Here is a 115,343-nt window from a genome sequence, read left to right as displayed (position 1 = left end):
AAGCCAAATTACTTTTAGCAAGGGCTTGGCAATATCGAGGCGAAGGATATATTTCAACTGTATCAACAGAAAACTTAAAGCAATGGAATACATATCTAACTAAAGCTAATGATTATTTAAATCATAAAATACCAAGTTTATCTAATGTAGATCCTGAATGGCATGTAATTAACTTGGATGTAAAAAATTTCTTGAATAACTCTGAGCTAGAATATAAAAGAGCATTAGAGAATGCTACTAATCGTTTTCCTTATTATTATCCAATCTATTTTAATGCGGTAGTTTATCATTACTCTCCTAAATGGGGAGGAGACTATGAGCAAATAGAAAAATTTGCTCATTTTGCTGTATCAAAAACGAATGCCAAAGAAGGTACTGCAATCTATTCTAGAATATATTGGGTTGTTGCAGACAATATGGAAATAGATAACTTAAGAAAAGAATCATATATAGATTGGCAATATTTTCGTAAATCAGTAAGAGAAGTTTTAAAAAAATACCCAGATCAATGGAATTTTGCCAACTATATCTATATATCATGTCAAGTTAAAGATAAAAAATTTACATCTGAAATCTTCCAAGGAATATCATTTCATGATCTTAATAATTGGAAGAATGAGTATGCATATGAAAATTGCCTTGCTTTTGCAAAAGGTACAGAAGATGAGTTAATGAAAGAGCGAGAGCACAAGTATATGGAACAGTTGAAAAAGGATTATCCTGAATATTTCCAAGAGAATTAAGTTTTAAACAATTACGAAAAGATTACTTTAATTTTACGGTAGAAATATTTTCTTTAATTTACTCTATATAAATTGTAAAAAATTAGGCTTACTTATGTTTGTTGCATTATGTACACTCATTTTTATTCATTTTTGTGCGCTTATCACTCCAGGACCTGATTTTTTCTTAGTCTCTCAAACTGCTGTCAGCCGTTCTCGTAAGGATGCGGTATTGGTTGCATTTGGTATTTGCTTGGGGGCGATGGTCTGGTCACTTTTAGCATTGATGGGACTGAATATTATTTTTGAAAAGATGGCTTGGCTAAAACAAGGCCTTTTAGTCGCTGGTGGTTTATATTTATGTTGGTTGGGATACCAAATGCTTCGTTCAGCTTTTTCAAAAGGTGAGCAAAGCATCAAACAGATAGTATTACCACAGTCGCCTTATTTGTTTTTTATGAAAGGTTTATTGACTAACTTGTCTAATCCTAAAGCAGTGATTTATTTTGGTAGTGTATTTTCATTATTCTTAGCCAATCCTTTATTTGATCAGCATCACTCTTTGCTTTTTATTATTATTGCGATAGAGACCTTGCTATGGTTCTTAGTGGTAGCGTTTGTATTCTCATTACCTACATTTAGAACTGCATATCAAAATTTTGCAAAATGGATTGATGGTATTTCTGGTGGGATTTTTACCTTACTGGGCGTTTATTTGATTGGTAGTCGATAAAATAAAGAGATAAAAAAGCCTGCTGGAAGCAGGCTTTTTTATCTTAAGCAAATTTTGCTAAGACTTCTAAGAAACCATCTTTCTGACGTGGAAATTGAGCAATCACGTCATGAATACGCTGTCCTTCAGGATTAGTCGCATTTAAATCACGACCATCAGCTAAAAATTTGGTAATCAAGCGCTCATAGTCGAAAGGGCGCATATGTTTGAAAGCATGATAGAGTACATGGAAGTCAGCATTAACCTCTGCTGGTGGAAGTTGGTTGAGGTAGGCAAAAACACGCTCATCTGACCATTCTTCATTGAAAGTTGCTGGCTGTGATAATGCCATGACAATCTCCTCAGTCTTAAAATAATAAAGGCAAAATACAGGACTGAATAATTAACAAAGCATGGCTTTGTTCAGTCGCAATGTATTTTGCCTTTATTTGCGAAAAATCGCTAATGAAAAAACTTCTATCGATCTTCAGGTAAATTGATATTCATTTCTAACATTTCGATATTTGCTTCTGAACGAACTTGCATTTGAATGTGCTGTTCATCTACACCACGAACGTAACGACTGACCACTTGCATGATTTCTTTTTTCATTTGGTCAATTTTGTCTTGGCTTAAGCGACGACCTAAACCTTGTTCAGATGCAACAATAACTTTTAAGCGATCTTTGGCAGTTTGTGCACTTGATGGTTTTTCATCACTGCTAAAAAGTTTACTCCAGAATCCTGCCATAATTACGCTCCAAATAGTCTAGCTAACCAACCTTTTGGCTGTACTGCAATGTGTCGATAAGGACGATCTTCGCCAAGGAAACGAGCGACTAAATCATCGTAGGCTTGACCAGCTTTTGCTTCGTCATAAAGAATAACAGGCTTACCTTCGTTCGATGCTTGAAGTACGCTTGGACACTCAGGAATAACACCCAAAGTCGGAACACGTAAAATATCTTTTGAAATATCATCAATCGTTAACATTTCTTGTTTATCAGCACGTTCCGGATTGAAACGTGTAATACATAAATGTTTACGAATACGTCCTTCGTTATGTTCAACTTTTTTAGTTTTGCTATCAAGCATACCAATAATACGATCAGAGTCACGAACTGATGAAATTTCTGGGTTTGTCACAATGATTGCTTCATCAGCATGGTACATTGCTAAAATTGCACCACGTTCAATACCTGCTGGTGAGTCACAGATGATGTAATCAAACTCTTGAGATAGTTCATCAATGACACGTGCAACACCTTCATCACTCAAAGCGTCTTTATCACGTGTTTGAGATGCTGGAAGAATGTATAGGTTTTCGATTTCTTTATCACGAATCAGGGCTTGTTGTAAGCGAGCTTCATTATTGATGACATTGACAAAGTCATAAACGACACGGCGTTCACAGCCCATGATCAAATCAAGATTACGTAAACCTACATCGAAATCAATCACAACAGTTTTATGACCACGTAGGGCTAAACCTGTTGCAAAAGATGCGCTTGTTGTAGTTTTACCTACACCACCTTTGCCTGACGTTACGACAACAATTTTGGCCACCGAATCCACTCCTATTTATGGTCATACGGCCCTAAAAGGGCTTTTTGGGTGTTTAATAAGTTAAATTAAAACTGTAAGGCTTCAAATTCAAGCTCTTGCTTGTTATTTAAATAAATATGTACGGATTTTTTGATCAGATTTTTAGGAATATCATCTGCAACACAATATGTCCCTGCGATCGAGATTAACTCTGCTTCTAATGAATGACAAAAAATTCGAGCTGAAGTGTGTCCACCTGCACCTGCAATGACTCTACCACGAGCATTGCCATAAATGTGAATATTTCCAGACGCAATGACTTCAGAGCCACTATTCATACCCGCATTCAGGATAATATCACCTTGATCCTGTACCAAACATTGTCCAGTACGCAAAATCTCATCATGATACGAGGTGATATGCGTAGTCGGTGTTTGTTTTTGTGGTGTTTGTATTTCTGGAGTTTCAGTATTTTTTTCAGGTGCGTGAGCAACGACTTGCTCTTTTGATGCTTTGATACGCTGTAAAGGTTGATCAGCAGGCAGTACAGGAAATTGGATCGCCCGAGCTTCATCACCTAAAATTCCATCAATTACCGCCATTGGCTGTAAGCCAAGATCAATCAGCAATTGAATTAAGGCAATCAGTTCTTGTTCAACGGTACTGTCAATAATGACTAAGGTTCCAAGATAGGAACCTTCATTGAGGGTGCTTGTAAGTTGCTGGCGGATCGCATTATGGTCATTTGTGTCGAATGTTAATCGACTAAAATTCACCATTCTGCCCGTAATCCGTATATCAGCCATAATTTATCCTTAAGGGCTTTTTTAAGCACTCTATTGTGTTAAAGCATGTTGTAAATAAAAGCAAATGCTAGAACAAATTACAGGAATTCTCTAGCTAGATTGGTAAATTTTCTTGTAATCATTCTGCTTTTTTATCCAATTGATCATATTCACGTAAAGTTTGCTGCCATTGTTTGACTTTGACTTGTTTTCGTATGGCTGCAAGACTTTCAAATACTACTGATTCGACCAATTCTTCTAAGTATTTATTATCAATATTCAATTCACTGACTTTTTCTGCAATAAATAAATAATTCTCATTGGGTTGATTTACAGATCCATTGGTAAACGGCTCAATTAAACCTGCACTGATATTTTCACCCAAACGTTGCCCTATACTTTGAATTTGCTGTTCAATTCGCCCACCTACGATTGGGATTAGACGTAATAATTGAGTCAGCTCAGGCGTATCCTCAATTGCTTGATTAACAATAATACCTACTTTTTGCGTAATGATCGGTTGTTGTGCTTGTAGCGTTTTTGCTAAAGATTCTTGCAATAAAGAAGAAAGGGCGACAGTAAATAATTGACGATGATGATCCACTAAGTCATGAATAATATCTTTATGACTTGAACTGGTTTCTAGCTCCTGTCGGACGCCATCTATAACTGTAATCACAACACGATCTGATAATTCTTCCATAACGACACTGTAATAAAAAAGTGCCTTAATTCGAATATTATCTGGAACAACTTTATAACCTAATTCATGTAAACGATAGGCAATGATACCTGCGCGGAATAAACGTAGAAAACGTAAATGGGGAATAATCGCTAAGATTTCGTACCAATGAATAAATGGAAAAAACCACCAACGAGCATGGTGTTTATTCACAATCGCAATTGCCCATCGCACGGCAAGTTCAGTGATTAAGAAAATAATAAACCATGCTTCGGTAATAATCACCCAAGGGTGCAGATAGCTACGATAGAACTCAAGTACACTGGCTAAATGGATCGTATTAAAAAACCACGCTCCAATATTACTCATTAGAAAAAAGTTCATGCCTAAGCAGAACAAATTAAAAACTATAATAAAAACCATGAAAATGTCATAAACAAGAAACAGTTTGAAAAACTTACTGTTTGGATTTACAAGGCTATATTTAGAGTTCTGTTGTGAGTCCTGCTGAGTCATGTGGTCAGTCAATTCCTAATCAGACTATTGATAATATTTAGACTTCATCTGTGAAATCAGTTGGTCTTTCTCTGTCCAAATTTGGTCGACCCATTGCTGGAAGCGTTCGCGGTAGATTGGATCATCTTCATAATTTCCACCAAGTACCCAATTTGGAATTTCTATTTTACGCAAATCCACAGCAATACGTGAAACATCGCCTAGCCAGAAATCACCATAATCTGGTGCACCATCAGGATAGACAATTGTCATATCAACCAAAGCATCAATCTTATCGCCTAAGATGTTTAAAGCCAATGCCAAGCCACCTGCTTTTGGCTTAAGTAAGTTTTGATAGGGTGATTGCTGTTTTGCTTGTTTTTCGGCAGTAAAGCGAGTGCCTTCAAGATAATTGAGTAGTGTAAAAGGCTGACTTAAAAGTTGTTCGCAGGCCTTACGTGCTTCTAACATATCGCGATGTTTCAGTTCTGGGTTTTTAGCCACTTGTTCCTTTGAGTGACGTTTCATCATTGGGAAACCCAAAATCTTAAAGGCTTGCCCGACAAAAGGAATAAAGATGAGTTCCCACTTGGTGAAGAAGCGGGTGAGTGGCATACGTGTGAGACCAAAATATTGATTTACCGTGGTGTCAACCCAACTTTGATGATTACAAATCATCATATAACGACCTTGTAAATTCAGATCGAGCTTTTCATCAATACTGATTTCCCATTTAAGATTTGGTAAGACTTTTTCAATCAGTTGATTATTTACACCAATCCAACTATTCGCTAACTGAATATTGGTTTCATCTACCTTTTTTGATTTTTTAAATAATTTTGTAAAACCAAGAGCAAGGACAGGAGGACCATGTAAAAAAGTACTTCCTGTGATCACAGAACCAACAGTAAGTCCTTTACTTACCCTTTCTAATAACGATGCTTTTTTATTTGTGGTAGACATAAATCAAACCTTGAGTGCTAATTTTCGATAAAACGATCCTTTTAACTATAAACAACAGATATTTAAATACAACTGTATATTTTTAAATGTTCACAATTTTCATATATTCCAGTACTTATAGATACAAAATCTGAGAAATTAAAATTTTTATGCTAGAAACTTAGATGATTACTTAATTTTTAATAATGTGATGTGAGTCTCGTAAATGTGGTTTTATGCAAAATTATGAACAGTGAAGAGAATGTGAGTGCAAGATCAAGAAAAGTGCATCAAAATATTACAAAAATATAAATAAACTGTTTATTATTAACAAAATATCAATGGTCTGGCTTGATTTTCTCATTCATTATTTGTTCAGACAACAAAATACATAGACAGGAGCTACGCAATGCGTGCATTAGTAATTTCAACATTAGTAGGGGCTGGATTGGTACTTTCTGGTTGCCAAACAATGAGTGGCCAAGGTAACGATATTGGTGGTGTTTCATACGACAAATCTGCTCTAGGTGCTTTAATTGGTGCGGCAGCTGGTTACGGTGTTTCTAAAGGTATTAACAACGGTAGCAGCAGCCAAAACAACCGTGCAATTGCAATCGGTGCGATTCTTGGTGGTGCAAGTGGTTTATATCTCGATAACAAAGAGAAAAAGTTACGTGAGCAAATGGCAGGTACAGGTGTTGATGTAGGCCGTAATCCAGATGGTTCTGTTCAATTGATCATGCCAGGTAGCATTACATTTGATACCAATAAATCAAATATTAAACCTAACTTCTACGGCACTTTAAACAAAGTTGCACAAGTGTTGGCTGAAGATAACAAGAGTGCGATTCTTGTAACAGGTTATACAGATAATACGGGCAATGATTCAATCAATATTCCATTATCTCAAGCACGCGCTCAGTCAGTTAAAAATTATTTAGCTGGTCAAGGTGTTTCAGGTAGCCGTATTGATGCGCAAGGTTTAGGTTCTTCTAATCCAATCGCTTCAAATGCAACGGCTGCTGGTAAAGAACAAAACCGCCGTGTAGAAATTAGCATTTATGCAAAACAGTAATTATTACTGATTTAAAAAAAACCACCTTCGGGTGGTTTTTTTATTGTGTCGAACAGCTTGCGACAAGCTATGGTGTGTTATTTGTATAAGGCATCATAATTTATACATATCCCAAGATTTACTATTGGGATTCTAAAACAGAGATGTCTATAATCATGCTCGAAAACGTGAGAGGTATTACGAGATGTCATCTGCCAGTCAACTCAATGACAAGCAACTTGAAGCGATGAAATATGTTCAAGGGCCATTGTTGGTGCTCGCAGGTGCGGGTTCAGGTAAAACCTCAGTTATTACACGAAAAGTTGCTTTCTTAGTACAGCAATGTGGTATTCCAGCACATCGTATTACTGCCATGACCTTTACCAATAAAGCCGCACGTGAAATGAAGGAGCGTGTCGGTAAGTTATTGTCACGTGAAGAAGCAAAAGGACTCTCAGTTTCGACTTTCCATACCTTTGGCTTAAATTTATTGCGCTTAGAATTAAAAAACTTACCTCTTAAAGCCAATTTTTCGATTTTAGATGCAGACGACTGCAAACGAATTCTGATGGACTTAATGCAGCGCGATAATATGTCGGGTGCAGAGAGTAAAGAACTCATCGCTAAAGCGATGAAGAAAATTTCTGATTGGAAAAATGACTTAGTTTTACCAGAGCAAGCTCATTCAACATGTGAAACAGTTGACGATGTACAGTTAGCACATTTATATCAACTCTATGAACGTAATCTGCGCGCTTATAATGCCGTTGATTTTGATGATTTGATTGTGATGCCAACGCGTTTGCTGCAAGAGAATGCTGAAGTCAGAGACAAATGGCAAAATCGCGTTCGCTATTTACTGGTAGATGAATATCAAGATACCAATACTGCACAATATACACTTGTAAAACTTCTCGTTGGTGTGATGGGGCAATTCACCGCCGTAGGTGATGATGATCAATCTATTTATGCATGGCGTGGTGCAAAGCCTGAGAATATGGCCTTATTAAAAGAAGATTTTCATAATTTAAAAGTCATTAAACTTGAGCAAAATTACCGATCAACCAGTCGTATTCTAAAAGCGGCTAATGCCGTAATTGAAAACAATCCACATATTTTTGATAAAAAATTGTGGAGTGATAAAGGACATGGTGAAAATATCCGTGTGATCACATGTTTGAATGATGATGATGAAGCGGAACGTGTTGTTAAAGATCTCATCACGCATAAATTGATGAATGGTAAAAATTGGAAAGACTATGCCATTTTATATCGTGGTAATTTCCAAGCACGTGTATTAGAAACGCAGCTCCGTCAAATGCAAATCCCATATAAATTATCGGGTGGGCAATCGTTCTTTGCTCGTGCTGAGATTAAAGATGTGATGAGCTATTTACGCCTCATTATTAATCCTGAAGATGATAGTGCTTTCTTACGAATTATTAATACACCGAAGCGTGCAATTGGACCTGTCACTTTAGAGAAACTAGGACTATTTGCACAAGAAAATACCTTATCGTTATTAACAGCTTCTTCTGATCAACGATTGTCGATGGTATTGCCTAAGAAAGCTGCGACTCAATTACATGAGTTTGCTGACTTTATCGCAACATTTACTCGTGAATTGTTAGATGATGATGAGCCTGTACCTAAAGTTCGTCAAATGATTAACGAGGCAGGCTACATCGATTACGTGCGTGAGCAAGCAGCAACACCTGCTCAAGAAAAAACCAAAATCGATAATATTGAGAGCCTCTATACCAGTATCCAAAATCTGATTAATCGTACTGATGATGTTGATGAAAAGAATATTGAAAGTGTGATTCGTAAACTGGTATTGCTCGATATGTTAGAGCAGCAGCAAGAAGAAGAGGACACGGATAAAGTGAACTTATTGACGCTACATGCTGCAAAAGGATTGGAATTTCCTTATGTGTATATGATTGGCTTGGAAGAAGAGCTATTACCACATAAAAACTCGATTGCTTCAGAAACCATTGAAGAAGAACGCCGTTTAATGTACGTGGGTATTACCCGTGCTCGACAAGGGCTAACCTTGACACTTGCTGAGCAGCGTAAAAACGGTGGTCAAATGCGTCAAATGACACCAAGCCGTTTTTTAGACGAATTGCCACAAGATGATCTAGAGTGGCATGGTCGTAAAAAGAAACTCGCACCGAATGTTGATCCGAAAGAGCAAGCTCAGCAATATCTCGCGAATTTAAAAGCATTATTGAAACGTTAAGAAATAGTAAGTAGGAAGTTGTAATGAAAGTTCAAGTTAAAGTATTAGATGCTCGTTTAGGTCAAGAATGGGCATTACCTTCTTATGCCACAACGGGTTCAGCAGGCTTAGATTTACGTGCCTGTTTAGATACTGCAATTGATATTGCGGCTGGTGAAACGGTCTTAGTCAAAACAGGTCTAGCAATTTATATCGAAGATCCAAACTTTGCAGGTTTAATTTTACCGCGTTCAGGTCTTGGTCATAAACATGGTATTGTATTAGGAAACTTAGTCGGTTTGATTGATTCCGATTATCAAGGTGAATTAATGATCTCAGTTTGGAATCGTGGGCAAAGTACATTCCGATTAGAACCGGGTGAACGTTTGGCTCAATACGTTTTAGTTCCTGTGGTACAAGCTGAATTTGAACAAGTGCAAGAATTTGTTGCGACTGAACGTGGTGCAGGTGGTTTTGGACATACAGGTCAACACTAATACTGCTTTCATTATCAATTTAAATGCAATGCTTTGCTTAAAAGCATTGCATTTTTGATATTGATTGTTCTTTGGATTTGTATTAAAAAGCAGCTGACAAATTATTTTAATTTTTCTGAACAAGGGTTAACTAATTTCTTAATAGTTCTGTTTTTTTGAATCAGCTAATGATTATAAAAATAGGGGTTCACTGTGAATACAAAATATACATTTCCTCTGAATATTTTTCGTGCTTATGATATTCGCGGGAAATTAAATCATCTAACACCTCAGGTAATTCATTCAATTGGCTATGCTTTAGCACAACAATATAAAAATGCAGGACAATATCAAGTTGTTATTGGGTATGACGCACGTCTAACCAGTCCGACTTATGCCAATATTATTCAACAAATTTTTCAAACACAGGGTTTAACAGTCACCAACATTGGATGTTGCTCATCGCCCATGATGTACTATATTGCGCGTGATTTTGGTGGGAATGGAATTATGGTAACCGCAAGCCATAATCCTAAATCTGATAATGGGATTAAATGGATTTTACAAGGAGAACCACCTAGTCCTGAGATTATTCAACAGGTTGGTTTAGCAGCTCAATTTGCGTTAGAAAAAATTGAAAAAAATAGTGATCTACAAGAATTATCGCATCATATTATTCCTGAGTTTTGTTTAAAATATCAACAATCCTTATTGAGTGATATTCAGTTAAAACGCCCTTTAAAAGTTGCATTAGATGGTTTACATGGTGCCGCAGGTCGTTGTGCAAAACTCGTCTTAGAGAAGTTAGGATGCGAAGTTATTGCGATTCGATGTGAGGCAAATGGCACTTTCCCAGACCATGCACCTGATCCATCACATGCGGAACATTTAAAACAGTTGCAAGCGGCTATCCTTTTGGAAAAAGCAGATATTGGTATTGCCTTGGATGGTGATGGTGATCGAGTCGTTATTCTGGATGAGCTTGCACATATTATTAGTCCAGACCGCTTATTGTCTTTATTCGCACAAATTTGTTTAAAACAGCATCCTCAAAAAGAAATCGTATTTGATGTGAAATGTTCACAAATGGTGGCTGAGACGGTACAAAAGCTTCATGGCCAAGCCAAAATGATTCGTACAGGAAGTAGTTTCTTGCGTGCATATTTATCTCAATCAAAAGGCAATGCCGTATTTGGGGGAGAGTATGCGGGTCATTATGTCTTTAATGATGGTCGTGGTTTTGGTTATGACGATGGTCTATATGCGGCGCTAAGAGTCATGGAATACCTGACTCAATCAGACAAAGCAAACCTTTCTGCTTTATTAGCAATTTACCCTGAACGTTATTGTACTGAAGATACCTATATCAGTACCCATGATATAAACCCTAAACAAGTTTTAAATGATATTGAAATTCAAAGTCATCGTTTAGGTGCTCGTTTAAGTAAAATAGATGGTGTAAGACTTGATTTTGATGATGGTTTTGGCATTATTCGAGCATCTAATACGGGTGAGTATTTCACAGTTCGTTTTGATGCAGATAATCCAAGCCGATTAAGTGAAATCCGCCAAGAATTTGTTTCTATGATGCAAGAGCAATATCCGCAAATTGCACAAGAACTCGCACAAGCTTAATAAGGAGACACGCATGCCACATGAGCATATCGGCATTGATAAAGCAAAAATTTTGATTGAAGCTTTGCCGTATATTCAACGTTTTGCAGGTAAAACGTTGGTTGTAAAATATGGTGGCAATGCAATGACTGATCCAGAGCTTGAAAGCTCTTTTGCGCGTGATATTGTGTTATTAAAAACAGTGGGCTTAAATCCAATTGTTGTACATGGTGGTGGTCCGCAAGTTGACTCTTTATTAAAACGTTTAGGACAAGAGTCTGATCGTATTGATGGGATGCGCGTTACTGATCAAGCCACGATGGAAGTGGTAGAAATGGTGTTGGGTGGTAGTGTCAATAAATCGATTGTTAATCTGATTAACCAACATGGTGGTCGTGCAATTGGTTTAACAGGTAAAGATGGTAATTTACTTCGTGCCCGTAAACTGCTTATGGAAAAACAAGAAGCTGATGGTTCAATTTCTCAAATTGATTTGGGTATGGTCGGTGAGGTGACTGGTGTTAAAACCGATGTACTGGAAATGTTTACTCAAGGGGACTTTATTCCTGTGATCGCACCATTAGGTGTGGATGAAGAAGGGAATACTTATAATATCAATGCCGATCTCGTCGCTGGAAAGGTTGCAGAAGCATTAGGCGCTGAGAAATTGATTCTTTTGACTAATATCACAGGCGTATTAGACGAAAATAAAAACTTATTAACAGGATTGAGTACACAAGAAGTAGATCGTTTAATTGAAACAGGTGTGATCTATGGTGGCATGATTCCTAAAGTCGGTTGTGCATTAGACGCGGTCAAAGGTGGGGTCGTGAGTGCACATATTGTAGATGGTCGCGTACCTCATGCAACATTATTAGAGATCTTTACTGACCATGGGGTTGGAACTCTGATTACCAATCGTGCGAAGCACTAATGATTAAAAAGACCTCATTGAGGTCTTTTTTTTCGTCATAATCTGTTCATGTTATATTCATTTCAATGTCATTTAATCGATTTAAGGTAACTCTAGACATAAGGAGCTTTCATTATGCTAGAAAAATTAAATCATTATCGTCAGACATTAACTTCACCTTTACGCCAAAAACCATCACAAAATCAATTTCGTTTTGGGTGGGTGGACAACCTAAAAGAATTACAAGAAGTACAAAGATTTAGAGCAAATCAATTCTCTCATCAATTTGGTATCTCTTTTGAAGATGGCCTCGATCAAGATCTCTATGACTTTGGTTGCGAGCATGCTGTATTACGTGAGAAATGGACTGGTGAAATTGTTGCCTATACACGCCTTAAATTATTTCAGGGGAACGAGATTGGGCAAAGCTATAGCGCTAAAGAGTTTGATGTTGTACCTAACTTTTCGCATTTGCCAAGTATTCTAGAAATAGGTCGTACCTGCGTACATCCACAATTTCGCTCTGGAAAAGCTTTATCAATGCTCTGGTTAAATTTGGTGCCAAAGGTGTTGTGGTCAATGCGTGCTAAGTACCTTATGGGATGTGTCAGTATTCATCTTGAAGATAATTTAGCGCGTGCCTATTACACTCATCGTCATATTCAGCAATTGGGTGACCACCAAATTATTGATATTCGTTCAAAACGTGCATTCGAACCTGAGAGACCAGAATATAGCTTCCCACAAGATGAACGGATGCCAAAATTATTTGATACATATCTAGGTATGCAATCTAAGCTCTCTAAACAAGCATTTTATGATGAGGATTTCAAATGTTTAGATTATTTTGTTTTCTTAGAAATTAATAAGATCGCGACTTCTTTTGTCATGAATAAAATGGTGCAGCGATAGTTATATCATTGTTAGGCTAATACTGAGCACATATTGAGATTTACAAGATATCTAAACCTCATGCACAATAGGCTTAGATGTTAGACAGTTAGAAGATATGTGCCAGCTATTAGGAATGAATTGCGCGACACCAACAGATATTACTTTTTCCTTTCGTGGGTTTTCTCAACGAGCTGGGGTTACGTCTGATCATTGTGATGGCTTTGGTATCGCATTTTTTGAAGACAAAGCATGTCGGTTATTTGTTGATAATCAATCTGCAGTTGAATCACCAATTGCAGATTTAGTTCGTAATTATCCTATTAAATCTCGTAATGTGATTGCACATATCCGAAAAGCAACACAAGGCAAAATTACGCTAGAAAATTCACATCCATTTCTACGTGAGTTATGGGGGCGGCATTGGATTTTTGCGCATAACGGTGATCTACACGATTTTAATCCTCAGCTTAGTGGTCGTTTTGAACCTGTCGGTAATACAGACAGCGAACGTGCTTTTTGTTATTTATTAGATCAAATGGTTGAAGCATTTGGATATACAGAACCGTGTATAGAGAAAGTTTTTTCTCTGTTGGAACGAATTTCACCTGAAATTGCTGAGCATGGTACGTTTAATTTTTGCCTATCCAATGGGCAAGCATTATTTAGTTATGCGACAACTAAACTGCATTGGTTAGTAAGAGAATATCCATTTCAACCTGCGCATTTAATTGATTTAGACGTCAAAGTGGATTTTAGCGAGGTAACGACACCTGAAGATCGTGTTGCTGTTATCACGACGGAACCGCTCACACATAATGAATCATGGACTGCATATCAGCCAGGCGAAATGATTTTATTTCAGCACGGGAAACCAATTAAATACGCACTAACACGTGTTGAACGTTTAATTCGAGAAGCAGACAATCCGCTGTTAAAACGAATGACCAAAGCAGATCAATATTAATTAGGTATAATCAAAATTAATACATGATATATACCTTTTTTATAATATGAATCCCTTAACTTTTATATTTAAACTCCATTATGAATTTGGTTTCAAAATTGGTTAAAAAATACTTGAGTGTTTTGATTGGGTAAAATATTTAAATAAATATAAAACAATAGGTTAATTTATTTTATTGAAAATATTTAAAATCTGACAAAAATGCTGTGTTTTTATTTAATTACTTAGTCGATATTATGTCCTTATTCAATAAATCACATTGGTTTTAGGAATCGATATGGGCATGAAATGGTCTACCGAATATAATACAGGAATAGAGGTAATCGATGATCAACATCGACGTATTCTGGATTATATTAATGAAATCGCTGATTTAAAATATTCCCATGATCGTGTAAAAATGAAAAGTGTATTAGATAATATTATTGACTATACACAATCACATTTTACGTTTGAAGAAAGTTTACAAGAAGAAGCAAACTATAAGTATCGTGTACCTCACAAGCGTGTGCATGACTTATTTATCAAAAAAATAGAGGCTTATCGTGAGCGCTTTGAACTGGGTCATGAAATTGATAAAGAATTGCATGAAGCTCTCTCTAAATGGTTAATTAATCATATTCGCCATGATGATGCAGATTATGTTGGTGCAGTGAGAGAAAATATGATTGGAATTATTAAAGAAAATGAAAAGAAAAAAGGAAAGAATTGGTTCTCAAGATTCTTTGCTTAATGAAATAATAAAAATAATAAGACCTCTTATTATAAAAAATAATAAGGTGAGTATGAGTGAAAAATAAGAGGTCAACTTAATATAATAATAACTAGGCGCGGCAAGTCATCTTTATGGTGATTTGCCTTTTTCTTTCGATATCTTTTGTTTTGATTTTCAGACGTGACAAAGGCAAAATAGATTGAATATTTCATTGTAAGCTCCATAAAGAAGCACAATGAGTTCAAAGCTTTTTAAGGAATGCAGTATGCAGGACACAACTCTGTCACGCTGGCTTACACCAGTGATGGCGTTTTGCTTATCTTTTGTCATGATTAGCACATTAGCACCAACTGTGGGTATTCAAATTGATCGTCAATTTGATTTTTGGTTATTGTGGCTAGGAACCATGCTTTTATTAGCACTACCGATTGGTTTTCTTGAAATTGCCTTAGCGAAACGTTCACAGATGACCGCGTTACAAGCACTTTCTACTTTAACGCGTGATGCAGATGCTTCCCCGAAATGGCGTTTAGTAGGTTGGTTCGCTGTTGTTTTTGTTCCTTTCTTTGCAGGAAGTATGATAAATACCTCTGCTCACATTGTGACTGAGCAGCTTGGATTAAATCTTCCTGTTCAAATCCTTTTCGCTATTTTTGCCGTCATAGCGCTTGGTTTATCTTTTATACCGCGCCAATTTTTAATTGGACTTACAACAATTGGAGTCATTGCTGCTTTCATTGGTGCAAATGTGATGGGAACTCAGTTAACTACTTGGCACTGGACAGGTATTGAGTTTAAAGAGTGGGGCAATGCTACAGTGCTTGCTTTAGTCGCAAGTGGTCTAGGTCTAGGATTGTATTGGCAAAGTAGCTTAGCGACAGTGAAAAAACAACAAGCGGTCACAAGTTCAGTCTTTCCGATCTGGGTCGCGCAGCTTATTGCTGTCATTGCATTTGGTTTCTTCTCTACCCAAGCGCAACTTCCAGCATTAGCGTGGGTTTTTGCTGCGATAATGTCTGCTGCATTATTGATCCAATTTGCTAAAGAGCAGTTAGCACAACGCCAACTTGCAATCATTATTCAATGGGGCATTATTCTCGCGGCAATTGCAGTTTGGATTGTGCCACAAGTTGACCAAATTTTTAATACTCTCTTGATGATTTGGGGACTGGTGATTTGTTTGATTTATGCAGTTTTTGCAGGCTGGATTATGAAGATTAGCCATCTTCGTAAAGCAATGGGTTTTAGTAATGAATTATTTTATAACGTATGGCGTATTGCGGTACGTTTAGTTTTACCGCTTTCAATTTTGATTGCGATTGTCGCGGTTATTGGGCAAGTTTTATAATGGAACAGAAACAAGTTTGGGTTACATTTGCGACACCTGAACAGCAATTTATGATTGCCGTTCCATTCTATGAAGGAATGACTGCACAACAAGCGATTGATGCAAGTGATTTAGCAGAGCAGGTAAAACTTCCAGAGGTTTTAAATCTTGGTGTATTTGGTAGCAAGATTGAGGTAGATACTGTTTTGCAAGTGGGTGATCGAGTAGAGATTTATCGTCCATTAACGATTAATCCTAAAGATATTCGACGCAAGCGTGCCGCAAAGAACCCCGTTGGACGTTTTATTAAGGGTAATCGTTTTAGACCATCAAGTTCATAAATAAAACCCCTCACGAATGATTCGCTGAGGGGTTTCTTTTTTTTGGAAACTATTTATAGTGGTGGCGCAGTCAAAATTGCTTCTTTTGATGCTGGTAATCCAGGTTGTGATTCGGGAATCGTATCTAAACCTTCTAAACGTTCTACATTGCCATTCGCATCGAAATAAACTTTTAAGTGTTGACCACGCACTGCCGGTATTTTTGCTTTTTTAGCATAAGTACCTGGGGTGTAGTTGTAGATATAGTCCCAACGTAATGGATTTAATGGATCTGTAACAGTTGGACTACCTAGTAAGAAACGGACTTGCTGAAAGCTCATGCCGACTTGTACTTGTGATGCTTGTGCTTTAGTTAATGGTGTTCCCTGTGGAATATCGACTTTATAAACACCAAAGACTGAACAACCGCTAAGTACTGAAGTGACGAATAACGCCAGCATGATTTTTTGCATTTTGCTACACTATCCTGATAAATGATGATGCATTTGGTTCAAGGATAGATCATACTGCATCTAAACTCTATTGCCTATTCCAACTTAAGATTTGTTGAGAGACCTTTTTAAATGCCTATTTCCAATCAAGACTTACGCAAAGCTGGACTTAAAGTCACCCTTCCTCGTATTAAGATTTTGGAATTGTTAGAAAATTCAAAACAACATCATTTAAGTGCTGAAGATATTTATAAAACTTTGCTTGAACAAGGTGAAGATGTTGGTTTAGCAACTGTTTACCGAGTGTTAACACAATTTGAAGCGGCTGGCATTATCCAACGTCATCATTTTGAAAATAATCATTCAGTTTTTGAAATCATGCAAGAAGATCATCATGATCACCTTGTTTGCTTAAACTGCAACAAAGTTGTTGAATTTACGAATGATATTATTGAGAAAGAGCAACATGCTGTTGCAGATCAGCATAATTTTGCCTTAACTGGTCATTCATTAAACTTATACGGTTATTGTAGTGATTCTGAATGCCAAGATGCTTATCGTAAAAAATGAGTTTGGTTTAGTTAAAGCTTAGTACTTTACTAAAATTAAACAAATAAAAAAGGAAGGTCATAAAAAACCTTCCTTTTTTAATGGCTTAATTTGAATTATTGACCATCAAAGGTAATATTTCGGCTCGCACTCAATAACTGATCTGTACCTTCTTCTGAAAGTTTAATTGTGAGGCGTAAGTCATTTGGCGAGTCAGCATGCTTCAGTGCATCTTTATACGTAATTTCACCTGCTTTGTATAAATCAAATAATGCTTGGTCAAAAGTTTGCATACCCAACTCACGAGAACGCTTCATGAGATCTTTGATTTCATGTACTTCACCTTTGCGTATGTAGTCTGCTAAAAGTGGTGTATTAATCAGAATCTCAATTGCTGCGCGACGTGAATTACCATCTGGCGTTGGAATCAACTGTTGAGCAACCATCGCCTTGAGATTAAGTGATAAATCCATATGTAATTGAGGATGGCGATCTGCTTCAAAGAAGTGAATAATACGATCAAGTGCTTGGTTTGCATTGTTTGCGTGTAGTGTTGCGAGCACTAAGTGACCTGTTTCAGCAAAAGCAATTGCATAGTCCATGGTTTCTCGAGAACGAATCTCACCAATTAAGATCACATCAGGTGCTTGGCGAAGCGTATTTTTTAATGCGACTTCAAATGAATCTGTATCAATCCCGACTTCACGTTGAGTGACAATACAACCCGCATGTTGATGTACAAATTCAATTGGGTCTTCAATGGTAATAATATGACCCTTTGAATTTTGGTTACGGTAACCAATCATCGAAGCTAATGAGGTTGATTTACCTGTACCTGTTGCGCCTACAAAGATAATGATACCGCGTTTGGTCATGGCGAGTTCTTTTAGCACACTAGGGAGCTTGAGTTCATCCATGGTTGGAATAACAGTTTCAATACGACGTAAAACCATTCCAGGCATATCACGTTGTTGAAAGGCACTTACACGGAAACGAGCTGTTTTCTCACGATTGACGATCGCAAAATTACACTCTCTTGTTTCAGCGAATTCTTTACGCTGCTTATCTGACATAATTGAATGAAGTAACTGGCCAACGACTTCACCTGAGAGTTTAGACTTTGAAACAGGCACAATTTGACCGTTGATCTTCATTGACGGTTCAACATCTGCAGTGACAAATAAATCAGATGCACTTTGTTGAATCATTAAATTGAGTAAATCATTAAAGTCCATGATATTTCTCTAATCCGTTTATTATTATAGGAATGACTCAGGTTGTTTTGCTGCAGTACGGGCAACTTGAGGACTAATAACACCTTTTGAAACCAAGGTCTTAAGACTTTGGTCAAGTGTAGTCATACCATAGTTTGCACCCGTTTGGATGGCAGAATACATCTGAGCCACTTTATTTTCACGTACAAGGTTACGAATGGCTGGAATTCCAATCATGATTTCATGCGCTGCAACACGACCACCACCATTTTTCTTCAATAATGTTTGTGAAATAACGGCTTGTAGTGATTCAGAAAGCATGGCACGAACCATATCTTTTTCTTCGGCAGGGAATACGTCGATGACACGGTCAATGGTTTTAGCTGCAGAGGTGGTATGTAGGGTACCAAACACTAAGTGACCTGTTTCAGCCGCAGTTAACGCAAGTCGAATGGTTTCTAAATCACGCATCTCACCGACAAGAATAATGTCAGGGTCTTCACGAAGAGCAGAACGAAGTGCTTGGTTAAAGCCATGAGTATCACGATGCACTTCACGTTGGTTAATCAAACATTTTTTAGATTGGTGTACAAATTCAATAGGATCTTCAACTGTTAAAATATGGTCATAACGGTTTTCATTAATATAATCAATCATCGCAGCGAGCGTCGTTGATTTACCAGAACCCGTAGGTCCTGTAACCAAAACAATACCACGTGGATAATCACAAATTTCTTTAAAAATTGAACCTAAACCAAGGTCTTCCATGGTTAAAACTTTAGATGGAATGGTACGGAATACTGCGCCAGCGCCACGGTTTTGGTTGAATGCGTTCACACGAAAACGTGCAATATTAGGCACTTCAAATGAAAAGTCAGTTTCTAGATCTTCTTCATAATCACGACGTTGTTTATCATTCATGATGTCATACACTAAGCGGTGTACATCTTTATGTTCTAGTGCTGGTAAATTAATACGACGGACTTCACCATCTACACGAATCATTGGTGGCATACCTGATGAAAGATGTAAGTCTGAAGCACCGTTTTTAACTGCAAATGCTAGTAATTCTGTAATATCCATGATTTCCCCGAAACAATCAAAATGCCTCATTCTTTTATAGAATAATATACGGCTTTCACTCTGTGTTACCAACATATTATAGAATGTGAGAGAAAAAAAGATTTTGTAAGTGAGAACTGTGTCAATGAATAAATCTGAGCAATTCCGTCAATCTGTTTTAAATCAAATAGAGCAAGCCTGCCAGCTGGTGAAACGTGATCCTTCGACTGTGCAATTGTTGGCTGTTTCAAAGACTCATCCGAGCCAAACCTTACGAGAAATGTATACTGTTGGTCAGCGTTGTTTTGGTGAAAATTATTTGCAAGAAGCCTTAACTAAAATTGATGAATTACAAGATTTAGATATTGAATGGCATTTTATTGGTCATGTACAACGCAATAAAACCAAGCATTTAGCAGAAACATTTGATTGGGTACATGGTGTCGATCGTTTGATTATTGCAGAACGGTTATCCAATCAACGTTTGGAAAATCAAAAACCGTTAAATATATGTATTCAGGTAAATATTGATGGGCAAAATTCTAAAGATGGTTGCCAATCAAATGAGGTTTTAGAATTGGTTCATCAAATCAGTCAGCTTCCAAATATCCGTTTACGTGGATTGATGGTGATTCCGGCACCTGAAAATTATGCTGCGTTTATCGATGCCAAAGCCTTATTTGATGAAGTTAAGTCTCAGCATGCACAGCCGCAAGACTGGGATACATTAAGTATGGGCATGTCTGCCGATCTTGAAGCTGCGATTGCAGCAGGTTCAACTATGATCAGAGTAGGAACAGCATTGTTTGGTGCACGGGATTATTCAAATATTTCATAATGAGTTAATTACTTCTTTAGCTCAGAGAATAGAGAAGTAATTACAATTATATAAAATTTATACGGTGTTGAAAAAAATGGCTTAATTTAGAATAATTTGTTGATCACTTATATGATGCTCATATTAAGCGATTAAAAATTATTTGCTCATAATGATAAGAACTTAATTTAGGGTTAATTTAAATGAAAAAAATCTATTTCTTAATCTCATTTATTTTATGTTTATTTTTAGCTGCTTGCAGTAAAAAAGAAGATGTAGTTACAGAGCAGAATGCCCAAGTTACAGCAGATGAAAAACTAGGTACAAAATGGGGAGATGAAGTCACTTCACATGTGACTGAGGTGAATTTGGCGCGTTTATCTGAACAGCCGATTGCTGAATCAGAAATTCGTTATGCCAATAAACAATATCAAGGCAAAATGGTGAATAGTATTTCTTTAGCAGCTGGGAAAATTAGTTTTTCTGTTGTTAATGATAATAATCAAGAGCTCCCCTTATATAGAGATGGTCAAAATTATTATCTTTCAGGTAAAAATGGCCAGATCTATCAATTAAAATATGAAAATCATACCGACAACACTTATGAAGTGGTTGCAAGTGTAGATGGTATGGATGTACTAAATGGAAGTATTGCTTCACGCAATAATTCTGGTTATGTATTACATCCACATAGCACAGTTCAAATAGAAGGTTTTCGTAAGAGTGATTCTGCGGTTGCTTCTTTTACATTCAGTTCACCAGAAGATGCTTATGCTACAAATTCAGATCATGGTTCAATTCAGAATACAGGTATTATTGGAACAGCAATTTATCAACTTGAATCTCCTGATTCAAAAGATGAAATAAAAGATTCATCTAAATATGCACCGCCACCTAAAGCTTTTCCTGCGGACAAAGAATAATTTACTTTCAATAATGCCTTGTTTTTACAAGGCATTAATTTGTTGGTTGATTGGACGTTCAAAATCAAGAAATAGTGTGGTTTTGAATTTTTCACTGTCAATAAAATGAATCAAGTTTTCATTAATGTCTGGTAAGCGATATTTTAAAAAATAAATCAAAGAATCCACTTGGCGATAAATTGTAGGTGTAGCGGAAAAATTTGGAACTTCAAATGGGTTTTTAAGACAGAAATGATATTTTTTTTCAGTTTGGACATCAAAAAAGTCATAGGTTCTTAGATAAAAATCAGTTGTAAAATAAGTCCGGCTGATTTCATCTCCTTTATTTTTTTTATTCCAATAAAAATCTATCGTAGCTCGTATATATAAATGAATATTGAAATATCGTTTTAAGCGAGGCTGAAAATAAGAAAATTCAATCCGAAAACGCACAATCACAGGGATATGAGTACCTTGGTTTTGCTTGGAATATAGGGCAGCTTGATAAATTTGTTCTTTTAATATTTCTGGATGAAGAATCGTGAAAGGGTGATTTTTGCCAATTTGTTCAGTAAAAAAATTACTAGCTTCCTCATCACTCAGCTTAATTGCAGCCATAAAAATTCTCATATTGAATTAATGTTTTTGATAAAATAGTCAATATTATGAGAAACAACAATCTCTTTCTAAGTGAATACGACATTAGATGTCGTTTTTAAAATAATAATTAAAGTAATTCATTACTAATGCTATTGGTTAAGTTTATGAGGGGAAATAATAACTTTTAGCTGAATCGGTTAGTATATTTATGAATATGTGAAGTAAAACTAATTTTTGTTATTTGATTAGAAAAATTAGCCGAAATCTAAATCATGTTGCTCAATCACTTTTTGAATTGAAGAAAACCATTTACAACGAGATTTAGGCGATTCCTCAAGTAGTAACTCAATGGTTAGTTTTTTAAAATAAGTATGATCATCATTTGAATAAGTAGAATTATAAAAATTAGTGCATAAGACAGCATATTGTTTTTGTGTCTAAGCGATATAGACAAACTTATTCCACAAGTTGCTGATCAGAAATACGTTTGAATATTGATATAAGTTGAAAGAGGTCATTTTATTCCATTTTCGCTTTCCGTAAGCATGATTATATTTATCCGACCACCTCAATCCGACTCGAACCTGAGCCAATCGGCTGTACCTGAATTTGTACAGGAATCCGCTCATGCATTTCCTGAATATGCGAGATTAACACCACTTTACGACCTTGGCTTTGTAATTGATCCAGAGCATTCATTACCATATGTAAAGAAGAGGCATCCAGCGTCCCAAAGCCCTCATCAATAAACAGGGATTCGATTTTCATGGAACCAGAGGCCATATTGGCAATTGCCAAAGAAATTGCCAAGGCAGTGAGGAAGGACTCACCACCAGACAGAGAAGCCACTGAACGGGTTTCTCCATCCATATCATGGTCAATGATGGCTAGGCTGAGGGAGTTATCCAAACGTTTTAAGGTATAACGCTGTGACAACATGCTGAGTTGTTGGTTGGCATATTCAAGCAGAATATCCAGATTATATTGCTGGGCTAAATCACGGAAATCCTTACCTTTAGAATCGCCAATTAAACTGGAAATTTTATTCCAGCGATGTTCCTGCTGCTGAATCTGCTGAATTTGATCTGCAAATTGCTTTTGCTTGGCAAGGTTTTGTTGATGTAGTTCCAGTTTCAGTTTGAACTGATCACGTTGTTCGCCTTGCTGTTGTAGCTTCTCACGATTGAGGTGGATGTGCTCAAGCAACTGAGTGTATTCGATGGGTGGCTGTTGTTGCTGATGTATCTGTAATTGCTGTTGCAATGTTTTTAGGGCAGAGGCGGCTTCATTGAGCAAGCGTTCTGCATGTTGTAGCGATGTTCGAATGTGCTGTTCTTGTTCAGCTCGAATAGCAAGTAAATCAGCTAATTGATGTTCTGCAAATTCAGCATGCTGGTCTAACCATGCTCGAATTTCAGTCTTGGATTGGATGAGGGTAGATTGTTGTTGCTGCTGTTGGGCTTTGAGCTGTTCCAGTTCATTTTTCTGCTGTTCAAAACTTTGACGAGCCTGTTCAAAACCTTGCTTGATCTGCTGATATTGATTTTGGAGTTGCTGACGCTGTTGATCGTGTTGGTTTAACCATTCATTGGCTTTAAGTTCGGTTAAACCTGTCATTGCCACAATCAGTTGATGCGCTGAGTCTGTATTTTGTTTGCCTTTAATCTCGACATCTTTGAGTTGCAGGCTAAACTCCGTATGTTGAGTAATCAAGCTGGTTAAATTGGATTTTAATAGATTCAGTTGCTGTTCAAGCTGCTGCTGTTGTTTGCTGAGTGTTTCAGCTTGTTCAAGTTGTTGAGCGCGTTGCTGTAAACGTTGTGCTAACTGTTGGGTGTAGCTTAGCGTCTGCTGCTGCCATAAGCCTCGTTCATCGCTGCTCAGGCAATCTACAACATGTTGAATCTGTTGCTGTGACTGCTGTACGCTTTCGAGTTGATAACGGATATTTTGAATCGTTTGAGTCAGGTGATAGTGGTCTTTATTGGCCTGATGCAGTTGCTGTAATTCAATTTCAATCTGCTGTTTGAACTGGGTTGCCTCATTGATGTATTGCTGTTGAACTGTAGTGATTTCCGCATGCGACTGAGTTAAATCTAACTGGCTCTCGAACTGTGCTGCATGTTTGACTAATTCCTGATGTTGCAGCTTGAATTTGTCATCCGCTTGTTGCATGGCAGATTGCAATTGCGTCAGTTCGGTACGAATCTGGGTAAATTGCTGCTGTGTGTTTTGCCAAAGTTGAAAGCATTGTTGCTCTTGTTGAATCGCCTGTTGCTCTTGCTGTTGTTGTAGCTCATACAAGGCTTTGGAGAGCTGACTGGCATCATCACGATAGGGGTGTTCGGTGCTGCCACAGACCAGACAGGCTTCACCGTGTTTGAGTTCTGCACGCAGATGTTCAATATTTTCAGCATGTAATAAACGCTGTTGTTGCAACATTTGCTGCAATTTTTCCCGTTCAGTTTTGGCAGACTGGAATTCGCCTTGGCTAGTTTGCAGTTGTTGATCAAGCTGCTGATGTTGTTGCTGCGTGCTACTGAGCTTATGGCTTAGTTCATCATGTTCTTTTTTAAGTTCAAAATAATGCTGCAATTTTTGTTGAATAATATCCTGTTGATTTAGTCGAGCCTGTTGTTGCTCTCTGAGTTTTTGTTTCTGCTCAATTTGGTTTTCAATCTGTTGTGGTGTGCCAAATTTTTGAATGAGCTCATTCAATACGATCTGATCTTGTTCAAGCTTGGACTGAGCCTGTTGAATCGGACCTAAATTATGCTCGACTTTTTGATACTGCTGAATAAATTGCTTTAGTTGCTGCAGATGTGCATTCAAGCCTTTATCTAAAGCGGAGAATTGTGCGCTCTGTTGCAGCTGTTCAGAGCAGATTTGTTGTTGTATGGATAGACTGTGGCGACTTTGTTCAAACTGCTGCTGTTGCTCAAGTAATGGTTGTTGTTGCGCTTCGTTTTGGTTTAAGCGAACTTTGGTTTTTTTATATTCATCGGCAATGTATTCACGTTCCTGTACATATTTACGGACTTGGGTGAGTTCAGGTTGATGGTTTTGTTCAAAACTCTGAAATTGCTGTAAGGCCGTTTCAGCCTGTGTATAAGCTGTTTTTTCTTGCTCAAATTGGGTACTTACAGCGGTAAAGTGCTGCTGCTTGAGTTGAATCTGTGGTTCAAGCTGTTGCAGTGCTTTTTCCAGTTGTTGCTGTTGGAACACAATCGGACGAATGCCTGAAAAGGTTTCGAGTTGGCTTAGTCGATTGCGATCTGCGGCTAAAGCCTGATGTGCTTGAATTTGAATGTCATGCTGTTGCTGTTTTAGTGTGATTTCAGTTTTGAGTTTCTGTCGCTGTTCAAACCATTGTTGCTGTTGATTAAGCTGAACTTTGTCGGCTTCCAACTGTTGAACCTGTTGTTGTATCTGCTGAAATTGAGTCTGTAATTCGGCAACTTCTTCATCTGAACGAATTTCTATATGACCTAAAACATTTTCCAGTTGTTTGCGTTGGTTACTGATTTCACGGGTCTTTTCAAAAGCCAGTTGCCCAATTTTGGCAAAAATACTGGAGTTGGTCAGATATTCGAGTAATTCACCACGTTCATTATCGCGTGCCTTTAAAAATGCGGTCACTTCCGATTGTGCCAAGAGTACTGCACGAGTGAATTGCTCAAAACTCAGTTGAGTAATCTGTTGAATATGTGCTTCAACCGCTTTGGTTTTATCTGCAATTACCACGCCATCAGTCAGGCATTTGAGTGAACGTTGCACACTTTGTAGTTTGCCACTGGCATTTTCACGGGCACGTTTAATTTCCCAACGTGCGAGGTAATGCTTCTGATCTTGTGCCACAAAACACAGTTCGGCAAAACCATGTCCAGTGCCACGACGTAGAACCGTTAAAGGGGAGTTCGTGAGTAGTTCCGAACCATCGACATCTAATAGCTTGCCGTCACTTTCTTTGAGGCGTGGAATTTTATTAAATAATGCCAGACACATGGCATCTAAAATCGTGGATTTACCCGCGCCAGTTTTTCCGACAATGGCGATCAGTCCCGCACTGGCCAAAGGCTCAGTTTCAAAATCAATAAAATGCTCATCTGCCAGAGATGCCAAATTTTTCAGTCGAATTGATAAAATTTTCATGGCAGGTCCTTAAACAGTTTGATCATCTTCAAGTTGCTTTTGTGCTTCTGCGACCAAACTCATAAAGTCTTGAGTGGCTTCATCATCGGCGTGATAGCCCTTTTTCTCCCAAATTTGCTGAAATAGTTTTTCGGGTGTAGGTGGTTCCAAGCTAATGCTCTGCCTGCTCTCGGCATTACTTTCATTGGAGAGATATTGTCTGGAAATGCGAACCAGTCGATAACGATCTTTGGGCAAGGCATCTTCAAATTGTTGTCGTAGATTAGGCTGTGGTGGCGTCGTAGTATGATATTCGATATCAACATATTCACGATGCTCCAGATTTTCGATCGGTTCATTTGGCAGATTGCGAAGATGTTGCATGACTGCTGCCAGTTCATCTTTAATTTTATGCAGTTGAATACTTCGTGGTATCGCTAAAGCTTCAAAGCTAAATGAAGCTTCACTTTTTGTGGGGTCAATCCTGACCTCGACCACTTGATGTTTATAGTTGATTTCACTAAATGACAAAGGAATTGGTGAACCGCTATAACGAATATGTGGATGCTGTACTTTTTGTGGTTTATGTAAATGACCCAGCGCCACATAATCAATGCTGTCATCGAACAGCGCCGTAGATAGAGCTTCTTCATTGCCAATGATAATCGGCCGCTCTGAATCGGAAGTTTCTCCACCTTGCATATGCGCATGTGACATTAGAATTAAGGCCTGATCATCAGTTTTACGGCGTTTGGCTTCTTCAATTAATTGTTGGTGTAGATAAGCAATTGCATTTTGGCTGTTGGTGGTGTGTTCATTAAAACCTGTGATTTCAGCTGAACGTAGAAATGGCAGGGCAATACACCACGCCACTGTCTGTTTTTGCTCATCATAAATCGGCAAAATTAGACGGTCTAAATCGAGGCTTTTATCTTTATTCCAGCGAATTACACCGACCGTTTTGGCATTGTATTTTTCTAATAAAGGCTCAACCTGTTCAATCCGATAACCCGAGTCATGATTGCCAGCAATCATTAAGGTTTGCATCTGTGGAGCAACTTCATGGGCATCGGCAAGGAATTGATATAGTTGTTTTTGTGCCTGTGAGCTAGGGTTAATCACATCAAAAATATCGCCCGCAATCAATAAGGCATGCGGTTGTTTTACTTTGATTTGCTCAAGTAACCATGCCAGAAATTGTTCATGTTCGTAGTGGCGGGAATGATTATAAAAAAACTGCCCCAAATGCCAGTCAGACGTATGAAAAAAACGCACAGTCATAAATGAATCTAAACATAAAATAAACCAGAATAAGGTAGCACGTATTCAGCCAAAAAGTAGAGCCTTGTAGCGTTGAATAACATAGACAAGATATGTCTTGATCATTCGGAAATGATCAACTAGTTTGTTACCAACATTATTACTAAAAAACAGGAAATAAAAGAATGAGTTTAGGAAAAGTAAGCCGTGAAATCATGGATCATATTATGTTAATTGGTTTAGACCGAGTGGCAAAACGCAATGCTTTTGATAGTCATATGATTGAAGATTTATCTTTAGCTTTAACTGAATATGAAAATAATCCTAAACTACGTTGTGCTGTCATTTTTGCACATGGTGATCATTTCACTGCGGGATTAGATCTTGTTGAATTACAGCCCAAAATCCCTCAAGGGATTTTTAGTTTTGAAGAAGGACAAATTAATCCTTGGGGTGTTGGAGGGCGGCATAGAACTAAGCCTGTCGTTGTTGCGGTGCAAGGGATTTGTTACACCGCTGGGGTAGAGTTGATGTTGAATGCAGATGTTGTTGTCGCTAGCGAAGACACGATTTTTGGTCAGCTTGAAGTATTACGCGGAATAATGCCTTTTGGTGGAGCAACAGTGCGTTTTGTGCAGGCTGCAGGTTGGCAAAAAGCCATGCCTTATTTATTGACAGGAAAAACTTTTGATACCCAAAAAGCCAATGAGCTGAATTTGCTTTCTGAAATTGTTGCTAAGGGCAACCAACTTAATCGGGCTATCGAGATTGCCCAAGAAATTTGTATTGCTGCGCCACTTGCATTACAAGCATTGTTGGCTTCAGCAACTGATGCAGTCACTCAGGGAGAGGTTTTTGCATTTCAGAATATGGACAGTTACCTCAAGCCATTGTTTGCATCGCAAGATGCTCAGGAAGGCGTACGTGCGATGCTTGAGAGACGTCCACCACAGTTTAAAGGTGAGTAAGCTTTGGTTTGAGTTCATCTGAAGTTTATTTTGCTTATCGACGGAGTCATTTAGATTTTCCTTCTTTCAGGCTTATATTGTGATTGTATTCTTTTCAATGCATGAAATAAGTAGTGGTGTCTTTCTGGAGCGAGTCCAAGACCAAATGTGATAGGTTGATTTGCCTCAATGATAATTTGGGCTTGTTGTTTATTGGATGAGTTAGTTGAACGGTTTTCTCTAATTCGACTAACATCATTCCAATTAAAATATTTTGATTTTCCTATTCTGCCAATTCCCGTAAATACACGTCCGCCTTGTTGATTAATGGTGAGCTCAATTTTACCAAATAGCATCATCAGTGTAAGCGAACCAAAAATAATGGTTCCAATCAGAAATGGGATACCAAATAGACTTTGTAAGAGGCTAAATTGCTGTTTTGCGATTTGAGTTCCATAGATTCCACCTAGCGAACCACCAGACCAAATCAACATAAAAGGCACTAGAAAGAAAGCAATCGGGCTTCTCAGCGTTGCGCCTAGTTTAATTTCTTGCATATTATTTTTATACCAAGTACCGCTTGGGGGTTGATTGATATCAAACGCATATGATGGCGTATCAAAATTTTCAGAAACACGAAAAATATGATTGCAAACTTGGCATTTCCCCATATCCGTTTGGATATTGATATTTTCATTTACAACGTCAACCTGACAGTTTGGACATTTCATTTTTATAGTGCTTAACTTGCTTAATTTTATGAAATTTTAGTATAGCATTGTCATTTTGCATTCTCATCAATTTCACATATACCGAAGACATTATTATCTAAATCAAGAAAGTAACCTTGCCAACAACGGTTTGGGATAGCAAATTTTTCCATAGCGACTTTGCCTCCCAAACTTAAAATTTTACTAGCAGTTTCATCAAAGTTTTTAACTTCAATAGTACAAGTAAACGCATTTGTTCCGTATCCAGTCGGCGGTGTTGCAACAGGGCGTTGTAGTAAACCGCCGTGGATACCTTCTGTTTCGATACGATAGTATTCAATAGCTAAACCTTCTACTTTCTCAAAGTGCCAGCCGAATAAAGATTGGTAAAAATGGGCATCACGTTGCGGATTTGATGACTGAATTTCAAAATAAGTAATCGTATTCATCGCGGTATCCTTATCCTTTTTGTTTATAAATTATTCTAAATAGATCGAGCCGATGATTCATAAAGATTTATGTAAGCGAGCTGCTTTAGTTAAAAATTCTTTGATTAAATCAAGATCAACTACTTAATTTATATAAAAGTAGAATATTGCATGTGATCATGCACATTTAAAGTAGTCAGACCTTGAGCCAATAGCAAAATCGTATTTTGTATATGATCTCGGAATAACTTAAGCTTAAAAAAATGGTTCTATGATTTGAAGGAATTTACTCAAAAAATTATGTGCATTTTTAATTAAATTTTAGAAAATGTGGACTTGGTAATCTTTGACAGTTTCTTTATTTCAAGAAAGTGAATTCATGACGAAAAATTTTGCTTAGATGCGGTCAAACTAAAATGATAGGCAAATAAAAACCGACGATTCGAGTGATGATAAATCGTCGGTCAAAATCTTTTTCAACGGCTTTGGCTGCTAACAAAGCCATTGTTAAAGATGGAGAGTCATAATGAAAGGTCACCGAAAATATTGCGGATGCCGTGCAATGAACATTCGGTTGCTGCGACCTTGTACCCTATATAACGCTGCTTGGTGTGGATTGGTTGACATAAAAATGAAAAAAAAGTGAAAAAAATTTATAATTATTTTTGAAGTAGATTAGATTTGGTTTATTTACATGATTTCATTGCGTTTGTATTACCTTTGGTTTTTTATTGTGTGCTTGATTTCTAGCCTAATCGCTGGAGTCATCGCTGCAATTTTACCTAATAACATTGGAGGAGTGCTTACAGCCATTCCTTATTTAATTGCAATGATTTTTGTTTTATTCAAATTTCTAAAAAAACAACATCGCGCACCAACCCTCTCGGAAAAGAAACGATTAAGCCTTGGATTTAGCCTAATTTTTTGGGGTTACAATGCATGTGGCTTACTTTTAGGATTGTTTATTTTTGCACGTAAAGATCCAGAAATTTGGCAAAATTTTATTTTATATTTCAACCAACCCATGTTTTTAATTACTGTTGTTGCAATTTGGTTGATGATCGCAGCACCGTTATTTTTAATTACGTATTGGTTTTATGGCGCACAAGCACAAAGAATGGCAAATAAGATGTTTAACGGGTAATAAAGTTCACTTGTAATTCACCTGTATTCTGCTAAAACTTTTAATACGATTCATTTTTGATAGATCAGTCCATGAAAAAAATGACGGTATTGGTGACAGGTGCAAGTGGGTTTATTGGTTCTCATCTTTTACCTTTTCTATTGAAAAATAATTTTCAAGTGATTGCACTGACACGACAAAAAAATAAAGCTTCTTATGATTCATATTTAACATGGGTGAATGATTTAGATGAAATTAAAGTCATTGAAATTGATTATGTGATTAATCTGGCTGGTGAAAATATAGGTCAAAAACGTTGGACTGATCAAAGAAAGAAACAACTGATACAAAGCCGAGTGGCCATGACGGAGAAACTTTATCATTGGTTACAGCAAAAAAGCATCTTCCCCCAATGTATTATTTCTGGTTCGGCAATTGGTTATTACGGGATTGATCCTCAAGAAAAGTGGACGGCAATCTGTGATGAAAATACACCGCCACAAGCAATCTTTATGTCAGAGCTTTGTCAGGCTTGGGAACAAACAGCACTTAAATTTACTCAACAAAATACTAAAATTATTCGCTTAGGGGTGGTTTTTGGTGATGGCGGAATCTTGCCGCAAATGTTGTTACCGATTCGATTGAATATGATTGCTAAAATTGGGTCAGGCAAACAACCCGTTGTTTGGATTCATATTCAAGATGTTTTAAGAGCAATTATTTTTTTACTTCAATTACAGGCTGATCAAAAAGTTTACAATTTAGTAGCACCAGAGCAAGTGAATCAACAAGCTTTTGCTGATGTTGCTGCACGAGTTTTGAAACGTAAACCTTTTATTACAATGCCTAAATGCTTGTTTGAATTAGCATTAGACGAACAATCACAATTAATTTTAAATGGTCAATATGTAATGCCTCAGGCATTATTCACTCATGGTTTTAAATTTCAGTACTCCAATTTAGAGCAAGCCTTAACGGAAATTTTATTGGATCACTAAATTTTTTTTCTTCAAACGACTTGGTGAATAGGCACTTGGGTCAACAATAGGCACTTGTTTTAAAATGAGTTGACGTAACAATTGCGCTGAACCAGCACCCATACATAGACCATTACGGAAATGTCCAAAATTTGCCCATAAGTTGGCTATATCAGGCATTTCACCAATATAAGGAATTCCCTGAGGTGAACTAGGACGTAAACCTGCCCAACGGCTTACGATGGGGAATTGTTTTAATTCAGGGACTATATCTAAACATGCGCTTAAAATATCTTGCTGTGTTTGCTCATCTACAGCCGTACTAAAACCACAGTCAGCCATACTGGAACCACAGACAATATGACCATCTTGACGTGGAATGAGATACATCACACGGTTCATACACATGGTAGGCAACCAGTTCTCAGGTGTTTTGAACAGCAGCATTTGCCCCTGTATGGGATGCACAGGAATTTGTCGATGTATGTGTTCTTCCCAATATTGACTCCATGCACCCGAGGTCAGAACAACATGATCAGCATGAAAATTTTGACTATTTGAAGTTTGTATTCCATGTACCGTTTTATTTTTAACAATCAGTTGATCAATCGAGCAGTGCTCAAAAAAACGAACGAAAGGATGCTGTTTAAGATAGCTGATGAGAGATTGTAATAAACGAGGATTACGTACATTCGACAGTTGCGGAAAATGGATGGCTTGTTGAAATTTTTCTGAAATATGCGGATTAATTTGTTCAAGTTGTTTGCGATCTAACAAATCGCACTGTTGCATGGGTTCTTGAGATTGATTGGCATAATTCAGTCCTACATCAAAGTCTTCCTGATCGAAAATCAGCATGCCTGTATTGTGGATTTGAAAATCAATCCCCGTGATAGGCAGAAGTTTTTCATTCCACATTTGATACAGCGATTTACCGTATTGAGCAAGATGATTAACTTCTGGTGCATAACGCCACGGATACATCGGGGAAAGAATTCCGCCGCCTGCCCATGAGGCAGCCTGACCTGCTTGTTGTTGATCAAAAATATCAACAGAGCAACCTTGTTCAGCAAGTTCTAATGCTGACATCAAGCCGCTAATACCCGCACCAATAATGGCAATATGCATAAAAATTAAACCAATTTAAAAATTCACCTCTTTGATATTAAAGAGGTGACGAGTGTTTTAGCTCAGCAAGGAAGATTGCTATCTCATCTCTTTGAGTTTACGTGCAGCATCTTCGGCAAAATAGGTCCAAATACCATCTGCACCCGCACGACGACAGCACATCAATGACTCTAAAATCACGCTTTCAGATAACCAACCATTTTGAATCGCCGCTGCAAGCATGGCGTATTCACCGCTGACTTGGTAGACAAAAGTGGGTACACCAAAAGTATCTTTCACTTCACGAACGACATCCAGATAAGGCATACCCGGTTTTACAATCACCATATCTGCACCTTCCTGAATATCAAGTGCAATTTCATGCAATGCCTCGGCACGATTACCGACATCCATTTGATAATTATATTTATTTGCACCTTTTAAATTACTTGCTGAACCCACTGCATCACGGAAAGGACCATAGAAGCTTGAAGCATATTTTGCTGAATACGCCATGATATTGGTATAGATAAAACCATTTTGTTCAAGTGCGTGGCGAATCGCACCAATGCGTCCATCCATCATGTCACTTGGAGCAACAACATCAGCACCTGCTTGCGCATGGCTTAAGGCTTGTTTGACTAGGCATTCTACCGTTTCGTCATTTAAAACATAGCCAGTTTCATCAATAATACCGTCTTGACCATGAGTGGTATAAGGATCAAGTGCACCATCGGTAATCAATACCATTTCTGGTAATTCTTTTTTCAGTAAGCGGCAAGTGGCTTGAACCAAACCATCTTCATGCCATGCAGCTTCCGCCGTTAAACTTTTGTCTTCTTGTGGCGTTACTGGAAATAAAGCAAGCTTTGAAACACCGAGTTCGAGTAGAGTTTCTGCTTTTTTGAGTAATAAATCAGCAGATAGACGCTGCACATTTGGCATGCTTGGAATATCTTGAGTTTGTTGTTGTCCCGGTAATACAAATACTGGATAAATCAAATGATTAGCTGTGAGTTGTGTTTCACTGACCATGGCACGAAGTTGGTCATTTTTACGGATACGGCGCATGCGAGTCGCGGGAAAAGCGGGACGATTGAACGTATAAGTCATAACAATCTCGATGTTCAGTATTACACTATAGGAATAATTGAAATATTTAAGTCATGCTAGGGAGAGCTTAGCGGCTAAGTTCAATTAAATATCCTCGCTATTGTAGCCCCATAATTTTAGATTTGTACAAAATAATGGGATGTTTATCGTTCCTTTGGATTTAGACAGCGTATGAATGATGTAAAGAAAAACTGGACAGGCAATATTCAGTTAGGTGCTAAAGCCGATCATGACGTGGTATTAAAGCAGCTTTGTAAAGCATTTAATTCTTCACCATTTTTTAAGCATTGTGGCATGAGCATGCGCGTTGTTGATGATCAAATTGAAGGTTATATCGAGATGCAGCCTGAGTTGGTCGGTAATGTAGCCTTCCAAATTTTGCATGGTGGTGTTGCTGCGACATTGCTGGATAGTATTGGTGGCGTGGTTGCCATGGAACAACTTTATCGCCGTGCAACCCCTGAAGATTTACCCGACACGATTAAGAAAGTATCGCGTTTAGCAACTGTAGATATGCGTGTTGATTATCTTGCTCCGGGTCGTGGTCAGTTTTTTACTGCACGTGCGGAAACATTACGCTTAGGCCGCAAAGGCTGTACCATGCGTATGACCATGCTCAATGATGAAGCTAAGCCAATTGCAACTGCAATCGCTTCTTACGCCTTTTAAGTATAGTGTTCGATATGAAAGCGTCTTTTGACGCTTTTTTATTGTTTAAATGAAAGTGAAGTAAAAATAATTATCAAAATATAAGAATTGAACGCATCAGTTATTTTTTTTATTCTCGTCATATGATTTTTTATCGTTAAAATGCGATTTAAATTTTTGTTTGTATTTTGATCTTAGGTTTTAACAATTGGTTAAGTTAAAAAAACTAGACTGATCTGCTGATTAAACCAAAAGTTAAAAATCCCTTTAATTTTCAGGAATAACATATGACTGACGCCCAAGCTAATCAACAAGATATTGCTGCTGATACGGCATCAGATGATGCAATGAAAGCAAAACGTAAAAAGTTTTTAGGATTTTTCGCACTTATTCTTATCCTTGCAGCAATTTTGTATGCTATTTGGGCGTTGTTCTTTAATCATGCTGTCAGTACCGATAATGCTTATGTTGGTGCGGAAACGGCACAAATCACCTCAATGGTGAGTGGACAAGTCGCTGAAGTTTTGGTGAAAGATACTCAACAAGTTAAAAAGGGTGATGTTCTCGTTCGTGTAGATGAGCGTGATGCCAAAATCCAGTTGGCACAAGCACAAGCCGAATTGGCAAAAGCGCAACGTCAATACAAGCAAAGCCAAGCGAATAGTAGCTCATTGAATTCTCAAGTTGTGGTTCGCAATGATGAAATTAATAGTGCACAAGCACAAGTAAGTAAAGCGCAAGCAGATTTTGATAAAGCTAACTTAGAATTAAAGCGCCGTAATGAACTTGCTGCTTCAGGAGCGATTTCTAAAGAGGAATTGAGCAAAGCGCAAAGTGCAGTATCGACGGCACAAGCAAACTTAGATTTAGCTCAAGCGGGTTTAGCCCAAGCAACCTCAAGCCGTAAAGCCGCAGAAAGTACACTTGCTGCAAATGAAGCATTGATTCAAGGGGCAAATGAAGCATCAACACCTGATGTTTTGGTTGCAAAGGCCCATGTTGAGCAAGCAACGCTTGATTTAGAGCGTACCGTTATTCGTGCGCCTGTTGATGGTGTGGTGACACGCAAGAATATTCAAATTGGACAACGTGTTGCACCAGGTACTGTGATGATGTCAGTGGTGCCTGTATCTGCGCTGTATGTCGATGCAAACTATAAAGAAAGTCAGCTTGCTAAAGTGAAAGCAGGGCAGAAAGTAACGCTTCGTTCAGACCTCTATGGTGATGATGTGGTTTATCACGGGACGGTTCAGGGCTTCTCTGGTGGGACAGGTGCAGCATTTGCCTTGATTCCAGCACAGAATGCGACAGGAAACTGGATTAAAGTAGTACAGCGTTTACCTGTACGTATTACGCTTGATCCAAAAGAACTTGCAGAACATCCATTGCGTGTAGGGTTGTCGATGCAAGCGGACATTGATCTCGCATCGAAGTAATCAGCCATGAAAACGCAGAATCCTTTTGCAGAACTTAGCGGCGGGCGGTTACTGCTCGCCGCATTTGTCATTGCACTTTCCAACTTTATGGTGGTGCTCGATACCACTATTGCCAACGTTTCAGTCCCCCATATTACAGGGAACTTAGCTGTTTCTAGTTCACAAGGGACGTGGGTGATTACCTCTTATGCCGTTGCAGAAGCGATCTGTGTTCCACTCACAGGTTGGTTAGCTGGACGTTTTGGCACAGTTAGAGTTTTTGTCTTCGGGTTAATCGGCTTTACTATCTTTTCATTTTTATGCGGTTTAGCAACCTCATTAGAAATGTTGGTATTTTTCCGTATTGGTCAAGGACTTTGTGGTGGTCCACTCATGCCACTCAGTCAAACCTTGTTAATGCGAATTTTCCCACCAGAAAAACATGCACAGGCAATGGGACTTTGGGCGATGACAACCGTGATTGGACCGATCTTAGGACCAATTTTAGGCGGACTTATTAGTGATAATCTGTCATGGCATTGGATTTTCTTTATTAATATCCCTGTTGGAATTTTCTGTGTATTAGCATCCATCCGCTTGCTGTCTGTAGCAGAAACTAAAACTGAGAAATTACGAATTGATGCAGTTGGTTTAGGTTTGTTAGTCTTGTGGATTGGTGCTTTACAATTGATGCTAGACCTTGGGCATGAGCGAGATTGGTTTAACAGTACCAGTATTATTGTATTGGCATTAACGGCAGTTGTTGGTTTTATTGTTTTCATGATTTGGGAACTCACAGAAAAGCATCCTGTGGTTAACCTGTATGTGTTCAGACACCGTGGTTTTGCAGTTTCTGTGCTTGCACTCGCTTTTGGTTTTGGTTCGTTCTTTGGCAGTATTGTCCTTATTCCTCAATGGTTACAAATTAACTTGGGTTATACCGCCACGTGGGCAGGGTATCTGACTGCAACTATGGGTTTTGGTAGTTTGACGATGTCGCCAATTGTTGCCAAGTTATCAACCAAATATGACCCAAGAGCATTGGCTAGTTTTGGATTAGCATTGTTGGGTGTGGTTACGGTCATGCGAGCTTTTTGGGTTACAGATGCAGACTTTATGTCATTAGCATGGCCACAAATCTTGCAAGGTTTTGCTGTACCATTTTTCTTTATTCCGCTGTCGAATATTGCAATGGGCTCTGTTTTACCTCAAGAAATGGCTTCTGCCGCAGGTTTGATGAATTTTTTGAGAACAATGGCAGGGGCGATTGGTGCTTCAATTGCAGTGACAATTTGGGATGACCACACGAAGGTAGCTCGTAGTGAAATGGTGAATAATTTGCACCCACAAGAAGTTCAAAATACCTTGTTGCAAAATGGTTTTTCACCTGATGCAACACTCGCCACGATTGCAAATTTAGTCGATAAAGAAGCGATTACGATTTCAGCTAATCATGTGTTTATGTTATTGGCAATTGTATTTATTTTTGCGAGTGCATTAATTTGGATGAGTCCAAAACCTAAAGCAATTACGGGTGGACCCGCACCACATTAATTTTGATAGATAATTAAATTTTCTTTAAAAAACTCGGATTTATTCATCCGAGTTTTTTTATCTAAATCTGATATGAATGTTTATTTTGGCTTTGGTTTTTTACTATCTAGCTCATTGATATGTTCCCAAAGTTTTAGTTGTAGATTTTCCTCATATCTTGATATTTTTTGATTTAAATATTTCATTCTATATTTATGCTCATTTAAGCCTTTACCATGAAATGATCCAATTTCTTTCTGAGTTTTGGCTTGTAAGTACAATAGATTCAATTCTTTAAATACATTTTGAGTTACTAAATAATTATAACTTTGATGAATTGTTGATACTTGGTCAGAAAAGGTCATATTGGTGTTGTGTAATATTTGGGTTTTTCGTTTTTCATACCATGTTAGAAATTTAGCGTAATCTACCAATATCTGAAATGTATAGGCGCTAGGAAAATAGTGAATTGGATATGAATTGGAATGTTTACATTCTGCAAGTAAACGTAAAACATTATGTTGGGTATTTAATAGTTCGAGGGCTTGATTGTAGGTGATTTTGATTGGTTGCATTTGCTTAACTCCATAAGACAGTGCTTGATGGAGTAAGTATGTTTTTTTAAAGTAGGTTAGGAAAGGAAAAAAATATAATTAAAAAAAATGGAAAAAATTACAGATCAATATTTTCTAAGTTATATAAGCTGATAAGTCTACGTAACTCTTTAGAATGATTGGAAATCATTAATGGCGGTAAGAAATTTTCATTGAGATTCTTAAAAATGCTTTCTCCTTTTTCACCATTTGGAAATAAGATGATAGCCAAAACTGATTTTTTAATTTTATGCTTTTCGATAGCTTCCCAAAAACATAAATCTAAATATGCGAAAACTCTATATTCATTAATCTTATTTACTAAAGTATTTGGATCGGCATCTAATAGATCTTCATAATAAGAAATATTGTTATTTGATAATTGTATTCGTTTTTTATTCAACCATTGTTCAAATTGCCTGATCAAAAAAGTATTTGTGAAGTTTAAATTTACTTCAATAAGTGGGTTATCAACTAAATTATTATTTCGCATCTTTTTCACATTCATTGAAAAGAATGAACTTCTACAATCATCAACAATTTCAGAGGTTAGAGTATCTTTTTCATCATGAGAATATAGAAGCTCTTGTTCATTTTCATCATTTCTAGTATTACCAAAAGCAAGAATTTCTCTTTTGATAAAATTTCTATATGTCTTAGGTTGAGAAAAGTAGTTTCTAGCTAAGTCAATAGAAGATAATTCATTTATAGGTTTTGTAACTGTATGTTGAGTAAACCCATTCATGAATATTTCAAAGCACATATTTATAGGTTCAAAAAAAGAATTATTATTAAAATTTTCTTTTGATAAAGGATCAAGAGGATTTTTTTTAATACATTCAAACATAAACTTAATTATTTCTTCTCTTTGGTACTTATCGTTACCATCAAATTTACTGCTGCATAATTTTAGGTTTCCTTTTAATTCAAATATGAAATCATTACAGAAACAATCTTTTTTGCTAGCTACCTCAATTGTTAATTTATTTGTTATAAAACCATATAAAATTTTACGGTAGACCAGATTAGGTAGGATATCTTTCGCACCTAATTCATTTCCTATATATTGTTCTAAGGAAAACCAATTTGGTATTTCTGTTTTAAATTTAATATATCCCATTAAAGCCTTTCAAAATATATCTATAAATAGTTAAGTTAATTGGAAAGAGGGTTCTGCTTTCTGCCCTCTAGTTAGATTGAACAAAGCGCTTATAAATTATACTGAGTTATATACCAGAATATTAATTTTAAATATACGTCATCTTTTGTCGTAGTAACTAGTTAATACAATGAGCTATTCACAGAACTTAATTCAAATGAAGTAAATGCTTATTCGTTTGCAATAAAAAAGGCTTAAACCATTACAGTTCAAGCCTTTTTTATTTTGTATACCATCATGTAACAGCACACAAATTTAAGTATTTGGTGGAGATGGCGGGAGTTGAACCCGCGTCCGCCAGCACTACACTCGAGAATACTACATGCTTAGATATCGTCTATTGTTTTAACACCAAGCGACCCGACGAACAGGGTACAAGGCGCGATCCTCTAAGTTTGGTATAAAGCCCCGAGGCTTGACTTTATACGGACTTGTGTGCGTGCGCTTCGGTCGGGTTCACTGACCACAAGTATTCAGTGAAGCGGACAAGCTGCCCTTAGGCAGCTAGAGCGTAAGTTTCGTCGTTTGCGACTATTAAAATGCAAATTTTATTTACGAGAGAAAATGCGCTCTCGGCATGCATCTATGAGCTTCATCACCAGCGTCGAAGCCAATAACATCCCCATATATGAACGAGCATCATAGCATAAATATTGAAAATTTAAATCTAAATTTACAGGCTTTGAGGTTTGTGGTTAAAAACCAATCTAATTGAAATCATAAATTAATTGCATATCTTTAAAGAATTAGCTTTTTAACGTTTAGTTAAATTAGAACTTCAAAGAAGGAATATACATTTATATCCCTTCATTAAAACAACAGCATATGACTCGGAAAATTAGGTTAATGCCACCCACCACCTAAAGCACGGATGAGGTCTACACTGGTGATCATTCGATTACCATGAAGTTGTGTAGCCAAGCTCCTGCTGCAAGATACTCCGATCAGAATCAATCACATCCAGATAGCTGATACTGCCTTCACGATAACGCAAATGTGAAAGTTGATTGGCATGTCGGGATGAAGTAAGTGCTTGACCTTGTGCCTGTATTTGCTCATCCCAAATACGCTGATCAGACAGTTCATATACTGATTAAATCCTTATTTTACATTTCAAACCGTTTGGCGGTTTTGATTTGGGTGAGGGTGATACTGAAAGTCCTACTTTCGGCGGTTTTGGTTTAGGTGATGAACCTTAAAAGAATGTCTTTTCACTTTTAATGTTTTTTTTATGAAATAGAAGGCGATAAATATTTTTATCGCCTTTTTACATTTTCAATACTAGTTATATACAGCGCTACAAATTTAAAGAAATATGAATATGCGAACATATTCAAACTGGTTAGTTTTTAGGATTTTACGGTTCATAAAAATTATTTATCAGTTTTTAGCTGTTTATTTGATCGCACTTTTTGCCTGTATCACTTATGAGTTTTTAAAAATTAACTAATTGAAGATAGGTGGATTCAAGCGATGATACTGTTTTTAAGTGTTGAATTGCAGCATTTGCATTCATTGTTTGATTAATCAGTTGGAATCGTTTTGAAACTCTATTCTCAGTTACTTTAAGTAGAACGAAGTTTAAGTATTAATCGTAATAACTGGAGTTTTATGTTTTCACCCTATATCCATGCATTTGCATTGTTTTTTTCACTATTGAATCCGTTCCTGATGAGTGTCTACATGGTCGGGATGATTCGGAATACCGATGTAAAAGTATTTAATAAAGCATTGATTCAAGGCAGCTTAATTGCTTTTGCTGTTTTTGCATTATTTGCATGGGGGGGCGAGAATATTTTTAGTCGCTATCTAAATGTAAGATTTGAATCTTTCCAAATATTTGGTGGATTAATTTTTCTTGTAATTGGTTATCGTTATGTGTTTCAGGGTGCAGAAACAATCGGTGAAATGCGTGGTGCTCCTGAGCATTTGGCAGGTACGATTGCTATGCCTTTTATGATCGGACCGGGAACAATTAGTGCTGCGGTTGTCACAGGCGTGAGTGTTCCATTTGGAGGAGCAATTGCTGTGATTGCTCTTACATTGGCATTAACTTGCAGTATTCTTATCGCGATGAAATACGGACACGATCATTTACGCTACAAGCATGCGAAGTATATTGATCGTTACTTTGACATTATGGGGCGTTTATCTGCTTTACTGATAGGTACAATTGCTGTTGATATGATCGTTAATGGTGTGATAGGACTCATTCAATCTACAAATTTAAATTAAATTATCAGATATAAAATTTTGTATGATGAGTATTTATCTAGTTAATAACACATTGTTAATTTTAGATAAAATCTAATAAAAAGGGTCTATATGTAATCCTACTGAAATAATGTTTCGATCTATCATAAAAATAGTTGATGATGTTTTATACATTTATACGTATTTTTACGTTGAGGAATGAACGATAATACACATGTTGTATTCTCCTATGAGTTCTCCTATGTATCCATTAGATCAATTGAACCAAGCACCTGATGATCAGTCAGAGCTTACAATGTCAGTTTTAATGACACCTGATATGGCAAACTTTTCAGGTAATGTTCATGGTGGAGCAATTTTAAAACTGCTTGACCAAGTTGCTTATGCTTGTGCAAGCCGTTATTCAGGCAGTTATGTTGTGACATTGTCTGTTGATAAAGTTAATTTTAAAGAGCCAATTTACGTTGGTGAATTGGTCACATTTTTAGCGAGTGTTAATCATGTAGGACGTACTTCTATGGAAGTCGGCATTCGTGTAGAAGCACAAAATATTCAAAAGCGTACAATCAGACATACCAATACATGCTATTTCACCATGGTTGCTGTGGATGAGGAGCGTAAACCTAAAGTTGTTCCGACATTAAAATTAGATACAGATTGGAAGCGTTGTCGTTTCGAAGCTGCAGAACAGCGTAAAGACCTACGTCTACAAGAAGTACAGCAACCTTCTTGCAGTATTTTCAAGAAATCTAGCCAGTGTTGATTTATTCATCACATTCCTAGTGATCTAAAAAAAGATCGAACCGCAGCATGGTTCGATCTTTTTTTATTTGTAAAGATGAGTCAGATCATTACAAATGTTGTTCTAAAGGGTCTGGAGGAACCTGAAGATCAAATTATTTACTAGCCGTCGGAGCAGCTGTTGTTGCTGCATCACTTGCTGTGGTGTCTGTCGTAGCTGGATTTAGAGTTTCAGGTTGCTCCTGAGTTGATACCACGACTTTCTCTTCGGTGGTTTTGGTGCTATGTGATTTGTCATGAGCTGAAGCTGCAAATGTTGTTGCCGCTGTTAAAGCAAATGTTGTCGCAATTAAAGTCTTAATGAGTTTCATGTTTGGCATCCATATTTGAACTTAATTAAAAAATTACAGCTTCAATTCGAGATATGAGTGAGAACAAATCTTGAATTTCTGCATGAGGTTTATGCTAAGTGCCTAAGTTTTTTACAGCAATATTCTTAACAATCTTTTACGGTAAGCTTAACAATGGAGCATCATAAAACGCGGTTTTGTGATGCGCTTGTAAAGTTAAATGCCTGAACCTATCAATAAAATGTATATAAATATGTATTTTTGATTAAAAAATAATCTGCGATTTTACGTGTTTTAAACAAGAGCTTTCTTTTGCAAATAGTTTAATAATTGGATAAAACATTTATATCTTGGTTTTAAATAGTATTTTTAGATTAATTCTGTGATTTTATTCTCTTTATTTTTGTTTTAATTGAATTATTACATAAATTTCATTCTTTATTTTATTTCGCATATTTTTCTCTTTAGAATGAAATAAATTTTTAATGCGAGTAAATCGTGAAGTTTATTGCTCCCAAAATTGTTCCTACTCACATTATTTCTGGTTTTTTAGGTGCAGGTAAAACAACGCTATTACAGCATTTATTAACCCAAAAGCCTGAAAACGAAGTTTGGGCTGTTCTAATGAATGAGTTTGGGCAAATAGGTGTTGATCAACAACTGATTACCCAACAACAAGGATATGCTGTCAAAGAACTACTTGGTGGATGCTTGTGCTGTAGCAGTCAACTTCCTATGCAAATTGCACTGGCTCGCTTACTCAGTGAAAGTAAACCTGATCGTTTATTTATAGAACCGACGGGTTTAGGTCATCCTGCACAATTATTGGAACAATTGACCGAGCCACATTGGCAAAGTAGTTTAGCAATGCGTGCTTTGGTGATTGTCGTGGATGGGAGTCGTCTACATGATGAAGATTGGGTTAAACAGAATTTATATACCGATCAACTGAAATCTGCACAAATTGTAGTCCTCTCACATATTGATTGTATGACAATAGCAGATCATCAAGCCTATGCAGCTTTAAAACAAGAATATGACACTTATGTCCAGCATTGGATTGAAGTTGAGTGTGGCAAAATTGAATTGTCTCAGATTGATATTGTGCAACAACCTGTACAGCGTAAGATCCAACCTTTACTCAAGTTACAACAAACACAGGCTATTGAGCCTCCGTTAGAAATCAAACAACTTCCATATCATTATCTAGAAACAGCTCAAGGTTATACCGTTGCAGGTTGGAAATTGCCTAAACGCTGGCAATTTAAATTTTTTGAACTGTTAGATTTGTTGTGTACGCAACAAAATTGGGTCCGCATCAAAGGCATATTTAATACGGATCAAGGTTGGAAAAGTTTTAACTTCAATCCTCAACAATTTAACTATAAGTCTGCCGAAGAGAGTATTGATAATCGAATTGAAATTATTTGCCAATCCGAACAAGATTGGTTGGTGTTTGAAACACAATTATTAAATTGTCGTCTTGATCTAACTGATGCTCAAAATGATTAAAGCCGATATTTTCTGTAATAAAATAGAGTATGCTTAGCGCCAAATTTGAGTACACCGTATTTAAGAGTATTTTTTATGGCGCTAAAAGCAACAATATATAAGGCAGATCTGAATATTGCCAATATGGATCAGCATATCTATGCAGATTATCAGCTAACACTTGCCTTACATCCGTCAGAGACTATTGAACGTTTGATGGTTCGTATTCTTGCTTACGCCCGTTATGCCGATGAGCGATTAGAATTCACCAAAGATTTGTTTGAAACGGATGAGCCTGCGTTATGGCAAAAAGATTTAACAGGGCTTTTAGAAAATTGGATTGAAGTCGGTTGTCCATCTGAAGATAAAGTGAAAAAAGCCAGTGCTCGCTGTAAAAAAGTGGCTGTGATTACTTATGGCTCACAAGCTGCTGATTGGTGGCAAAAAAATACCAAAATTAAGACTTTGAGTAATGTGGAGGTCTGGCAATTAGCGCCTCAGACTACACAGGCACTTGAAGGCTTATGTGAACGCACGATGCAATTACAGCTTAATATTATGGATGGAGAGTGGACTTTGCTGAGCGATAAAGGTCAAGTCGATATTCAATGGTTACAATTGCAATAAATCAGGTTGGGAGTAAAAAATGAGCGCTGAATTACAAATTATTGATTTAAAAGTGGGTGAAGGTAAAGAAGCTGTTAAAGGTGCTTTAATCACAACACACTATACGGGATGGTTAGAAGATGGTACTCAGTTCGATTCTTCAATTGACCGCGGGAATTATTTTGAGACGGTGATCGGTACTGGACGAGTAATCAAAGGTTGGGATCAAGGCATCATGGGAATGCGCGTTGGTGGGAAGCGTAAATTAATCATACCTGCACATTTAGCTTATGGCGAACGCAAAATGGGAAAAATTATTCCAGCAAATTCAAATCTGATTTTTGAAATTGAATTATTTGATGTTAAAACTCGCAACGAGTGATTTAGTCTCAATGATGCAAAGTATGATGGCATTGATTTGATTGCTTAATTCATGCTTTGCAAAAAAAAGTACAAAAACAATACAAATCAAAAAAATGATTTAATTCTAATATATTGATTTTTAATATTTTTATTTTAATCTGCTTTTTGCAACAATCTGCTTAAAATTATTGATTCTATAGACGGTTCTGTATATCTTTTAAAGAAAGAGCAATGTATTCTGAATCAAAGTTTTTATAAAAAATGTGATGTTAATTTACCTTTTGGAAAAATTGCTTTTAATGTTGCCATCCATGATCAGCAGATTCATAAACATGGCGAGGTAAATTATAAAAAATCTATGCTTGTGTTAACGAGCACCAAAAATTTGAGTGAGTGAGGCAGCTATGAATGATTATTTGGATATTACCGCTTCTGAGCTATTAAAAGAATTACATAATTTTTTCTTGATTAATACTTATAATGGCGCTGAAAATGGTTTTTGGGTCAATGAAAAAGCATTGATTGATAAACATTATTGGATGGATGGAGAGAACAAGGTCGAGATTCTCCGAGAGCTGAGTCCTTCACATCAGCATTCACATCCTGACTATCAGATTACCTTATTATCTCCATTAGAAGGGAATGTCGTCTTGCTACAATATGATGGCGTGAATAAAAAGATTCAGACTTTCCGTCGTGGTGAATGGGTAAATCGCTTATATAAATATTTTTATCAAAAAGAACGTTATTATTTACAACAACTTTCTGAGCATCCAAATTTTCAGCTCATTCAATATTAAGCTTTTATATTTAGCTCATTAGGTTCTTAATACGTATCGTGTTAGGAACCTAATCACATATTGCTAAAATATTGATGTATATTGCGATAAAATTTATAAAATATTTTTTTAAGATTATTTTCAGTTTTTAAAATTATAAATACAATCCTTGCTCCCAGCTGACTCGCTAAAAATCTTATTTGACCACAAATTGTAAGATGATTCATGCATGATTCACGCTCAGCCATTTTCGAATATTGAGAAGATATCTCTATGACAACACGTTTAGTGTCTCCGACCTTAAAAACATTTTTAGGTCTAATGATTGGTTTAGTTGCGACTACAGCAACTTTTGCAGAAAATTCCAAAATTGATGCGACAACGTTAACCGTCATTGGTTATCATGAAATTACCGACCATAAAGATGCACTCATCCCCAGTTATGCAGTAACAGCACAACAATTCAGTGAGCACATCGATTGGTTACAAAATAATGGTTATCACTTTATCAATGTCGATCAACTGATTAAAGCACATCAGGGCAAATACACTTTACCAACTAAACCTGTGTTATTGACAGTAGATGATGGTTATCAGTCTTTTTATCAAAATGCTTATCCAATTGTACGTGCGAAAAAAATTCCAGTTGTATTAGCAGTTGTCGGTTCTTGGTTAGAGCCAAAAGCTAATCAGAAAGTAGACTTTGGTGGGGAAGAGATTACGCGCAATAAAATTTTGAGTTGGAATGAACTCAAAGAAATGCAAAATAGTGGCTTTGTTGAGATTGCAAGTCATAGCTACCATTTGCATCGAGGAGTAAACGCAAACCCTCAAGGTAATTCAGAACCAGCAGCAATTACTCGTATCTATGATTCAAATACGAAAACCTATGAAAGTGATGCAAATTATCAAGCACGTGTTTATCAAGATCTAAAGAAAAATAATGAATTACTACAGGCACACGGTTTACGTTCACCACGTGTCATGGTTTGGCCTTATGGTCGCTATAATATGCAATTAGTGCAAATTTCTAAACAATTGGGCATGCCGATTACCATTACTTTGGATGATGGCGCTGATCATGCCAAACAATCGATCCAAAATATGGGGCGTATTTTAATTCAAGGAAATATGTCAACCAATGCCTTGGCACAAGAAATTAAGAACCGCGAACTGAATTTAAACGATAATAATCGTCCACAAAAGATCATGCATGTGGATTTAGATTACATCTATGATCCAGACCCACAACAACAGGAACGCAATTTAGGTAATCTGTTAGATCGTATCAATGGGATGGGAGTAAAGACAGTTTACTTACAAGCATTCTCAGATCCTGATGCAAATGGTTCTGCTGATATGGTGTATTTCCCAAATCGTCATATTCCAATGCGTGCGGATTTATTTAACCGAGTAGCTTGGCAAATTCAAACACGTACGCCAGTACAGCGTTTGTATGCTTGGATGCCTTTACTTGCATGGGAGTTACCTAAATCAGATCCAGTGTCAAAGGATTTGGTTGTCACGCAACAAGCAAAAGCGGGCGAGCATTTGAATATGGGATATATCCGCTTAAGCCCATATTCCCCAAAAGCAAGACAAACCATTAAAGAGATTTACCAAGATCTTGCAAAATCAACGCCATTTGATGGTCTGTTATTTCATGATGATGTGACATTATCTGATTATGAAGATGCAAGCCCTCAAGCACTAGCAGCCTATGCGAAACAAGGTTTGCCAACGGATCTGGCTAAAATACGAAATAATGACGACAAGTTGCAGAAATGGACTGCTTATAAAACGCGTACCCTAGATGATTTTGCAATGGAGCTAGCAGGTGAGGTGCGTCAATATCAGCCTTATTTGATGACTGCACGTAATTTGTATGCGCAAGTTGCCCTTAACCCGTATGCCGAAAATTGGTATGCACAGTCTTTAGAAGAGTCATTAAGACGTTATGATTTCACTGCAATAATGGCAATGCCTTATATGGAGCAATCGGATAATCCCGAAAAATTTTATACGGATATTATGAATCGGGTGAAACAATATCCAAACGGGATTAAAAAGACAGTGATGGAGCTACAAGCGATTAACTGGCGTAATGATCAGAAGATTCCTTCTGAAGAAATGGCAGCAACAATTAAGTCGCTTTATCAACAAGGTGCGATGCACATTGCATATTATCCTGACGATCCGATTAAAGAACACCCAGATGTAGAAACTATGCGTAAGGCTTTTGCTTTAAAATCATCACAATTAGTACCATAACGGAGTAATGTGTCGATGAGTATAATTGCTTTATTATGGGCTTATGCCATTAAGTTTGTGTTTTACTATCCATTATTTATGTCTTATTTATGGATGGTAGGAGCAATTATTTTCTACTGGAAAGAGCGCCAAGATCCTCCATATCAGCAGCCAGAAAATTTGCCTGAATATCCTAAAGTTGCTGTACTCGTTCCTTGTTTTAACGAGGGTGATAATGCAGAAGAAACCATTAGTCATGCTTTGCAATTAGATTATCCAAACTTTGAAGTGATTGCGATTAATGATGGTAGTTCTGATAACACGGGCGAAGTGCTGGATCGTCTCGCGGCGCAGCATGAAAAATTACGTGTTGTGCATCTTGCTCAAAACCAAGGTAAAGCGATGGGACTGCAAGCGGGCAGTTTAATGACTGATGCTGAGTTCTTGATTGGTATTGATGGTGATGCGTTACTAGATCCTCATGCTGCTAAATGGATGATGCGTCATTTCCTAGAAGACTCAACAGTTGCAGCAGTCACGGGTAATCCACGTATTCGTACACGTTCAACTCTATTAGGACGTATTCAGGTTGGTGAGTTCTCTTCAATTGTTGGCATGATTAAACGCGCACAACGTACTTTTGGTCGTTTATTTACAGTATCAGGTGTAATTACTGCATTTCGTAAAAGTGCGGTACATCAAGTTGATTATTGGTCTCCAAATATGTTGACGGAAGATATTGATATCACTTGGAAATTACAACGCGCAGGTTGGGATGTTCGTTTTGAGCCAAATGCTTTGGTTTGGATTTTGATGCCTGAGACTTTCAATGGTTTGTGGAAACAACGTTTACGTTGGGCGATGGGTGGGGCACAAGTTCTGATAAAGAATATTGATGTGTTCTTTAAACCAAAACTTAATTTTCTCTGGCCATTAATGCTAGAGCTTTGCTTAACATTAGTATGGTCATATCTGATGCTGATTATGGCTGTCATGTGGTTGTTACATTTTGTATTTACAATCCCAGCCCTTGCTATCGTTAGTTCACCTTTTTTACCATATGGTAGTGGAATTTTATTAGGTGCGACCTGTTTAATTCAGTTTGCTTTAAGCAAATGGATGGATAGTCGTTATGAGCCAAGCCTAGGGAAAAATTATTATTGGATGATTTGGTACCCATTTGTGTTTTGGTTAATTACGATTACTGCTACAATCGTCGCCTTTCCAAAGGTACTGTTGCGTGGTGATGAAAAACGCGCCCGTTGGATTAGCCCAGATCGTGGAATTCGCTGAGTCGCAAGATTCATTTTGCTGAGACTAGAAATGAAAGCAAATAGTTTGATTATCGATGTACGTCGCCAACTCCCATGGCATAAGCGTTATTTTTCTACGACCACAACAGCAATGATGTGGGCGGGTTGGCTGCTATTATGGCGACCATTTATCTTAGTTTGGGTGTTGGTTGAACTACAAAAGACACATATTGCACAACGCTTAATGGCTGCATTCAGTCAGGGTCTTGAGCATGGCGTTACCGCCTTATTTATGTGTGCAATTGCATTATTACTATGGGGTCTCTTACCTTCAAAGAGAGTTCATGACAAGCATGCAATTGAAAAAGCATTACCTGATTATGCACGTTATTTTGAGTTGCCTGAACAAGAAATTCAAGCTGGTCGCCAACAAAAAGTAACCACGCTGCATCATGATGAAAATGGTAAGATTATTAGAGTTGAATAAAATTTATTCGATTGAGAAGTATAAATGCCTTAATTTTAATTAAGGCATTTTTTTATGCTTGTCTTAAAATTTAGACATAAAAAAACCAGCTTACGCTGGATTTTTATTTGCACCATATTTCATTAGTTGAAAAATGGTGCCCGAGGCCAGACTCGAACTGGCACGCTTTGTGGGCGGGGGATTTTAAATCCCCTGTGTCTACCGATTTCACCACTCGGGCATGTGCGCAATAATAGAGGAGACTTTAAAACTTGGCAAGAGTAAAAAGTATTAATTGCTTTCTTTTCAATCAATTCATGTGTTTGTCAGATAAAAATTAAGCATTGTCATATAATTTTCATGATTATTTCATCAAACTGAGATCAAACCTTCATTTATGCAACTTAGTTTTAATTATTTAAAGTAATAAAATTAAGGTAGCTATCCAAATGACAGCAAAAATTTCACGACGGGAACTCATTCAAAAAAGTTTATTCGGTTTTGGGGCATTGTCTTTATCTGTGGGATTTACAGGATGTAATGACAGTTCAGATCAAGAAACAGCGACATTACAAGTTAATTTTGAACATGGCGTTGCCAGCGGTGATCCACTACAGGATCGTGTGATTTTATGGACACGCTTAACACCAAGTGATAGCAGTGCACGGTTGCAAGTCACTTGGGAAATTGCGTTAGATCAGCAATTTAAGCAAATCATTAAAACCGATAAAGTCACTACTGCTGCTGCGCAAGACTTTACTGTAAAGGTAGATGCAATTGGATTAAAACCAAATCAAAGTTATTTTTATCGTTTTAGCTTTGGCGATAAGATTTCGCCTATTGGGCAAACCAAGACTTTGCCAACCAGTACATCTAAAGTCAGTTTTGCGGTGTGTTCATGTTCGAATTATCCAGCAGGATATTTCTATGTGTACCGTGAAATGGCTAAGCAAGATGTCGATGTAGTCATTCATTTGGGCGACTATATTTATGAATACGGTGCGGATGGTTATGCAGCGGAAGATGCAGCTAAATTGGGACGTACACTTGCTGCGGATAATGATAAAGAAATTATTAAGTTGGATGATTATCGCAAGCGTTATGCACTCTATCGTAAAGATAAGGATCTACAGTCCTTGCATCATCGTCATCCATTTATTGTTATTTGGGATGATCATGAATTAGCAAATGATGCATGGCGAGAAGGTGCTGAAAATCATACTGAAGAAACAGCAAATGCAAAGAATGAAGGTAAATTCTCTGAAAGAAAGTTAGCGGCATTGCAAGCTTATTTTGAATGGATGCCGATTCGTCCTGTGGACAACCAACATATTAAGATTTATCGACAGTTTAATTTTGGTGGTTTAGTTAATTTGATGATGTTGGACACTCGTATTATTGCGCGTGATGAACAGTTGGAATATGGGAAATTTATAAATCCAATGACAGGAAAATTAGACGCAGTTGCGTTTCAAGCCGCTCTGTTTAATTCTACTCGAACAATCATGGGGGAAACTCAGAGAGAATGGTTGTTAGGCAATAAAGAGAAAAATATTGTCGGTGTAATACAAAGCTCAAATGCAACTTGGGATGTTTTGGGGCAACAAATTCTCATGACTAAAATGTTTGTGCCAGCAGAGTTGTTACAGGCTTTAGCTGAAATTACAGCTGGTAATCCAAGTCTAGATACTTTAAATAAAATGAATGCCCAAATTACTGAATTAGTAAAATTGAAACTGCGTTTAATACAAGGTGATCCGACGTTAACAGCACAAGATAAAGCGCGTGTATTGACGGTTGCACCTTATAACTTAGATGCATGGGATGGTTATTTTGCTGAACGAGAGATTGTGTATGGAACTTTGGCACAATTAAAGAAAAAGGTGGTTGTTCTAGCAGGAGATACTCATAATGCATGGTCATCCAATTTATACAGTAAGGATGGGGTGTTTGTTGGTGTTGAATTGGCAACAAGTTCGGTTTCTTCACCTGGGTTGGAAAAATATCTAAATATTCCGCTAGACCAATTACAGCAGTTTGAGTTTGCATTCACAACGTTAATTGATGAGTTGAATTACTGCAATTTAAATCAAAGAGGATATTTAATTGTCCAATTTGATGAAACTCAAGTCCAATCACAGTGGATTTATGTAGATTCGATCAAAAAGCCTGAATATGTGATTGATAAATCACGAGGCTATCAATTGAGTTTGGATAACAATTTATTGCCAGTGAAAACAGGGCAGCAAGTGGCTTAAATTTTTAAAAGTTTTGGAAAGCCAAGTCTATGACCTTGGCTTTTTTATGCTTGTATTAAATTTTAGACATAAAAAAACCAGCTTACGCTGTATTTTTATTTGCACCATATTTCATTAGTTGAAAAATGGTGCCCGAGGCCAGACTCGAACTGGCACGCTTTGTGGGCGGGGGATTTTAAATCCCCTGTGTCTACCGATTTCACCACTCGGGCTTTACCAATGGAGGCGGAGGTCGGAATCGAACCGGCGTACACGGAGTTGCAGTCCGCTGCATGACCACTCTGCCACCCCGCCATCTCTTGGTGATGCACATATTAGCAACCTTTAGAAAAAAAACAATAGTGTTTATAGTGAATATGCGCATAAAAACAACATCTAAAAGAATATTGCTCAAATTATCATGTATTATTTGCATAATTGATTCATACCCACTTTGGAGATGCGCTGTGGCATTGGTTTTAGACGGTCGTGCATTAGCAAAACAAATCGAAGCTGATTTGTTGGTACGTGTAGAAGCTTTAAAAGCAAAAACGGGGCGTACCCCAATTTTGGCAACAATTTTAGTTGGTGATGATGGTGCATCAGCAACGTATGTGCGCATGAAAGGCAATGCATGTCGTCGTGTCGGTATGGATTCACTTAAAGTCGAACTTCCAAAAGAAACGACCACAGAACAATTATTGGCTGAGATTGAAAAATTAAATGCTAATCCAGATGTACACGGTATTTTGTTGCAGCATCCAGTGCCTGAACAAATTGATGAAAGAGCATGTTTTGATGCCATTTCATTAGCTAAAGATGTGGATGGTGTGACTTGCTTAGGTTTTGGTCGTATGGCAATGGGTGAAGCTGCTTATGGTTCTGCGACACCTGCGGGTATTATGACAATCTTGCAAGAAAACAAGATCGAGATCGCGGGTAAACATGCAGTTGTGGTCGGTCGCTCAGCGATTTTAGGCAAACCAATGGCAATGATGTTATTACAGGCGAATGCGACAGTGACCATTTGCCACTCACGTACTCAAAATTTAGCTGAATTGGTAAAACAAGCAGATATTATTGTAGGTGCGGTGGGTAAAGCTGAGTTGATTCAAAAAGACTGGATCAAGCAAGGTGCAGTTGTCGTAGATGCAGGTTTCCACCCGCGTGATGGCGGTGGTGTCGGTGATATTCAATTAGTTGGAATTGAAGAGATTGCTTCTGCTTATACACCAGTTCCAGGTGGTGTAGGGCCAATGACGATTACGACTTTGATTCGTCAAACTGTTGAAGCTGCTGAAAAAGCATTAGTTTAAAGATTAATAGCCCCTCGATAAGAGGGGTTTTTTAGAATTAAAGATATATGAGTTGTACATTTCAATTTGCGAAAGCACCTGAACATTTACTTCAAGCATTACATGAAGTCATCCCTAATACGGATCTACTAGCACAGCAGCTTCCTGAAACACCTATATCGTTATGGTTGATCCCACCAGTTTTTCCAACTGATCGTTTGGATGATGAGGTGATTCGTCGTATTTGGAATGAGACGCCGTATTGGATTTTCTGTTGGGCATCTGGTTTAGCGATGGCACAGTGGTTACTCGCTGAGCCACATCATGTTAAAGATAAAGTGGTCTTAGATTTTGGTGCAGGTTCGGGTGTAGTTGCAATTGCTGCAAAAATGGCAGGTGCGAAGCGTGTGATCTGTTGTGATATTGATCCAGTAAGTCTTGCGTCATGTCGTGAAAATGCTTTGTTGAATGATGTTGAACTTGAATATTTGGATGATTTATATAAATCCGAGCAAGTGGATGTATTGCTTGCTGCGGACGTGCTGTATGACCAATGCAATCGTTTCTTTTTGGATGAATTTCTTAAGTTCGCACCTGAAGTTTGGGTTGCCGATAGCCGAGTTAAAAACTTTAGTCACCCTCAATATATGAAAATTGATGAACGCAGTGCAACGACTTGGCCTGACTTGGATGAATCCAAAGAGTTTAGAAATGTGAGTTTTTACCGCACAAAATAAATAATGTTTAATCTAAAAATAATCAGTGTTGAGACTATCAAATCTCAACACTATTTCTTTCTTACTCATGTTAAAACATTCAGTTGAAATAGAAATAATCTTCAAAAGGAAAGAAAATGAATATTCAACAGGTTGATGATAATAAACATGGGATATTTAAGCTGTTCAATGGTGAAACAGTAGCTGCTGAAATGGCTTACACATGGGCTGGGGATACTATGTTAATTATTGATCACACTGATGTGAACGATCAATTTCGAGGGCAAGGATTAGGTCGAAAACTTTTAAATGAGTTAGTTACTTTCGCAAGAGGTCGCAACATTAAAGTCATTCCTTTATGCCCATTTGCAAAGTCGGTTTTCGATAAAGATCTATCGATTCATGATGTCTTGAAAATATAAAATATATAGGATGTATAAACCTAAATAAAAACTTATACATCCATGTTTATTATTTATTCAGAACAAGTATAGCGAATGACTTTAAGTGTGGTCGGACGTGCCTCAAGTGCTTGTCGTGTTGCATATCCTTCACTGTTATTGAAATCAGGTGAATTAGAAAGTCCAAAAGTTGCACGACTATTTCCAAGTTTTACGCCGTATTGTTCTTGTTGTGTAGGATTCATAATTTCATTAACACTGAGTATTGAAATTTTATAAGTTTTTCCTATGCCTAAAACTTGGTTGCATGCATGTTGTAATTTCTTTTGATCTAAATCTTGATTGGTACGTGCTGCAAGGGTGTAAGCAATCGTGGCTGAAGTTGTTGTTTTATTTTCTATTTGATAGCCCGTCACGCCGTTAAATTTGTGTGGTGTACTTTGACATGCAGTGATCACAAGTGCACTTGTAACGATAATGAATAAATTGGTTTTTTTCATATCTATGATCCTATTATTTCTATAATTAGTATGGCATAAAATAAGGTTGTTATTGTGAGTAATCTTTAAAATTGGCGCTATTCATCGTATTGAGGTTCAAAGTTAAAGAAAGAATTTTCGTTTTCGAACAATTTTGCATATAATCTGCCAAGTTTTTTTATTTAATACAGAAGTCGTTGCTTTATTGCAGTATTTTTGCCCGTTTTAACGGGCATTTAATTTATTGGTCTGTTATATAAGGCAAGTCTGGATAGGTGTGTCATGATCTCTACAGATAGTCAAAAAAAATATGTGGTTGCGTTTGACCAAGGTACAACGAGTTCACGTGCAATCGTGTTGGATCACGATGCAAATGTTATTAGTATTGCTCAGCGCGAGTTCACGCAAATCTACCCACAACCAGGTTGGGTTGAGCATGATCCTATGGAAATATGGGCAACTCAAAGTGCAGTTTGGGTTGAGGCGCTAGCACAAGCGGGTATTTCAAGTGACCAAATTGCTGGAATCGGGATTACTAACCAACGTGAAACCACGATCATTTGGGACAAGAAAACTGGTAAGCCGATTTATAATGCTATTGTTTGGCAAAGCCGTCAAAGTAATGAAATCTGTAATCAATTACATCAAGATGGTTGGGATGATTATGTTCGAAAAGTAACGGGCTTAGTCATTGATCCATATTTTTCAGCAACAAAAATAAAATGGATTTTGGATCGTGTTGAGGGCAGCCGTGAGCGTGCAGAGCGCGGTGAGCTTTTGTTTGGTACAGTTGATACGTGGTTGATTTGGAAATTAACCAATGGTCAAGTTCACGTGACAGATTATACCAATGCTTCACGTACTATGCTGTTTAATATAGAAACCTTAGAATGGGATGATAAGTTACTTCAAGCTTTAAACATTCCAAAAGTAATGTTACCAACTGTGCGTAGCTCATCTGAGGTTTATGGATACACACACACTATTAGTGGTCAAGAAGTTGGAATTCCAATCGCTGGTATTGCTGGTGATCAACAAGCGGCATTATTTGGGCAAATGTGTGTAGAGGTTGGACAGGCTAAAAATACCTACGGTACAGGTTGTTTCCTGCTGATGAATACAGGAAAGAGAATTGTTCAGTCTGAGCATGGTTTGTTGACTACGATTGCATGTGGTGCAAAAGGTGAAGTGAACTACGCATTGGAAGGTGCTGTGTTCAATGGTGGTTCATGTGTGCAATGGTTGCGCGACGAGCTTAAAGCAATCAATGATTCTTATGATTCAGAGTATTACGCAACCAAAGTAAAAGACAGTAATGGCGTGTATGTTGTTCCTGCCTTTACAGGTTTAGGTGCGCCATATTGGGATCCAACTGCTCGTGGTGCAATTCTTGGAATCACACGTGGCGTGAGTATTGAACATATTATTCGTGCGACCTTGGAGTCCATTGCTTATCAAACACGCGATGTATTAGATGCAATGCAACAAGATTCTGGCGAAAAGTTGCGGACACTGCGCGTAGATGGTGGTGTAACAGCGAATAACTTCTTGATGCAATTCCAAGCGGATATTCTTTCGACTTCAGTTGAACGTCCAGCAATGAAAGAAACCACGGGAATGGGAGCTGCCTTTTTGGCTGGTTTAGCTGTCGGTTTTTGGTCGGATTTAAATGAATTGAAGAGTAGAATGTCGATCGAACGAACCTTTACACCAGAGTGCAGTCAGGATCAAACTGAAAAACTGTACAAAGGTTGGCTAAAAGCTGTCGGACGTACTCGAGATTGGGCAGAAGATTAAGCTAAAATAGTCGGATATAATATGCCGTAAATAACACAGGATTGATGAGCATGAGCTTGATACTACGCCAACAGAAAACCCTCGAATTAGTACGAGAGCGTGGTTATATTAGTATTGAAGAACTTGCTCAACATTTCGATGTTACACCTCAAACGATTCGTCGTGATATTAATCAATTAGCGGATGAAGGGCTTTTGCGCCGTTATCATGGCGGCGCGGCGCATGATTCAAGTGTTGAAAATACAGAATATACAATGCGTGTTGGGCATATGCTTGAGCAAAAAAGAACAATTGCTGAAGCTGTTGCAGCTGCCGTTCCAGATCACGCTTCTTTATTTATTAATATTGGTACCACAACCGAAGCAATTGCTCATGCACTACTGAACCACACGGGCTTAAAAGTTATTACTAATAACCTGAATGTTGCAAAAATCCTGAGCACAAAAGAAGATTTTGAAATTTTGATTGCCAGTGGGCGTGTTCGTCCAGATGGTGGTGTCATTGGTCAAGCAACCGCTGATTTTTTCAAACAGTTTAAAGCAGATTATGCGCTTATAGGAATTAGTGGAATTGAAGAAGATGGCACATTGCTTGATTTTGACTTTCAGGAAGTGTGTGTCTCTCAAGAAATTCTTTCAAGTGCACGCCAAGTTTTTTTAGCTGCGGATAGCAGTAAATTTGGGCGTAATGCGATGATTCGACTAGGCTCACTTAAGCAAGTGGATTGCATTTTTACTGATCAACAGCCAAATGAGCAATTTATAAAAACCATCCGAGACTTAGATGTTGGTTTGATTGTTGCAAAATAAATCTTCATTTTCGAAAAATTGTTACGTTTCTTGAGTTAATCAATTTAACTCAAGATATATTCAATAAAAATTATATTTTTCTTATAAATAAATGCGATTACTGTGTTTCTGAACTTTTAGTCTCTCCACTGAATTTTACCATTTATCTAAAAATGTCGATAGATTGGCATTTTTTGATCTATTTTTCATTGTTTATTTTCGATTTATATGTTTAAATTTTCATTATCGAAAAATAATGAAAATTTGCGGTGATTTATGCAAACTTCTCCTCAGACAAATGAAAAAATCTATGACCTTGCGGTCATTGGTGGTGGTATCAATGGTGTTGGGATTGCGGCTGATGCTTCAGGACGTGGTTTGTCGGTATTCTTATGTGAAAAAGATGATTTAGCGAGTCATACTTCTTCTGCAAGCAGTAAGCTTATTCATGGTGGTTTACGTTATTTAGAACACAAAGAATTCCGTTTAGTGCGTGAAGCATTAGCTGAGCGTGAAGTGCTATTGGCTAAAGCTCCACATATTATTCGCCCAATGCGTTTTATTATGCCGCATCGCCCACATCTTCGCCCTGCATGGTTGATTCGCACGGGTTTGTTCTTCTATGACCATTTAGGTAAGCGTGAGAAATTATTGGGTTCAAATAATGTCTATTTTAAAGAAGATAGCCCTTTAAATTCTGCGATAACACGTGGTTTTGAATATTCTGATTGTGCTGTTGATGATGCTCGTTTGGTCGTACTCAATGCGATGCATGCCCGTGAAAAGGGTGCTGATATCGTAACTCGTACTCGTTGTTTGTCTGCACGAAGAGATGGGCAGTATTGGATTGTTGATTTAGAAAATGAACATGGTCAATTCCAAATTAAAGCAAAGGCATTGGTCAATGCTGCTGGACCTTGGGTCGCACAATTCATCAAACAAGATTTAGAGTTAAAATCACCTTACGGTATTCGCTTGATTCAAGGTAGTCATATCATTGTGCCGAAACTGTATGAAAGTGACAAAGCATTTATTATGCAAAATGATGACCGCCGTATTGTCTTCGCAATTCCGTATTTAGATCAATACACCATGATTGGAACTACAGATCGTGAATATCAAGGTGATCCTGCGCAAGTACAAATTACTCAAGCAGAAACAGATTATTTGCTTGAAGTGAGCAATGCACATTTCAAAAAACAGCTTACTCAAGTGGATGTTATTTGGACATTTGCTGGGGTACGTCCACTCTGTGATGATGAATCGGATAATCCCTCTGCAATTACGCGTGACTATACTTTAGCTTTATCTCAAGAGAACGATGAACAAGCACCATTGCTTTCAGTATTTGGTGGAAAGTTAACAACTTATCGAAAATTAGCTGAGTCGGCTATGCAGCAGTTAAAAGTATTCTTCCCTGAAATGAAGGGGAGTTGGACTGCAACAGAAGCTTTACCTGGTGGCGAAAATATGGATTCTGTTGAACAGTTGATGCGAGAAATTCGTGCACAAGTCACTGATGCATCAGAAGCTTTAGTTAAGCGTTGGGCATCAGCTTATGGTTCACGTATTTGGAATATCTTAGGTGAAGCAACTTCGGTTGAGCAGTTAGGTCAGCATTTTGGTCAAGGTTTGTATGCGAAAGAAGTGGATTATTTATGTACTGCTGAATGGGTAACCACCAGTCAGGACGTATTGTGGAGACGTTCTAAACTAGGACTTAGCTTCACGCAAAAAGAAACCGAAACTTTGGATGCTTATCTGATTGTAAAAACTCATAGCAACGAAGCGGCATAAAATCGTATAGTAGTATCCAAGTCCTGTCTTTAAAAAAGCCCTTTATCTAAATAACCTGAGTTCGACCAGCTCAGGTTATTTGGTAATGGAGGTGCTTTTGAGGCTGTGAAAGTTGTTATTTATTTGATCAACTGATCCATTCATAATGAATGGAATAGTCTTGTGAGACTTGGTAGATTTCACTTATAGGTGTATTGATATATAACACAAATTCTACTCGAGCCATTCATAATCCTTTTTAACGTCTAGTTAAGATGCTTTTAACTTATAAAAAATTTAAAAATTAACTATTTTCATTTCATACTATTCATCAGGCTTATTAACGATATTATTCATATTTGTATAAGCTTCTTCTGAAGATGTTGTTATCATTGAAATATCTATATAAATTCTAGAAATGTCTGTATCAAAAAACCACAACTCCCATTGATCCATTTCCGTATTGACATACCTATGTAAGAGTTTAATCATTTGAGTGAACTCTTTTTCTGTTAATCTCTTTTTATTTTCCATAAGAACCTAACTTTAACGTTAAGGGGTAGCACCCCCACAACAAACTACAACCTTAGATTGACCTAAGATCCATTCAAAAATAAACTAAAACCGCGTGGGGTGCTATCCCTCTTGAGCGTTGAGTTGAAAGTATTTTCAAAGCATATTTTTATTTAAGTATTATTTTTTGGTATTCGCGTTTTAATTTCTTTCTGACACCATTAGAAAATATTAGTGCTAAAGGGAACCCTAGAGCTCTTAGTGGATTCATAAAATGAGTCCAATATGGTTTTGCATACCAACTTTTCATCCTATTTTTTAAATAATCATTGTCATATTCCCAATCTGGCATTAAAAACCATAGCATACATGGGAATAAAAGAAATGATTCAAATGCAAACGAAGCACATACATCTTTAATAATTATTGAATTAACATCTTCCCATGTCTGATGATTCGCTATTATTTTTTCAGCATACTTAGCGAACTCTTGTTCTTCAAGTCCAATCTCTGTCCATGAATATGATATTACAATCCAAATATCGAAATTATTACTCATTATAATTGTGCCAATTTATTTCTAACTAATGCTTATAGGGTAATGCCCCACAGTAAAACAATATCTGAGATGTAGCCAAGAACCATAAAATGCTCTGTAAGTGGCTAGGGTATTAATCTACTTGAAGCACAAGTTGTATTTACGGATAGAGCCGAGACTTGGCCAGCATTGCATTTTTTGAAGCTAGCTCAAAGATAGCGTGACTACTTGGGATTTGAGCATAGACTTCTACAGCTTCCACGAATTTCTGAAGATCATACAACGCATTACCGAGATTAAAGAGTATGGCGGGCCTTTCCTTTTCAGGGCAGTAATCTAGTGCGTTGCGGAAGCTGGCTTCAGCCTTAAGATGTTTATGCATTTCCGAGTAACAGTTGCCAAGAGCCATTAGGGCTTGCCAGTCCTCTGTCCAGTGCTCAAGAGCAAGGTGAAAGCATTTACTGGCTTCATTAAATCGGCCAGCCTTGAAGAGCTTATCGCCCTCGTTGTAATACTGATGATTGATATCTTCAGTCTCCATAGCGAACCTAACTGCTCTTATGCGGTAGAAGTGACACATAAGATTCCAAATTCTGCTGCATAAGACACCTGATTGATTAAAATGGAATTAAAATAATTGATTTATTTGAACTTAAAACTATCAATAAATAATAAAAATAACAAGGATAATAAAATATCAGTTCATTAGCCTAAATTACTTGATTTAGTTAGGCAGCGTATCCGTTATAAGCATATTAGTTATTAAGGTTGGGTAGGTCTGTTATTTAAGATATCTCTAGTCATGATGAAAACAAAATCTTCGATTTTCGACGTGTCACCACTTTGATGGTTTGTGGTGTTTCTTTGGTTGGGGTAGAACTATTGCTTTCTCAACTACCTAAAAATGTGTTGTGCATCGTTACGGAATCCGCCAAATAAAAAGGCCGCCGAAGCGGCCTTTTCAAATCTCCCTTAATCCCTCTTTAATCAAGAGGGAAACTAGAGTGATTAAGCAGATTTAACAGCTGCTAATAATTCATTTTGACGATCTTTAAGTGCTTGCGGTAAGCGGTCACCAAGTTTAGTGAATAACTCAGTATGGCTTTCAAGCTCTTTGATCCATTGATCTTTATCTTGAGCTGTAACAGTATTGAATTGCTCTTTAGAGAAATCAATACCAGTCCAGTTCAACTGTTCGTAAGTTGGAACATAACCGATTGGAGTCTCAGTCGCTTCAGCACGACCTTCACAACGATCAATAATCCACTCAAGAACACGCATGTTTTGACCGAAACCAGGCCATACGAAATTGCCTTCAGCATCACGACGGAACCAGTTTACATTGAAGATTTTTGGTAATTTGTTACCGGCAGCTTCTGCTTTAGCGCCAACTTCTTGACCGAGTTGTAACCAGTGACCAAAGTAGTCAGCCATGTTATAACCAGCGAAAGGAAGCATTGCAAATGGATCACGGCGAACAATACCTTGTTGACCAACTGCAGCAGCTGTTGTTTCTGAACCCATTGTTGCAGCTTTATAAACGCCATCAACCCAGTCAAAAGCTTCAGATACTAAAGGTACTGTATCTGCACGACGACCACCGAAGATGAATGCAGAGATTGGTACACCTGCTGGATTTTCCCAGTCAGCATCGATAGAAGGGCATTGACCAGCTGAAACCGTAAAGCGAGCATTTGGATGAGCCGCTTTTTCACCTTCAACGTGAGGCTGACCTTTCCAGTTGGTTAAGTTTGCTGGAACTTCTTTAGAAAGACCTTCCCACCAAATTTCACCGTTATCTGTTACAGCAACGTTCGTATAAATAACATCTTTAGTTAACGTAGCCATACAGTTCGGGTTGGTTTTGGTATTTGTACCAGGTGCAACACCGAAGAAACCCGCTTCTGGATTGATTGCATATAAACGACCATCTTCACCTGGTTTGATCCAAGCAATATCGTCACCTACAGTTTCAATCTTCCAACCTTCATAACCTGCTGGTGGAATCAACATAGCAAAGTTTGTTTTACCACACGCAGAAGGGAATGCCGCAGCGATGTAGTGTTTCTCACCTTGTGGATTAGTTACGCCTAAAATAAGCATGTGCTCAGCTAACCAACCTTGCTCACGACCCATTGCAGAAGCAATACGTAAAGCTAGGCATTTTTTACCAAGTAAAGCATTACCACCATAACCAGAACCGTAAGACCAGATTTCACGAGTTTCTGGGTAATGAACAATGTATTTTTCATTGTTACATGGCCAAGCGACATCTTTTTGACCATCTTTCAATGGAGCAGCAACTGTATGAACACATGGGATAAACTCACCATCTGTACCTAATACGTCATAAACTGCTTTACCCATACGCGCCATTTTTGTCATGCTGACAGCAACGTAAGGTGAATCTGTTAATTCGATACCGATGTGTGCAATATGGCTTCCTAAAGGACCCATAGAGAAAGGAACTACGTACATGGTACGACCTTCCATTGCGCCATCAAATAAGCCGTTTAATTTCGCACGCATTTCAGCAGGCGCAACCCAGTTGTTTGTTGCACCAGCATCTTCTTGATTTTCAGAGCAGATATATGTGCGATCTTCAACACGAGCAACATCAGAAGGGTCAGAATTTGCAAGATAAGAACCAGGATGTTTTTCTTGGTTAAGTTGTTGCATGGTGCCGTTAGCGATCATCAAGTCGATCAGACGTTGATATTCTTCCGCGCTTCCGTCACACCATTCGATTTTTGCTGGTTTGGTTAATTTTGCAATTTCTTCCACCCATGCAATAAGCTTAGGGTGACGAACGAATTCTGGTGCGTTCACTTGGGTCATGGTGATGCCTTTTTAAAGTGTGTACGACGTACAATTCTATTCATTGGATGACAATGAAAATAGATGAAGTAAAAAAAGTGGCTGTATTAAAGCATAAAATCGTAAAAAAAATAAGACTACCGTGCTTGATAGAGTATTAATCTAAGAGTGTATATTTATGGGTAACATATTGTTTTTGCGTAAATTGAGTATTTTTTAGTCCTATATGTAATTTTTTTATGTGTATTATTTTTATTTTAAATTACTATTAAAAACAACTAGATAAGTTTGTTTATTTTTTTGAGAATTATTATTGATAAATTGAATAATGCTCATCCAAAATTTACATAAACAAACTTTTAATTGTTGATTTTATAAACAAAAATACTGGTGATTTATCTTTAAGGCTGTTAGGTATGACTCAGAATTTACGGCCCTTGTCCATAATTTACAATCAAAAGTCTGGCTTTCATGCAGCACAGCAAGAAGACCAGTATGAAGCTCTTATGGCTTTTTGGAGTCAAAAAGGATTTGAAATTCAGGTTTTTGAATTAAATCCGCACATTAATTTTGATGAAATGATGAATAATGTTTTATCTCGGCATCAACAAGAACATGCGCGTGGCGTAGTTGTTGCTGCAGGTGGTGATGGTACATTAAATGCTGTAGCAAAAAAGTTAATGCATACCAATATTCCAGTGGGAATAATGCCTTTAGGTACGTTTAATTATGTTGCACGTGCTTTAGATATTCCGATTGATGTGGCTCTAGCAGCAGAAGTAATCGCAGTGGGTCAACCACGCGAAGTTCATGTTGCAACAATTAATGATCAAATTTATTTGAACAATGCCAGTTTAGGTTTGTATCCTTTATTTATTAAGAAGCGTGAACTATATAACCAGTATTTAGGGCGCTTTCCTCTACATGCCTATACTTCGGCGTTAGATGTGTTATTGCGCGAACATAAATCATTAAAACTCGCACTCACTGTGGATGGGAAAAAATATCCTTTAGCTACTCCGTTAATATTCTTTGGTAATAATCAGTTGCAATTAGAGGATATGAAATTAAGAGTTGCTGAGTGTGCTGCAAAAGGCAAGTTAGCTGGAATTGTTGTTGCTAAAAGTGACCGAATCAGTTTATTAAAAATGTTATGGAAACTTGTTCAAGGGGAAATCGATCAAGCATCGGACGTCTATTCTTTTTGTGCCGAACAAATACAGGTTGACTGTAAAAAGGCCAAACTTACTGTCGCAGTCGATGGGGAATTAGTGGATATGCAACCACCTTTAACGTTCTCAGTAAAAAAATCAGCCTTGAAAGTGATGGTTCCAAATGTTGTTACACCTATCTGATCTACATTTTGGTACTGAGCGTGAAGAATGTATTCAAGCGATACAACTGTTTTGCCAACAAAAACGCCCAGAGGCAATTATAATCAGTGGTGATTTAACCCAGCGTGCACGTTTCAAGCAATTTTATGATTGCCGTCAGTTTTTAGATTCTTTACATATCCCATATCTTGTTGTCCCTGGTAATCATGATATTCCGCTTTATCATGTCTGGAATCGCTTCTTCTCTCCATTTGTACGTTACCAAGCATTTTTTGGCCGTTTAGAGTCCACTTTAGAAACGGAGCATTTTTATATTGTTGGTATGAATAGTATTCGTCGGAGATATCATACCCGAGGGCATATTTCCCTTGAGCAAATTCATGAAACGGACACCAAGCTAAAAAATGCACCCACAAATAAAATAAAATTGGTTACTTTCCATCAGCCTTTTTATACCTTCCCAAATGAACATGGAGATAGAGATTGTCCTGTTCTCGCTAAAATTGCATTAGAACGTTGGGGTGAGACAGGGTTGTTTGGTTTGTTACATGGACATCTACACAAAGTTGCTGTTCATGATTTAAATCAAATTTTTCAATTAGGATTTAACCATCCTATTTTAGATATTCATGCTGGAACAGCAACTTCAGATCGTTTGCGTTTTGGATTCTCAAATAGTTTTAACGTGATTTTAGATGACGGAACAATTGAACATTATTGGTTTGATGAAAAACAGAAAATCTTTCTTCGATCATGAAATGGTGCTTAATTCGGCAAGATCATGTGATTGTGTTTAAAAAAACATCTTTAAATAGATTTTTTTTTAATTTCCCCCTTGAAGCCATTTTTTTTAACCCCACAAAAGTGGCATATCAAAATTTTATATGTGTTGCCATGAACTGGCGACACACATTAATCAATAAGACTAAGTCTGATGGAGTTAACTATGAGCAACATTCGTCCATTACATGATCGTGTTGTGATTCGTCGCGTAGAAGAAGAAACTAAAACGGCTGGTGGTATTTTACTTCCGGGTTCTGCTGCTGAGAAACCTTCTCAAGGTGAAGTAATCGCAGTCGGTAATGGTCAGATTACTGACAATGGCGTTCGTGCTTTAGACGTTAAAGTTGGTGACAAAGTATTGTTCGGTACTTATGCAGGTACAACAGTAAAAGTAAGTGGTGAAGAACTCTTGATCATGAAAGAGTCGGACATCTTAGCTGTGCTTGAAGGCTAACTCGACACATAACTCAAATTTATTTTCAGATTCAGTATTTAAAAAGATTCGGAGTTTAACATGTCAGCTAAAGACGTAAAATTTGGTGATTCAGCTCGCTCAAAAATGATTGCAGGCGTTAACGTACTTGCAGATGCAGTAAAAGTAACTTTAGGTCCTAAAGGCCGTAACGTTGTGATCGACCGTTCTTTCGGTGCGCCACACATCACTAAAGATGGTGTAACAGTTGCGAAAGAAATTTCTTTAAAAGACAAGTTTGAAAACATGGGTGCTCAACTTGTTCGTGAAGTGTCTTCTAAAACAAATGACATCGCGGGTGACGGTACAACAACTGCAACTGTACTTGCTCAAGCCATCTTAAATGAAGGGATCAAATCTGTAACTGCAGGTATGAACCCAATGGATTTAAAACGCGGTATCGACATCGCAGTGAAAACTGTTGTTGAAAATATCCGTACCAATGCAAAACCTGCTGATGATTTCAAAGCAATTGAACAAGTAGGTTCAATCTCTGCGAACTCTGATACGACTGTTGGTAAACTTATCGCTCAAGCGATGGAAAAAGTAGGTAAAGAAGGTGTTATCACTGTAGAAGAAGGTTCTGGCTTCGAAGACGCATTAGACGTTGTAGAAGGTATGCAGTTCGACCGTGGTTATATCTCTCCATACTTCGCTAACAAGCAAGATACTTTAACTGCTGAACTTGAAAATCCGTTCATTCTTCTTGTTGATAAAAAAATCAGCAATATTCGTGAATTGATCACAGTATTAGAAGCTGTTGCTAAAACAGGTAAACCACTTCTTATCATCGCTGAAGATGTTGAAGGCGAAGCGCTTGCTACACTTGTTGTGAACAACATGCGCGGTATTATCAAAGTATGTGCGGTTAAAGCACCTGGTTTTGGTGACCGTCGTAAAGCAATGCTTCAAGACATTGCGATCTTGACTGGCGCGACTGTTATTTCTGAAGAAGTCGGCATGTCTTTAGAGCAAGCTTCTCTTCAAGATTTAGGTACTGCACACAAAATCACGGTATCTAAAGAAAACACTGTGATTGTTGATGGTGCGGGCAATGCTGCACAAATCGCTGAACGTGTTCAACAGATCCGTGCGCAAATCGAAGAATCTACTTCTGAATACGACAAAGAAAAACTTCAAGAACGCGTTGCTAAATTAGCTGGCGGTGTTGCAGTCATCAAAATTGGTGCAGCAACTGAAGTTGAAATGAAAGAGAAGAAAGATCGTGTTGACGATGCACTTCACGCAACTCGCGCAGCAGTTGAAGAAGGTGTTGTAGCAGGTGGTGGTGTTGCACTGGTACGTGCTGTAAACGTATTGGATGGCTTAAAAGGCGCGAACGAAGATCAAACTGCAGGTATCAACATTTTACGTCGTGCGATTGAAGCGCCACTTCGTCAAATCGTTTCGAATGCAGGTGATGAGCCATCAGTTGTAATCAATGCAGTTAAAGCGGGTGAAGGTAATTTCGGCTATAACGCTGCAACTGGTGAATATGGCGATATGTTGGAAATGGGTATTCTAGATCCTGCTAAAGTAACGCGTTCTGCACTTGAGCATGCAGCTTCTGTTGCTGGTTTAATGTTGACAACTGAATGCATGATTACTGATATTCCAGAAGATAAACCAGCTGGTCCAGATATGGGCGGTATGGGTGGTATGGGCGGAATGATGTAATTACATCTTCTTCCTAGATTAAAAAAATCCCTGCTAATGCAGGGATTTTTATTTCTTAATAATAAAATGACATTTTTTGACATACCTCATTTGGGGTATAGAAATTTTTACAAAAAAGTATAATAATCTACACATTATTTTATTTACGAGAAATTTTAACTATTTTGAAATAAAAGTAATACTTATACTTGTATTCAAGTGGAGGATGATGTTTTTATTAAATATAAATAGTGTAATTTGTAAATATACTTAAAAATTAAACTCTTAATAAGTAGAGTGGTAAAATTATTAAACGAGGAGGAGTATCTTGTTAAAAACTAAATTAAAAAATGAAAATATAGGTTACGCACTTTATCCAGTAAAAGAAGTGCAAAACCTTTATTCTTGTAAAATTAGATATGAATCTTTACTAAAAGAATTGGAGCAATTGCAAAAGGAAAATTGGCATTTAAAACAATTACTCTTAAGAACGAGTAAATAAATTTTTATTCGTTCTGTGATAAAAATTCATTTACGATTTCATAAATTATTTGTTTTTGCTTTGGACTTAATAATCCAATTTTTTTAGGTAGATCATCTAAGTAAAACTGAATTTTTTTATGGTCATTTTTTGTGCAGTTTTTTGAGGTAGGACTTACTTCTCCGAAACGTAACCATTGTGTGGAAATGTCTAGCCACGCAGCCAAAATTTGTAATTTATCTTGGTTAGGTATTGCCGTACCTGATAACCAGTTACTCGCAGTTTGCACACTAATAGAATGACCGTTATAGCGTATGTTGAACTCTCGAGCCAACCAAGTTGGGCTGTTAACAGGCCAGTTCTGCTCTAAAAGCTGTTGTTTCAGTCGTTGACTAAAAGCCTTTTTTTCGTTGATTTCCTGCATCTTAAGAGCGTTTCTCACCATAGTATATTGATAAATGATCATATCATTTTATGAATCAAATTTTGATTTATAAAATTAACCTAATGATAAATTTTATATGGATATTTTGTTCTAATCGTAATTTTTTATTACTTTGATTTAATTATTAGTAAAAAGTATGAAGAAAAATGAAATTTTAAATCAAATATTGATTGATAAAAATTTAAAGTGAAATTAGAATCCGAGACAAGGGGTGTTTAGAGTATGAGCAGTTACTTTTTCAGCAACATGAAAAGCTCTGTCTTTAGACCATTAACTTAAAAAGTTAAGCAGAATTAACACTAAAAGATTTCTTAGCCTAAACTCCAGATCAATGGTTAAGCATCTTTTAGTGTTATTACAAGTTTATACTTCAAAAATAGGATGTCTTTTAATGAAAAAATCTTTTCAACTTTCAGCGATCGCAATCGCAATAAGTTTAACAAGCGCTGTATATGCTGATACGAATATATCTGATATTGATAATGTGAATGTTATTGTTGATAACAATGATGGTAGCTTCGGTGCATTTAATGTGATTAAAGGCGTTACAAATCCTACCACTTTAATTACATCAGATGTAAATTCTTCAGGTGGAACAATTATTAATACAAATACTACAATTAATGGTAATTTAGCTGTTAATGGTGGTACATCAACAATTCTTACTGCTGCTCCTGTATCAACAGGTGCAGATTTAGTTATTCCTACAGTTAATCCTGCATTTTCGAATACGACACAACCATTTAGTCAAAATCGTGTAGATACACAAGATCAGACACGTTCTGTAGATGCGCAAGTTATTAATCAAAATAAATTCCAGTTGAATACTTCTGAACAAACTGGTCAACAATCATGGACGACATCGCAAACTGCATCTGCACAATACGATGCAAATGGTGTAATTATTCCAGGAAGTTTAACTGGTCCAATTTTAGGTGCTACAGTTGATAATGGTTTCGTTGCATCTTCAGTCAATAAAGTACAAGATTTAACTTTAGGGCGTAATAATACATCTGAAGACTATCGCTTAAGTATTACTAAAACTGATAACGGTGTTACAAACACAACTACAGTAAGTGCAGCAGGTGTATCAACTAATGGTATATTGAATGTAACTGGTGATACAACAGTAGCAAAATTAACTGCTGGTGATACAACAGTAGCGAAATTAACTGCTAGTGGTGATACAGATCTTCAAAAAACTACAGTAAATGGTTTACTTGATGCTAAAGCTGGTTTGAAGGTAACTGGTGATACAACAGTAGCGAAATTAACTGCTAGTGGTGATACAGATCTTCAAAAAACTACAGTAAATGGTTTACTTGATGCTAAAGCTGGTTTGAAGGTAACTGGTGATACAACAGTAGCGAAATTAACTGCTGGTGCATCAACACTTGATTCATTGATTGTAAATCAGAATGCTACAGTAACTGGCACATTAACTGCTGGTGCATCAACACTTGATTCATTGAATGTAACAAAAGCAGCAACTGTAAATGGTTTCTTTACTGTAAAGAACGATGCTGATGTAACTGGTAAGTTGACTGCTGGTAGTGTAAAAACTTCTTTAGTTGATTTAGGTACTACAAGTTCAATTGTAACAACAAACACAGCCCCAAGTGCTAATCGTTTAACTGCACGTTATGATGTGAATGGTACTACTATTTATGAAACTCAATCTAACGGGGTAAGTACTTATTATACTATCACAGCAGGTGTAGCTACTGAATATACGGATACTACAGTTATTGCCGCTTTGGGTAAAACTGTTGCACCAACTGCTGGTGGTACAACACAAACTCAATCAGTGTTAAATACAACAACTGCGACAGTTAAGGAAGTAACTGATAAAGCTGTAACATATGGTGAAATCAAAACTCAACAGGATGCTGTAACTGTTAATGGTACATTGAACAATGGTGAAGCTATTAATGTGAATGTAGGTACTGGTACACCAGTCGATATTAACAACCAATCAGTTAGCACAGGTATTGTTGATTCAACTGGTGGTGTAAATACTTACGGAACAGTTGCTAAATCTAAAGTGACGGCAGCTGATGGTACTGTAACTTCAGATAAAAATACGACTTTGACAGCTAATGGTATTGTAGTAAAAGATACAGTATCAGGTAAATCAACAACTGTTAATGCAAATGGTATTACAACTGACGAGATTATTGTTGATGGTACTAATGTTAAAACAACTTTAGATCAACATTCGTCTGACATTGCAAAGAACACGTCTGACATTGCAAAGAACACGTCTGACATTGCAAAGAACACGTCTGACATTGCAAAGAACACGTCTGACATTGCAAAGAACACATCTGACATTGCAAAGAACACATCTGACATTGCAAAGAACACATCTGATATTACAGCATTAGACACTCGTGTAACAAATGTTGCAGCAGCAGCAAATGCTTATACTGATGGTAAAGTTGAAGCGGAAAAAACTGCTCGTGAAGCAGCAGATACAGCAATTCGTACTGACTTTGCAGCAGCAGATGCAGCAACTTTAACATCAGCAAATGGTTACACTGATACTAAAGCAGCAGCAACTTTAACATCAGCAAATGGTTACACTGATACTAAAGCAGCAGCAACTTTAACATCAGCAAATGGTTATACTGATACTAAATCTGCGGCAACTTTAGCGTCTGCTAATGCTTACACTGATGGACGTGCTAACCAATTAAATACACGTATTGATGACGTACAACGTACTGCCTATCGTGGTATTGCAATTTCATTAGCTGCGCAACAAGCAGTACCGAGTATTCAACCTGGTCAAGTAGCTATATTTGGTGGTGTTGGTCATTATGAAGGTGAAACTGCTGGATCAGTTGGTGTAGTAACTGCGTTTACAGACCGTCTTTCAGCAAGTGGTGCTTTTGGTTTCGCTGGTGGAAATGAGTTCGGTGGTCGCGTAGGTGTTGCATATGTATTTGGTGGTAAATAGTATTTAAATATAAGATTTAGTTTAAGTAGGTCATACTTATTTTAATGACCTACTTAAAAATCTTCACCTCATAGGTTACTTTTTAGCATCAAGGTAACCTTTTTTTATTATTTAAAAAATTATTTTTTTTAGTTCTTATTAATAGTATTTAAAGTCTATTTTCTGAATTTAAAATTGATTTGAGTTAAAAATCTTAAGAATCGATTAATTAAATTTTTCTGAAATCATATATTTAAGCCTATCTTATAATATTGTTAATTAAAATTAATATTTATTTAAGTAAATTGAATTCTGAAAGAAAAGAATTAAGTGTTATTTATTAAAAATGAAAAATTCTTGCTATTAAATGTAATATTAAATTTTCTACTCATTTAATTTCTTCAAAATTTTAAACTAAAATGAGAGAATAAATCGACATACGATACATTCTCTCTGATCATGCTTATTTAAGTAAAATAATCATCCAAGTACAAAAGATAATCGCAAGAGAAACAAATTGCGCAGCACTACCCATGTCTTTGGCATTCTTAGACAATGGATTTCTTTCCAAAGATACACGATCCACAACAGCTTCAATGGCTGAGTTAAAAAGCTCGACAATAATCGCCAATAAACAGACAGCAACCATCAGGGCCTGTTCAACCACTGAGACATGTACGAAAAAGCTAATCGGGATCAAGATTACATTGAGCAACAGGATTTGTCGGAAGGCTGCTTCATGGTGAAAGGCAGCTTTAAAACCAGCAATGGAATAGCCTGTGGCATTTAAAATCCGCTTAATGCCACTTTTGCCTTTATAGGGAGAGTATTGCGTCATTAGGATGAAGGAATTGCAGAAAGCATTATTATAAGAGCAAAGATGTTGCAGTAAATTGGCAATATGTCGCATGTGTGTACGAATCAAGATGGTTTTCTGCCAGCTAATCTTCTCAGCGTTGCATTTATGAATTGTCAATTCGGATAAGGCTAAGGATAATAAGCACATACAAATCGATGGAAAGTATTGCATGAAAATTATCGCAGATGAAAATTTGGCATTTACCGATTATTTTTTTGCAGATTTTGCTGAAATACAGCATAAAGCAGGGCGCACCTTGACTCATAACGATGTTCAAGATGCCGATGCACTTTTAGTTCGCTCGGTGACTAAAGTGAATCATGCCTTAATTGATCAGACCAAGATTCAATTTGTGGGTAGTGCGACAATTGGTACAGATCATCTAGATATTCAAGCTCTGGAACAGCAGCATATTGCATGGAGTAATGCTGCGGGCTGCAATGCGCAAGCCGTTGCTGAATATGTGATTACTGCTTTATTGCATTTGAATATCGACTTATTAGAACAAGAGAAAGCTTTTACATTAGCAATTGTTGGCTTAGGCAATGTAGGGAGTCGACTCACAGTGATGGCTCAATTGTTGGGCTGGAATGTGATTGGCTATGACCCTTATGTGCAATTAAGTCATATTGAAAATGTTTCATTTCATGAGTTATTAAAACGGGCAGATGCGATTTCAATTCATGTCCCTTTAACCTTAGCTGGTGATTATCCAACACAACACTTGTTCAATGATGCTACTTTTGCTGCAATGAAAGCATCCGCAATTTTGATTAATAGTGCGCGTGGCCCAGTGATTCAACAATCTGCATTAATGGACGATATTAAAAAAAATAATCGTAAAGTTGTCTTGGATGTCTTTGAGTTTGAACCAGAGATTCCAGCGCAATTGCTGGATTTATTGGCTTTAGCAACCCCACATATTGCAGGGTATAGCCTTGAAGGCAAAGCGAGAGGAACGCAGATGATTTATGAGGCATTTTGCGATAAATTTTCTTATGAAGCCTTAAAGCGTTTTGAGAGTCAATTGCCTCAGGTAGAACAATATTTTGGGCAGCAGGATTTAAAAGCTGCGCTTAAGCAGCATCTGTCACAAATTTACGATATTGCTGAAGATGACAAACAATTAAGAGCTTGTGTTCAAAATGCTAAAGTTGAACAAAAAGCATTTGATTTACTTCGTAAAAACTATCCTTTACGCCGTGAATGGGCGGCACACGGTGGACCAAAAGCATGAGCCAAGATATGAAATCCTATCAACCGACTTGTTCTATTGAGGCATTAAAAGCACGTGCAGAGATGTATCAAAAGATTCGTCAGTTTTTTGTGGAGCGTAAGGTATTAGAGGTTGAAACGCCTGTTTTGTCTCAAGCAGCTGTAACCGATGTTCATTTGGCATCTGTACAAGTACAACGTCATATTCATGGCAAATTAAATACTCAATACTTACAGACTTCACCTGAATTTCCAATGAAACGTTTATTGGCCAGTGGTAGTGGAGCAATTTATCAAATCTGTAAAGTATTCCGTGATGATGAGCATGGGCGTAAGCATAATAGCGAATTTACCATGCTGGAATGGTATCGACCTGGTTTAGATCTAAAAGGTTTAATGCATGAAACAGCGGATTTACTAGAAGTGTGTTTGGCACATCGTTTGGGTGAAGTCCGTCCATATATTTTGAGTTATAAGCATGCTTTTCAAGATCGTTTAGATATTAATCCTTTACAAGCGACTTTAAAGCAACTTAAAGAAACTGCGAATCGTGTAGGACTCAATCTTGATTTAGGAAATGATCGCTTGGGTTATATGGATTTATTGTTTTCGCATTTCGTTGAACCAAGTTTAGGCTTTGATGCACCTGTATTTTTAACTGATTTTCCGCCTGAAATGGCATCGTTGGCTAAGGTAAAAACAGATGAGGATGGTGAATTAGTCGCAGCACGTTTCGAGGTATACATTGAGGGTTTAGAGCTTGCCAATGCCTATGATGAACTTTTAGATGCCAAAGTTTTAGCTGAACGTTTTGACGCCGATAATATCGAGCGTGCTCAACAAGGATTACCCGTCATTCCAACGGATCAACATTTGTTAGCAGCTTTACCACACATGCCAGAATGTTCAGGGATTGCACTCGGAATTGATCGTTTACTGATGGTTGCGATGAATAAGATGAAAATTGATCAAGTGATTACTTTCCCAGCTGAGATTGCTTAGAAACTTTGATCTTTACATGCTTATAAAAACTGCATCAATAATTGAATTAACTCACTTTGCCGATGCGTTTTGGTTTTCTTGAAAATCGCTTGTAGATGTTTTTTGACAGTATCAGCCTGAATATCTTGTGAGAGAGCAATTTCTTTAGTGGTTTTACCCTCAAGTAATTGCTCACATATTTTGTGTTCTACAGGTGTAAACATAAAAAGTTGAGTACATATTTCTCGTTGATATTTAGGTTTATGTTTTAAACCAGAAAATGTGGCGAGTAAAACTGGACGTAGACCAAAAATCTTGTGTGTTTTTTCTGGACTTAATAAATCCAGTGTTAAGAATAAATGATCATCAACTATCATAATTTTACAACGTTCAGCGTAGCTTAAGTCATGATGGCGCTTATGTTGGCGTTCTAGCTCAATCAGGTTTAACTCGAATTGTTGTTGGCTACTTTCATTGAATGCAAAACGACGTTGTTTGATTTGGATCAGTTTACTATTTTCCAATAGCTGTTTTGCTTCTGTATTCAACTCAAGAATATCTCCATTCAAATTAATAATCGCAATTGGCTGATTCATTTTTTGAATTAATTGTGACCCGAGTAAGGTCATTGTCGAGTATTCAAAATGATGTCGATATTGTTGAATTTTCTGCTTTAGTATCGGTAATAATTCATAAATCGGTTGTAATTCAGAACAACTCAAAGCACCTCGTTCAGGGCTAGTCAAAAATGAAAGCATGATACAAACTTTATGATCATAAAGAATTTGTATTGCTGAACAAAAACGTAAATTCAGAGGTTCTAATACTTGTTGATAGACTTGAGTTTGAATAATTTCATCTTCTGCGAAATGTTGAAAACAATGCATCCAACCTTGCATTGGAGCCAATAACATTTTGTTTAAGCGAGGATCATCATCTATATCTAAACGAATTTGTTTTAGTGCTGCTTGTTCAAGTTGATGTTCATCAAAATCAACGCCATGATGAACACTAAAAGATAGTGCTTGTACTTCAAGATCAACTGCGAGTAGTTGAGAGGCTTGAAGATTAAAATGTTGATTCAGTTGTTCTAATAAAATAATCCAATCATCAGCATGCTGCACCTTATTTAAGATTTCCATGACAGTGCTTTGTTGGCCTAGATCCATTCAAAAATCTCATTAAAATAAATAGAATACATTTCCATGTAGTTTATATGGGTTTTAATTAAATGAAATCAGTAACTGAAATATATTCCAGTTTTATCTATACAATTTGATGAGATGAATCGTTTGAAAGAAAAAATTGAATAAAATTTACGGTTTGATAAAAATGCCTAAGCCTTATTAAAGCCTAGGCGAGATTGAATTTAACAACGCCCTTTTTTAGCCTGTCCTGGAGGACAAAAATCACCATGACCATCATGGTGGTTGTCTGGATCAACAATCACGCTGCCATGGGGAGTATGCACTGCACAGGCAGATAAGCTAAATGTAATTAAAGTACTGAAGCAAAGCAGTATTATTTTCATCATTGCATCCTATTTTTATTGCTTTCTCATTTACTTTAAATTGGTCCAAACTTTTCGACTAGCGTAATGACGCATGTTTTTTAATAGAGATTTGTATCATTCGACTGTACGTAAAATAGTTCTAAATCCCACATGGGTTGCTGCCAAATCAAACTCTTGTGGATAACGACTACTGTTTCGATAACGGGCACAAAAGTTCGAGGCACATAAAAAAGAACCGCCTTTAAGTACATATTGCGTTGCGGTGCTATTTTTTTTGACGCAGTTCCGTATAATTGCCCATGTGCTGATCATGTGCGCCGTGATAAGCAGAAGAGGTCCATTCCCAGACATTGCCTATCATATCGAATAACTTAAAAGCATTAGAAGGATAACAGCCGACAGGCGCCACACTTTGAAAATGATCTTCAACCGTATTATTGAAAGGAAACTCACCTTGCCAATAATTCGCTTGAGGGTGTTGATGTGTATCTTGTGGTGCTTGGTGTAAAGGGGTGTCAGTTTTCGAACCTGCTTTGGCGGCATATTCCCATTCTTGCTCTGTAGGTAAATCCCGATCCAACCAAACGGCATAGTGCTCGGCATCATTTTTAGTGACATAGCGAACTGGCTCAGAGGCAAGAGGGGCTTGACCTGCTGTACCATTTGGCGTTTTCCAAGTGTAATCTGCTTTCAGTTGCCACCATTGTTTGGGGTTATTCACATCAGGCGAAAATACTGCCGCCTGCTTTTGTTTTTCAGCATCAGTGATATAGCCTGTCGCTTTGATGAAACTGGAAAACTGAGCCACTGTGACTTCGGTTTGATCGATCCAAAACCCTTTGACCTGACGTTGAGATTTTCCAAAATTCAGCTCATCAGGGTAGGCCAAATTTGATCCCAATTGAAATGAACCTTCAGGAATCCAGACCATTCCCGCAGTTTGACTCTTTTGCCATGCTTCAGGTAAACCTGAATAGTGTTGGCATTTCTGTAATGAACCCAGTTGAGCCTCGGTGCTGTTTTGTGCATGTGAGTGAGTGGTGGTAGGCTTAACTTTGCTACAGCTTGTCACAAGGGACAGGCTGCTGAGTGAAACTAAAAAGATAATCCACTTCATTTAAGGAAATATTCCTTAACACCATTTTGTTGGGTGTATTGGTTATAGACATTCACCAGTTCTTGTAACTTGGCTGGATTATCCTGAGCAAGGTTTTGCGTTTCACCTCGATCATTTTTCAAGTTGTATAGTTCCCAAGTTCCTGTGCCTAATTCAGAAGTGCCTTGTAATGCAATTTTCCAGTCCCCTTGACGGGCATATTTACTGCCATGTAATTCATCGGCAAAGCTAAAGTTGACTGGGCGAATGGCTTGAGCTTTATTTTCGAGTAGCGGTTTCCATGAGTAGCCACTTGGAGTATTGATTTGACGGCCTTTGTATTGACCTTGTGGGACGGCAATATTTGCGTAGTCGAGCACGGTTGGGAACACATCCAAGACTGAGGCAAAACCATGATGGTTTGCTTGTGCTTTGCTTTGGTAGGGTAGTTTCACGATTGCAGGTGCGGTAGTTGCACCTTCACCCGCAGTATCTTTCCATAGATGGAATGGTGCAGCGCTGACTTCCGCCCAGCGTGGTCCAACATAGTGATAAGAGCCTGATGTACCTACGTTATTCACACTGTTGTCAAAACCTGACTCAGCTCCATAATTGCCACGAATAAAACCTTCTGCGCCGTTATCGGAAACAAAGAAAATTAAAGTGTTGTCATATAGGTTATTACGTTTTAGATACTGAATCACTCGACCAATATTGGCATCTAAATTTTCAACCATACCTGCGTAGATTTCCATTCTGCGTGCTTCAAGCGCTTTTTGCTCGGTTGAAAGTTCATTCCATTTACCGTATTTCTGTGGTGCATTTTGTGTGGCAATTGGTTCAGCCGCAGTAAAATTCGCTGGAATTAAGCCAAGCTGCTTTTGACGGGCAATTCGCGCATCACGAATCACATCATAGCCAGCATCATAAACACCACGATAACGATCACGATATTCAGCAGGTGCTTGTAAAGGCCAATGTGGTGCGGTGTAAGCAGCATAGGCAAAGAACGGTTTACCTGAGTTTTTACCTGACTCGATATAACTGATCAACTTGTCTGTGAAGTAATTGGTAGAGAAGAAATCATCGGGTAAGGATGAAATCGGAACTTGCTTACCATCTTCGGTATAAGTGGCTTCACGCTTATAGGCACTCGGTGCTTGTTTAAAATGTAGGTCTAAGCCTTGCAATAATGTAAATGAGTGATCGAATCCTTTAGCATGTGCGTTGGTTGCATCGGTCAAGCCTAAGTGCCATTTACCACTGATATAGGTTCGGTAGCCATTGTCTTTCAATACTTCTGCAATCGAGAGTGAACGCTCATTCAAATAGCCCTCATAACCAGGTTGACCTTTTAGATGCTCAGGTGTGAGTTCAGCCATCGCACCAATTCCCGCTAGATGATGGTCAGTCCCCGAAATCAATTGTGAGCGTGTTGGTGAGCATGTCGGGGCAGTATGATAATCCGTTAAAATACGACCTGCTCGGGTCAGCTCATCAATATTTGGTGTATGAATTTCCCCACCAAAAGCGCCTAAGTCTGAATAGCCTAAGTCATCGGCCATGATGAATAAAATGTTGGGTTGCTTCTTGGTTTCAACCACAGTATTTGAATTATCAGAATCATTGCTGCACGCTGAAATTGAAAGACTAAATAATGCGATAGAAAGTGTGCTAAGAAGGCTATTACGAGACATTAGAATCGACTTAATTTTATAGAAGAATTATGGCGAGTTTAGAGCGATGATTTTTATGATAAAAATAATTAAAATTTGATTATTAATCTTAAAAAAAGAAAAGCCCCAAAAAAGGGGCATGCATAATAAAAATTAGAATGGTATTTGAGTAAGTTGATTTAAAAAGTGTGGCAGCACTTTAGGTTCTAATAAAATTGTCATGACAACACCATACGCTGCTCCCCATAAGTGAGCGCTATGGTTGATATTTGTGTTGCCTCTTTTGCCAGACCAAATACTATAAGCGACATATAAAATGGCAAAAATAATGGCTGGAACGGGAATAAAGAAAACGAAAATGAGCTTCCATGGTTGAAACAGAATATAAGCAAATAACACTGCAGAAACAGCACCAGACGCACCTAAACTTGCCCAGCGAATATCATGTCGATGTTTTAAATAGCTTGGTAAAATTGCTGCAATTAACCCACCTAAATAAAATAAGACAAAGCCTGTGTCATAAAAAAACTGACGATAAAAGCTTTCTATAATATTGCCGAAGAAGAACAGCGTGATCATGTTAAAGAGTAAGTGAGTACCATCAGCATGAACAAAACCATGTGTGATAAAGCGGTCATACTGTCCACGTTGCAGTGCAGGTGGCCAAAAAATTAAACGATTCATCACCGTTTGATTTGAGAAGGCTAACAAGGAAATTGCAACTGTAATGATGATCAGTGTCACAGTATGACTAAAGGGTAGATGTAACATAAATGTTTTAAAATTGATCAGTGTCTCAGCAATAATGCCATTAAAAACTTAATAAACAATGATCTTGCATAGAATTCCTACAAAAATGGTTGATTTTTTTTTATTACACTCCATCTTCGGTTAAGATAACGACATCAGCTTGAGGAATATTGTTATGTCGACTGAGAACACCAACACTGCCATTGCAGAAGAAATCCCAAACCTTTTGATTACTCCATCTGCGCAAGAGTATTTAAGTGATTTATTATCAAAGCAAAATACTCCAGGGATTGGCGTTCGTGTTTTTGTAGAGCATCCAGGTACACCGCGTGCAGAATGTTGTATGGCATATAGCGCACCTGATGAAGTAGTACCAACAGACTACAAACAGGAATATCCTGATTTTCCTGCTTATGTTGATGCACCATCCATTCCATATTTATTAGATGCTGTCATTGACTACAACAAAGACCGTTTTGGTGGTCAATTAACTTTTCGTGCCCCAAATTCGAAAGTGCCACGTGTTGGCCCAGATGCATCAATTGAAGAACGAATTACCTATATTTTACAATCTGAGATCAATCCAGGTTTAGAAGGTCATGGCGGTAATTGTAGTTTAGTTGAAGTGAAAGATGATCCTGAGCATGGTCTTACAGCGGTGTTAAAATTTGGTGGTGGTTGCCAAGGTTGCTCAGCAATTGATGTTACCCTTAAACAAGGTGTTGAAACGACTTTACAACAGCATGTCCCAGAATTAAAGCGTGTGGTTGACCAAACTGATCACTCTCAATCAGAAGGTGCGTACTTCAAGTAATAAAACTTGAAATTTATTGCATTATGAAAGCCCTGAATAGGGCTTTTTTTATTATTCATTTAATCAAATTTTATTTAATCATTATGTTCATGAATGTGCAAGCTGAATTAAATAATGAAAATATAAATAATAATTATTATCATTTATATTGAGTTTTATTGTTTCTTTGTTAGAATCTAGCCTAGTTTTTTAGCAAATCTTATGATTTATCTTAATTAGGTGGGAATATGTCTAATAAAATAGCACGCCATACATTACTCGCGACTTCAATTCTGAGTGGCATGATGACGTTTGCATATGCAGCAGAAACTACAGTTAATCAAAGTGGATTGGTTGAAAAATCAAATGAAAACGATGTTGTTAAACTGGAGACAATTGTTCTAACAGCAGAGGAACAAATTAAACAATCTCTCGGAGTTTCTAAGATCACTGCCGAAGATTTAGAAAAAATTCCAGTACGTAATGATATTTCTGAATACGTTCGTCGTATGCCAGGCGTTAACTTAACAGGGAATAGTGCAACAGGTCAGCGTGGAAATAATCGTCAAATTGATATTCGTGGTATGGGGCCTGAGAATACACTCATTTTGATTGATGGAAAGCCTGTATCCTCACGTAACTCTGTACGCTATGGTTGGAAAGGAGAGCGTGATACGCGGGGAGATTCAAATTGGGTGCCAGTAGAAGCAATCGAGTCTATTGAGGTTTTACGAGGTCCAGCAGCAGCTCGTTATGGTTCTGGAGCGGCAGGTGGTGTAGTCAATATTATTACTAAGAAAGTAACGAATGAGACACACGGTTCCATTGAGCTATATAGCAATCAACCTGAAGATTCCAAAGAAGGCGATTCTACTCGAGCAAGTTTCAATCTAAGTGGCCCAATCATTAAAGACATTTTATCTTATCGTTTATATGGTAATTACAATAAAACTGATGCAGATGCAGTAGATATTAATAAATCAATTGGCAGTCAGGCTGCTGGTCGAGAAGGGGTTAAAAATAAAGATATTGCTGGGCGCTTAGCTTGGCAAGCAACCGATGAACAAACAGTATTGCTTGATATTTCTTCTGGTCGCCAAGGCAATATTTATTCTGGAGACTCTCAATTAAATTCAAATGCAGAAACCGACCCAATTCTTTCTCAACTTATCGGGAAAGAAACCAATACCATGTATCGAGATAGCTTGGCGCTAACTCATGAAGGAGATTGGGATTGGGGTAAAAGCAAATTTGTTGCGCAGTACGATAAAACGCGTAATAAAAGACTTCCAGAGGGTTTAGCAGGGAGTGTTGAAGGAAAAATTAATAATTTAAATGATCGTGTTACATCTAAACTAGACACTTTAAGATTAAATGGCGAGCTAAATATTCCACTTGAGTATTATCTGCCACAAGCATTGACCTTGGGTGTCGAATGGGTGGAAGACAAATTCACTGATCAGACCTCAACAACACAAGGTAAGGATCAAAGTGGTGCTGGCTATGGCGATCAGCTTGCAAAAGGTGATCGTAGTAAAATGGAATCACGAATTGCATCGGCATATATTGAAGATAATTTCAAAGTTACAGATATGACCGATGTTGTGGTCGGTTTACGTTTTGATGATCACAGTAAATCAGGCTCAAACTGGAGCCCAAGTTTAAACATAACACAAAAACTAAATGATCATTTTACTTTGAAAGGGGGGATTGCCAAAGCCTATAAAGCCCCGAATATGTACCAAAACGCTGAAGGTTATTTATTAAGTACCAATGGTAATGGTTGTCCTGCAAATATTGCTTCGCGTTGTTTATTACAAGGTAATGGCGATTTAAAACCAGAAACTTCAATCAACAAAGAAATTGGAATTCAATTCCAAAAAGATGTAGTGAATGCTAGCTTAGCTTGGTTCCGAAATGATTATAAAAATAAGATTGTTGCTGGAACAGACATTGTTGGTACTGTGAATGGTTCAAGTACAAATGCAAATGGCGGCGTTACGCAAACGACTTGGAATATTCTTCGTTGGGATAATACACCAGAAGCATTGATTCAAGGATTTGAAGGGAGTTTAGGGCTAGATTATGGCAATATCCGCTGGACCAACAATTTCACTTATATGATGGACTCTAAGGATAAGAAAACAGGAAATCCTTTGTCACTTGTTCCAAACTATACGATTAACTCAATTTTCGATTATGACATCACGGATCAATTGGATGTGAATTTTGTTTACACTCAATATGGTCGTCAAAAATCACGTCAATTCGCAGAAAATAGGATTGAAGCAGGTGTGGGTTCAGGTGGTACAAGTAGTGCGATTAAGCCAAGTGATGTAAAAAGTTATAGCTTAGTCGGTTTAAATATGGGCTATAAATTTAACAGTCAATTCAGCACTCGTCTTGGCGTAAGTAATTTATTTGATAAACAAATTTTAAGAGATAGTAACTCAATCAGTCAAACATATAACGAACCGGGTCGGGCTTATTATGCAAGTTTAAAATATTCATTCTAAGCAAACGGCGATAAAACAAGGCACTTTAAGTGCCTTGTTTTTTTAGTATTTCATTGACTTGTTCTGAGTAATAAAATTTTTCTAGATGTACGCGTGCTCGTTGCCTTAAATATCCTGTTTGAATCACTTGCTGTAGCACGGGTAAGAGTAAATTACTCAATTCATTCTGAATTAAATCTTCATCAATATTTAGATCACGCAGTAACAAATCGAAAGTTCTCTCTTGGTTTCTTGCGTACCACGCATAGACCCCATCATGAACCTGCTGTTTTAAGTAAGGCGTTTGGCGAAGATGATCCCAAATTTCATGACCTAATCCCACGGTTTTAGGTAGGTCTTGGACTTCAAAGTAGTTTCGTAATACTGAAACTGGCATCAGTTTGATTTTATGCCAAAGATTTGCTTGGAAGTGATAGAGCTTGTCATCATTAAAATGTTGATTCAAAACTTTTTCACTCATTTGGCTAATTTTTAAAATATTCTTTTGCAGATAATGACCAATGGTTTCATTCAGGTTGGAATCCGTAACGGTTTCTAAAACGGATTTGCCCATTTTCATGAAATGTCCTACCCCAGGAACGCGTTTAGACATGACCGAATTATCTAAGTAATCTTGAATTGAGTGTTGTATAAGCTGCGTAATCAACGCTGAAAAGGCTGGATTATTCACGATAGTTTGAATTAAACGTTGCCGATGTCCAGCTTTTCCTGCGACGTATTGTGCAATTGAGTCGATGGTCAATACAGGAATAACCTCTTCAATTGTGGTGCTATCGTTCAGCGGATGAATCAATGCAAAACGTATATGCTCAGCAATTTGCTCAATTAGAAATGGACTGGCGGGCGTTGCTAGAATTTGCTTTTCGATCAGTTTAAAAATCTGTTCAAATGACCAAATATGTTGTAGCTGTTGCAACCGTAACCAATGATAGAATTGCTTAAACTCATATTGAATGGTTTCTGATTGTGAAAACTCTTGATCTAAAAAATCAAGTTGTGCATCAATTAGCTGTTCTATCATTGGATGTTTAGACATAAAACCTCAAATTCTTACTAAACTTATGGAGATGGTGCAGTTGCAGGCTTTTGTGTCTGGATTTTGCTCAAGAAAGGTAGATATTGTTGAACCACCAATTGATCTGCTTCCAAGATTGGCATATGTCCCACATTATCTAAAATCACAGGTGCTTGCGCATTTTTCAATAATGATTTTAACTCAGGTGCCACTTCGACATTAATAATTTTATCTTGCTTGCCCCATAAAATCAGGGTGGGTGCATCAATTGATTTTGCAAGCAGAGCAAAAGAATCAGGCGTAAACAGTTTATTGAGTGCGATCACTTGCTCCACCATTTTTTGAGTTTGCTCAACTTGACCAATCATCATTTTTTCCTGTGCTTGAGCAATTTCTTTTGGAATAAATGGCGGAGCATACATTGCTTGTTGCATCAAGAAATTAAAGTCGCCTTTTTTACTGACGATCATGTTTTTCACATGGTTCGGATCTTTTAGATAAGGCGTTGTTGCAGCTTTATAGACACCAGCAGCATCGACCAAGAATAGGCTTTTCGTTTCAAAAGGATATTGACCTGCATAGAGCATTGCAATTGATCCACCAAGTGAATGACCTGCAATATGTGCTGGACCTGTCAAATTTGCGGCTTCGATAAAACGACGTAATTTTTCAGTCACATTCGGAACTGAATAATCAAAGTCTTTAGGAACTTGCGTTTCGCCACTCGCTGGTAAGTCAGGAATAATAACATGGTAATTTGCGGTTAATGCATGTGCGACACGATTCCAGTTATCACGACTACCTGCTAAACCATGAATTAAAATAACAATAGGTTTTCCTGCTTGACCACCTTCACTATATGACCAGCTAATATCTCCTACTTTTAAAGTCTTGGTCTGTAAGCCAGCCCAAGTACGTTCTTGTTGTAATACATTTTGGAAACTCATTTCTATTTCAGCAGCTTGAGTAGAACTTACAGCAATTGTTGCTAAGCTCAATGATAGCAAAGTGGCAGTGATCGTTTTTCGGAATGGTGTTGAAAACAGTGTTTTGGTCATGATTGTTCTATCCTTGATTTATTTTTAAACCAATTGATTATTGTAGAAGTTTGGAGTGGAGTCATTTGCATAATCTACAGATGTATGGAAATTCTTGCCAATGAAATGATTAATTTTCCATTATTTTTCTTGATATCAGGACACTCAATTGTCTGAGAGTTTTTATTTTTGTCAGTGACAATCTAGCATCCCCACATTAAACTAGTTTTTCATGTCAATCATAGATGGATGTACGCATGCTCACCGCTCAAGAAGCCTTAGAACGTTTAAAATCTGGTAATGCTCGTTTTGTTAAAGGGGAAACGACCCAGCAAAAATTGCTCACTCACCAAGAGCGTGCTGAAATGGCAAGTGAACAAAATCCTTTTGCTATCGTCTTAGGATGTTCTGATTCTCGAGTGCCTGCGGAAATGGTATTTGATCAGGGGTTAGGTGACTTGTTTGTTATCCGAGTTGCTGGAAATATTGTTGCACCCTCTCAGGTTGGTAGCGTTGAATTTGCTGCTGAACGTTATGATTGTGCTGTAGTTGTTGTGTTAGGACATAGTCATTGCGGTGCGATTCAAGCAACGATTGATACACTCAAACATCCGGATCAAGCACCATCTTCAAACTTGATGTCAATCGTAAATCGTGTACGTCCATCTGTTGAAATCTTAATGCAAACTGAGTTAAAGGATGATTTGAAAAAATTGTCTGCACATGCGGTACGTTCAAATGTATTTGCTTCAGTGAATCAGCTACGTCATGGCTCAGCTGTATTAGAAGGTTTGATTGAAAAAGGCAAAATGATTGTTGTTGGTGCAGAATATTCGCTTGAGACAGGTGAAGTCATATTTTTTGATTTCTAATTAGAATCCATACATAAAAGGTGCCTATAGGGCACCTTTTATGTATGGATAAGCTAAATTTAATAGAATAGGTTGGGCTTTAGCATTTGGGTGAATTTGATCGTTTTGAATTAAATTTTTATGTCCAGCGACCCCTTCTAAAAAGAAAGGCAATAACTTGACCTTATATTGCTGGCTTACAACTTTATAATTTTTTTCAAAAGCGCTGCTATACGCTGTCCCATAATTGGGTGGTATTTTCATGCCGAATAGTAAAACAGAGGCTTGCTGTTTTTGGCTGAGTTGTACCAATTGTGCTAAATTTTTTTGAATCATTTGAGGGGGTTGACCTCGTAAGCCATCATTTCCACCTAACTCAATTACAACAATTTCAGGCTGATAAGTTTGTAATAATTTAGGCAATCTTGCCAAAGCACCACTTGTAGTTTCACCACTGACGCTTGCATTGACCACTTTATGCTGTTTCGGATACTGTTGGTCTAAACGTTGTTGTAATAGGTTTACCCAGCCTTGTTTGGCATCTATGCCATAACCTGCACTGAGACTGTCACCCAAAATTAAAATAGTCTTTGCTGATGCGAAAGTGGGTAATGAGCAAATCGTGATGATTCCAAATGTTTTGGATAGCGAAAATAAAACTTTAGATATTTGCATTGCACTTCAAATTTGTCCTAAAGGATACGTGACATCATGCCACAGCCGATTATTTCTGCCCAAAAAGTTACACAAAATATCCACACTAATCAGCAAACATTAACCATCTTAAAAAATATCGATTTAGATATTTATCAGGGGGAACAGATTGCGATTACAGGTCGTTCAGGTTCTGGAAAATCCACTCTATTGGGTATTCTAGCAACACTTGATCGACCAAGTATGGGTGAATTGTGGGTCTGTGGGCAAGCGGTGCATACTTTAACTGAAGAGCAGCGTGCTCAGGTTCGTTTAGAAAATATTGGTTTCGTGTTTCAATCTTTTCAGCTTTTACCACAGCTCAGTGCACTCGAAAATGTGATGTTACCCTTACGTCTTCAGCCTGATTTTAATTTTAGGCAAGCTGAAAATAAAGCATTGCAATGGCTAGAGCGTGTTGGATTAGTTCGCCAAGCACAGCAAACGCCTAAAGTTTTATCGGGTGGTGAGCAACAACGTGTTGCGATTGCACGAGCCTTAATTGCTGAGCCTAAGATTATTTTTGCAGATGAACCGACAGGTAATCTGGATGGGCAAACCGCAGCAGAAATTGAGCAACTATTATTTGATTTAAACAAAGAACTAGGGACAACTTTAATCCTTGTAACGCATGATCAAAATTTGGCAGCCTTGTGTCAACGACATGTCAAATTGCTTGACGGCCAAATCCAAGAAATTATAAAAGTGCAGGAGGGTGTATGAGTTCAGTTCTCAAACCACTACTTTTACAAAGCTTCCGCACAGGAGGGCTACATTTACTGATTATTGCCTTGTCTCTAGCCATAAGTGCCACCACCGCATTAAAATTTAGTAATACTCAAGTTCAAAATGCCGTTTCATTGCAAGCTGCTGAAATGCTGGGTGCAGATTTAGTTTTGTCTGATAATGACCCTATCCAATCAAAGTGGATACAAAAGGCTCAACAACTTCATCTAAAACAGGCACCTGTCACTTTGTTTGGATCAATGGCACATACCCAAGATCAATTTGTGATGGTCAATGTCAAAGCTGTCGATGAGCATTTTCCGCTGCGCGGTAAACTAGAGATCCAACCGAGAGCGAAATCTATTCAACAAGGTGAAGTTTGGTTAAGTCCAAGAGCAATTGATCTATTAAAAGTAAAAGTGGGGGATCAGGTTGCAATTGCTGATGGAAAATTTAAAGTAACAGGCATTATTGAGCATGATTCTAATCAGGAATTGGGCTTTTCAGGTTTTTCACCAACCGTGATTATTCATCAAGCAGATATTGCGAAAACGAATGCTATTCAGGTTGGGAGTCGTATTGATTATCGTCTGTTGATGGCGGGTGAGCCAAAACAAGTTGAAACATTTAAGACCGTCTTTAAACAAGAAACCAAGCATGAAACTGATCCTTATAATCAAAAAGCAGAGAATAGTGAACAAAGCACACTGAAACTACGTGATGCGAGTCAGTCCAATACCCGTTTGATGAAACCTATTGAAAATCTGGATACCTTTCTACAGCTTGCTAACCTCTTAACCATTCTACTGTGTGGGATTGCAATTGCTTTAACCAGTCAACGTTATGTGCAACAAAATCAGGATCATATTGCCTTGATGCGTTGTCTCGGTGCGAGTAAAAGACAGATATTAGTCGCTTATATGATATTGCTTGCACTCGTCAGTGCCTTATCAGTTTTGATTGGAAGTTTTATTGGAATCATTTTAGGCTATGGTTTGTTGCAGTTGATGCTGCAATTGATTCCACAATTGCAACTCAGTTTTGCGATTGCTGATTTGCTTATGGCATTACCCATTGCAATTTTTACCAGTGTTATGGTGTTAATTGGTTTCATTTTGCCAAGCATTTGGGAGTTATTGAATACGCCACCAATTCGTGTCATTCGTCAGCAAGAGCGTTCACGTAAGTCCTACTTTATGATGTTTAGTGTCGGTATTGCGAGTTTGGTCATGTTTAGTTTGGTGCTGAGTGATAATTTAAAATTAAGTTTATTGGTCTTATCTGCCATCTTAGTGCTTTGTTTGGCTCTGTTTATAGCGATTTGGTTTGTATTAAAAGCGATTAAACAGCTCAAGCATCCTTTATCTGCTTATGTTCGAATTCCACATCAGACAGCCTTGCAAATCACAGCACTTGCTTTAGGTCTCAGCTTAATAACAGTTCTAAGTGTTTTAAGAACGGATTTATTAGAGCGTTGGCAGCAGCAATTGCCTGAAGGTACACCGAATCAGTTTGTCTATGGTCTGCCGCCATTTGATATGCCACAGTTTAAACAGCAGCTTGAACAAAATAATTGGCAATCAACACCCCTATATCCCAATATTCGGGGTCGCTTAATTGCTAAAAATGGGCAGGCTTTCAGTGCTGAATTGATTCAACAGAATAATTCCTTGCGACGTGAGTTGAATTTGACACAAGCGGAACTTTATCCAAAAGATAATCTTATTACTCAAGGGAATCCAAAGTTCACCCAAGTTGGACAAGTGTCGGTAGAAGAAAAATTGGCTACTGAGTTAGGGATCAAAGTCGGGGATCAGCTGAGTTTTAGTTTGCCTGAAGGATCATTGGATGCCAAAGTCATTAACCTACGTTCAGTTGAGTGGGAGAGTTTTAGCCCTAATTTTTTCTTTATTTTTTCGCCCAAAACCATGGATGAAAATGCAGGAAGCTATTTAGGCAGTTTTTATGTCCCTACTGCGGATCAGCCGAAAATGGTACGCTTAATTGAACAATTTACCAATACCGTATTTATTGATGTGGGGCGTGTATTAGATGAAGTGAAACGCCTAATGAATACATTGGTTCAGGTGGTGACAGTACTGGCAATATTGGTTGGATTGTCTGGAGTTTTGGTTCTTATTGCTTGTCTAAATGTTTTAATGGATGAGCGCCGTAAAGAAGTGGCGTTATTACGATCTTTTGGTGTCGCAAAAAATAAATTAAAACAGATGCTCAGTTTAGAAATTGGTTTTATTGGTTTGATGGCAGGAATTTTAGCATGTCTTTTTGCTGAAGTGATTAGTGCGATTGCCAGTTACAAGATGCAAATGGCAATCCAATTTCATCTTGAAATTTGGTTAATTTTACCGCTCAGTATGATGTTGATATGTATGTTGATTGGTCGATACCGACTCAGTTATTTATGTGATATTCCACCGTTACAAAGTCTGAGAGAGATCAATCAATCTTAAAAGCTTAACTGGTTTTGGCGCAGGATTTCATTCCATAGGGAATTAAGTCCTGTACTTAACTCATTACAGTAAACATAAAATCCGAGCGTTAATAAACTAGCTAAAACCAGTGCAATGATTTGTAAGATAACTCGATTTTCAGTTTTATGACTGAAATACCAAGAACCTGCAAGTAAAGCACCCATGATCATTCCACCGATATGTGCTGCATTATTAATACCTGAAACAGTAAAACCAAAGGCAAGGTTGATGCCCATAATTAATAATAATGACTTTTTATCTAACCAAAAACGTTGTTGGGGTAAAGGTGGAAATAAAGAAACAGTTGTCAGCGCAGAACCTAAACCCATCACAGCACCAGATGCACCGGCACTGATATGTGGCAGTAATTTGGGATCGAAATGTTGTAATAATTCATAGCCGTCACGAATACTGAGATAACTGGAAAGAACGCTACCCATTAAACCCGCTAGAAAATACAGCGCAATATAATAACGACGACCAAAAAGTGGTTCAGCAACACTTCCAAAAATATACAATGCCCACATATTCAGCATTAAATGGATCAGACCGAAATGGAAAAACATACTGCTAAATAGACGTTCAGGCTGTCCGGAGAAGGTAAGTGGTGTAAAATCTGCTCCCCAAGTAATTGCATCCATAGGGGAAGGGTCGGTAATATTCACACCTGAAAGAATTTGCCAGCCAAATAAACCAACATTGATGGCAATTAATAATGCTGTAAACCACCATATCTGTATTTGCAACTTTTGAGTAATTTGTGGTGGAGTGGTTTCAGTCATATGTTTATGCAAGTTATTACGATATAAAAATAGCTTAGCATGAATTTTTGCCCAAGGAGTGATGCGCTTTAATGAAAGCCTTTTTAGCACGTGCAGTGATGTTGATTATCGGTATCATTCTTCTCATTCAGCTTTGGATTTTTAGTAGCTTGGTGTGGTGGAGAACGCAGCCCGTTGAAACAACGATGTTTATGCGTTGGGATTACCTGACTGACTTTAAGCCAATTCAACAAGACTGGCGTGATTATGATGATATTAGTGATAACTTTAAGCATGCAATTCTAGCTGCTGAAGATGCTAAATTTATTCATCATCATGGTTTCGATTGGGCTGGGATTCAATTTGCATTAGAGCGTAATAATGAAAAAGGGGAAGTCGTTGCAGGCGGTTCCACGATTTCTCAACAGCTAGCAAAAAACTTATTCCTTTATAATCAGCGTTCATTTATTCGTAAGGGGCAGGAAGCTGTTGCTACATGGATGATGGAACGTATGTGGTCAAAACGTCGAATTTTAGAGGTTTATATGAATTCGGTCGAGTTTGGTCAAAATATCTATGGTGTTGAAGCTGCTGCACAATTTTATTATGGTAAGAGCTCGAAAAGTTTAACGCGTGAGCAAGCTGCTTTTTTAGCTGCTTTACTACCAAATCCTAAGTATTATCAAGACCATCGCAATGATCATAAGTTACAGTTTCGTAAGCGTGTGATTTTAAGGTATATGAATAGTACACAAATTCCACAATAATTCAGATAAATTAAAAAAAGCTCAATATTTTTGGGCTTTTTTACCAAATTGACATAATTTTGCAGCATACTTAAACCGTGTTTTGATGAATGATAAAGCGACAAGGTTCAGTATGAATACTGCAGTGACGACAACAACGCCAACAGAATATACTTATAATGATCGATATATAAATCGTGAACTTTCTATTCTCGATTTTCATTTACGCGTACTTGAGCAAGCGGTTGATCCTCTCCATCCACTATTAGAAAGAATGAATTTCCTGCTTATTTTTTCAAGAAATTTAGATGAATTTTTTGAAATTCGTGTTGCAGGAATGATGGAGCAATTAACTTTAGGCAATGAAAGTCGTACACCAGATGGTTTGACCCCTAAGCAAGTGCTTGATCAAATTTCTAAAACAGCACATGCTGCGATTGAACGACAATATCGTATTTTAAATGAACAAATTTTACCAAAATTGCGTGAGGAAGATATTTGCTTCTTACGTCGTGGCGAATTGACCCCAGCACAATCGGCATGGATTAAAAAATACTTCCAAGAACAAGTTGCACCTGTTTTAACACCGATTAGTCTTGATCCAGCCCATCCATTTCCACGGTTAGTAAATAAAAGTTTAAACTTTATTGTAACGCTGGAAGGTAAAGATGCCTTTGGTCGTCAGATTGATCTTGCTGTAGTGCCCGCGCCTCGCTCTTTACCCCGTGTGGTTCGTTTACCCGATGAGCTTACGGATGGTAAAGAACATCATGTCATGTTGTCTGCGATTATCCATGAACATGTTTCAGACCTATTCCCTGGTATGACGGCAACAGGCTGTTATCAATTCCGTGTGACGCGTAATGCCGATTTAGCTTTAAATGAAGATGTTGAAGATTTAGCAAAAGCTTTAAAAGGTGAGTTGAGTTCACGTCGTTTTGGACGTGCCGTTCGTTTAGAAGTTACGCATAATTGTCCAAAGCATATTTATGAATATTTGTTGGATGAATTTGATTTAGAAGAAGAACAGCTTTATCGCGTAGATGGTCCTGTAAATTTGGCGCGATTACTTTCTAATTTTAAACGTCCACATTTACGCTATGACTCACATACACCAGTCCTTCCAAAAGTATTTAAGAAGACTGAAAGTATTTTTGCTGCGATGCAAAAGCAAGATATTTTATTGCATCATCCATTTGAATCATTTGCGCCTGTAATTCAATTATTGCGTGAAGCAGCACGTGATCCGCAAGTTTTGGCAATTAAACAAACACTTTATCGTAGTGGTGCAGACTCAGAAATTGTTCAAGTACTTGCCGAAGCGGCGCGCAATGGTAAAGAAGTCACTGCTGTGATTGAGTTACGTGCTCGTTTTGATGAAGAATCAAATATTGAAGTTGCAAATGTATTGCAAGAAGCTGGCGCTGTGGTTGTTTATGGGATCGTTGGTTATAAAACACATGCCAAAATGATTTTAGTCGTACGCCGTGAGAATAATAAATTAGTACGTTATGTACATTTGGGTACAGGGAACTACCATGCCACAAATGCACGTATTTACACCGATTATGGTCTAATGACTACAGATAAAGATTTATGTGAAGATGTGCATCGGATTTTCCAAGAGCTTACGGGCATGGGGAAAATGGCAAAACCGAAAAAGTTATTGCATGCACCATTTACATTACATGCTCAACTAATTAACTATATTGATGAAGAAATTGCGAATGCCAAAGAGGGTAAATCGGCGCAGATTATTGTAAAAGTGAATGCGTTAACAGAAGTACAACTCATCAATAAGTTATATGAAGCATCGCAAGCAGGCGTACAAATTGACTTAATTATTCGTTCAATTTGTTGCTTACGTCCGGGTCTCCCGAACTTGTCAGAGAATATTCGTGTTCGTTCAATTGTGGGAAGATTCTTGGAACATACACGAGTTTATTATTTTAGTAACAATGGTAATCCTCGTATTTATTGTTCAAGTGCAGATTGGATGGATCGTAATTTATTTAATCGTGTAGAAGCATGTTTCCCGATTGAAGATCCTGCATTGAAAAAGCGTATTTATCAATTAGGTTTAATGAATTATTTAAAAGACAATCAGCAAGCTTGGTTATTACAAGGTGATGGTGTCTGGGATCGCGCTAAACCAGCACAGGGTGAGGAACCGCACAACGCGCAACACACATTACTTGATGCGATTAAATAAATCTAAAAAACCGACCTTAAGGTCGGTTTTTTGTAAATATAGATTAGTTGGTTTTAATTTCTAAGACCAACTGATTGACTAAATCGGCAGCTTCAAACTCTCTAATTTGTGCCACATTGCTGCCTGCCCAAAATGCGCCATAACTAAAATCTTGGTGAGTATTTGCAATACCCATTAGTTGTTTAGCAAGATCATAAGTATAAGGATATGCTGGCGTTTGAGGTCGATTTGGTGAGTCAATCAGTGTGTGCCAAGTACCCACTAAACCACGGGCTGGACGACCTGATAAGCTTGAACTGATTTGTGTAATAGATTGACTGAATAAAGCTTTTCGATAGGCTGCATTCGCACTAGAACTTTTACATTGCACAAATGCTGTACCCAATTGAACAGCAGCAGCACCTAATTTCAACATCGATTTTGCTTGATCACCATTCATAATACCGCCAGCAGCTACGACAGGTAATTTACAATGTGTTGAGATGAGTTGTACGAGATCACTGGTTTTAATTGCTGCATCAAAAGTTTGATTGAAAATACCTCGATGTCCTCCAGCCTCAATTCCTTGAGCAATAATAATATCAATACCGGCTGCTTCAATTGCTTTGGCTTCAATGAGATTGGTTGCTGAAACCATGGTGATAATTCCAGCTTGCTTTAATGCCTGAATTTGATGAGGGTGAGGAATTCCAAAATGAAAACTCACAGCTTTGGGGCGAGTTTCAAGTACAACATTCAGGAAATCATCATTATCTAAAAAGCTTGGGTAAATACAATCCAATTCAGTCGGAGGTTCTGCTCCGAATTTTTCAAATTCAGGACGAATATAATTAATCCACTGTTGAGCAACTTCTGGATCGAGTTGTTCTGATTGATGGCAGAAAAAATTAACTTGAAAAGGGTGGTCAGTCAGTTCTTGAGTTTTAATAATTTGTTGTTTTGCTGCCTCTGCTGAATTTGCCCCAAGTCCCAAAGAACCTAAAGCCCCTTGATTAGAAACCTCAGCAGCAAGCTCTGGTGTTGATACACCAGCCATTGGAGAAAGAAAAATCGGATGCTTTATTTCTAATAATTCTAAAATTGACATGATTTATATACTCTTTAGCTTTTCCATCACCATAACGTAAAAACAAAAAGCCCTGCAAATAATAATCAGTATTTAATTATTGAATACTAATCTTGTTAAATACCGAGTCACACAGAAATTAAATGGCAGTTACATGGAATAATGAGCCGACCCAACTCGAAAATGCCATGGCTAAAATGCCCCATAAGGTAATACGTAGACTACCTTTTAGCATTGATGTTCGAGCAAAATAACTGGATAACGCTCCTAATAATGCTAGTGAGACGATACCTGTAATTAAAACTGAGCGAGCGACCCATGAACTTGGGCTGAGTAAAATGGCAAGCATAGGAAGTACAGCACCACATGAAAAGGAAGCAGCAGAAGAGAGTGCTGCTTGAATAGGATTTGCAGCAGTATTTTCATGTATGCCAATTTCATCACGGGCATGTGCCCCAAGTGCATCATGTTCGGTGAGTTGTGTGGCAACTTCATGTGCCAATTCAGGTTTTAGACCTCTCGAAATATAAATTTCAGTCAGTTCTTTCAATTCTGCATGCGGATTTTTTTCAAGTTCAGTTGCTTCAAATCTTAAGTCTGATTTTTCAATATCTTCTTGAGATTTTACCGAAATATATTCTCCAGCCGCCATCGAGGTTGCACCTGAGATCAGTCCAGCAATACAGGTGACCAAGAGTGTCTGCGAACTCGCACCACTGGCTGCCATCCCCATGATTAAACTTGTGACAGAAATAATGCCATCATTTGCACCAAGCACGGCAGCACGCAGCCATCCTGAGCGTTGTATGACATGAAGTTCTTGGTGGTGTGACAAAGACATAATGACTCTCTTTTTATATATGTAAACGTAATTATTGGGACAAATAGATGAATCATTATGAGCAGAATTTTATGACGATTCATCAACTTAACTTACTTATAAAGTAACTTATTTTAACGATAGCGTGATGATGATTTAGTTATGATATGTGAATAGTTTAACATTTATATATGTGTGAAATTGATTTTGTATCAGCCATCGAGTTGGTATTTTGAGTTGAGATCTATGATGAATAATTCGAAAAAAAAGCTACTGAGTCATACACTATTTATTTTAGGTTTTATATTGCCACTACAGCATGTAATCAGTGCTGAACCTGATTTTGTGAAAGAAGGTGATGCGGCGTATAAACCAGGGCATCCTATTTACGATCGTTGGGATAAATTTTATAAAATTGAACAGAGTCAGCCTGAAGAAGCGGAGAAAATTCTTTTAGAACTTACACAACTTACGCCACAAGATATTAAAGTTTGGAAGAGTCTAACGTATTTGCAAATCCGTTTGAAGAAGTCAAATGAGGCAATTCAAAGTGTTCGTAAAGCGGAATTACTTGATCCTCAAGATCAACAGCTAAAATTACAAGAAGCATATTTGCTCAATCAACAAAATAGAAATACTGAAGCATTGGTTATTTTTAAAAACTTGAGCACATCCTCTGACAGTGAAATTTCAAATAAAGCACAACAAGCTGTGCAGAATTTAAGTGGTTCAACAGTTAAGTCAACATTTAAAGATATTTATTTTGCGCCATCTTATGAGTCTCGCTATGACGACTTTATTTTCCCCTTGAAAATGCGATACGGTAAAAATTTAGAGGGTGGGCGAGCGCAGGTATATGGTTTTATAAATCTAAATCGTGATACTAAATCAAAAGGTGGTGTGCGCCCTGAAATTATCGATGAAAATGCGGTAACAGTGGGTGTTGGTGCAAATTATCAACCGTGGCAATCTATACCGATTCGCGCTTACCTTGAGGTCGGAGGTAGTTACGATTTGATTGATCGTAATCGCGACAAGTTTCGTGAAAGTGTGGTTGGTGGGGTGACAGGCTATCAAGAATGGTATGCCAATCCAACTATCGAACATCGTACAGTATGGAATGATTATTTTACTGATTTATATGGCAATGTCGCGAGTTACTCACGCGAAGATTATAACGTGATTGCGGATTTAAGATTACGATCTGGTTTTAACGTCTATCGTGGCGAAGCAGGGACAGTCCAAACATATGGCAAACTGCATACCTTAGCTGATTCTAAAGGCGAAAATTACAATAATTTATTTGAATATGGTGTGGGTGTGGCTTGGCAACCATTCAATTACGTCCCCGTAAAATTAAGAGTAGAACGTCTTTACGGTGATTATTTTAAGAGTGCTTTATCTGACGGGACTGAGAGTTATAACAACACACGTACAGAACTGGTATTTTATAAGGATTTCTAATAATGAAAAAATTAATATCGATTGTCTTTGGTACGCGACCTGAGTTGATTAAATTAGCACCTGTTATTTTATTGGCGCAACAAGATCCACGTTTTCAAGTTGAAGTTATCTTTACAGGGCAACACGATGAATTAGTTCGAGATGCCATTGATTTTTTTCAAATCAAAATAGATCAACGTTTGCAAATGATGAATGCTGGTCAAAGTTTGAATCAATTATTAATACAAGGTTTAAGCCAATTAGAACAAGTTTTTAATGATGGAAAGCAACGTGATGCTGTGATTATTCAAGGTGATACAACGACAGTATTGGCTGCTGGTTTGGTTGCATTTTCAATGAAAATTCTAGTTGCACATGTCGAAGCTGGTTTGCGGTCTTATGATTTAGACCACCCCTTTCCTGAAGAAGGTAATCGACAATTGGTGTCTAGAATTACTCGTTGGCATTTTGCACCCACTGAGCAATCGAAACAAAATCTACTTCTTGAAAATATTCCATCAAATGCAATAACGGTGACAGGAAATACGGTCGTTGATGCAGTTTATTTGGGTCGAGATTTAATTCATCAACAAGATCGAGAACACAATCATCTGCAACAACACGGTTTAAATTTTCCAATCAATGCTCGTGTGGTACTCATTACGGCACATCGACGAGAGAACTTTGGAGAAGGAATTCGCAATATTTGTCATGCGGTTGAGCAGTTAGTTCAAAAGCATTCAGATGTGCATTTTGTTTGGCCTGTTCACTTAAATCCTGCAGTGCGTGAGGTGGTCTATGCTCAGTTCGCAGAACACCCTCAAATACATCTAGTAAAACCTTTGGATTATCCTAGTCTTTTAGCCGTGATTGATCGTGCTGAGTTTATTTTGACAGATTCGGGAGGCATACAAGAGGAGAGTCCTTCATTTCATAAACCTGTCTTAATCTTACGTGACACGACCGAGCGTCCTGAAGTTGTAGACGTAGGTGCAGGAATTTTGGTGGGGACAAATCAACACAAAATTATGACTGAGGCTGAAAAATTACTGACTGATCCAAGCCACTATGCTTTTATGGCAAATGCTCCAAACCCATTCGGAGATGGTAAGGCTTCGCAACGGATTTTAGACAAAATTGCCGGAGCATAATTGATCGGTTTTAATCATCATTTAAATGAATTGTTTAAATTTTTGGAGAGGTTTTTAAAGGCGATCCATATTTGAACTGATACCATAAAGCCACAACATATACTGTGGCGCGGCTCATATAGTGTGGGCCGTCAAATATATAAACCTTTTGTCCTTCGTATGCTTTCAGTTGCTCGATTATTTCCCAAGGATAGGCAGATCGAAATTTGCCGTCTTTAACGGGCCTAAAAGCTTCTAACACAATAATCACATTTTCTTTGCCAAATTCTTTTTGTAATTCTTCTAAAGTCGCTCTTGCTTGTTTAGGCGAACGGGTGCCTACACCGACACCATCTTGAAAAAATACCCCTGTATGTTGCGGTAACCAACTTTTGAGCCATGCATCGAAGTGTTTTGGTTTTTGTTCAGCACTATAAATACTGACCCAGATCGGTTTAGGTAAAATACGAATTGCTTTAGCGAGATCATCGACACATAACCACGTTGGATCAGCCTCGATGGGGAGGTAATAGCCTTTTAATGGGACTGACTGAGTTTTCTCTATAATTTTTTTAGAATGCTGAGCGAGTGTCAGTACATTGGAGCGAGCAATTTTTTCATTATACTCGCCAGCTAGACCTAAAATAATATTTTTTGCCCAAGGTTCTTGATTCAATTGCTTGAGATTTATATTTTTTTCCCATTTCGGAAAACTGGTATCGTGATCAAACCAAGACTTGGATTCCACTACTGACCACTGAGGGACAAAGGTAGTAACACCCAACAAATCCCAGTTTCCTGTTGGTGCAGTGGTTGCTAAATCAGGCTGCCAAAACATTCCCTCAATTTGAGGTGCTAATTGCTCTGTTTTGAAGTGGTGCATGCAGCCACCTACTAACAATAATGTAGAGGTGGCTAAACCGAGGAGAATTGATGTTGATTTATTCAGCCTTTTCTTGATCATTCGGTCGTTTTCGCCAATACCACAGCAGGATCGCTAAAATCATGATAGCAGAGATCGTCACGATCAGGATAAAGAAAGAGGACTGTTGAACTAAAGGTGCTTTCTGATTACCTACAATAATCTTTTGCAAGGTAAAGATCTGCCCATTTTCAGCAATTAAAATCTTACTCGCGTTATTAGGAATACTGGTTTGGACTTTTTCCCAAAGTTTAGAGAAGTTTTGTGCTCCTTCAACAGAGTCTGTCACAATATCAAAGCGTTGGTCATGAAAACTTACTAAAAAACCACGTGCTGCCGCGGGTGCATAAATAATATCGGGATGCATCAAGACTTGCTGACGGTAGATATTCGGATTGACTTGGATATTGATCACTTCGGGTTTTGCTGTATCCACCTTTACAAGATTGAGCGGAACTGGGTCATTGGTCATCAACATTCGTTTGGCTGTTTGGCTCACAGCAATCGCCATTTCTAAACTACCTGAATTACTATCAATCGCAATCGTAGGATGTGTTGCAAAACTCATAGAAAGTGAAGCAACACCATTTTTGAGTTTGTGTGGGAGCTTAACAGTTGATTTTTTAGTATCAATCCATAACGAACCTTTCGCTGTTGGCAAACACTGTGAATTAACAATCACCGAGTTTTCTAATTTCATGTTAAAGGTCGTACTGTCTGAAATCGTTTTTGCAAAATAGTTAAATTGTCGATTTACAGGGTCAGAATCTAATTCTGCTGTTTTTAAACTGCCCGCCAGCCCGCCATCAATCCAAGTGGTCAGATTCGAACCTTCCAATAAACCACTTTGCACACGTAGGGCGATTTGACCTTGTAAAATGTCGGTGGGTTGCCAAACTGCTGGGAATGATAGAAATAAGTTTTTTTCAGCTTGGTTGAGTCTGAAATCACTAATGCCTAGATCAGCAAGCGTTTTAATGTCTTTCAACTGAGCCCATTTTGGGGCTGCAAGTTTATTCGGTAAAAATGTTGCTGAAGTATCCAGTTGTTGCAAATAGTCAGAATTTAATAATCCATTGATTGCTGATGCCAGTTTTTCAGGCTGATCATATTGAATGCGTAAAGTCGGAATCTCATTTTCGGCACTCATCTGTACCAGAGTCCCATTAGGCAAAGGAGTTGCTGATTTACTGATTTCAATAAAAAAGTTAGCGGCTTGATCAGTTGGTGCATTCTGTTCATACCATTGAATTGGTGTGACAGCGCTCCAAGCACTAATTAAGCGCCCTAACATTGATGCTTCACTCATATTTTTTTGATTAAATTTTAAAACACCTACAAATGGCGTAGGGCGAACAATTTGTGGGTTAAATAAGGCATCTGGTAAATCTTTTAATTTATAGATAGGTCTGTGTCTTAAATAATCAATCTGAGAGTGGCTAAAATAAGTGACTTGATCAACATCCTCACTACAGAACGTGGTTCGATCTGCCGCTGGAGACGTTGCTGGTGAATACTGTTGTATAATAAAGTCCAGTCGATGAAAACCACTTTGGCTGGCAGGAATATTAAAATCTAAAGTACCTGAACCATTGAGTGTGGTGTTATAGATAAGCTTATCGTCGTATTTAACTAATAGTGTGGTGAAATGTTCAGTTGAGTATTCGCTAGTAAAACGAATACTTTGCCATTCTGAGCCTTTGCCTACATAAAAGAAGTGAGGTTCGATGGTGTATTTATTTGATGTATTAATATTATCAAAAGTCCACGTATTCCATGTATCAGCCGAAGCAAACACAGGCAAAGAGAGAGTCATACTTACGAGTAGAACTTTTAACATGTGATGATCTAAGTGATTTTTTTTCATTTATTTTCTCTCTTTGCTACGTTCAGTCTTGTACCACTGTAAAGAGTTCCCTTGAATCTTATTTTTCAACATGTCATAAGCGGCTTTAAACACAATAAATAAAAAGATTTGAGAATAAGTTACGTAAGATAAAACTGAGAAGAAATATAGTTGGGGTTTAGCTCTTTCTAATGAGAGGGTAAACCACATTTGTGCGACATATAAACAGAAGGATAGACCCCAGAGTAGGGTAAATGGACCAGCTAGACTGATCCCTGCAATACCGAGTAAACCTAGGCTTAGGGTGATATGACTCCAAATTAGTGCGGGAACAAACAGCACATAACACATGATGTTATTAAAGATCTCGACACCAATTGGAAATGGCTTTCTTAATGCGATGGGTAAATATTTACTAGTGACATAGAAATTTCCCTGCGTCCAGCGAGAGCGCTGCTTGATAAAAACACTTAGCGATGGCGGATCTTGCTGCCAACCTACGGCATAAGGCACCCACTTAATCCGTTTCTGCCCTAAAAAAATCCTGAAACTCATTTCAGTGTCATCTACTAATGATTTCTCGTCAAAACCACCTAATGTTTCAAGTGCATCTCGCCAGATCACATAATTTGTACCCATGAGTGTAGAGAGTTCAAAGCGCTGCCAGCGACCACCTTGGAAAATCCATTGGAAAAAAATAAACTCAATTGCAATAAAACGCGTCAAGATACTGTCTCGCCAGTTGCGAGTTCTCACTTTACCGTTTACTGCGACTAATTTTTTATCCGCCAATAAAGTTTGGGCCAGTAGCCTTACACAGTCAGGTTCAGGTGTACTATCTGCATCATAGACAACGATCAGTTCGCCTTGAGCGTGTGGTAGACCATTATTTAAGGTTCGAGATTTACCTTTCCCCCCCATTCCTTTGGGAACATTGACGATCTTAATACATGGATAAATTGCTGCCATCCGTTCAGCAATTTCTAAGGTATTGTCTTTAGAACCATCATTAATTAATAACACTTCATAAGCATGGGCTGGGTAATCTTGTTGTGCAATCGCATGTAAAGTATCTTCGATTACAACACCTTCGTTGTAAGCAGGAATCAAGACACTCAAAAATGGCCAGTGTTCAGGAATGGGAAGGTTTTCTAATTCACGTGCGGCATTTTTTGAATATTTCCAAGCTTGAAAACTGAGCCACGCCCAAAAAGCTTGAGGAATCCAGATACCTAAAAAACCAAATAGGAAAAGCACATCAATTGCGGGCATTTATTCTTCTCCTACGGATAATGGAAATAATAAGAATGAGCAGTAATCCACATCCTAATAAAAGCGAAATCCACGAAATTGAACTGCCAAATGTACTTAACAGGCTTGGGTAGGGTGCTGAGAGAATATAGTCTAAGGGGATAATTACTGTGCTGATGGCCATCATGATATAACCAACAATACTCGTTTCAACGCCATCAGTAGTGCTTTGATAATTGATATGATTTAATTTCCAAGAAATACCAAGATGAGGGTATGCAACATTATTCAACGACATATCCACTGGAGGATTCACAATAATCTGATAGCCAGAATTCTGTGTGACATCTGTGGTTGCTTGATAAAAATATTGTTGGCGGTGTTGAATCATGCGTGCAGGAACATTTAATTCTTTAGAATCATCTGATTGAATGATGTAATTGCCTGCTGGCTGTGCAATTAAGTTTTCGTCCCATCCTGTTTCAACAATTGCTGCCAAAGGTCTCAAGCCAATTGCAGTTGAAAATGTAGCTTTTGCTGCAAAGTATTTTGAATACTTCATTTGATAGACAGCAATTGGAATCGCACCCTGACTGACTGCTTTTTTAATTTTATAATAATCAACAATGCTGAAATATTCATTTGGGAGAATAATCCCAGGCTTAATATCATGTTGAATTAGATTTTTGAAGCTAGCGGATTGTAATTGGTCTACCGTGAATATGGGCCACCAAGTTGAAGTCTGTGGAAATAATTGCGAGACTGATGATGCTGATTGAATCTGAGCTGATGTCTCATCAGCGCTACGTTCAATTTGACAATGATAATACTGTTGATAAAAGCTCTGAAGCGTTGCATCTGGAAAATGCGAAGCGCTCATCAGCATCCCACAAATATTTAAAATAACAGACATTAAACAATCTCCTTGTTGATAGGAGATAAATGTTCAATATGTTGTTCAATTTTCAGTTTTAAAACGCTGAGTTCTTGTAGTTGTTGAATAAAGAAAGGATAAAGCTGATTTTCATTTTTTTCAGGTTCGTGGATAACAATACTTTTAATTTCACTGAGTTCTTCATTAATAAAATGATAAATCACGCTGTCTCGTTCAGTGGATAAGATTTCCATGATCTTATTTTGTGTTTCTTTCCAGACATCTTCTCCTAACATTTCTCTGATTAGAATGGTGTTGGTAATTTGAGTTGTAAGTACTTTATAGTGGTCTTTTTGTGTGAGCTGTAAAAGTTTTCGAAGTTCCGCTTGAAAGTGAGCCAATGCGGTCAAAGGTAAAATATCATGTTGATAGTTACGGTCATAACTTTGGATTGCGCGATAACTTTTTAATGCATTTTGAATATTATGGCGCACCGCACTTAAAAATATCGGCGCCATTGGAATTACAAATAATAAAAGTAACTGTCTTTCGATATAAGTTTGATTGGCTAAATCAAGCGAAAAATAAACAGCCATACTCAGAAATGCAACTAAACCCATAAGTAAAGCTGCACCAATATTTAAAAATGCGCCTGCAACCAATAACAAAATTAAAAAAATCCAACTGCCTCTATAACTCGCAGGTAACCATTCATAAGCAACGATACCCATAAATATTTGAGCTGCGATAATCCATAAGATGAGTGCTGGTGCTGGATTCTTTTGCATAGCTATTTTATTTTAATGAATTCTTCTCTGATTAACTTAACACCATATTAATGTGGTTTTTGATTGTTTTATGTTATTGATTTGATGAAATGATTTTATAAACAGTAACATACAGTATGAATTGTTTATTTGTGCGATTAAAAAATGATTACTCAGCAAATTTATAGCCTTGGTTAAGGCTATAAATATGATTTGAAAGCTTCGATCGCGCGTGCTCTACTTATTTTAAGATCAACAATTGGTTTCGGATAATTGAGATTTTTTGATAAATCTTTTGCATAAGGTTCATGTATGATTTGCCCATCCAAATGCGCGAGTTCTGGCACCCATTTACGAATATAATCTCCATTGGAATCAAACTTTTGTGATTGGCTAATTGGATTAAATACTCGGAAATAAGGAGCAGCATCTGTGCCTGTGGATGCACACCATTGCCATCCACCATTATTTGCAGCTAAGTCACCATCGATTAAATGTTGCATAAACCATTGTTCGCCGATGCGCCAATCAATCAATAGATTTTTAGTTAAAAACATAGCGCAAATCATACGAACTCGATTATGCATCCAACCTGTTGCGAGTAGCTGACGCATACCTGCATCTACAATTGGAATACCTGTTTGCCCTTGTTGCCATTTTTCGAGATTAACCGAATCATCGCGCCAATTGATTTTTTGGGTTGCTGCTTTGAAAGGTAAATGTTTAGAGACTTGTGGAAAATCAAACAAAATATGTTGATAAAATTCACGCCATAACAATTCATCGAGCCACGTTTGTTGACCTTCAGATTGAATAACAAAATCACCGTGCTGTTGTCGAAACAACGCTTGGATACATTGGCGAATGGAGAGTATGCCAATATTTAAATAGGTAGAAAGCTGGCTTGTGCCTGATATTGAAGGCAGATCACGAGATACTTTGTAGTCCGTTAGATTCTGATCGATAAAATGGTCTAATAAATTATGAGCGTGTGACTCACCTACATTCCAAAGAATCGTAATTGGTGGTTTTATTTTCTCTGCACATTCGACTTGTAATTGATGAATGTCTGTTGGAGCTAAAGCAGATAAATCTAATTTAATCGGTTGTTGAATATTGGGCACTGGATAGCATTGAGGTAAAGTATGTTGTAAACGTTGGTAGCATGCTTTTTTAAATGCGCCAAAAACTTGGTAGGGCAGGTTCGATTGATTACGGATAGATGCAAAAGGAAACAGCGTTCGATCATGTAACAGTACGAGTTCTTTTTGATGCTGATTTAAAAGCTTTTGAACACTTGCATCACGTTGAAGTTCATTAATACCGACTTCAATATTGGCATAAATATTTTGAAAATTAATATGCTGTAATAAGCTAATAAAGAATTGGGGAATATTGTTCCATAAAGGAATGGTTTGAACGATTAATGGGATATTCAGACTATCCAGTTGTTTTTTTAGTTCTTGTAATTGACGCAGATAAAATTCAATTTTAATTGGCGCATCATCATGGCGTTGCCATTGTTCAGGCGATAATAGAACGATTGCGATACATGAGCCTGTTTGAGCCGCATGCCATAAAGCAGCATGATCATGGATTCTTAAATCTTGACGAAACCAAATCAATTGATAGACATGAGACATAAGCTAACAACCATTAAATTTATTAGAAAGAAAGTAAATATAATTATGATTTTATCTATGTCTATGTGAAGAAAAAGCAAAGCCGAAGCTTTGCTTTTTTATCTAATTCAAAAAATATGAATTAGTGGTGGTGACCACCTGCACCGTGAACATGACCGTGATCTAATTCTTCTTGACTAGCATCACGGATTTCTACGATTTCAACTTCGAAAGTTAAGTCTTGACCAGCAAGAGGGAAGTTTGCATCAACAATAACGTTCTCGCCTTCAACTGCTTTAACGGTTACGATTTGAACGCCATCATCAGTTTGAGCTTGGAATTGCATACCCGCTTGGATATTGTCTACACCTTGGAACATTTGAGCTGGAACTTCTTGTACGAGGTCTGGGTTATATTCGCCATAACCTTCAGCAGCTGGAACAGTTACAGTAAATTTTTCGCCTACTGTTTTACCAAGAAGTGCATTTTCTAAACCTGGAATGATGTTGCCCGCGCCGTGCAAATATGCAAGTGGTTCACCTTGAGATTGATCAAGTGTTTCACCCTCAGCGTTTGTTAAAGTGTAGTGGAATGAAACCACGTGGTTATTTGCAATAGCAGTCATGTTGTTTGATCCATTCAATCAATTTAGGTGTACATCATAAAGTGAAAAATAGATTTTGTTGACTATTTTCCACTTTTTGAAACTATTTCGTTATAAATGGGAGCGAAATAGAAAATTTCAACTCAATAAAGTTTAATTTTTGGACGTACACGACGTGTCAGAAAATCTTTCATGGTCAGCATTCCTGCTTGGGTATAACCATGAATATTGGCTTGATGTAATCGATACAAAGACACATACATTGTTTTGGCAATAAAACCTTGTACGCTTACATCACCGAGTAATTCTCCAACAGCCTGATTACGGCTTAATGAAACCAAAGAACCTTTATCACTGAAATTAAACATAGGTTGAGGTGAGCCAGATAAACGAGCGGCCATGGCATCTACCAAGAATGTCGCTTGTTGGCTTGCGACCTGTGCACGAGGTCCTAATGGAGGTTGACGTGCATCAAGCTGACAATTTGCACAATCCCCAAACGCAAATACATTTGGATCTGAATAAGTTTGTAATGTCGCATAGACCATTAAACGATTAATTTTATCGCGTTTAAAATCTGTAAATGACTCTAAAACTTTAGGTGCTTTGACACCTGCCGCCCATACAGTAATGTCCGAATGCAAAACATGACCGTTGCTAAAATAGACATTTGATTCATCGACTTTTTGCACTTTATGTTGCGTCAGAATGTCGATGCCCATTTTTTGTAATTGTTTCGCGCTATGTGCAGCTGTTTTTTCATTGAGCGCAGGCAAGATACGATCTGAGGCTTCGATCAAAGTAATTTTAACTTGCTTTGGATTAATTTTCTTTAACCCATAACGATAAAAATTTTTCGTGGTTTCAATCAGTTCAGCCGCTAATTCAACACCTGTCGCACCCGCACCCACGATACCAATATTCAAGGCACGTTCAGTTGCTTGGTTTTGCGCTTCAATATAAAGATGGAATAAGTCCTGTTGGAAAATATCGGCTTGTTTGCGACTATCTAAGAAATGACAATTTTCACGTACACCTTCAGTTCCGAAGTCATTTGAAACTGAACCAACAGCTAATATCAACGTATCGTAGCTGAGACTCTGAATAACAGGAGTATGTTCTTTAGAAAGTTGAGGAGGTGAAATCGTAATTTGTTTTTGATCTTTATTTACGTTAATTAAGGTTCCAAGGATGAACTCAAAATCATGTTTTTCTGCGTGAGCAAAATAATTGGTTTGTTCTTCGTGAGGATTTAGTGAGCCAGCGGCAATTTCGTGTAGGAGAGGCTTCCATATATGCGTGAGATTTTGGTCGATTAGGGTAATTTTGGCTTTCTTTTTTCTGCCAAAACGTTCACCTAATTGTGTTGCAAGCTCTAAACCACCTGCGCCACCACCCACAATCACGATATGATGTAAGGTTTTGCTCATGATTAACCTAATTATTTTTGTGAAAGGATGGTTGGATTATGCCATCCTTTTTTCAACATTGTATGGTTAATCTTGATAAAAATAGTAGGTTTTTTATCCTTGATTTAAAGGATAAAGTTTGGCAGCTTTGACATCATTTGTTGAAAAAAACGAGAATAAGTTTGCAAACCAAATCATAATTTTTTGAAAAATATTCGCTTCTTCAATTTCCACATTATTTTCAATTTGTAGGCTACGAATTAACTGATTATTTTGATAAACCGTCACTGTGGCCAAATTCATGACTTGCGTCAATGGCGCTGTTAAATGCTGTTCATTGAGTTTGATATTGACGTGTGTTTTTGTCGTTTCAAGTGGTTCAATGGTTTTGATTTGCTGGTTTGTATCAAGCAAATGTATACGCTGTGTGAGTAAATCAAAACTATTTAAATCAATTGGTGTCGCTTGATCGTATAAAGATGTTGTTACGATAGTGGGTTGTTGAGTTTCAACTTTGAAAATTTTTAAAGTTGATTTGATTACAGGAAGTTCAGCAATTAGCTTTTGCTTTGGAATCACTTCTTCATCGCGTGTGTATGTATAAGCTAAATTCATTAATTTATGCGCGACTTCAGCACGTTTTAGCGCACTTGGTGTTCCAAGTACCACTACAATCAAACGACGCTTATCAACATGTGGATTTAGAGTCGGGCGCTCAGCGGTTAAAGCCAAGTTGTAACCTGCCGCCTTGGTATAACCTGTTTTTAAACCATCTGCTGTTGGATCCATTTTTAATGCAAGATTCGTTGCACGGTGAAAGCGTTGGTTATAGCTAAAGCTTGGCATTTTTGAATAATGTAAATATTCAGGTGTCTCTTTTACGATAGCTTTTGCTAATAGACTTAAATCTGCTGAAGTTGAGTAATGATCTGTCATGGTGATACCAGCAGGATTACTAAAATGGGTATCTTTCATCCCTAAGGCTTGGGCTTCTTTATTCATTCGCGCAACGAATTGTGGAACACCACCTGAAATTTTTTCAGCAAGCGTAACTGCTGCATCATTGGCAGACATGACAATCAGTCCTGCTAAAAGTTGATCAACAGAAATTTGTTCACCAGCTTTTAAATACATTTGGGATTCATCCCACATGACCGTGCTCACCACAGGTGTTGCGGTTAATACCTCGTCCTTACGTAATTTACCTGCTTCGATTTCTTTCAAAGCAATATAAGCCACCATCATTTTGGTGAGCGATGCAGGCGAACGTTGAACATGACTATTATGTTCAGCAATGATTTGACCTGATTGAGCATCTACGATCGACCAAGCTTGCGCTTCAACCGTTTCAGGAGCGATATTGAGTAAATTAGCATGTACTAAATTGGCACATAACAGACTAAACAACGTAAAGAGCGAGAGGAGAAATTTCACGAGAACACCTAGTGCAGCCGATCCAATGGCATGGAAAGCGAAAAAAGCATGCTATGACTTTTTTGTTGTAGAATCCAGCAACTTTTGCCAACAATTAAGACATCTACGCATGACTTTGTAAAAAAATGCTAAGCTGTGTGAAACCGTTCCTATTTTTATGATCTAAAACTATGTTGCACTATCAAATTGAGTTTGACGATTATCGCCAACATCTTATTCATGTCACACTTCGTTTCCTTGCTAATCCGAACCAAGAACTCTGGTTACCGACATGGATTCCTGGCAGTTATTTGATTCGAGAGTTTTCAAAACATATTGAATCAGTAAAAGCATCTGATGAAGCAGGGCGGTTACTTAGTATTAAGAAAACGGAAAAGAACCGTTGGCGATTATTCAATACAGATCATGAATTGATTACGGTTGAATACGATGTGTATGCTTATGATTTATCGGTACGAGGTGCTTATGTTGATCAAACTCGCCTATATGTAAACCCTGCTTGTGTTTGTTTAGGTTTAATCGATCAAGAACAATCACCATGTGAAGTTGAAATTTTCTTACCGCATGAATTAAAACATTTTCAAATTGCAACAGGTTTAACTGCTAAGAGTTTGGTGAAAGGACGCTATACTTTAAAGGCAGATAACTACGATCAGTTGATTGATAGTCCATTTGAGTTGGCAGAGCAAAGCCGTTTTAGCTTCGAAGCAAATGGTATTCCGCATGAATTTGTGATTTCAGGTAAACACAATACAAATCTAGAGCGGTTACAAACTGATATTCAGCAAATCTGTCAGACTGAAATTAAGATGTTCGGTTCTGCACCGTTTCAAAACTATACCTTTATGACTATGGCAACGGGCAATAGTTATGGTGGTTTAGAGCATTGTAATAGCACCAGTTTGATCACACCACGTGATGATTTACCGAAAATAGATGAAGCTGAAGAACCGTCTAAAGATTATCAGCGTTTCTTAGGCTTATGTAGCCATGAATACTTTCATTCATGGTTAGTTAAATTTATCCGTCCTGAAAATTTTACGAATTATGATCTACACAAAGAAGGCTATACGAGCTTATTGTGGATTTTTGAAGGTTTTACTTCTTATTACGATGATTTAATTTTATTACGCAGCGGCGTTATTTCTCAAAAATCTTATCTAGATTTGCTTAAAGCACAGATTGAGCGTTATTTGCAAAATCCAGGGCGCTTTATTCAGTCTGTTTCAGAATCTAGTTTTGATGCATGGGTTAAATTCTATCGTCAGGATGAAAATTCAAATAATGCAGGAACCAGTTATTACAACAAAGGTAGCTTAGTTGCGCTTTGTTTAGACTTGGGCTTACGTTTACGTGGTTCAAACTTAGATGCCTTGATGCGCCGTTTGTATGAAAATACCCAAAATGGCATTCAGGTCAATGAACGCACGATTTTTGAATTGTGTAATGAATTGACAGGGGATAACTGGATTGAACAAATTAATCATTTGATCAATACCACTGATGAATTGCCATTGGATCAACTATTACCAGAGTTTGGTTTGAGCTATATCGTTAAAAATGACAAAGCATTACCTTTTGGCTTAAAAGTGGTAGATAAAGCTGACGGTGTCATCGTGCAAAATGTTCGCCGTGATAGTGCTGCTGCACAAGCTGGTTTGTCTGCTAACGATGTCATTATTGCGATTGATGATATCAAAGCATCAGAAAAGTTGTTGGCGAAGTATGCAAAACAAAAAGGCTCATTTATAGTTTATGCATTCCGTCGCGATGAGCTCCTACAGTTTGAACTTCATGCTGGAGAGAATCCTCTGAATTCGGTTGAGTTAAAAGTTGAGGATCAAACCAAATTAGAGGTTTGGTTGAAAGGTTGATGCAATTGATAGCGTTGTACGCACCGTTAGCATAAATCGTTGTATGAATGAGGGAACAGATTCAGTTTCCCTCATTTGTATATCAAAATTTTAATTAAGATTTTTTGAAAATGATTAGTTACCACGATAAGTTGAGTATCCATAAGAACTAATCAAAAGTGGAATATGATAATGTTCAAGATTGCCATCCACAGAGAAAATTACAGGAACTTCTGGGAAAAATGAGCTTTGCTTATTCTTTTGGAACCATTCACCTGTTTTAAAAGTAACTTTGTAAATACCTTTTTGAAGGGCAGCATCTTCAGGATATAACGCTGTGATCCGACCTTGTTGATTGGTTGTACTTTGATTAAGCTCTTTCCATTGGTTATTTTCTTGTTTTTCTAAAATAACTTTTACACCCGCTGAAGGAAGTCCATTTTCTAAGTTAAGCACATGCACACTTAAAGGGTTTTGTGCAAAGCTAAAAGATGAAGGAGAAATGGCTACGCAAGGAATCAAAACTTTTAACATCAGACCAATCCTAAAAAATAAAAAAATGATTTTAATCATTTGTTCAAAATATAGGTTTAAAAAGTGTAAATGAAACTTGAGTCGAATATTCGTACGGATTTAAACAATTTATTATGGTTAAGCATTTTATAAAATATTTGGCAGAAATGAATCGGCAAATAGAATTTTAAAAATGTAGGGTTTAACCGTACGGAAGTACTCAAGCATTGGTATTTCGTAGCGAAATGTCAATATCACGATATATTACATTGACTGAGAAGTAATCAACGCTGATACTCTCATGTTTTATTTAAGCTAACCGGTTCCTTGGTCACAAAGCGTAAGCTTTATACCATTATTTCGTAGCGAAATGTCAATATCACAAGATATTGCGTTGACTGAGATACGTTGAGGACTGATACTCTCAGACCTTAATCAAGCAAACCGGTTTTAATGGACTGGGCCAAAAGCTCGTTCATGAAAAACTCAACCAAACACAAGGGGCTATATATGGCTGGTGGAAAGTCAAAAATCATTTATACACTGACTGATGAGGCGCCATTGTTGGCGACCTATTCGCTACTGCCGATCATTGAGACCTTTACTAAGCCAGCTGGCATAGAAATTGTCAAGAGTGACATTTCTGTTGCAGCACGTGTGCTTGCGGAATTTTCGGAATACTTAAGCGATGAGCAGAAGGTAAGCAATAACCTTGCTGAGCTTGGTCGCCTTACTCAAGATCCAGATACAAATATCATTAAACTGCCAAATATCAGTGCTTCAGTTGCTCAATTAACAGCATGTATCAAAGAATTGCAGTCTAAAGGATATGCAATTCCTGATTATCCAGAAAATCCAACAACGGATGAAGAGAAAGAACTTAAGACACGTTACGGTAAATGTCTTGGTTCTGCTGTAAACCCTGTATTACGTGAAGGTAACTCAGATCGTCGTGCGCCTGCTGCTGTAAAAAATTATGCGAAAAAGCATCCTCATTCAATGAGTGAGTGGAAACAGTGGTCACAAACGCACGTTTCTCATATGGAAGAAGGTGACTTCTACCATGGCGAGAAATCAATGACACTTGATCGTGCACGTAATGTGAAGATGGAGTTAATCACGAAGGGCGGTGAGACAATCGTTCTCAAGCCTAAAGTTGCGCTTCAAGATGGCGAAGTGATTGACTCAATGTTCATGAGCAAAAAAGCATTGTGTGACTTCTATGAGAAGCAACTTGATGACTGCCGTGAAGCTGGTATTTTATTTTCATTACACGTAAAAGCGACCATGATGAAAGTTTCACACCCGATCGTTTTCGGTCACTGTGTGAAAATTTACTATAAGGATGCTTTTGAAAAACACGGTAAGTTATTTGATCAGTTAGGTATTAATGTCAATAATGGTATGGCTGGTCTTTATGAAAAGATCGCAACTTTACCAACTTCACTTCGTGAAGAAATTATTGAAGATTTACATGCTTGCCAAGAACATCGCCCAGCATTAGCTATGGTTGATTCAGCGAAAGGGATTGATAACTTCCATTCTCCAAACGACGTGATTGTAGATGCATCAATGCCTGCAATGATTCGTGGTGGCGGTAAAATGTGGGGTGCCGATGGTAAACCTTACGATTGTAAAGCAGTCATGCCTGAATCAACTTTCGCACGTATCTATCAAGAAATGATCAATTTCTGTAAGTGGAATGGTAATTTTGACCCACGTACGATGGGTACAGTACCGAACGTTGGTTTGATGGCGCAAAAAGCTGAAGAATACGGTTCACACGACAAAACTTTTGAAATTCCTGAAGCGGGTATTGCGAACATTACTGATTTAGACACTGGTGAAGTGTTGATGTCTCAGAATGTAGAAGAAGGCGATATCTGGCGTATGTGTCAGGTGAAAGATGCACCGATTCGTGACTGGGTGAAACTTGCGGTAAGTCGTGCTCGTAACTCTGGTATGCCTGCGATTTTCTGGCTTGACCCATATCGTCCACACGAAAATGAGTTGATCAAGAAAGTTGAAAAGTATCTAGAAGAACATGATACAGATGGTCTTGATATTCAAATCATGTCACAAGTGCGTGCAATGCGTTATACGCTTGAACGTGTAGCACGTGGTTTAGACACAATCTCTGTAACTGGTAACATCTTACGTGATTATTTAACTGACTTATTCCCGATCATGGAGCTGGGTACTTCAGCGAAAATGTTATCAATCGTTCCGTTAATGGCGGGCGGTGGTATGTATGAAACAGGTGCAGGTGGTTCAGCACCGAAGCATGTTCAGCAGTTAGTTGAAGAAAACCACTTACGTTGGGATTCGCTTGGTGAGTTCCTTGCGCTTGCAGTTTCTTTAGAAGAGCTTGGTCTTAAAGAAGATAATGCACGTGCGAAGTTACTTGCAGAAACTCTTGATCAAGCAACGGGTAAATTGCTAGATAATGATAAGTCCCCATCACGTCGTACTGGTGAGCTAGATAACCGTGGTAGCCACTTCTACTTAGCAATGTATTGGGCTGAAGCGCTTGCTGCTCAAAACGAAGATGCTGAATTGAAAGCGAAGTTTGCTCCTCTTGCAAAAGCCTTGGTTGAAAATGAACAAAAAATTCTTGCTGAATTAAGTGAAGTACAGGGTAAAGCAGCTGATATTGGTGGTTACTATGCTGTCGATCCAGTGAAAGTAAATGCAGTGATGCGCCCAAGTTCAACGCTTAATACTACGCTTGAAACTATTTAAGTTTTAATGCAGAACTAACAAACCTGTTGGTAATGTAAAGAGACCGATGCAAAAGCATCGGTTTTTTCTTAATATAGTGTTGATTTTTTGATAATTAAAATTTAAGTTAAAAGAAAATTACTAATTTTAGATTTAATGAATATGTTCAAATTAGATATAAAACAGTTAAATGCATTAGCTAAATTAGCAGATGAATTATTACTGGATGGGAACAGGAAAGAGGAATTAGTTGATTTACTAAAAGTACATATCGAAACAGATTTTATCTTTGATAATGATTTTAATAGAGGTTATTTTTATTATATATTAGCGAACTGTAGCTCTAGACTTTATAGCTATCAAACTGAAAATTGGTATTCTCAAAATCTAATAAATACGACTAATTTATATCATAAAGCTGTACATTTTTTGAGAAAGGATAATAAAAATGAAGGTTTACTTTCATTTGCTTTAACTAATCTTGGAAACTTTCTTTCATCACAGGGGAGAGCTTTTTGTGCCCAATATTATTGGGATTTAGCAATTGAAATTGACGAAAATCCAGTAGCTGTAATTTCTAAAGCTGCTGGTATTATTTTTAGAGCAGAAAACTTATATGATGAATATCATATTTATATTCATTACTTCTATGCTAATCAGATGATACTGAAAGCTTTCGAAAAAATCGAATATTTAGAAAATGAGCAGAGGATTTCACTTGAAAAAGGTGGGAAATTATATGTTTTTCATAAATGGTACTTAAAAAACTTTAAAGATCAAGATTTTGATTATTTAAAAGAGTATAAACAAAAAGTAAACAGTAAAACAGAATCACGTTATTATGCTTGGGTTGCTAGAAATAAAATTTTTATAAATGATATTAATGACTTATGTGTAGAGGAAATAGCTTTTCAAGATGTCTTAGGGCTTCCCTCTATGGTTCAAAAGATTAATGATACATTAAGTTTAAAAGAATCATTAGTCTTTCATTCAAGTTTTGATGAATTGCGTAATGAATATACATACGCACGATATTTAGTTTTTCAAGCATCAGAAATAAAAGAAGAGTCGAGTCATTTCTACAATAAAACTTATCCACGCACAGATGATACATTACATGCGATAGATAATTTAAAAACTTCACATATGAAGTCAGCTTTTAGAATTTTGTACTCACTTTTCGATAAAATTTCTTATTTTATTTCTAAATATATTGAGTTACCAATTAAAGATGAACGAATAAGTTTTCGAGGTATTTTTTTTGATAAGTCACAAAAAATTCATAAGAATTTAGAGTCTTCAAAAAATTTTTTCCTTCATGCGCTGTTTTATATTTTAAAAGAAGTAGAGCGTGATGTTGTACTAAATGAAATTTATTTAAATGTTGAAAAGCGTAGGTTAGCACTTATCAGAAACTACATGGAGCATAGATCTTTTAGAGTTGTGGATGATTTTGGATATAAGTTAAATAACGATTTTGATTTATATACTAAAACTCAATATAAAAAAATGCTAGAAAAGCGTGAGGATTTAGAAGGAAAAGGGTTACAACTTACAGATGAGTATAAACAACTAGTAGATGAAATTAATGAAAAAGAAAAAAGAGTAAATTATATTTTAGAAATGCCAATTTCAGAATTTGAGGAGTCCCTGATGGAACTAATAAGATTAATTAGAAATTCTTTGATGTACCTAAGTTTGGCAGTACATTATGAGGAGAGAGAAAAATCAATTGATAATGATCTTATTCTAAGTAGAGAAGTTCCAATAAAGTAAAAGCCCACAAAAAAGTGGGCTTAAAAATCAACTTTTAACGACCATTACGGCTACGCCCACGAGGTGCTTTAGTATTAGGACGAGTTGTACCATTGGTCTTACGACGTGGTTTCTCACTTTCATCCATTTGCCAAATACGCTTTGTACCTGACTTTTTCTTGTTCGGATCTTTTTTATCACCTTCTTTCTTTTTCTGGTGCATAGGTTTACCACCTGTACCGCCTGGTTTTTTCACATACGAGCGAGAGCGATAAG

General features: G+C 37.5%; 104 protein-coding genes, 3 tRNA genes, 1 other RNA gene and 3 pseudogenes (2 of these 111 running past the window's edge). 57 read left to right on the top strand and 54 right to left on the bottom strand.

The features are described from left to right. Together IEV17_RS04075 and rhtC are read left to right on the top strand one after the other, a co-directional pair. Nucleotides 1-743, top strand: partial view of a hypothetical protein gene (locus IEV17_RS04075; RefSeq protein WP_004663453.1) — the 3' portion only. Its footprint begins 469 nt before the window's first position; only the last 743 of its 1,212 coding nucleotides appear in the window; its start codon lies beyond the left edge, outside the window; its stop codon occupies nt 741-743. 94 nt (nt 744-837) lie between these two features. After that, a complete protein-coding gene (rhtC, locus tag IEV17_RS04070; RefSeq protein WP_004663452.1) occupies nt 838-1,455 on the top strand; it encodes a threonine export protein RhtC in 618 nt (205 codons plus the stop codon). Nucleotides 1,456-1,498: 43 nt separating this feature from the next. Here the strand turns inward: rhtC and IEV17_RS04065 are convergent, their stop codons facing one another. The 6 genes from IEV17_RS04065 to yihG all read right to left on the bottom strand — a co-directional run bounded on the left by IEV17_RS04065 (nt 1,499) and on the right by yihG (nt 5,903). After that, nucleotides 1,499-1,786, bottom strand: coding sequence for a PA4642 family protein (locus IEV17_RS04065; RefSeq protein ID WP_004663450.1), 288 nt, complete (start codon nt 1,784-1,786; stop codon nt 1,499-1,501). Between the two features lie 125 nt (nt 1,787-1,911). Beyond that, entirely contained in the window at nt 1,912-2,184 is a 273-nt protein-coding gene (gene minE / locus IEV17_RS04060) for a cell division topological specificity factor MinE (protein WP_004663449.1), read from the bottom strand. Nucleotides 2,185-2,186: 2 nt separating this feature from the next. Continuing rightward, nucleotides 2,187-2,999 (bottom strand): septum site-determining protein MinD, encoded by an 813-nt coding sequence (gene minD, locus IEV17_RS04055; RefSeq protein ID WP_004663447.1) that lies wholly within the window; start codon nt 2,997-2,999, stop codon nt 2,187-2,189. 65 nt (nt 3,000-3,064) lie between these two features. Continuing rightward, nucleotides 3,065-3,784: a septum site-determining protein MinC gene (minC, locus tag IEV17_RS04050; RefSeq protein ID WP_004663445.1), complete on the bottom strand. Its 720-nt coding sequence runs from the start codon at nt 3,782-3,784 to the stop codon at nt 3,065-3,067. Nucleotides 3,785-3,902: 118 nt separating this feature from the next. Further along, nucleotides 3,903-4,961, bottom strand: a complete 1,059-nt coding sequence (locus IEV17_RS04045; protein WP_004663443.1) for a hypothetical protein — start codon at nt 4,959-4,961, stop codon at nt 3,903-3,905. A gap of 24 nt (nt 4,962-4,985) precedes the next feature. Next, the gene (yihG, locus tag IEV17_RS04040; RefSeq protein ID WP_004663440.1) at nt 4,986-5,903 is read right to left on the bottom strand and encodes a 1-acylglycerol-3-phosphate O-acyltransferase, YihG family; all 918 of its coding nucleotides are present in this window, start codon (nt 5,901-5,903) and stop codon (nt 4,986-4,988) included. 388 nt (nt 5,904-6,291) lie between these two features. On the opposite strand from yihG, the gene IEV17_RS04035 reads away from it, so the two are divergent. The 10 genes from IEV17_RS04035 to IEV17_RS03990 all read left to right on the top strand — a co-directional run bounded on the left by IEV17_RS04035 (nt 6,292) and on the right by IEV17_RS03990 (nt 16,404). Continuing rightward, entirely contained in the window at nt 6,292-6,957 is a 666-nt protein-coding gene (locus IEV17_RS04035) for a YiaD family glycine zipper/OmpA-like lipoprotein (protein WP_004663439.1), read from the top strand. 184 nt (nt 6,958-7,141) lie between these two features. Continuing rightward, nucleotides 7,142-9,181, top strand: coding sequence for a DNA helicase Rep (gene rep / locus IEV17_RS04030; protein WP_004663438.1), 2,040 nt, complete (start codon nt 7,142-7,144; stop codon nt 9,179-9,181). A gap of 23 nt (nt 9,182-9,204) precedes the next feature. Then, a complete protein-coding gene (gene dut / locus IEV17_RS04025) occupies nt 9,205-9,657 on the top strand; it encodes a dUTP diphosphatase (RefSeq protein WP_004663437.1) in 453 nt (150 codons plus the stop codon). Between the two features lie 192 nt (nt 9,658-9,849). Next, complete coding sequence (locus IEV17_RS04020; protein ID WP_004663436.1) at nt 9,850-11,271, top strand: phosphomannomutase/phosphoglucomutase; 1,422 nt, start codon at nt 9,850-9,852, stop codon at nt 11,269-11,271. Between the two features lie 13 nt (nt 11,272-11,284). Further along, on the top strand, nt 11,285-12,184 hold the full coding sequence (gene argB / locus IEV17_RS04015) for an acetylglutamate kinase (RefSeq protein ID WP_004663435.1): 900 nt from the start codon (nt 11,285-11,287) through the stop codon (nt 12,182-12,184). Nucleotides 12,185-12,298: 114 nt separating this feature from the next. Continuing rightward, nucleotides 12,299-13,075: a GNAT family N-acetyltransferase gene (locus IEV17_RS04010; RefSeq protein WP_004663434.1), complete on the top strand. Its 777-nt coding sequence runs from the start codon at nt 12,299-12,301 to the stop codon at nt 13,073-13,075. A gap of 97 nt (nt 13,076-13,172) precedes the next feature. Continuing rightward, nucleotides 13,173-14,021 carry a class II glutamine amidotransferase gene (locus tag IEV17_RS04005; protein WP_004663433.1) on the top strand — a complete coding sequence of 283 codons (849 nt, stop codon included), beginning with the start codon at nt 13,173-13,175 and terminating at the stop codon, nt 14,019-14,021. 277 nt (nt 14,022-14,298) lie between these two features. Next, nucleotides 14,299-14,754 (top strand): bacteriohemerythrin, encoded by a 456-nt coding sequence (locus IEV17_RS04000; protein WP_004663432.1) that lies wholly within the window; start codon nt 14,299-14,301, stop codon nt 14,752-14,754. 247 nt (nt 14,755-15,001) lie between these two features. Beyond that, entirely contained in the window at nt 15,002-16,084 is a 1,083-nt protein-coding gene (locus IEV17_RS03995; RefSeq protein ID WP_004663431.1) for a hypothetical protein, read from the top strand. Further along, complete coding sequence (locus tag IEV17_RS03990; protein WP_004663430.1) at nt 16,084-16,404, top strand: RnfH family protein; 321 nt, start codon at nt 16,084-16,086, stop codon at nt 16,402-16,404. Before IEV17_RS03995 ends, IEV17_RS03990 begins: the two co-directional genes overlap by 1 nt. Before the next feature lie 53 nt (nt 16,405-16,457). Here IEV17_RS03990 and IEV17_RS03985 read toward each other — a convergent pair whose 3' ends face one another. Then, nucleotides 16,458-16,856, bottom strand: coding sequence for an outer membrane protein assembly factor BamE (locus IEV17_RS03985; protein ID WP_004663429.1), 399 nt, complete (start codon nt 16,854-16,856; stop codon nt 16,458-16,460). Between the two features lie 111 nt (nt 16,857-16,967). On the opposite strand from IEV17_RS03985, the gene fur reads away from it, so the two are divergent. Beyond that, the gene (gene fur, locus IEV17_RS03980) at nt 16,968-17,405 is read left to right on the top strand and encodes a ferric iron uptake transcriptional regulator (RefSeq protein WP_004663428.1); all 438 of its coding nucleotides are present in this window, start codon (nt 16,968-16,970) and stop codon (nt 17,403-17,405) included. 95 nt (nt 17,406-17,500) lie between these two features. On the opposite strand, the gene IEV17_RS03975 is transcribed toward fur, so the two are convergent. Beyond that, entirely contained in the window at nt 17,501-18,619 is a 1,119-nt protein-coding gene (locus IEV17_RS03975) for a PilT/PilU family type 4a pilus ATPase (protein WP_004663427.1), read from the bottom strand. A 24-nt stretch (nt 18,620-18,643) separates the two neighbouring features. Beyond that, nucleotides 18,644-19,681, bottom strand: coding sequence for a type IV pilus twitching motility protein PilT (locus tag IEV17_RS03970; protein WP_034601609.1), 1,038 nt, complete (start codon nt 19,679-19,681; stop codon nt 18,644-18,646). A 124-nt stretch (nt 19,682-19,805) separates the two neighbouring features. Here IEV17_RS03970 and IEV17_RS03965 point away from each other — a divergent pair, with 124 nt between their 5' ends. Together IEV17_RS03965 and IEV17_RS03960 are read left to right on the top strand one after the other, a co-directional pair. Further along, on the top strand, nt 19,806-20,498 hold the full coding sequence (locus tag IEV17_RS03965; RefSeq protein WP_004663425.1) for a YggS family pyridoxal phosphate-dependent enzyme: 693 nt from the start codon (nt 19,806-19,808) through the stop codon (nt 20,496-20,498). 182 nt (nt 20,499-20,680) lie between these two features. Beyond that, on the top strand, nt 20,681-21,400 hold the full coding sequence (locus IEV17_RS03960) for a hypothetical protein (protein ID WP_004663424.1): 720 nt from the start codon (nt 20,681-20,683) through the stop codon (nt 21,398-21,400). A gap of 24 nt (nt 21,401-21,424) precedes the next feature. Here the strand turns inward: IEV17_RS03960 and IEV17_RS03955 are convergent, their stop codons facing one another. The 4 genes and pseudogenes from IEV17_RS03955 to IEV17_RS03945 all read right to left on the bottom strand — a co-directional run bounded on the left by IEV17_RS03955 (nt 21,425) and on the right by IEV17_RS03945 (nt 27,391). After that, complete coding sequence (locus IEV17_RS03955; protein WP_004663423.1) at nt 21,425-21,997, bottom strand: hypothetical protein; 573 nt, start codon at nt 21,995-21,997, stop codon at nt 21,425-21,427. Nucleotides 21,998-22,233: 236 nt separating this feature from the next. Next, nucleotides 22,234-22,480, bottom strand: a pseudogene (locus IEV17_RS17125) (hypothetical protein). A 54-nt stretch (nt 22,481-22,534) separates the two neighbouring features. Beyond that, complete coding sequence (locus tag IEV17_RS03950) at nt 22,535-26,131, bottom strand: AAA family ATPase (protein ID WP_004663422.1); 3,597 nt, start codon at nt 26,129-26,131, stop codon at nt 22,535-22,537. A 9-nt stretch (nt 26,132-26,140) separates the two neighbouring features. After that, nucleotides 26,141-27,391, bottom strand: a complete 1,251-nt coding sequence (locus IEV17_RS03945) for an exonuclease SbcCD subunit D (RefSeq protein ID WP_004663420.1) — start codon at nt 27,389-27,391, stop codon at nt 26,141-26,143. 164 nt (nt 27,392-27,555) lie between these two features. Between IEV17_RS03945 and IEV17_RS03940 the strand changes: the two genes are divergently transcribed. Beyond that, nucleotides 27,556-28,338 carry a crotonase/enoyl-CoA hydratase family protein gene (locus tag IEV17_RS03940; RefSeq protein ID WP_004663418.1) on the top strand — a complete coding sequence of 261 codons (783 nt, stop codon included), beginning with the start codon at nt 27,556-27,558 and terminating at the stop codon, nt 28,336-28,338. A gap of 50 nt (nt 28,339-28,388) precedes the next feature. Here the strand turns inward: IEV17_RS03940 and IEV17_RS03935 are convergent, their stop codons facing one another. Together IEV17_RS03935 and IEV17_RS03930 are read right to left on the bottom strand one after the other, a co-directional pair. Continuing rightward, the gene (locus IEV17_RS03935; RefSeq protein ID WP_004663417.1) at nt 28,389-29,048 is read right to left on the bottom strand and encodes a hypothetical protein; all 660 of its coding nucleotides are present in this window, start codon (nt 29,046-29,048) and stop codon (nt 28,389-28,391) included. Between the two features lie 50 nt (nt 29,049-29,098). Next, the gene (locus IEV17_RS03930) at nt 29,099-29,476 is read right to left on the bottom strand and encodes a VOC family protein (RefSeq protein ID WP_004663416.1); all 378 of its coding nucleotides are present in this window, start codon (nt 29,474-29,476) and stop codon (nt 29,099-29,101) included. Nucleotides 29,477-30,149: 673 nt separating this feature from the next. Between IEV17_RS03930 and IEV17_RS03925 the strand changes: the two genes are divergently transcribed. Both IEV17_RS03925 and IEV17_RS03920 read left to right on the top strand, forming a co-directional pair. Beyond that, nucleotides 30,150-30,599, top strand: coding sequence for an ABZJ_00895 family protein (locus tag IEV17_RS03925; protein WP_004663415.1), 450 nt, complete (start codon nt 30,150-30,152; stop codon nt 30,597-30,599). Between the two features lie 71 nt (nt 30,600-30,670). After that, nucleotides 30,671-31,576: a TIGR01777 family oxidoreductase gene (locus tag IEV17_RS03920; RefSeq protein ID WP_004663413.1), complete on the top strand. Its 906-nt coding sequence runs from the start codon at nt 30,671-30,673 to the stop codon at nt 31,574-31,576. On the opposite strand, the gene thiO is transcribed toward IEV17_RS03920, so the two are convergent. Next, nucleotides 31,562-32,683 (bottom strand): glycine oxidase ThiO, encoded by a 1,122-nt coding sequence (thiO, locus tag IEV17_RS03915; RefSeq protein ID WP_004663412.1) that lies wholly within the window; start codon nt 32,681-32,683, stop codon nt 31,562-31,564. The two genes, IEV17_RS03920 and thiO, sit on opposite strands and share 15 nt — an antisense overlap. Nucleotides 32,684-32,761: 78 nt before the next feature. Further along, nucleotides 32,762-33,775: a porphobilinogen synthase gene (gene hemB / locus IEV17_RS03910; protein WP_004663410.1), complete on the bottom strand. Its 1,014-nt coding sequence runs from the start codon at nt 33,773-33,775 to the stop codon at nt 32,762-32,764. A gap of 171 nt (nt 33,776-33,946) precedes the next feature. Between hemB and IEV17_RS03905 the strand changes: the two genes are divergently transcribed. The 3 genes from IEV17_RS03905 (at nt 33,947) to IEV17_RS03895 (ending at nt 37,392) form a co-directional block, all read left to right on the top strand. Next, nucleotides 33,947-34,444: a thioesterase family protein gene (locus IEV17_RS03905; RefSeq protein WP_004663409.1), complete on the top strand. Its 498-nt coding sequence runs from the start codon at nt 33,947-33,949 to the stop codon at nt 34,442-34,444. 266 nt (nt 34,445-34,710) lie between these two features. Then, nucleotides 34,711-35,859 (top strand): HlyD family secretion protein, encoded by a 1,149-nt coding sequence (locus tag IEV17_RS03900; protein WP_004663407.1) that lies wholly within the window; start codon nt 34,711-34,713, stop codon nt 35,857-35,859. Between the two features lie 6 nt (nt 35,860-35,865). Continuing rightward, entirely contained in the window at nt 35,866-37,392 is a 1,527-nt protein-coding gene (locus IEV17_RS03895) for a DHA2 family efflux MFS transporter permease subunit (RefSeq protein ID WP_004663405.1), read from the top strand. Nucleotides 37,393-37,472: 80 nt separating this feature from the next. Here IEV17_RS03895 and IEV17_RS03890 read toward each other — a convergent pair whose 3' ends face one another. The 4 genes and pseudogenes from IEV17_RS03890 to IEV17_RS03875 all read right to left on the bottom strand — a co-directional run. After that, a complete protein-coding gene (locus IEV17_RS03890; protein ID WP_004663403.1) occupies nt 37,473-37,946 on the bottom strand; it encodes a hypothetical protein in 474 nt (157 codons plus the stop codon). Nucleotides 37,947-38,043: 97 nt separating this feature from the next. Beyond that, nucleotides 38,044-39,084, bottom strand: a complete 1,041-nt coding sequence (locus IEV17_RS03885; RefSeq protein ID WP_004663401.1) for a DUF6387 family protein — start codon at nt 39,082-39,084, stop codon at nt 38,044-38,046. A gap of 303 nt (nt 39,085-39,387) precedes the next feature. Beyond that, nucleotides 39,388-39,747: a transfer-messenger RNA gene (gene ssrA / locus IEV17_RS03880) on the bottom strand. Nucleotides 39,748-39,966: 219 nt separating this feature from the next. Next, a pseudogene (locus IEV17_RS03875) lies at nt 39,967-40,204 on the bottom strand (TolC family protein); the annotation flags it as partial. Between the two features lie 530 nt (nt 40,205-40,734). Here IEV17_RS03875 and IEV17_RS03870 point away from each other — a divergent pair. Together IEV17_RS03870 and IEV17_RS03865 are read left to right on the top strand one after the other, a co-directional pair. Continuing rightward, nucleotides 40,735-41,358, top strand: coding sequence for a MarC family protein (locus IEV17_RS03870; RefSeq protein WP_004663400.1), 624 nt, complete (start codon nt 40,735-40,737; stop codon nt 41,356-41,358). Nucleotides 41,359-41,578: 220 nt separating this feature from the next. Further along, complete coding sequence (locus IEV17_RS03865; protein WP_004663395.1) at nt 41,579-42,100, top strand: acyl-CoA thioesterase; 522 nt, start codon at nt 41,579-41,581, stop codon at nt 42,098-42,100. 133 nt (nt 42,101-42,233) lie between these two features. Here IEV17_RS03865 and IEV17_RS03860 read toward each other — a convergent pair whose 3' ends face one another. After that, nucleotides 42,234-42,449 (bottom strand): hypothetical protein, encoded by a 216-nt coding sequence (locus IEV17_RS03860; protein ID WP_004663393.1) that lies wholly within the window; start codon nt 42,447-42,449, stop codon nt 42,234-42,236. A 477-nt stretch (nt 42,450-42,926) separates the two neighbouring features. On the opposite strand from IEV17_RS03860, the gene IEV17_RS03855 reads away from it, so the two are divergent. The 7 genes from IEV17_RS03855 (at nt 42,927) to pgaD (ending at nt 49,657) form a co-directional block, all read left to right on the top strand. Continuing rightward, complete coding sequence (locus IEV17_RS03855) at nt 42,927-43,940, top strand: CobW family GTP-binding protein (RefSeq protein ID WP_004663392.1); 1,014 nt, start codon at nt 42,927-42,929, stop codon at nt 43,938-43,940. Nucleotides 43,941-44,015: 75 nt separating this feature from the next. Beyond that, nucleotides 44,016-44,546 (top strand): YaeQ family protein, encoded by a 531-nt coding sequence (locus tag IEV17_RS03850; RefSeq protein ID WP_004663390.1) that lies wholly within the window; start codon nt 44,016-44,018, stop codon nt 44,544-44,546. Between the two features lie 19 nt (nt 44,547-44,565). After that, entirely contained in the window at nt 44,566-44,907 is a 342-nt protein-coding gene (locus IEV17_RS03845) for an FKBP-type peptidyl-prolyl cis-trans isomerase (RefSeq protein WP_004663388.1), read from the top strand. Between the two features lie 385 nt (nt 44,908-45,292). Next, entirely contained in the window at nt 45,293-45,688 is a 396-nt protein-coding gene (locus IEV17_RS03840; protein ID WP_004663385.1) for a hypothetical protein, read from the top strand. 252 nt (nt 45,689-45,940) lie between these two features. Continuing rightward, nucleotides 45,941-47,938 (top strand): poly-beta-1,6-N-acetyl-D-glucosamine N-deacetylase PgaB, encoded by a 1,998-nt coding sequence (gene pgaB, locus IEV17_RS03835; RefSeq protein WP_004663383.1) that lies wholly within the window; start codon nt 45,941-45,943, stop codon nt 47,936-47,938. A 15-nt stretch (nt 47,939-47,953) separates the two neighbouring features. Next, nucleotides 47,954-49,210, top strand: a complete 1,257-nt coding sequence (pgaC, locus tag IEV17_RS03830; RefSeq protein ID WP_004663382.1) for a poly-beta-1,6-N-acetyl-D-glucosamine synthase — start codon at nt 47,954-47,956, stop codon at nt 49,208-49,210. Nucleotides 49,211-49,240: 30 nt separating this feature from the next. Beyond that, entirely contained in the window at nt 49,241-49,657 is a 417-nt protein-coding gene (gene pgaD / locus IEV17_RS03825; RefSeq protein WP_004663380.1) for a poly-beta-1,6-N-acetyl-D-glucosamine biosynthesis protein PgaD, read from the top strand. 134 nt (nt 49,658-49,791) lie between these two features. Here pgaD and IEV17_RS03820 read toward each other — a convergent pair. After that, nucleotides 49,792-49,877: transfer RNA gene (locus IEV17_RS03820), tRNA-Leu, on the bottom strand. A gap of 208 nt (nt 49,878-50,085) precedes the next feature. Between IEV17_RS03820 and IEV17_RS03815 the strand changes: the two genes are divergently transcribed. Further along, a complete protein-coding gene (locus IEV17_RS03815; protein WP_004663378.1) occupies nt 50,086-51,894 on the top strand; it encodes an alkaline phosphatase D family protein in 1,809 nt (602 codons plus the stop codon). A 126-nt stretch (nt 51,895-52,020) separates the two neighbouring features. Here the strand turns inward: IEV17_RS03815 and IEV17_RS03810 are convergent. Together IEV17_RS03810 and IEV17_RS03805 are read right to left on the bottom strand one after the other, a co-directional pair. Then, nucleotides 52,021-52,106, bottom strand: a tRNA-Leu gene (locus IEV17_RS03810). 8 nt (nt 52,107-52,114) lie between these two features. Further along, a tRNA-Cys gene (locus tag IEV17_RS03805) sits at nt 52,115-52,188 on the bottom strand. Between the two features lie 152 nt (nt 52,189-52,340). On the opposite strand from IEV17_RS03805, the gene folD reads away from it, so the two are divergent. The 3 genes from folD (at nt 52,341) to IEV17_RS03790 (ending at nt 54,306) form a co-directional block, all read left to right on the top strand. After that, complete coding sequence (gene folD / locus IEV17_RS03800) at nt 52,341-53,189, top strand: bifunctional methylenetetrahydrofolate dehydrogenase/methenyltetrahydrofolate cyclohydrolase FolD (RefSeq protein ID WP_004663376.1); 849 nt, start codon at nt 52,341-52,343, stop codon at nt 53,187-53,189. A 47-nt stretch (nt 53,190-53,236) separates the two neighbouring features. Next, nucleotides 53,237-53,905 (top strand): class I SAM-dependent methyltransferase, encoded by a 669-nt coding sequence (locus IEV17_RS03795; protein WP_004663375.1) that lies wholly within the window; start codon nt 53,237-53,239, stop codon nt 53,903-53,905. 116 nt (nt 53,906-54,021) lie between these two features. Next, nucleotides 54,022-54,306 (top strand): GNAT family N-acetyltransferase, encoded by a 285-nt coding sequence (locus tag IEV17_RS03790; RefSeq protein WP_004663373.1) that lies wholly within the window; start codon nt 54,022-54,024, stop codon nt 54,304-54,306. Nucleotides 54,307-54,359: 53 nt separating this feature from the next. Here the strand turns inward: IEV17_RS03790 and IEV17_RS03785 are convergent, their stop codons facing one another. Then, entirely contained in the window at nt 54,360-54,785 is a 426-nt protein-coding gene (locus IEV17_RS03785; RefSeq protein WP_004663371.1) for a hypothetical protein, read from the bottom strand. A gap of 261 nt (nt 54,786-55,046) precedes the next feature. Here IEV17_RS03785 and glpK point away from each other — a divergent pair, with 261 nt between their 5' ends. From glpK to glpD, 3 genes are all read left to right on the top strand, one after another. After that, nucleotides 55,047-56,561: a glycerol kinase GlpK gene (gene glpK, locus IEV17_RS03780; RefSeq protein WP_004663369.1), complete on the top strand. Its 1,515-nt coding sequence runs from the start codon at nt 55,047-55,049 to the stop codon at nt 56,559-56,561. A gap of 50 nt (nt 56,562-56,611) precedes the next feature. Continuing rightward, a complete protein-coding gene (locus IEV17_RS03775; RefSeq protein WP_004663367.1) occupies nt 56,612-57,370 on the top strand; it encodes a DeoR/GlpR family DNA-binding transcription regulator in 759 nt (252 codons plus the stop codon). A 255-nt stretch (nt 57,371-57,625) separates the two neighbouring features. Continuing rightward, nucleotides 57,626-59,146: a glycerol-3-phosphate dehydrogenase gene (gene glpD, locus IEV17_RS03770; protein WP_004663366.1), complete on the top strand. Its 1,521-nt coding sequence runs from the start codon at nt 57,626-57,628 to the stop codon at nt 59,144-59,146. 303 nt (nt 59,147-59,449) lie between these two features. Here glpD and IEV17_RS03765 read toward each other — a convergent pair whose 3' ends face one another. From IEV17_RS03765 to IEV17_RS03750, 4 genes are all read right to left on the bottom strand, one after another. Continuing rightward, complete coding sequence (locus IEV17_RS03765; RefSeq protein WP_004663363.1) at nt 59,450-59,659, bottom strand: hypothetical protein; 210 nt, start codon at nt 59,657-59,659, stop codon at nt 59,450-59,452. A 148-nt stretch (nt 59,660-59,807) separates the two neighbouring features. After that, nucleotides 59,808-60,197, bottom strand: coding sequence for a hypothetical protein (locus tag IEV17_RS03760; protein WP_004663361.1), 390 nt, complete (start codon nt 60,195-60,197; stop codon nt 59,808-59,810). A gap of 139 nt (nt 60,198-60,336) precedes the next feature. Next, nucleotides 60,337-60,717 (bottom strand): tetratricopeptide repeat protein, encoded by a 381-nt coding sequence (locus IEV17_RS03755; protein WP_046739784.1) that lies wholly within the window; start codon nt 60,715-60,717, stop codon nt 60,337-60,339. Nucleotides 60,718-61,184: 467 nt separating this feature from the next. Beyond that, a complete protein-coding gene (locus IEV17_RS03750; RefSeq protein WP_004663356.1) occupies nt 61,185-63,014 on the bottom strand; it encodes a phosphoenolpyruvate carboxykinase (GTP) in 1,830 nt (609 codons plus the stop codon). A gap of 395 nt (nt 63,015-63,409) precedes the next feature. On the opposite strand from IEV17_RS03750, the gene IEV17_RS03745 reads away from it, so the two are divergent. From IEV17_RS03745 to IEV17_RS03725, 5 genes are all read left to right on the top strand, one after another. Beyond that, nucleotides 63,410-64,348, top strand: coding sequence for a diacylglycerol/lipid kinase family protein (locus tag IEV17_RS03745; protein WP_004663354.1), 939 nt, complete (start codon nt 63,410-63,412; stop codon nt 64,346-64,348). Next, nucleotides 64,329-65,084 carry a metallophosphoesterase family protein gene (locus tag IEV17_RS03740; RefSeq protein ID WP_004663353.1) on the top strand — a complete coding sequence of 252 codons (756 nt, stop codon included), beginning with the start codon at nt 64,329-64,331 and terminating at the stop codon, nt 65,082-65,084. The genes IEV17_RS03745 and IEV17_RS03740 overlap by 20 nt, the downstream gene beginning before the upstream one ends. Nucleotides 65,085-65,273: 189 nt before the next feature. Beyond that, nucleotides 65,274-65,564, top strand: a complete 291-nt coding sequence (locus IEV17_RS03735; protein ID WP_004652030.1) for a co-chaperone GroES — start codon at nt 65,274-65,276, stop codon at nt 65,562-65,564. Between the two features lie 60 nt (nt 65,565-65,624). Next, nucleotides 65,625-67,259: a chaperonin GroEL gene (groL, locus tag IEV17_RS03730; RefSeq protein ID WP_004663351.1), complete on the top strand. Its 1,635-nt coding sequence runs from the start codon at nt 65,625-65,627 to the stop codon at nt 67,257-67,259. Nucleotides 67,260-67,566: 307 nt separating this feature from the next. Continuing rightward, the gene (locus tag IEV17_RS03725; protein WP_155757122.1) at nt 67,567-67,740 is read left to right on the top strand and encodes a hypothetical protein; all 174 of its coding nucleotides are present in this window, start codon (nt 67,567-67,569) and stop codon (nt 67,738-67,740) included. Nucleotides 67,741-67,744: 4 nt separating this feature from the next. Here IEV17_RS03725 and IEV17_RS03720 read toward each other — a convergent pair whose 3' ends face one another. Further along, entirely contained in the window at nt 67,745-68,143 is a 399-nt protein-coding gene (locus IEV17_RS03720; RefSeq protein WP_034601833.1) for a transcriptional regulator, read from the bottom strand. Nucleotides 68,144-68,555: 412 nt separating this feature from the next. Here IEV17_RS03720 and IEV17_RS17120 point away from each other — a divergent pair, with 412 nt between their 5' ends. After that, nucleotides 68,556-71,126 carry a YadA family autotransporter adhesin gene (locus tag IEV17_RS17120; protein ID WP_227554451.1) on the top strand — a complete coding sequence of 857 codons (2,571 nt, stop codon included), beginning with the start codon at nt 68,556-68,558 and terminating at the stop codon, nt 71,124-71,126. A 442-nt stretch (nt 71,127-71,568) separates the two neighbouring features. Here IEV17_RS17120 and IEV17_RS03710 read toward each other — a convergent pair whose 3' ends face one another. Next, entirely contained in the window at nt 71,569-71,943 is a 375-nt protein-coding gene (locus IEV17_RS03710; RefSeq protein WP_004663341.1) for a diacylglycerol kinase, read from the bottom strand. A 190-nt stretch (nt 71,944-72,133) separates the two neighbouring features. Between IEV17_RS03710 and IEV17_RS03705 the strand changes: the two genes are divergently transcribed. Together IEV17_RS03705 and epmA are read left to right on the top strand one after the other, a co-directional pair. Next, nucleotides 72,134-73,201: a 4-phosphoerythronate dehydrogenase gene (locus tag IEV17_RS03705; protein ID WP_004663340.1), complete on the top strand. Its 1,068-nt coding sequence runs from the start codon at nt 72,134-72,136 to the stop codon at nt 73,199-73,201. Next, nucleotides 73,198-74,181 (top strand): EF-P lysine aminoacylase EpmA, encoded by a 984-nt coding sequence (gene epmA / locus IEV17_RS03700; RefSeq protein WP_004663333.1) that lies wholly within the window; start codon nt 73,198-73,200, stop codon nt 74,179-74,181. Before IEV17_RS03705 ends, epmA begins: the two co-directional genes overlap by 4 nt. A 20-nt stretch (nt 74,182-74,201) precedes the next feature. On the opposite strand, the gene IEV17_RS03695 is transcribed toward epmA, so the two are convergent. From IEV17_RS03695 to IEV17_RS03675, 5 genes and pseudogenes are all read right to left on the bottom strand, one after another. Then, nucleotides 74,202-75,329 (bottom strand): helix-turn-helix transcriptional regulator, encoded by a 1,128-nt coding sequence (locus tag IEV17_RS03695; protein ID WP_004663332.1) that lies wholly within the window; start codon nt 75,327-75,329, stop codon nt 74,202-74,204. Between the two features lie 200 nt (nt 75,330-75,529). Then, the gene (locus IEV17_RS03690; RefSeq protein ID WP_004663331.1) at nt 75,530-75,691 is read right to left on the bottom strand and encodes a hypothetical protein; all 162 of its coding nucleotides are present in this window, start codon (nt 75,689-75,691) and stop codon (nt 75,530-75,532) included. 96 nt (nt 75,692-75,787) lie between these two features. Next, nucleotides 75,788-76,790 (bottom strand): annotated as a pseudogene (locus IEV17_RS03685) (SUMF1/EgtB/PvdO family nonheme iron enzyme). After that, complete coding sequence (locus IEV17_RS03680; protein WP_004663328.1) at nt 76,787-78,466, bottom strand: arylsulfatase; 1,680 nt, start codon at nt 78,464-78,466, stop codon at nt 76,787-76,789. The pseudogene IEV17_RS03685 and the gene IEV17_RS03680 overlap by 4 nt, the downstream one beginning before the upstream one ends. 132 nt (nt 78,467-78,598) lie before the next feature. Next, nucleotides 78,599-79,216, bottom strand: a complete 618-nt coding sequence (locus IEV17_RS03675) for a rhomboid family intramembrane serine protease (protein ID WP_004663327.1) — start codon at nt 79,214-79,216, stop codon at nt 78,599-78,601. 154 nt (nt 79,217-79,370) lie between these two features. On the opposite strand from IEV17_RS03675, the gene nfuA reads away from it, so the two are divergent. Together nfuA and IEV17_RS03665 are read left to right on the top strand one after the other, a co-directional pair. Beyond that, complete coding sequence (gene nfuA, locus IEV17_RS03670) at nt 79,371-80,009, top strand: Fe-S biogenesis protein NfuA (protein ID WP_004663326.1); 639 nt, start codon at nt 79,371-79,373, stop codon at nt 80,007-80,009. A gap of 227 nt (nt 80,010-80,236) precedes the next feature. Then, nucleotides 80,237-82,504: a TonB-dependent siderophore receptor gene (locus IEV17_RS03665; RefSeq protein WP_004663325.1), complete on the top strand. Its 2,268-nt coding sequence runs from the start codon at nt 80,237-80,239 to the stop codon at nt 82,502-82,504. A 25-nt stretch (nt 82,505-82,529) separates the two neighbouring features. Here the strand turns inward: IEV17_RS03665 and IEV17_RS03660 are convergent, their stop codons facing one another. Further along, nucleotides 82,530-83,540, bottom strand: coding sequence for a hypothetical protein (locus IEV17_RS03660; RefSeq protein ID WP_004663324.1), 1,011 nt, complete (start codon nt 83,538-83,540; stop codon nt 82,530-82,532). 23 nt (nt 83,541-83,563) lie between these two features. Continuing rightward, nucleotides 83,564-84,577, bottom strand: coding sequence for an alpha/beta fold hydrolase (locus tag IEV17_RS03655; RefSeq protein WP_004663323.1), 1,014 nt, complete (start codon nt 84,575-84,577; stop codon nt 83,564-83,566). A 236-nt stretch (nt 84,578-84,813) separates the two neighbouring features. Here IEV17_RS03655 and IEV17_RS03650 point away from each other — a divergent pair, with 236 nt between their 5' ends. After that, on the top strand, nt 84,814-85,428 hold the full coding sequence (locus tag IEV17_RS03650) for a carbonic anhydrase (protein ID WP_004663322.1): 615 nt from the start codon (nt 84,814-84,816) through the stop codon (nt 85,426-85,428). 24 nt (nt 85,429-85,452) lie between these two features. On the opposite strand, the gene IEV17_RS03645 is transcribed toward IEV17_RS03650, so the two are convergent. Further along, nucleotides 85,453-86,082 (bottom strand): arylesterase, encoded by a 630-nt coding sequence (locus IEV17_RS03645; RefSeq protein WP_004663321.1) that lies wholly within the window; start codon nt 86,080-86,082, stop codon nt 85,453-85,455. A gap of 36 nt (nt 86,083-86,118) precedes the next feature. Between IEV17_RS03645 and IEV17_RS03640 the strand changes: the two genes are divergently transcribed. Beyond that, the gene (locus IEV17_RS03640; RefSeq protein ID WP_004663320.1) at nt 86,119-86,823 is read left to right on the top strand and encodes an ABC transporter ATP-binding protein; all 705 of its coding nucleotides are present in this window, start codon (nt 86,119-86,121) and stop codon (nt 86,821-86,823) included. Continuing rightward, nucleotides 86,820-89,297, top strand: a complete 2,478-nt coding sequence (locus tag IEV17_RS03635) for an ABC transporter permease (RefSeq protein WP_004663319.1) — start codon at nt 86,820-86,822, stop codon at nt 89,295-89,297. The genes IEV17_RS03640 and IEV17_RS03635 overlap by 4 nt, the downstream gene beginning before the upstream one ends. Here the strand turns inward: IEV17_RS03635 and IEV17_RS03630 are convergent. After that, on the bottom strand, nt 89,294-90,100 hold the full coding sequence (locus IEV17_RS03630) for a rhomboid family intramembrane serine protease (protein ID WP_004663317.1): 807 nt from the start codon (nt 90,098-90,100) through the stop codon (nt 89,294-89,296). The two genes, IEV17_RS03635 and IEV17_RS03630, sit on opposite strands and share 4 nt — an antisense overlap. Before the next feature lie 71 nt (nt 90,101-90,171). Here IEV17_RS03630 and mtgA point away from each other — a divergent pair, with 71 nt between their 5' ends. Together mtgA and ppk1 are read left to right on the top strand one after the other, a co-directional pair. Then, nucleotides 90,172-90,846 (top strand): monofunctional biosynthetic peptidoglycan transglycosylase, encoded by a 675-nt coding sequence (gene mtgA, locus IEV17_RS03625; protein WP_004663315.1) that lies wholly within the window; start codon nt 90,172-90,174, stop codon nt 90,844-90,846. Nucleotides 90,847-90,958: 112 nt separating this feature from the next. Beyond that, nucleotides 90,959-93,037: a polyphosphate kinase 1 gene (gene ppk1, locus IEV17_RS03620; RefSeq protein WP_004663314.1), complete on the top strand. Its 2,079-nt coding sequence runs from the start codon at nt 90,959-90,961 to the stop codon at nt 93,035-93,037. A 43-nt stretch (nt 93,038-93,080) separates the two neighbouring features. Here ppk1 and IEV17_RS03615 read toward each other — a convergent pair whose 3' ends face one another. Then, nucleotides 93,081-94,124, bottom strand: a complete 1,044-nt coding sequence (locus IEV17_RS03615) for an NAD(P)H-dependent flavin oxidoreductase (RefSeq protein WP_004663312.1) — start codon at nt 94,122-94,124, stop codon at nt 93,081-93,083. 118 nt (nt 94,125-94,242) lie between these two features. Further along, complete coding sequence (locus IEV17_RS03610; protein ID WP_004663310.1) at nt 94,243-94,944, bottom strand: VIT1/CCC1 transporter family protein; 702 nt, start codon at nt 94,942-94,944, stop codon at nt 94,243-94,245. Nucleotides 94,945-95,172: 228 nt separating this feature from the next. On the opposite strand from IEV17_RS03610, the gene IEV17_RS03605 reads away from it, so the two are divergent. Continuing rightward, nucleotides 95,173-96,387: a tetratricopeptide repeat protein gene (locus tag IEV17_RS03605; RefSeq protein WP_034601831.1), complete on the top strand. Its 1,215-nt coding sequence runs from the start codon at nt 95,173-95,175 to the stop codon at nt 96,385-96,387. Nucleotides 96,388-96,389: 2 nt separating this feature from the next. After that, nucleotides 96,390-97,517, top strand: coding sequence for a non-hydrolyzing UDP-N-acetylglucosamine 2-epimerase (gene wecB / locus IEV17_RS03600; RefSeq protein ID WP_004663306.1), 1,128 nt, complete (start codon nt 96,390-96,392; stop codon nt 97,515-97,517). Between the two features lie 34 nt (nt 97,518-97,551). Here the strand turns inward: wecB and IEV17_RS03595 are convergent, their stop codons facing one another. From IEV17_RS03595 to IEV17_RS03555, 9 genes are all read right to left on the bottom strand, one after another. Next, nucleotides 97,552-98,460 (bottom strand): alpha-amylase family protein, encoded by a 909-nt coding sequence (locus IEV17_RS03595; protein WP_034601592.1) that lies wholly within the window; start codon nt 98,458-98,460, stop codon nt 97,552-97,554. After that, nucleotides 98,438-100,285 carry a hypothetical protein gene (locus IEV17_RS03590; RefSeq protein ID WP_004663302.1) on the bottom strand — a complete coding sequence of 616 codons (1,848 nt, stop codon included), beginning with the start codon at nt 100,283-100,285 and terminating at the stop codon, nt 98,438-98,440. The genes IEV17_RS03595 and IEV17_RS03590 overlap by 23 nt, the downstream gene beginning before the upstream one ends. Continuing rightward, nucleotides 100,286-101,536 (bottom strand): glycosyltransferase family 2 protein, encoded by a 1,251-nt coding sequence (locus IEV17_RS03585; protein ID WP_004663300.1) that lies wholly within the window; start codon nt 101,534-101,536, stop codon nt 100,286-100,288. It lies immediately after the preceding gene. Next, nucleotides 101,523-102,428 carry a hypothetical protein gene (locus IEV17_RS03580; RefSeq protein ID WP_004663299.1) on the bottom strand — a complete coding sequence of 302 codons (906 nt, stop codon included), beginning with the start codon at nt 102,426-102,428 and terminating at the stop codon, nt 101,523-101,525. The genes IEV17_RS03585 and IEV17_RS03580 overlap by 14 nt, the downstream gene beginning before the upstream one ends. Next, on the bottom strand, nt 102,428-103,177 hold the full coding sequence (locus tag IEV17_RS03575; protein ID WP_004663298.1) for a hypothetical protein: 750 nt from the start codon (nt 103,175-103,177) through the stop codon (nt 102,428-102,430). Before IEV17_RS03575 ends, IEV17_RS03580 begins: the two co-directional genes overlap by 1 nt. Nucleotides 103,178-103,356: 179 nt before the next feature. Further along, nucleotides 103,357-104,799: a cryptochrome/photolyase family protein gene (locus tag IEV17_RS03570; protein WP_004663297.1), complete on the bottom strand. Its 1,443-nt coding sequence runs from the start codon at nt 104,797-104,799 to the stop codon at nt 103,357-103,359. Between the two features lie 121 nt (nt 104,800-104,920). Beyond that, nucleotides 104,921-105,403 (bottom strand): FKBP-type peptidyl-prolyl cis-trans isomerase, encoded by a 483-nt coding sequence (locus tag IEV17_RS03565; protein ID WP_004663295.1) that lies wholly within the window; start codon nt 105,401-105,403, stop codon nt 104,921-104,923. Between the two features lie 122 nt (nt 105,404-105,525). Further along, on the bottom strand, nt 105,526-106,812 hold the full coding sequence (locus IEV17_RS03560; protein ID WP_004663294.1) for an NAD(P)/FAD-dependent oxidoreductase: 1,287 nt from the start codon (nt 106,810-106,812) through the stop codon (nt 105,526-105,528). Between the two features lie 93 nt (nt 106,813-106,905). Then, nucleotides 106,906-108,225 carry a D-alanyl-D-alanine carboxypeptidase PBP6B gene (locus tag IEV17_RS03555; protein WP_004663293.1) on the bottom strand — a complete coding sequence of 440 codons (1,320 nt, stop codon included), beginning with the start codon at nt 108,223-108,225 and terminating at the stop codon, nt 106,906-106,908. Between the two features lie 170 nt (nt 108,226-108,395). Here IEV17_RS03555 and IEV17_RS03550 point away from each other — a divergent pair, with 170 nt between their 5' ends. Next, on the top strand, nt 108,396-110,099 hold the full coding sequence (locus tag IEV17_RS03550) for a M61 family metallopeptidase (RefSeq protein WP_004663291.1): 1,704 nt from the start codon (nt 108,396-108,398) through the stop codon (nt 110,097-110,099). A gap of 114 nt (nt 110,100-110,213) precedes the next feature. Here IEV17_RS03550 and uraH read toward each other — a convergent pair whose 3' ends face one another. Further along, on the bottom strand, nt 110,214-110,612 hold the full coding sequence (gene uraH, locus IEV17_RS03545; RefSeq protein WP_004663290.1) for a hydroxyisourate hydrolase: 399 nt from the start codon (nt 110,610-110,612) through the stop codon (nt 110,214-110,216). A 489-nt stretch (nt 110,613-111,101) separates the two neighbouring features. On the opposite strand from uraH, the gene IEV17_RS03540 reads away from it, so the two are divergent. Both IEV17_RS03540 and IEV17_RS03535 read left to right on the top strand, forming a co-directional pair. Then, entirely contained in the window at nt 111,102-113,333 is a 2,232-nt protein-coding gene (locus IEV17_RS03540; RefSeq protein ID WP_004663288.1) for an NADP-dependent isocitrate dehydrogenase, read from the top strand. A gap of 141 nt (nt 113,334-113,474) precedes the next feature. Then, the gene (locus IEV17_RS03535) at nt 113,475-115,088 is read left to right on the top strand and encodes an LA2681 family HEPN domain-containing protein (RefSeq protein WP_155757121.1); all 1,614 of its coding nucleotides are present in this window, start codon (nt 113,475-113,477) and stop codon (nt 115,086-115,088) included. A 34-nt stretch (nt 115,089-115,122) separates the two neighbouring features. Here the strand turns inward: IEV17_RS03535 and IEV17_RS03530 are convergent, their stop codons facing one another. Then, nucleotides 115,123-115,343, bottom strand: the 3' portion of a protein-coding gene (locus tag IEV17_RS03530) for a pseudouridine synthase (protein ID WP_004663285.1). It continues 583 nt past the right edge of the window; 221 of the gene's 804 nt are visible here — the last part of the coding sequence; the start codon falls outside the window, past its right edge; it ends in the stop codon at nt 115,123-115,125.

The sequence above is a fragment of the Acinetobacter modestus genome (genome assembly GCF_014636095.1).
In the GTDB taxonomy this organism is placed as follows: Bacteria; Pseudomonadota; Gammaproteobacteria; order Pseudomonadales; family Moraxellaceae; genus Acinetobacter; species Acinetobacter modestus.
This window is presented reverse-complemented; position numbering and strand designations above follow the sequence as displayed.

Excerpts from the sequence above, each read along its gene's own strand:
- IEV17_RS03590 (WP_004663302.1), bottom strand. The coding sequence starts at position 100,285 with ATGAAAAAAAATCACTTAGATCATCACATGTTAAAAGTTCTACTCGTA.
- IEV17_RS03765 (WP_004663363.1), bottom strand. The coding sequence starts at position 59,659 with ATGGAAAATAAAAAGAGATTAACAGAAAAAGAGTTCACTCAAATGATT.
- IEV17_RS03655 (WP_004663323.1), bottom strand. The coding sequence starts at position 84,577 with ATGACCAAAACACTGTTTTCAACACCATTCCGAAAAACGATCACTGCC.
- IEV17_RS03840 (WP_004663385.1), top strand. The coding sequence starts at position 45,293 with ATGAATGATTATTTGGATATTACCGCTTCTGAGCTATTAAAAGAATTA.
- IEV17_RS03865 (WP_004663395.1), top strand. The coding sequence starts at position 41,579 with ATGTATCCATTAGATCAATTGAACCAAGCACCTGATGATCAGTCAGAG.
- IEV17_RS03615 (WP_004663312.1), bottom strand. The coding sequence starts at position 94,124 with ATGTCAATTTTAGAATTATTAGAAATAAAGCATCCGATTTTTCTTTCT.
- IEV17_RS03995 (WP_004663431.1), top strand. The coding sequence starts at position 15,002 with ATGCAGGACACAACTCTGTCACGCTGGCTTACACCAGTGATGGCGTTT.
- IEV17_RS03535 (WP_155757121.1), top strand. The coding sequence starts at position 113,475 with ATGTTCAAATTAGATATAAAACAGTTAAATGCATTAGCTAAATTAGCA.
- IEV17_RS03975 (WP_004663427.1), bottom strand. The coding sequence starts at position 18,619 with ATGGACTTTAATGATTTACTCAATTTAATGATTCAACAAAGTGCATCT.
- IEV17_RS03895 (WP_004663405.1), top strand. The coding sequence starts at position 35,866 with ATGAAAACGCAGAATCCTTTTGCAGAACTTAGCGGCGGGCGGTTACTG.
- IEV17_RS04005 (WP_004663433.1), top strand. The coding sequence starts at position 13,173 with ATGTGCCAGCTATTAGGAATGAATTGCGCGACACCAACAGATATTACT.
- IEV17_RS03965 (WP_004663425.1), top strand. The coding sequence starts at position 19,806 with ATGAATAAATCTGAGCAATTCCGTCAATCTGTTTTAAATCAAATAGAG.
- hemB (WP_004663410.1), bottom strand. The coding sequence starts at position 33,775 with ATGACTTATACGTTCAATCGTCCCGCTTTTCCCGCGACTCGCATGCGC.
- IEV17_RS03905 (WP_004663409.1), top strand. The coding sequence starts at position 33,947 with ATGAATGATGTAAAGAAAAACTGGACAGGCAATATTCAGTTAGGTGCT.
- argB (WP_004663435.1), top strand. The coding sequence starts at position 11,285 with ATGCCACATGAGCATATCGGCATTGATAAAGCAAAAATTTTGATTGAA.
- fur (WP_004663428.1), top strand. The coding sequence starts at position 16,968 with ATGCCTATTTCCAATCAAGACTTACGCAAAGCTGGACTTAAAGTCACC.
- IEV17_RS03940 (WP_004663418.1), top strand. The coding sequence starts at position 27,556 with ATGAGTTTAGGAAAAGTAAGCCGTGAAATCATGGATCATATTATGTTA.
- glpK (WP_004663369.1), top strand. The coding sequence starts at position 55,047 with ATGATCTCTACAGATAGTCAAAAAAAATATGTGGTTGCGTTTGACCAA.
- minE (WP_004663449.1), bottom strand. The coding sequence starts at position 2,184 with ATGGCAGGATTCTGGAGTAAACTTTTTAGCAGTGATGAAAAACCATCA.
- IEV17_RS03645 (WP_004663321.1), bottom strand. The coding sequence starts at position 86,082 with ATGCAAATATCTAAAGTTTTATTTTCGCTATCCAAAACATTTGGAATC.
- ppk1 (WP_004663314.1), top strand. The coding sequence starts at position 90,959 with ATGAATACTGCAGTGACGACAACAACGCCAACAGAATATACTTATAAT.
- minC (WP_004663445.1), bottom strand. The coding sequence starts at position 3,784 with ATGGCTGATATACGGATTACGGGCAGAATGGTGAATTTTAGTCGATTA.
- IEV17_RS03585 (WP_004663300.1), bottom strand. The coding sequence starts at position 101,536 with ATGCCCGCAATTGATGTGCTTTTCCTATTTGGTTTTTTAGGTATCTGG.
- IEV17_RS03970 (WP_034601609.1), bottom strand. The coding sequence starts at position 19,681 with ATGGATATTACAGAATTACTAGCATTTGCAGTTAAAAACGGTGCTTCA.
- rhtC (WP_004663452.1), top strand. The coding sequence starts at position 838 with ATGTTTGTTGCATTATGTACACTCATTTTTATTCATTTTTGTGCGCTT.
- IEV17_RS03955 (WP_004663423.1), bottom strand. The coding sequence starts at position 21,997 with ATGGCTGCAATTAAGCTGAGTGATGAGGAAGCTAGTAATTTTTTTACT.
- IEV17_RS03665 (WP_004663325.1), top strand. The coding sequence starts at position 80,237 with ATGTCTAATAAAATAGCACGCCATACATTACTCGCGACTTCAATTCTG.
- IEV17_RS03610 (WP_004663310.1), bottom strand. The coding sequence starts at position 94,944 with ATGTCTTTGTCACACCACCAAGAACTTCATGTCATACAACGCTCAGGA.
- IEV17_RS04045 (WP_004663443.1), bottom strand. The coding sequence starts at position 4,961 with ATGACTCAGCAGGACTCACAACAGAACTCTAAATATAGCCTTGTAAAT.
- IEV17_RS03550 (WP_004663291.1), top strand. The coding sequence starts at position 108,396 with ATGTTGCACTATCAAATTGAGTTTGACGATTATCGCCAACATCTTATT.
- IEV17_RS03680 (WP_004663328.1), bottom strand. The coding sequence starts at position 78,466 with ATGTCTCGTAATAGCCTTCTTAGCACACTTTCTATCGCATTATTTAGT.
- epmA (WP_004663333.1), top strand. The coding sequence starts at position 73,198 with ATGAGCCAAGATATGAAATCCTATCAACCGACTTGTTCTATTGAGGCA.
- IEV17_RS03795 (WP_004663375.1), top strand. The coding sequence starts at position 53,237 with ATGAGTTGTACATTTCAATTTGCGAAAGCACCTGAACATTTACTTCAA.
- IEV17_RS03540 (WP_004663288.1), top strand. The coding sequence starts at position 111,102 with ATGGCTGGTGGAAAGTCAAAAATCATTTATACACTGACTGATGAGGCG.
- IEV17_RS04010 (WP_004663434.1), top strand. The coding sequence starts at position 12,299 with ATGCTAGAAAAATTAAATCATTATCGTCAGACATTAACTTCACCTTTA.
- IEV17_RS03920 (WP_004663413.1), top strand. The coding sequence starts at position 30,671 with ATGAAAAAAATGACGGTATTGGTGACAGGTGCAAGTGGGTTTATTGGT.
- IEV17_RS03580 (WP_004663299.1), bottom strand. The coding sequence starts at position 102,428 with ATGTCTGTTATTTTAAATATTTGTGGGATGCTGATGAGCGCTTCGCAT.
- IEV17_RS03785 (WP_004663371.1), bottom strand. The coding sequence starts at position 54,785 with ATGAAAAAAACCAATTTATTCATTATCGTTACAAGTGCACTTGTGATC.
- IEV17_RS03710 (WP_004663341.1), bottom strand. The coding sequence starts at position 71,943 with ATGACGCAATACTCTCCCTATAAAGGCAAAAGTGGCATTAAGCGGATT.
- IEV17_RS03900 (WP_004663407.1), top strand. The coding sequence starts at position 34,711 with ATGACTGACGCCCAAGCTAATCAACAAGATATTGCTGCTGATACGGCA.
- yihG (WP_004663440.1), bottom strand. The coding sequence starts at position 5,903 with ATGTCTACCACAAATAAAAAAGCATCGTTATTAGAAAGGGTAAGTAAA.
- IEV17_RS03660 (WP_004663324.1), bottom strand. The coding sequence starts at position 83,540 with ATGTCTAAACATCCAATGATAGAACAGCTAATTGATGCACAACTTGAT.
- rep (WP_004663438.1), top strand. The coding sequence starts at position 7,142 with ATGTCATCTGCCAGTCAACTCAATGACAAGCAACTTGAAGCGATGAAA.
- IEV17_RS03640 (WP_004663320.1), top strand. The coding sequence starts at position 86,119 with ATGCCACAGCCGATTATTTCTGCCCAAAAAGTTACACAAAATATCCAC.
- IEV17_RS03845 (WP_004663388.1), top strand. The coding sequence starts at position 44,566 with ATGAGCGCTGAATTACAAATTATTGATTTAAAAGTGGGTGAAGGTAAA.
- thiO (WP_004663412.1), bottom strand. The coding sequence starts at position 32,683 with ATGCATATTGCCATTATTGGTGCGGGTATTAGCGGCTTGATGTCAGCA.
- IEV17_RS03595 (WP_034601592.1), bottom strand. The coding sequence starts at position 98,460 with ATGATCAAGAAAAGGCTGAATAAATCAACATCAATTCTCCTCGGTTTA.
- IEV17_RS03930 (WP_004663416.1), bottom strand. The coding sequence starts at position 29,476 with ATGAATACGATTACTTATTTTGAAATTCAGTCATCAAATCCGCAACGT.
- IEV17_RS03635 (WP_004663319.1), top strand. The coding sequence starts at position 86,820 with ATGAGTTCAGTTCTCAAACCACTACTTTTACAAAGCTTCCGCACAGGA.
- IEV17_RS03790 (WP_004663373.1), top strand. The coding sequence starts at position 54,022 with ATGAATATTCAACAGGTTGATGATAATAAACATGGGATATTTAAGCTG.
- IEV17_RS03960 (WP_004663424.1), top strand. The coding sequence starts at position 20,681 with ATGAAAAAAATCTATTTCTTAATCTCATTTATTTTATGTTTATTTTTA.
- IEV17_RS03890 (WP_004663403.1), bottom strand. The coding sequence starts at position 37,946 with ATGCAACCAATCAAAATCACCTACAATCAAGCCCTCGAACTATTAAAT.
- IEV17_RS03695 (WP_004663332.1), bottom strand. The coding sequence starts at position 75,329 with ATGGATCTAGGCCAACAAAGCACTGTCATGGAAATCTTAAATAAGGTG.
- IEV17_RS03775 (WP_004663367.1), top strand. The coding sequence starts at position 56,612 with ATGAGCTTGATACTACGCCAACAGAAAACCCTCGAATTAGTACGAGAG.
- IEV17_RS03815 (WP_004663378.1), top strand. The coding sequence starts at position 50,086 with ATGACAGCAAAAATTTCACGACGGGAACTCATTCAAAAAAGTTTATTC.
- dut (WP_004663437.1), top strand. The coding sequence starts at position 9,205 with ATGAAAGTTCAAGTTAAAGTATTAGATGCTCGTTTAGGTCAAGAATGG.
- IEV17_RS03690 (WP_004663331.1), bottom strand. The coding sequence starts at position 75,691 with ATGAAAATAATACTGCTTTGCTTCAGTACTTTAATTACATTTAGCTTA.
- IEV17_RS03950 (WP_004663422.1), bottom strand. The coding sequence starts at position 26,131 with ATGAAAATTTTATCAATTCGACTGAAAAATTTGGCATCTCTGGCAGAT.
- IEV17_RS03630 (WP_004663317.1), bottom strand. The coding sequence starts at position 90,100 with ATGACTGAAACCACTCCACCACAAATTACTCAAAAGTTGCAAATACAG.
- IEV17_RS03870 (WP_004663400.1), top strand. The coding sequence starts at position 40,735 with ATGTTTTCACCCTATATCCATGCATTTGCATTGTTTTTTTCACTATTG.
- IEV17_RS04000 (WP_004663432.1), top strand. The coding sequence starts at position 14,299 with ATGGGCATGAAATGGTCTACCGAATATAATACAGGAATAGAGGTAATC.
- IEV17_RS03985 (WP_004663429.1), bottom strand. The coding sequence starts at position 16,856 with ATGCAAAAAATCATGCTGGCGTTATTCGTCACTTCAGTACTTAGCGGT.
- groL (WP_004663351.1), top strand. The coding sequence starts at position 65,625 with ATGTCAGCTAAAGACGTAAAATTTGGTGATTCAGCTCGCTCAAAAATG.
- IEV17_RS03945 (WP_004663420.1), bottom strand. The coding sequence starts at position 27,391 with ATGACTGTGCGTTTTTTTCATACGTCTGACTGGCATTTGGGGCAGTTT.
- IEV17_RS03760 (WP_004663361.1), bottom strand. The coding sequence starts at position 60,197 with ATGAGTAATAATTTCGATATTTGGATTGTAATATCATATTCATGGACA.
- IEV17_RS03860 (WP_004663393.1), bottom strand. The coding sequence starts at position 42,449 with ATGAAACTCATTAAGACTTTAATTGCGACAACATTTGCTTTAACAGCG.
- pgaB (WP_004663383.1), top strand. The coding sequence starts at position 45,941 with ATGACAACACGTTTAGTGTCTCCGACCTTAAAAACATTTTTAGGTCTA.
- wecB (WP_004663306.1), top strand. The coding sequence starts at position 96,390 with ATGAAAAAATTAATATCGATTGTCTTTGGTACGCGACCTGAGTTGATT.
- IEV17_RS03650 (WP_004663322.1), top strand. The coding sequence starts at position 84,814 with ATGCTCACCGCTCAAGAAGCCTTAGAACGTTTAAAATCTGGTAATGCT.
- IEV17_RS03935 (WP_004663417.1), bottom strand. The coding sequence starts at position 29,048 with ATGAAATGTCCAAACTGTCAGGTTGACGTTGTAAATGAAAATATCAAT.
- IEV17_RS03675 (WP_004663327.1), bottom strand. The coding sequence starts at position 79,216 with ATGTTACATCTACCCTTTAGTCATACTGTGACACTGATCATCATTACA.
- IEV17_RS03565 (WP_004663295.1), bottom strand. The coding sequence starts at position 105,403 with ATGACTGCTATTGCAAATAACCACGTGGTTTCATTCCACTACACTTTA.
- IEV17_RS03605 (WP_034601831.1), top strand. The coding sequence starts at position 95,173 with ATGAATAATTCGAAAAAAAAGCTACTGAGTCATACACTATTTATTTTA.
- IEV17_RS03740 (WP_004663353.1), top strand. The coding sequence starts at position 64,329 with ATGTTGTTACACCTATCTGATCTACATTTTGGTACTGAGCGTGAAGAA.
- IEV17_RS03990 (WP_004663430.1), top strand. The coding sequence starts at position 16,084 with ATGGAACAGAAACAAGTTTGGGTTACATTTGCGACACCTGAACAGCAA.
- IEV17_RS04035 (WP_004663439.1), top strand. The coding sequence starts at position 6,292 with ATGCGTGCATTAGTAATTTCAACATTAGTAGGGGCTGGATTGGTACTT.
- IEV17_RS03705 (WP_004663340.1), top strand. The coding sequence starts at position 72,134 with ATGAAAATTATCGCAGATGAAAATTTGGCATTTACCGATTATTTTTTT.
- IEV17_RS03885 (WP_004663401.1), bottom strand. The coding sequence starts at position 39,084 with ATGGGATATATTAAATTTAAAACAGAAATACCAAATTGGTTTTCCTTA.
- IEV17_RS03750 (WP_004663356.1), bottom strand. The coding sequence starts at position 63,014 with ATGACCCAAGTGAACGCACCAGAATTCGTTCGTCACCCTAAGCTTATT.
- IEV17_RS03575 (WP_004663298.1), bottom strand. The coding sequence starts at position 103,177 with ATGCAAAAGAATCCAGCACCAGCACTCATCTTATGGATTATCGCAGCT.
- IEV17_RS03735 (WP_004652030.1), top strand. The coding sequence starts at position 65,274 with ATGAGCAACATTCGTCCATTACATGATCGTGTTGTGATTCGTCGCGTA.
- IEV17_RS03560 (WP_004663294.1), bottom strand. The coding sequence starts at position 106,812 with ATGAGCAAAACCTTACATCATATCGTGATTGTGGGTGGTGGCGCAGGT.
- IEV17_RS03755 (WP_046739784.1), bottom strand. The coding sequence starts at position 60,717 with ATGGAGACTGAAGATATCAATCATCAGTATTACAACGAGGGCGATAAG.
- uraH (WP_004663290.1), bottom strand. The coding sequence starts at position 110,612 with ATGTTAAAAGTTTTGATTCCTTGCGTAGCCATTTCTCCTTCATCTTTT.
- IEV17_RS17120 (WP_227554451.1), top strand. The coding sequence starts at position 68,556 with ATGAAAAAATCTTTTCAACTTTCAGCGATCGCAATCGCAATAAGTTTA.
- glpD (WP_004663366.1), top strand. The coding sequence starts at position 57,626 with ATGCAAACTTCTCCTCAGACAAATGAAAAAATCTATGACCTTGCGGTC.
- pgaC (WP_004663382.1), top strand. The coding sequence starts at position 47,954 with ATGAGTATAATTGCTTTATTATGGGCTTATGCCATTAAGTTTGTGTTT.
- IEV17_RS03850 (WP_004663390.1), top strand. The coding sequence starts at position 44,016 with ATGGCGCTAAAAGCAACAATATATAAGGCAGATCTGAATATTGCCAAT.
- IEV17_RS03925 (WP_004663415.1), top strand. The coding sequence starts at position 30,150 with ATGATTTCATTGCGTTTGTATTACCTTTGGTTTTTTATTGTGTGCTTG.
- IEV17_RS03720 (WP_034601833.1), bottom strand. The coding sequence starts at position 68,143 with ATGCAGGAAATCAACGAAAAAAAGGCTTTTAGTCAACGACTGAAACAA.
- mtgA (WP_004663315.1), top strand. The coding sequence starts at position 90,172 with ATGAAAGCCTTTTTAGCACGTGCAGTGATGTTGATTATCGGTATCATT.
- IEV17_RS04065 (WP_004663450.1), bottom strand. The coding sequence starts at position 1,786 with ATGGCATTATCACAGCCAGCAACTTTCAATGAAGAATGGTCAGATGAG.
- pgaD (WP_004663380.1), top strand. The coding sequence starts at position 49,241 with ATGAAAGCAAATAGTTTGATTATCGATGTACGTCGCCAACTCCCATGG.
- IEV17_RS03570 (WP_004663297.1), bottom strand. The coding sequence starts at position 104,799 with ATGTCTCATGTCTATCAATTGATTTGGTTTCGTCAAGATTTAAGAATC.
- IEV17_RS03745 (WP_004663354.1), top strand. The coding sequence starts at position 63,410 with ATGACTCAGAATTTACGGCCCTTGTCCATAATTTACAATCAAAAGTCT.
- nfuA (WP_004663326.1), top strand. The coding sequence starts at position 79,371 with ATGTCGACTGAGAACACCAACACTGCCATTGCAGAAGAAATCCCAAAC.